Origin of the sequence: Leucobacter sp. Ag1 (genome assembly GCF_000980875.1) — a bacterium.
GTDB classification, from domain to species: Bacteria; Actinomycetota; Actinomycetes; order Actinomycetales; family Microbacteriaceae; genus Leucobacter; species Leucobacter iarius.
Genome location: NZ_LAYO01000106.1, coordinates 1 through 106,134, shown reverse-complemented (window position 1 = coordinate 106,134; position 106,134 = coordinate 1). Strand labels below are relative to the sequence as shown.

94 protein-coding genes, 1 tRNA gene and 1 riboswitch are annotated in these 106,134 nt (G+C 70.7%); of the genes, 45 read left to right on the top strand and 50 right to left on the bottom strand.

Features of this window, described 5'->3' with window-relative positions:
* Positions 1–643 precede the first annotated feature (643 nt).
* Positions 644–1,273, bottom strand: a complete 630-nt coding sequence (locus XM48_RS13250; protein ID WP_046456300.1) for a hypothetical protein — start codon at positions 1,271–1,273, stop codon at positions 644–646.
* Positions 1,274–1,395: 122 nt separating this feature from the next.
* The gene (locus XM48_RS13245) at positions 1,396–2,049 is read right to left on the bottom strand and encodes a hypothetical protein (RefSeq protein WP_156175065.1); all 654 of its coding nucleotides are present in this window, start codon (positions 2,047–2,049) and stop codon (positions 1,396–1,398) included.
* A gap of 188 nt (positions 2,050–2,237) precedes the next feature.
* On the opposite strand from XM48_RS13245, the gene XM48_RS18620 reads away from it, so the two are divergent.
* The 8 genes from XM48_RS18620 to XM48_RS13210 are packed head-to-tail and all read left to right on the top strand — an operon-like array spanning position 2,238 to position 11,470.
* On the top strand, positions 2,238–2,372 hold the full coding sequence (locus tag XM48_RS18620; protein ID WP_255350871.1) for a hypothetical protein: 135 nt from the start codon (positions 2,238–2,240) through the stop codon (positions 2,370–2,372).
* Complete coding sequence (locus XM48_RS13240; protein ID WP_046456298.1) at positions 2,372–2,458, top strand: potassium-transporting ATPase subunit F; 87 nt, start codon at positions 2,372–2,374, stop codon at positions 2,456–2,458. The genes XM48_RS18620 and XM48_RS13240 overlap by 1 nt, the downstream gene beginning before the upstream one ends.
* Positions 2,458–4,131: a potassium-transporting ATPase subunit KdpA gene (gene kdpA, locus XM48_RS13235; protein ID WP_046456297.1), complete on the top strand. Its 1,674-nt coding sequence runs from the start codon at positions 2,458–2,460 to the stop codon at positions 4,129–4,131. Before XM48_RS13240 ends, kdpA begins: the two co-directional genes overlap by 1 nt.
* A gap of 2 nt (positions 4,132–4,133) precedes the next feature.
* The gene (kdpB, locus tag XM48_RS13230; RefSeq protein WP_046456296.1) at positions 4,134–6,281 is read left to right on the top strand and encodes a potassium-transporting ATPase subunit KdpB; all 2,148 of its coding nucleotides are present in this window, start codon (positions 4,134–4,136) and stop codon (positions 6,279–6,281) included.
* 31 nt (positions 6,282–6,312) lie between these two features.
* Positions 6,313–6,927 (top strand): potassium-transporting ATPase subunit KdpC, encoded by a 615-nt coding sequence (gene kdpC, locus XM48_RS13225; protein ID WP_046456295.1) that lies wholly within the window; start codon positions 6,313–6,315, stop codon positions 6,925–6,927.
* A 4-nt stretch (positions 6,928–6,931) separates the two neighbouring features.
* Positions 6,932–9,433 carry a DUF4118 domain-containing protein gene (locus XM48_RS13220; RefSeq protein ID WP_046456294.1) on the top strand — a complete coding sequence of 834 codons (2,502 nt, stop codon included), beginning with the start codon at positions 6,932–6,934 and terminating at the stop codon, positions 9,431–9,433.
* Positions 9,430–10,134 carry a response regulator gene (locus XM48_RS13215; RefSeq protein WP_046456293.1) on the top strand — a complete coding sequence of 235 codons (705 nt, stop codon included), beginning with the start codon at positions 9,430–9,432 and terminating at the stop codon, positions 10,132–10,134. Before XM48_RS13220 ends, XM48_RS13215 begins: the two co-directional genes overlap by 4 nt.
* A 46-nt stretch (positions 10,135–10,180) precedes the next feature.
* The gene (locus XM48_RS13210; protein WP_046456292.1) at positions 10,181–11,470 is read left to right on the top strand and encodes a YibE/F family protein; all 1,290 of its coding nucleotides are present in this window, start codon (positions 10,181–10,183) and stop codon (positions 11,468–11,470) included.
* Here the strand turns inward: XM48_RS13210 and XM48_RS13205 are convergent.
* The 3 genes from XM48_RS13205 to soxR form a co-directional block, all read right to left on the bottom strand.
* Positions 11,458–12,837 carry a thrombospondin type 3 repeat-containing protein gene (locus tag XM48_RS13205; protein WP_046456291.1) on the bottom strand — a complete coding sequence of 460 codons (1,380 nt, stop codon included), beginning with the start codon at positions 12,835–12,837 and terminating at the stop codon, positions 11,458–11,460. The genes XM48_RS13210 and XM48_RS13205 overlap by 13 nt on opposite strands.
* 103 nt (positions 12,838–12,940) lie before the next feature.
* Positions 12,941–13,978, bottom strand: coding sequence for an FAD-binding oxidoreductase (locus XM48_RS13200; protein WP_046456290.1), 1,038 nt, complete (start codon positions 13,976–13,978; stop codon positions 12,941–12,943).
* A 26-nt stretch (positions 13,979–14,004) separates the two neighbouring features.
* Entirely contained in the window at positions 14,005–14,463 is a 459-nt protein-coding gene (gene soxR, locus XM48_RS13195; RefSeq protein ID WP_046456289.1) for a redox-sensitive transcriptional activator SoxR, read from the bottom strand.
* Between the two features lie 97 nt (positions 14,464–14,560).
* Between soxR and fdxA the strand changes: the two genes are divergently transcribed.
* From fdxA to XM48_RS13175, 4 genes are all read left to right on the top strand, one after another.
* A complete protein-coding gene (gene fdxA / locus XM48_RS13190; RefSeq protein ID WP_046456288.1) occupies positions 14,561–14,887 on the top strand; it encodes a ferredoxin in 327 nt (108 codons plus the stop codon).
* Entirely contained in the window at positions 14,884–16,341 is a 1,458-nt protein-coding gene (locus XM48_RS13185) for an FAD-dependent oxidoreductase (protein ID WP_046456287.1), read from the top strand. Before fdxA ends, XM48_RS13185 begins: the two co-directional genes overlap by 4 nt.
* Entirely contained in the window at positions 16,338–16,844 is a 507-nt protein-coding gene (locus XM48_RS13180) for a flavin reductase family protein (protein WP_046456286.1), read from the top strand. The genes XM48_RS13185 and XM48_RS13180 overlap by 4 nt, the downstream gene beginning before the upstream one ends.
* A gap of 68 nt (positions 16,845–16,912) precedes the next feature.
* Positions 16,913–17,512 carry a superoxide dismutase gene (locus XM48_RS13175; protein WP_046456285.1) on the top strand — a complete coding sequence of 200 codons (600 nt, stop codon included), beginning with the start codon at positions 16,913–16,915 and terminating at the stop codon, positions 17,510–17,512.
* 2 nt (positions 17,513–17,514) lie between these two features.
* On the opposite strand, the gene XM48_RS13170 is transcribed toward XM48_RS13175, so the two are convergent.
* The gene (locus tag XM48_RS13170; protein ID WP_046456284.1) at positions 17,515–17,991 is read right to left on the bottom strand and encodes a DUF4188 domain-containing protein; all 477 of its coding nucleotides are present in this window, start codon (positions 17,989–17,991) and stop codon (positions 17,515–17,517) included.
* Between the two features lie 52 nt (positions 17,992–18,043).
* Here XM48_RS13170 and XM48_RS13165 point away from each other — a divergent pair, with 52 nt between their 5' ends.
* On the top strand, positions 18,044–18,592 hold the full coding sequence (locus XM48_RS13165; RefSeq protein ID WP_046456283.1) for a TetR/AcrR family transcriptional regulator: 549 nt from the start codon (positions 18,044–18,046) through the stop codon (positions 18,590–18,592).
* On the opposite strand, the gene XM48_RS13160 is transcribed toward XM48_RS13165, so the two are convergent.
* The 3 genes from XM48_RS13160 to XM48_RS13150 form a co-directional block, all read right to left on the bottom strand.
* Complete coding sequence (locus XM48_RS13160; protein ID WP_046456317.1) at positions 18,541–19,212, bottom strand: DUF998 domain-containing protein; 672 nt, start codon at positions 19,210–19,212, stop codon at positions 18,541–18,543. The two genes, XM48_RS13165 and XM48_RS13160, sit on opposite strands and share 52 nt — an antisense overlap.
* A 76-nt stretch (positions 19,213–19,288) precedes the next feature.
* Entirely contained in the window at positions 19,289–19,639 is a 351-nt protein-coding gene (locus XM48_RS13155; protein WP_046456282.1) for a hypothetical protein, read from the bottom strand.
* A 130-nt stretch (positions 19,640–19,769) separates the two neighbouring features.
* Positions 19,770–20,231: a hypothetical protein gene (locus XM48_RS13150; protein WP_046456281.1), complete on the bottom strand. Its 462-nt coding sequence runs from the start codon at positions 20,229–20,231 to the stop codon at positions 19,770–19,772.
* Between the two features lie 102 nt (positions 20,232–20,333).
* Between XM48_RS13150 and XM48_RS13145 the strand changes: the two genes are divergently transcribed.
* The 3 genes from XM48_RS13145 (at position 20,334) to XM48_RS13135 (ending at position 22,364) form a co-directional block, all read left to right on the top strand.
* A tRNA-Lys gene (locus XM48_RS13145) sits at positions 20,334–20,406 on the top strand.
* A gap of 385 nt (positions 20,407–20,791) precedes the next feature.
* Positions 20,792–21,568 carry an LPXTG cell wall anchor domain-containing protein gene (locus XM48_RS17590; protein ID WP_084821174.1) on the top strand — a complete coding sequence of 259 codons (777 nt, stop codon included), beginning with the start codon at positions 20,792–20,794 and terminating at the stop codon, positions 21,566–21,568.
* A gap of 124 nt (positions 21,569–21,692) precedes the next feature.
* Positions 21,693–22,364 (top strand): antibiotic biosynthesis monooxygenase, encoded by a 672-nt coding sequence (locus XM48_RS13135; protein ID WP_156175063.1) that lies wholly within the window; start codon positions 21,693–21,695, stop codon positions 22,362–22,364.
* Here the strand turns inward: XM48_RS13135 and XM48_RS13130 are convergent.
* The 6 genes from XM48_RS13130 to amiA form a co-directional block, all read right to left on the bottom strand.
* Positions 22,361–24,079: an ABC transporter ATP-binding protein gene (locus XM48_RS13130; RefSeq protein ID WP_046456279.1), complete on the bottom strand. Its 1,719-nt coding sequence runs from the start codon at positions 24,077–24,079 to the stop codon at positions 22,361–22,363. The genes XM48_RS13135 and XM48_RS13130 overlap by 4 nt on opposite strands.
* Entirely contained in the window at positions 24,076–25,743 is a 1,668-nt protein-coding gene (locus XM48_RS13125; RefSeq protein WP_046456278.1) for an ABC transporter ATP-binding protein/permease, read from the bottom strand. Before XM48_RS13125 ends, XM48_RS13130 begins: the two co-directional genes overlap by 4 nt.
* On the bottom strand, positions 25,740–26,774 hold the full coding sequence (locus XM48_RS13120) for a hypothetical protein (RefSeq protein ID WP_046456277.1): 1,035 nt from the start codon (positions 26,772–26,774) through the stop codon (positions 25,740–25,742). The genes XM48_RS13125 and XM48_RS13120 overlap by 4 nt, the downstream gene beginning before the upstream one ends.
* Positions 26,775–26,782: 8 nt before the next feature.
* On the bottom strand, positions 26,783–29,128 hold the full coding sequence (locus XM48_RS18555) for a YcaO-like family protein (RefSeq protein ID WP_231580881.1): 2,346 nt from the start codon (positions 29,126–29,128) through the stop codon (positions 26,783–26,785).
* A 4-nt stretch (positions 29,129–29,132) separates the two neighbouring features.
* On the bottom strand, positions 29,133–29,960 hold the full coding sequence (locus XM48_RS18550; protein WP_052961507.1) for a hypothetical protein: 828 nt from the start codon (positions 29,958–29,960) through the stop codon (positions 29,133–29,135).
* 99 nt (positions 29,961–30,059) lie between these two features.
* On the bottom strand, positions 30,060–30,158 hold the full coding sequence (gene amiA, locus XM48_RS18615) for a streptamidine family RiPP (protein ID WP_241898059.1): 99 nt from the start codon (positions 30,156–30,158) through the stop codon (positions 30,060–30,062).
* 112 nt (positions 30,159–30,270) lie between these two features.
* Between amiA and XM48_RS13105 the strand changes: the two genes are divergently transcribed.
* The 4 genes from XM48_RS13105 to XM48_RS13090 are packed head-to-tail and all read left to right on the top strand — an operon-like array spanning position 30,271 to position 34,930.
* The gene (locus XM48_RS13105) at positions 30,271–32,016 is read left to right on the top strand and encodes a prolyl oligopeptidase family serine peptidase (protein ID WP_046456276.1); all 1,746 of its coding nucleotides are present in this window, start codon (positions 30,271–30,273) and stop codon (positions 32,014–32,016) included.
* Positions 32,013–33,077: an iron ABC transporter permease gene (locus XM48_RS13100; protein WP_046456275.1), complete on the top strand. Its 1,065-nt coding sequence runs from the start codon at positions 32,013–32,015 to the stop codon at positions 33,075–33,077. Before XM48_RS13105 ends, XM48_RS13100 begins: the two co-directional genes overlap by 4 nt.
* Positions 33,074–33,874 (top strand): ABC transporter ATP-binding protein, encoded by an 801-nt coding sequence (locus XM48_RS13095; protein WP_046456274.1) that lies wholly within the window; start codon positions 33,074–33,076, stop codon positions 33,872–33,874. Before XM48_RS13100 ends, XM48_RS13095 begins: the two co-directional genes overlap by 4 nt.
* A gap of 12 nt (positions 33,875–33,886) precedes the next feature.
* A complete protein-coding gene (locus XM48_RS13090) occupies positions 33,887–34,930 on the top strand; it encodes an ABC transporter substrate-binding protein (RefSeq protein WP_046456273.1) in 1,044 nt (347 codons plus the stop codon).
* Between the two features lie 48 nt (positions 34,931–34,978).
* On the opposite strand, the gene XM48_RS13085 is transcribed toward XM48_RS13090, so the two are convergent.
* From XM48_RS13085 to XM48_RS13070, 4 genes are all read right to left on the bottom strand, one after another.
* Entirely contained in the window at positions 34,979–36,121 is a 1,143-nt protein-coding gene (locus tag XM48_RS13085) for an SLC13 family permease (RefSeq protein ID WP_084821178.1), read from the bottom strand.
* Between the two features lie 191 nt (positions 36,122–36,312).
* A complete protein-coding gene (locus XM48_RS13080) occupies positions 36,313–37,023 on the bottom strand; it encodes a response regulator transcription factor (protein WP_052961506.1) in 711 nt (236 codons plus the stop codon).
* Entirely contained in the window at positions 37,020–39,356 is a 2,337-nt protein-coding gene (locus XM48_RS13075) for a sensor histidine kinase (RefSeq protein ID WP_046456271.1), read from the bottom strand. Before XM48_RS13075 ends, XM48_RS13080 begins: the two co-directional genes overlap by 4 nt.
* A 271-nt stretch (positions 39,357–39,627) precedes the next feature.
* Entirely contained in the window at positions 39,628–40,902 is a 1,275-nt protein-coding gene (locus tag XM48_RS13070) for a thioester domain-containing protein (protein WP_046456270.1), read from the bottom strand.
* 173 nt (positions 40,903–41,075) lie between these two features.
* Here XM48_RS13070 and XM48_RS13065 point away from each other — a divergent pair, with 173 nt between their 5' ends.
* From XM48_RS13065 to XM48_RS17995, 4 genes are all read left to right on the top strand, one after another.
* Positions 41,076–42,557: an MFS transporter gene (locus XM48_RS13065; RefSeq protein WP_046456269.1), complete on the top strand. Its 1,482-nt coding sequence runs from the start codon at positions 41,076–41,078 to the stop codon at positions 42,555–42,557.
* A 37-nt stretch (positions 42,558–42,594) separates the two neighbouring features.
* Positions 42,595–43,857 (top strand): MFS transporter, encoded by a 1,263-nt coding sequence (locus tag XM48_RS13060; protein ID WP_046456268.1) that lies wholly within the window; start codon positions 42,595–42,597, stop codon positions 43,855–43,857.
* A gap of 303 nt (positions 43,858–44,160) precedes the next feature.
* Positions 44,161–45,375 carry a hypothetical protein gene (locus XM48_RS18000; protein WP_156175062.1) on the top strand — a complete coding sequence of 405 codons (1,215 nt, stop codon included), beginning with the start codon at positions 44,161–44,163 and terminating at the stop codon, positions 45,373–45,375.
* 72 nt (positions 45,376–45,447) lie between these two features.
* The gene (locus tag XM48_RS17995) at positions 45,448–46,062 is read left to right on the top strand and encodes a DUF6602 domain-containing protein (protein WP_156175061.1); all 615 of its coding nucleotides are present in this window, start codon (positions 45,448–45,450) and stop codon (positions 46,060–46,062) included.
* A gap of 839 nt (positions 46,063–46,901) precedes the next feature.
* On the opposite strand, the gene XM48_RS17990 is transcribed toward XM48_RS17995, so the two are convergent.
* Both XM48_RS17990 and XM48_RS13050 read right to left on the bottom strand, forming a co-directional pair.
* Complete coding sequence (locus tag XM48_RS17990; RefSeq protein ID WP_156175060.1) at positions 46,902–47,078, bottom strand: hypothetical protein; 177 nt, start codon at positions 47,076–47,078, stop codon at positions 46,902–46,904.
* 233 nt (positions 47,079–47,311) lie between these two features.
* Positions 47,312–47,827, bottom strand: a complete 516-nt coding sequence (locus XM48_RS13050) for a hypothetical protein (protein WP_052961505.1) — start codon at positions 47,825–47,827, stop codon at positions 47,312–47,314.
* A gap of 195 nt (positions 47,828–48,022) precedes the next feature.
* Between XM48_RS13050 and XM48_RS13045 the strand changes: the two genes are divergently transcribed.
* The 3 genes from XM48_RS13045 to XM48_RS13035 are packed head-to-tail and all read left to right on the top strand — an operon-like array spanning position 48,023 to position 51,003.
* Complete coding sequence (locus tag XM48_RS13045; RefSeq protein WP_046456266.1) at positions 48,023–48,592, top strand: HhH-GPD-type base excision DNA repair protein; 570 nt, start codon at positions 48,023–48,025, stop codon at positions 48,590–48,592.
* A gap of 1 nt (position 48,593) precedes the next feature.
* Entirely contained in the window at positions 48,594–49,763 is a 1,170-nt protein-coding gene (locus XM48_RS13040) for a low temperature requirement protein A (RefSeq protein ID WP_231580879.1), read from the top strand.
* Positions 49,764–49,776: 13 nt separating this feature from the next.
* The gene (locus XM48_RS13035; protein ID WP_046456265.1) at positions 49,777–51,003 is read left to right on the top strand and encodes a cation:proton antiporter; all 1,227 of its coding nucleotides are present in this window, start codon (positions 49,777–49,779) and stop codon (positions 51,001–51,003) included.
* Positions 51,004–51,066: 63 nt separating this feature from the next.
* Here XM48_RS13035 and XM48_RS13030 read toward each other — a convergent pair whose 3' ends face one another.
* From XM48_RS13030 to glyA, 6 genes are all read right to left on the bottom strand, one after another.
* Positions 51,067–52,062 carry an SRPBCC family protein gene (locus XM48_RS13030; RefSeq protein WP_046456264.1) on the bottom strand — a complete coding sequence of 332 codons (996 nt, stop codon included), beginning with the start codon at positions 52,060–52,062 and terminating at the stop codon, positions 51,067–51,069.
* A gap of 72 nt (positions 52,063–52,134) precedes the next feature.
* Positions 52,135–52,479 (bottom strand): helix-turn-helix transcriptional regulator, encoded by a 345-nt coding sequence (locus XM48_RS13025; protein ID WP_046456263.1) that lies wholly within the window; start codon positions 52,477–52,479, stop codon positions 52,135–52,137.
* Positions 52,480–52,612: 133 nt separating this feature from the next.
* Entirely contained in the window at positions 52,613–53,317 is a 705-nt protein-coding gene (locus XM48_RS13020; protein WP_084821172.1) for a VTT domain-containing protein, read from the bottom strand.
* Positions 53,318–53,495: 178 nt separating this feature from the next.
* Positions 53,496–53,618, bottom strand: coding sequence for a hypothetical protein (locus XM48_RS18610; RefSeq protein WP_255350870.1), 123 nt, complete (start codon positions 53,616–53,618; stop codon positions 53,496–53,498).
* 40 nt (positions 53,619–53,658) lie between these two features.
* A complete protein-coding gene (locus XM48_RS13015) occupies positions 53,659–54,549 on the bottom strand; it encodes a bifunctional methylenetetrahydrofolate dehydrogenase/methenyltetrahydrofolate cyclohydrolase (RefSeq protein WP_046456262.1) in 891 nt (296 codons plus the stop codon).
* A 3-nt stretch (positions 54,550–54,552) separates the two neighbouring features.
* Positions 54,553–55,836: a serine hydroxymethyltransferase gene (gene glyA / locus XM48_RS13010; RefSeq protein ID WP_046456261.1), complete on the bottom strand. Its 1,284-nt coding sequence runs from the start codon at positions 55,834–55,836 to the stop codon at positions 54,553–54,555.
* Positions 55,837–55,889: 53 nt separating this feature from the next.
* Positions 55,890–55,975, bottom strand: a riboswitch (ZMP/ZTP riboswitch).
* 103 nt (positions 55,976–56,078) lie between these two features.
* On the opposite strand from glyA, the gene purU reads away from it, so the two are divergent.
* Positions 56,079–56,963 carry a formyltetrahydrofolate deformylase gene (gene purU / locus XM48_RS13005; protein WP_084821177.1) on the top strand — a complete coding sequence of 295 codons (885 nt, stop codon included), beginning with the start codon at positions 56,079–56,081 and terminating at the stop codon, positions 56,961–56,963.
* A 6-nt stretch (positions 56,964–56,969) separates the two neighbouring features.
* On the opposite strand, the gene XM48_RS13000 is transcribed toward purU, so the two are convergent.
* Positions 56,970–57,698: a TetR/AcrR family transcriptional regulator C-terminal domain-containing protein gene (locus XM48_RS13000; RefSeq protein ID WP_046456308.1), complete on the bottom strand. Its 729-nt coding sequence runs from the start codon at positions 57,696–57,698 to the stop codon at positions 56,970–56,972.
* A 194-nt stretch (positions 57,699–57,892) separates the two neighbouring features.
* On the opposite strand from XM48_RS13000, the gene XM48_RS12995 reads away from it, so the two are divergent.
* Positions 57,893–59,524: an amidohydrolase gene (locus XM48_RS12995; protein ID WP_046456260.1), complete on the top strand. Its 1,632-nt coding sequence runs from the start codon at positions 57,893–57,895 to the stop codon at positions 59,522–59,524.
* A 44-nt stretch (positions 59,525–59,568) separates the two neighbouring features.
* On the top strand, positions 59,569–61,008 hold the full coding sequence (locus tag XM48_RS12990; RefSeq protein WP_046456259.1) for an APC family permease: 1,440 nt from the start codon (positions 59,569–59,571) through the stop codon (positions 61,006–61,008).
* Between the two features lie 148 nt (positions 61,009–61,156).
* On the opposite strand, the gene XM48_RS12985 is transcribed toward XM48_RS12990, so the two are convergent.
* Positions 61,157–61,996, bottom strand: coding sequence for a biotin--[acetyl-CoA-carboxylase] ligase (locus XM48_RS12985; RefSeq protein WP_046456258.1), 840 nt, complete (start codon positions 61,994–61,996; stop codon positions 61,157–61,159).
* 122 nt (positions 61,997–62,118) lie between these two features.
* Here XM48_RS12985 and XM48_RS12980 point away from each other — a divergent pair, with 122 nt between their 5' ends.
* From XM48_RS12980 to XM48_RS12950, 7 genes are all read left to right on the top strand, one after another.
* Positions 62,119–63,729, top strand: a complete 1,611-nt coding sequence (locus XM48_RS12980; RefSeq protein WP_046456257.1) for an acyl-CoA carboxylase subunit beta — start codon at positions 62,119–62,121, stop codon at positions 63,727–63,729.
* Positions 63,730–63,742: 13 nt separating this feature from the next.
* On the top strand, positions 63,743–64,018 hold the full coding sequence (locus XM48_RS12975) for a hypothetical protein (protein WP_046456256.1): 276 nt from the start codon (positions 63,743–63,745) through the stop codon (positions 64,016–64,018).
* Positions 64,019–64,026: 8 nt separating this feature from the next.
* On the top strand, positions 64,027–64,713 hold the full coding sequence (locus XM48_RS12970) for a CoA pyrophosphatase (RefSeq protein ID WP_046456255.1): 687 nt from the start codon (positions 64,027–64,029) through the stop codon (positions 64,711–64,713).
* 77 nt (positions 64,714–64,790) lie between these two features.
* Complete coding sequence (locus XM48_RS12965; RefSeq protein WP_046456254.1) at positions 64,791–65,393, top strand: TetR/AcrR family transcriptional regulator; 603 nt, start codon at positions 64,791–64,793, stop codon at positions 65,391–65,393.
* Positions 65,390–66,838 (top strand): cytosine permease, encoded by a 1,449-nt coding sequence (locus XM48_RS12960; RefSeq protein ID WP_084821171.1) that lies wholly within the window; start codon positions 65,390–65,392, stop codon positions 66,836–66,838. Before XM48_RS12965 ends, XM48_RS12960 begins: the two co-directional genes overlap by 4 nt.
* A complete protein-coding gene (locus XM48_RS12955) occupies positions 66,835–67,962 on the top strand; it encodes a DUF917 domain-containing protein (protein WP_046456253.1) in 1,128 nt (375 codons plus the stop codon). Before XM48_RS12960 ends, XM48_RS12955 begins: the two co-directional genes overlap by 4 nt.
* A complete protein-coding gene (locus tag XM48_RS12950) occupies positions 67,959–69,518 on the top strand; it encodes a hydantoinase/oxoprolinase N-terminal domain-containing protein (RefSeq protein WP_046456252.1) in 1,560 nt (519 codons plus the stop codon). The genes XM48_RS12955 and XM48_RS12950 overlap by 4 nt, the downstream gene beginning before the upstream one ends.
* Positions 69,519–69,674: 156 nt before the next feature.
* Here XM48_RS12950 and XM48_RS12945 read toward each other — a convergent pair whose 3' ends face one another.
* Positions 69,675–70,172, bottom strand: coding sequence for a hypothetical protein (locus tag XM48_RS12945; RefSeq protein ID WP_046456251.1), 498 nt, complete (start codon positions 70,170–70,172; stop codon positions 69,675–69,677).
* A gap of 403 nt (positions 70,173–70,575) precedes the next feature.
* Here XM48_RS12945 and XM48_RS12940 point away from each other — a divergent pair, with 403 nt between their 5' ends.
* Positions 70,576–72,702 (top strand): alkaline phosphatase family protein, encoded by a 2,127-nt coding sequence (locus tag XM48_RS12940; protein ID WP_197074210.1) that lies wholly within the window; start codon positions 70,576–70,578, stop codon positions 72,700–72,702.
* Between the two features lie 107 nt (positions 72,703–72,809).
* Here the strand turns inward: XM48_RS12940 and XM48_RS12935 are convergent, their stop codons facing one another.
* Positions 72,810–73,436: a class II aldolase/adducin family protein gene (locus tag XM48_RS12935; RefSeq protein ID WP_046456250.1), complete on the bottom strand. Its 627-nt coding sequence runs from the start codon at positions 73,434–73,436 to the stop codon at positions 72,810–72,812.
* Between the two features lie 180 nt (positions 73,437–73,616).
* Here XM48_RS12935 and XM48_RS12930 point away from each other — a divergent pair, with 180 nt between their 5' ends.
* A complete protein-coding gene (locus XM48_RS12930; protein WP_046456249.1) occupies positions 73,617–74,564 on the top strand; it encodes a diacylglycerol kinase family protein in 948 nt (315 codons plus the stop codon).
* 80 nt (positions 74,565–74,644) lie between these two features.
* Here the strand turns inward: XM48_RS12930 and XM48_RS12925 are convergent, their stop codons facing one another.
* The 3 genes from XM48_RS12925 to XM48_RS12915 form a co-directional block, all read right to left on the bottom strand.
* Complete coding sequence (locus tag XM48_RS12925) at positions 74,645–77,128, bottom strand: M1 family aminopeptidase (protein ID WP_052961504.1); 2,484 nt, start codon at positions 77,126–77,128, stop codon at positions 74,645–74,647.
* Between the two features lie 154 nt (positions 77,129–77,282).
* The gene (locus XM48_RS12920) at positions 77,283–78,983 is read right to left on the bottom strand and encodes a deoxyguanosinetriphosphate triphosphohydrolase family protein (protein WP_084821170.1); all 1,701 of its coding nucleotides are present in this window, start codon (positions 78,981–78,983) and stop codon (positions 77,283–77,285) included.
* A 73-nt stretch (positions 78,984–79,056) separates the two neighbouring features.
* Positions 79,057–80,010, bottom strand: a complete 954-nt coding sequence (locus tag XM48_RS12915) for a hypothetical protein (protein ID WP_046456248.1) — start codon at positions 80,008–80,010, stop codon at positions 79,057–79,059.
* Between the two features lie 143 nt (positions 80,011–80,153).
* On the opposite strand from XM48_RS12915, the gene purL reads away from it, so the two are divergent.
* On the top strand, positions 80,154–82,484 hold the full coding sequence (purL, locus tag XM48_RS12910) for a phosphoribosylformylglycinamidine synthase subunit PurL (protein WP_046456247.1): 2,331 nt from the start codon (positions 80,154–80,156) through the stop codon (positions 82,482–82,484).
* 86 nt (positions 82,485–82,570) lie between these two features.
* Here purL and XM48_RS12905 read toward each other — a convergent pair whose 3' ends face one another.
* The 6 genes from XM48_RS12905 to XM48_RS12880 form a co-directional block, all read right to left on the bottom strand.
* On the bottom strand, positions 82,571–83,620 hold the full coding sequence (locus XM48_RS12905) for a siderophore-interacting protein (RefSeq protein WP_046456246.1): 1,050 nt from the start codon (positions 83,618–83,620) through the stop codon (positions 82,571–82,573).
* Positions 83,610–84,410, bottom strand: coding sequence for an ABC transporter ATP-binding protein (locus XM48_RS12900; protein WP_046456245.1), 801 nt, complete (start codon positions 84,408–84,410; stop codon positions 83,610–83,612). Before XM48_RS12900 ends, XM48_RS12905 begins: the two co-directional genes overlap by 11 nt.
* The gene (locus XM48_RS12895; RefSeq protein WP_046456244.1) at positions 84,407–85,450 is read right to left on the bottom strand and encodes an iron chelate uptake ABC transporter family permease subunit; all 1,044 of its coding nucleotides are present in this window, start codon (positions 85,448–85,450) and stop codon (positions 84,407–84,409) included. The genes XM48_RS12900 and XM48_RS12895 overlap by 4 nt, the downstream gene beginning before the upstream one ends.
* On the bottom strand, positions 85,447–86,532 hold the full coding sequence (locus XM48_RS12890; RefSeq protein ID WP_046456243.1) for an iron ABC transporter permease: 1,086 nt from the start codon (positions 86,530–86,532) through the stop codon (positions 85,447–85,449). The genes XM48_RS12895 and XM48_RS12890 overlap by 4 nt, the downstream gene beginning before the upstream one ends.
* A 74-nt stretch (positions 86,533–86,606) precedes the next feature.
* The gene (locus tag XM48_RS12885; RefSeq protein ID WP_046456242.1) at positions 86,607–87,644 is read right to left on the bottom strand and encodes an iron-siderophore ABC transporter substrate-binding protein; all 1,038 of its coding nucleotides are present in this window, start codon (positions 87,642–87,644) and stop codon (positions 86,607–86,609) included.
* A gap of 78 nt (positions 87,645–87,722) precedes the next feature.
* Positions 87,723–88,757: an iron-siderophore ABC transporter substrate-binding protein gene (locus XM48_RS12880; RefSeq protein WP_046456241.1), complete on the bottom strand. Its 1,035-nt coding sequence runs from the start codon at positions 88,755–88,757 to the stop codon at positions 87,723–87,725.
* Positions 88,758–88,993: 236 nt separating this feature from the next.
* Between XM48_RS12880 and XM48_RS12875 the strand changes: the two genes are divergently transcribed.
* Positions 88,994–90,421, top strand: a complete 1,428-nt coding sequence (locus XM48_RS12875) for an APC family permease (protein WP_046456240.1) — start codon at positions 88,994–88,996, stop codon at positions 90,419–90,421.
* Complete coding sequence (locus tag XM48_RS12870; RefSeq protein WP_046456239.1) at positions 90,418–91,338, top strand: universal stress protein; 921 nt, start codon at positions 90,418–90,420, stop codon at positions 91,336–91,338. Before XM48_RS12875 ends, XM48_RS12870 begins: the two co-directional genes overlap by 4 nt.
* A gap of 99 nt (positions 91,339–91,437) precedes the next feature.
* On the opposite strand, the gene XM48_RS12865 is transcribed toward XM48_RS12870, so the two are convergent.
* The 8 genes from XM48_RS12865 to XM48_RS12830 form a co-directional block, all read right to left on the bottom strand.
* Positions 91,438–91,785 (bottom strand): hypothetical protein, encoded by a 348-nt coding sequence (locus XM48_RS12865; protein ID WP_046456238.1) that lies wholly within the window; start codon positions 91,783–91,785, stop codon positions 91,438–91,440.
* Positions 91,786–91,886: 101 nt separating this feature from the next.
* Positions 91,887–92,519, bottom strand: a complete 633-nt coding sequence (tmk, locus tag XM48_RS12860) for a dTMP kinase (RefSeq protein ID WP_046456237.1) — start codon at positions 92,517–92,519, stop codon at positions 91,887–91,889.
* Positions 92,519–95,347, bottom strand: a complete 2,829-nt coding sequence (topA, locus tag XM48_RS12855) for a type I DNA topoisomerase (RefSeq protein WP_046456236.1) — start codon at positions 95,345–95,347, stop codon at positions 92,519–92,521. Before topA ends, tmk begins: the two co-directional genes overlap by 1 nt.
* 223 nt (positions 95,348–95,570) lie before the next feature.
* A complete protein-coding gene (locus tag XM48_RS12850; RefSeq protein ID WP_046456235.1) occupies positions 95,571–96,368 on the bottom strand; it encodes an Rv3654c family TadE-like protein in 798 nt (265 codons plus the stop codon).
* A complete protein-coding gene (locus XM48_RS12845) occupies positions 96,365–96,847 on the bottom strand; it encodes a TadE family protein (RefSeq protein ID WP_197074209.1) in 483 nt (160 codons plus the stop codon). The genes XM48_RS12850 and XM48_RS12845 overlap by 4 nt, the downstream gene beginning before the upstream one ends.
* Positions 96,844–96,978, bottom strand: a complete 135-nt coding sequence (locus tag XM48_RS18545) for a DUF4244 domain-containing protein (RefSeq protein ID WP_231580878.1) — start codon at positions 96,976–96,978, stop codon at positions 96,844–96,846. Before XM48_RS18545 ends, XM48_RS12845 begins: the two co-directional genes overlap by 4 nt.
* A 370-nt stretch (positions 96,979–97,348) precedes the next feature.
* Positions 97,349–98,263 (bottom strand): type II secretion system F family protein, encoded by a 915-nt coding sequence (locus XM48_RS12835; protein ID WP_197074208.1) that lies wholly within the window; start codon positions 98,261–98,263, stop codon positions 97,349–97,351.
* A 23-nt stretch (positions 98,264–98,286) separates the two neighbouring features.
* A complete protein-coding gene (locus XM48_RS12830; RefSeq protein WP_084821176.1) occupies positions 98,287–99,282 on the bottom strand; it encodes a CpaF family protein in 996 nt (331 codons plus the stop codon).
* A gap of 215 nt (positions 99,283–99,497) precedes the next feature.
* Here XM48_RS12830 and acs point away from each other — a divergent pair, with 215 nt between their 5' ends.
* Positions 99,498–101,480: an acetate--CoA ligase gene (acs, locus tag XM48_RS12825; RefSeq protein WP_046456232.1), complete on the top strand. Its 1,983-nt coding sequence runs from the start codon at positions 99,498–99,500 to the stop codon at positions 101,478–101,480.
* A gap of 75 nt (positions 101,481–101,555) precedes the next feature.
* Here acs and XM48_RS12820 read toward each other — a convergent pair whose 3' ends face one another.
* A complete protein-coding gene (locus XM48_RS12820) occupies positions 101,556–102,029 on the bottom strand; it encodes a RidA family protein (RefSeq protein ID WP_046456231.1) in 474 nt (157 codons plus the stop codon).
* A gap of 3 nt (positions 102,030–102,032) precedes the next feature.
* Entirely contained in the window at positions 102,033–102,209 is a 177-nt protein-coding gene (locus XM48_RS17985) for a DUF4177 domain-containing protein (RefSeq protein ID WP_143469771.1), read from the bottom strand.
* Positions 102,210–102,336: 127 nt separating this feature from the next.
* On the opposite strand from XM48_RS17985, the gene XM48_RS12815 reads away from it, so the two are divergent.
* Together XM48_RS12815 and XM48_RS12810 are read left to right on the top strand one after the other, a co-directional pair.
* On the top strand, positions 102,337–104,928 hold the full coding sequence (locus tag XM48_RS12815) for a transglycosylase domain-containing protein (RefSeq protein ID WP_052961503.1): 2,592 nt from the start codon (positions 102,337–102,339) through the stop codon (positions 104,926–104,928).
* A gap of 2 nt (positions 104,929–104,930) precedes the next feature.
* Positions 104,931–105,887, top strand: a complete 957-nt coding sequence (locus XM48_RS12810) for a metallophosphoesterase (protein WP_046456230.1) — start codon at positions 104,931–104,933, stop codon at positions 105,885–105,887.
* The last annotated feature ends 247 nt before the right edge of the window (positions 105,888–106,134 follow it).

The following is a 106,134-nucleotide window of genomic DNA, read 5'->3' as shown; positions in this document are numbered from 1 at the left end:
GTCTCTGGCTTCAGCGGGGATGGCCCGTACTGGCCGATGACTGTCGTGTTCGTGAGCGGCACGGCGTTTGTTCTGGCTCTTCTAGCGAAGGAGGGGGTTGGGGTCGCACATAAGTTCTCCGCGAGTCCGCAATCGCAGAGCTGACGGACCCACAGACAGAGCGGCCGTACTTGTGATCATCATGAGTGCGGCCGCTCTGTCTGTGTCATGATCGAATTCCACCGTTGCGACGACCACTGGAATCCGCCTCGCGCGGAGGGGCCCATCCGTGTTTTCGGGGGGGGGGGGGACAGCCTCCGGCGCGAGGCCCACCGTTCCTCGTCCGTCGCACCGACCGTCGAGAGCGGACCCGATCCTCGCCGAGAACGCAGGCCTTCGTGCGGCGTCGGGGTCGCTCGCTCGCGAACACGACCGCCCGAGCAGGGGCGCGAACGCCCGGTCACGAGCACGACCGTCCGGGCACGAAAAAGGCCCGGGGCGGATCGGCCCCGGGCATGAAAGAACCGGACCGCAGAAACGCCTCTCGGCGGAAGGCCGCTCGAAGCGGCTGAATTTGGAGCCCGGGGTTACTGCGGCCCGGCAGGAACATTCTAACGCGGCACCGCTGAGCGCAAGAGTCGCTGCGCAGCCCGGGCGCGCTCGGTCAGTCGAGACTGCCGTCGCGCCAGCGGCGAGCGCCGGCGTGCAGCTCTTCGGCGAGGGTCGCGTAGCGGAGCGAGCGCCTGGTGAGGTGCTCGGCGTGGGCGTCGTCGTGGGGGTCGCGGGAGTCGGCAAGGTCGGCGGAGCCGAGCGAGAGGATCCGGCAGTAGGCGGCGGCCCGGTCGAGCGCGACGGCGAGGTCACCGGCGAATACGCCCCGCAGGATCGTGTCGCACAGCGCCGCGATCGATTCTGGCGTGACCGGCTCGGCGGCGCCCGCGACGACGGGGTCGATCGTGACGGCGGCCGCGGCACCCCGCCGGAACAGGTCGGCGGTGCCCTCGGGGTCGCCGGCCGCGATGCGACGGATCAGGTACAGGCGCCAGAGCACGCCCGCGAGCGAGTGGGAGCCCGCGTGCGACCAGAGTTCGGCGACGTCCTCGAGTCCGCGCCCGTTCGCGAGCTGCACGACGCGCTCGACGATCTCGGGGTCGGCGACGCTGCGCACGCGATCGAGCAGGGCCCACGAGGTCTCCTGCGCGAGGCGGTGCGTGGTCGCGGGGTCGTCGGCACCGATGATCCAGTCGAACGTGGCGCTCGGCTGCAGCATCGGCTTCTGGAATTCGCGCGTCATGCGCCTCCTCTGGGTCGGGATTCCGTCGCGCACGGGTGCGCGACGCGGAGAGTCTACGCCGGGTTCCAACGCGTCGCCCGGGCGTCGCATTCCGGGCGGGCCGCATGCCCCGGGCCGCGCGGTCAGCCGCACGCACCGGCGGGCAGCGCGAGATCGACGCGGTGCACGGTCGGGTCGTCGCCGACGGTGATCTCGAGCGGCAGGCAGGCGGAGTCGCGTCCCGACAGCAGGAAGCCGCCGACCCACCAGACGCCCACCGGGGCTGGCGCGTCGTCCCCGGTGATCCGCGGGTCGCCGGGCGCGCACGCTGCGTAGGAGACGGAGGAGTATCCGCCGTCGCTCCCCTGCTCGGTGCGGATCCCGGCGTACGCGCGGGCCGGGTCGCCGATCGCGACGGTGGCGCTCGCGCCGAGCGCGAGCCGGGTGCCGATCTTGTAGAACACGATGCCGTCGGGCCCGGGGGCGGCGGGCCGCCCGTCCGCGGTTCGGATCCCCTCGGCGGCCGCGCCGTAGCTCAGCGGGCCGATGATCAGGTCGGCGATCCCGGTCGGCTCGGGATCGGGCCGCGCGGCGTCGCATCCGACGGACGCGCTTCCCGAGGGGCTCGGCGCGACCGGGCCCGGTTCCGCGGACGCCGACCGCACCGGCGCCTCCGGAGCCTGCGCGCACCCGGTCACCGCGAGGACCGCGAGCACCGCGAGGCCGGTCGCCGCGAACCGCACGGGTCCCGTGCTCCGCCGCCGCACTGCGCCTCGTGCACCCGCTGCTCCGGCCATGATCCGCTCCGATCGGTGGCCTCCACGGTACCCCGCGGGCCCGGGAACCGCGAGGACTCCACATCCCCGTATGGAAACCGTAGACGCCGCGCCCCGGCCCGTATGGATTCCGTGAGGACGCCCGCCGGAGCCCGTCGACGGGTGTTGCATGAGCTTCGCACCGGTCGCAGGCCTCCTGCCGCGGACCGGTGCGCGGACCCCGCCCCGGGGCCGCGATCCTCACCAACTGGGAGTCTCTCGTGCTTGATGTCGTCACCGTGCTCGGTGCGATCGCGATCTTCGCGCTCGTCGGTCTGATCGGGAAGGCGGTGGAGAAGCTGTGATGGTCTTCGAGATCGTCGGCGCGGTCCTCGGCATCGCGGTGCTCGTGATGCTCGTGGTCGCGCTCGTGAAGCCGGAGCGTTTCTGATGGCCTGGTGGTTCGCGCTCCTCTCGTTCGCCACGGTCGCGCTCGTCGTCGGCGCGCTCGTGCGCCCCCTGGGCGACTATCTCGCCTGGGTCTACACCTCGAAGAAGGACTGGCGCGTCGAGCGCGGGGCCTACCGGCTGCTCGGGGTCGATTCCCGTTCCGAGCAGACCTGGCAGGCGTACCTGCGCAGCGTGCTGCTGTTCTCGCTCGTCGGCCTGCTGCTGCTCTACGGCATGCAGCGGCTGCAGCCGCTGCTCCCGCAGGCGCTCGGCCTGCCGGCGCCGTCCGAGCACCTGGCGTTCAACACGGCGGCCTCGTTCGTGGGCAACACGAACTGGCAGTCGTACGCCCCGGAGAGCACGCTCGGCTACGCCGTGCAGATGGCCGGCCTGGCCGTGCAGAACTTCACCTCGGCGGCCGTCGGCATGGCGGTCGCGATCGCCCTGGTGCGCGGCCTCGCGGCCCGCCGCAGCGGCACGATCGGCAACTTCTGGGTCGACCTGGTGCGCGGCCTCGTGCGCGTGCTGCTGCCCATCGCCTTCGTCGCGGCCCTCGTGCTGCTCGTCGGCGGCGTGATCCAGAACTTCGCGGGCTTCACCGAGGTGCGCACGCTCGCCGGTGCGACGCAGAGCATCCCGGGCGGTCCGGTCGCGTCGCAGGAGGCGATCAAGCTGCTCGGCACCAACGGCGGCGGCTTCTTCAACGCGAACTCGGCGCACCCGTTCGAGAACCCGACCGGGTGGACCAACCTGTTCGAGATCGTGCTCATGCTGATGATCCCGTTCGCGCTGACCCGCACCTTCGGCCGCATGGTGGGCGACACCCGCCAGGGCAACGCGGTGCTCGCCGTCATGGCGCTCCTCTTCACGGCGTCCTTCGCGATCCTGCTGATGCTCGAGGCCGGCGGCAACGGCCCCGCCCCGCAGCTCGCGGGCGGCGCGATGGAGGGCAAGGAGCAGCGCTTCGGGATCATCGGGTCCACGCTGTTCGCCACGACGAGCACGGGCACCTCGACGGGCGCGGTGAACTCGATGCACGACTCGTACACGGCGCTCGGCGGCATGCTGCCGATGCTGAACATGATGCTCGGCGAGGTCTCCCCCGGCGGCGTCGGGTCGGGCCTCTACGGGATCCTGGTGCTCGCGATCATCGCGGTGTTCGTGGCCGGTCTGCTGATCGGCCGCACGCCCGAGTACCTCGGCAAGAAGATCGGACCGCGCGAGATCAAGCTCGCGAGCCTCTACATCCTCATCTCGCCGACGCTCGTGCTCGCGGGCACCGCGCTGAGCTTCGCGATCCCCGGGGTGCGCGACAGCGTCACCGGCACGTCGATCCTGAACCACGGCGTGCACGGCACGTCCGAGGTGCTCTACGCCTTCACGTCCGCCGCGAACAACAACGGCTCGGCGTTCGCGGGGCTCACCGCGAGCACGCCGTGGCTCGACTGGGCGCTCGGCACCGCGATCCTGCTCGGCCGGTTCATCCCGATCGCGCTCGTGCTCGCGCTCGCCGGCTCCTTCGCCGCGCAGGATCGGATCCCGGCCACCGCCGGAACGCTGCCGACCCACCGCCCGCTGTTCGTCGGCATGCTCGCCTCCGTCACCGTGCTCGTCACGGCACTCACGTTCTTCCCCGTTCTCACGCTGGGTCCCCTGGCAGAAGGGCTTCGATAGCCATGTCCGTTTCCACGCAGCACGCTCCGGAAGCCGTCGCCGTCCGGCGCACGCGCACCGGGCTCTCACCCGCGCAGTTCCGCACGGCGCTCCCCGGCGCGGTGCGCAAGCTGGATCCGCGCCAGCAGTGGCGCAATCCCGTCATGTTCGTGGTCTGGCTGGGGGCGGCGCTCACCACGGTGCTCGCCATCGCCGAGCCGTTCCTCGGCGGGCCCGCCGCCTCGGGCGGCAGCGCGGTGCCCGCACCGTTCACCTGGGCGATCGCGATCTGGCTGTGGCTGACCGTGCTGTTCGCGAACCTCGCCGAGTCGATCGCCGAGGGCCGCGGCAAGGCCCAGGCCGAGACCCTGCGCCGCACGCGCACCAGCACGGTCGCGCACCGCGTCGAGTCGTACGACGCCGACGCCGATCCCGGCGCCGAGCGCGCGGCGACGGCGGAGGTCCCCTCCTCCGAGCTGCGGCTCGGCGACGCGGTGATCGTGACCGCGGGCGAGCTGATCCCGGGCGACGGCGATGTGATCCACGGCATCGCGTCGGTCGACGAGTCGGCGATCACCGGCGAGTCGGCCCCCGTGATCCGGGAGTCCGGCGGCGATCGCAGCGCGGTCACGGGCGGCACCCGGGTGCTCTCCGACCGGATCGTGGTGCGCGTCACCTCGAAGCCGGGCGAGACCTTCGTCGACCGGATGATCGCCCTCGTCGAGGGGGCCGCCCGGCAGCGCACCCCCAACGAGATCGCGCTGTCGATCCTGCTCGCGGCGCTGTCGATCATCTTCGTGGTGGTCGTGCTGACGCTGAACCCGATCGCCTCCTACGCGGCGAGCCCCGTGAGCCTGACCGTGCTCGTCGCCCTGCTGGTCTGCCTGATCCCGACGACCATCGGCGCACTGCTCTCGGCGATCGGCATCGCTGGCATGGACCGCCTGGTGCAGCGCAACGTGCTCGCCATGTCGGGCCGGGCCGTCGAGGCCGCGGGCGACGTGACGACGCTGCTGCTCGACAAGACCGGCACCATCACGTACGGCAACCGTCGCGCGTCGGCGTTCGTGCCGCTGAGCGGTGTCGACGAGCGGGAGCTCGTCCGGGCCGCGGCCCTGTCGTCGCTCGCGGATCCCACCCCGGAGGGGCAGTCGATCGTCGAGCTCGCGGAGCGGTCGGGCGAACGGCCCGACGCGGCCGGCGTCGGCGAGGTCGTGCCGTTCACCGCGCAGACGCGCATGTCGGGGCTCGACCTGCCCGACGGCGGCATGATCCGGAAGGGCGCGGGCAGCGCGGTCGCGGCCTGGCTCGAGGCCGAGGGGTCGCCCGCGGCCGGCAAGCTGCGCGCCGAGCTCGACGGGATCGTCGAGGGGATCTCCCGCAGCGGCGGCACCCCGCTCGTCGTGGCGGTGCGCGACGCGGGCGGCTCCAGCCGTCTGCTCGGCGTGATCCATCTGAAGGACGTGGTGAAGGAGGGGCTCACCGAGCGCTTCGGCGAGCTCCGCGCGATGGGCATCCGCACGGTCATGGTGACGGGCGACAATCCGCTCACCGCCGCGGCCATCGCCAGCGAGGCCGGGGTCGACGACTTCATCGCCGAGGCCACTCCCGAGGACAAGCTGGCGTACATCCGGAAGGAGCAGGCCGGCGGCCGCATGGTGGCGATGACGGGCGACGGCACCAACGACGCCCCCGCGCTCGCGCAGGCGGACGTGGGCGTGGCGATGAACTCGGGCACCTCGGCCGCGAAGGAGGCCGGCAACATGGTCGACCTCGACTCCGATCCGACCAAGCTCATCGACATCGTCCGCATCGGCAAGCAGCTGCTCATCACCCGCGGCGCGCTCACCACCTTCTCGATCGCCAACGACGTCGCGAAGTACTTCGCGATCGTGCCCGCGATGTTCACGGGGGTGTTCCCGGGCCTCTCCGCGCTGAACATCATGGGCCTGCACTCCCCCGCCTCGGCGGTGCTCTCGGCGATCGTGTTCAACGCGATCGTGATCGTGCTGCTCGTACCGCTCGCGCTCCGCGGCGTGCGCTACCGGCCGCTGAGCGCCTCGCAGACGCTCGGCCGCAACCTGCTGATCTACGGTCTCGGCGGCGTGGTCGCGCCCTTCATCGGGATCTGGCTGATCGACCTCGTCGTCCGCCTGATCCCCGGATTCTGATCCCCGACCCCCTCGACCTAGGAGCCATCGAATGAACGTCTCATCCCGCACCACCGGCCGCACGGCCTGGGTCGCGATCCGGGCCATGCTGGTCTGCACGATCGTGCTCGGCATCGCCTACCCGCTCGTCGTCACCGGCATCGGCCAGATCGCGCTGCCCGCGCAGGCGAACGGCTCGCTCGTGCGCGACGCCGGCGGCCGGGTCGTCGGCTCGGCGCTCGTCGCGCAGTCCTTCTCGGACGCGAAGGGCGCGCCGCTGCCGCAGTACTTCCAGCCCCGCCCCTCGGCCGCGGGCGACGGCTACGACGGCCGGGCGTCGTCGGGTTCGAACCTCGGCCCGTCGAACCCGGACCTCGTCACCGCGATCCGTGAGCGCAAGGCGCAGGTCGCCGCGTTCAACGGGGTCGCCGAGAGCGCGGTGCCGGCCGATGCCGTCACGGCCTCCGCATCCGGCCTCGATCCGCAGATCAGCCCCGCGTACGCCGCGATCCAGGTGGATCGCGTCGCCCGCGAGCGCGGTCTCTCTCCCGAGCGCGTGCGCACGCTCGTGGCCGCGCACACCAAGGACCGCGCGCTCGGCTTCATCGGCGAGCCTGTGGTCGACGTGCTCGCGCTGAACCTAGCGTTGGATTCGGCGAAGGGATAGCAGCATGACCGGACGGGGACGGCTCCGCGTGCTCCTCGGCGCCGCCCCCGGCGTCGGCAAGACGTACGCCATGCTCGAGGAGGGCGTCAGGCTCTCGGCGGAGGGCCGCGACGTCGTGATCGCCGTGGTCGAGACCCACGGTCGCGCGGCGACGGCTCGCATGACAGCGGGGCTGCCCCGCGTACCGCTGCGCCAGGTCGAGCACCGCGGGGTCTCCCTGTCCGAGATGGACCTCGACGCCGTGATCGAGCGCCGGCCCGACGTCGCGCTCGTCGATGAGCTCGCGCACACGAACGCCCCCGGGTCCCGCAACGCGAAGCGGTGGGGGGACGTCGCCGAACTGCTCGACGCGGGCATCGACGTGATCTCGACGGTCAACATCCAGCACATCGCCTCCCTCACCGACGTGGTCGAGCAGATCACCGGAGCGGCGCAGCGCGAGACGATCCCCGACGAGATCCTGCGCGGCGCCCACCAGGTCGAAGTGGTCGACCTCGCCCCGCAGGCCCTGCGCGACCGGCTCTCGGGCGGCCTCGTGTACCCGGCGGAGCGCATCGACGCAGCCCTGTCGAACTACTTCCGTCTCGGCAACCTCACCGCGCTGCGCGAGCTCGCGCTGCTCTGGCTCGCCGACGAGGTGGATCAGGCCCTGCGCGACTACCGCGCCCAGCACGGGATCGAGCGCACCTGGGAGACCCGCGAACGCGTGGTCGTCACGCTCACCGGCGGGCCGGAGGGCGAGACGCTGCTGCGGCGCGGCGCCCGGATCGCGGCGCGATCCTCGGGCGGCGAGCTGATCGCCGTGCACGTCACGGCGCAGGACGGCCTCGCGGGGTCGCAGCCGGGCGAGCTCGTGCAGCTGCGCGCCCTCGCCGAGCAACTGGGCGGTACCTACCACCAGGTCGTCGGCGACGACGTGCCGACGGCGCTCGTCGACTTCGCCCGCTCGGTCGACGCGACGCAGCTCGTGCTCGGGGTCAGCCGCCGAGGCCGCCTCGCCGCGGCGCTCACCGGGCCGGGGATCGGTGCGACCGTGATCCGCGAGTCGGGCGACATCGACGTGCACATCGTCACGCACTCCGCGGCGGGCCGCCGCCGCACGCTCCCCCGCAGGGGCGGGGCGCTCACCGCGAAACGGCGGATCACCGGCCTCGTCGTCGCGCTCACCGGAGGACCGCTGCTCACCTGGGCGCTGAGCCTCACCCGCAGCCCCGAGTCGATCACGAGCGACGTGCTCAGCTACCAGCTGCTCGTCGTCGTGGTCGCGATCGTCGGCGGCATCTGGCCGGCGCTGTTCGCCGCCGTGCTGTCGGGGCTCACGCTCGACTACTTCTTCATCCAGCCGCTCTACACGGTCTCCATCGCCGACCCGCTGCACATGCTCGCCCTGCTGCTCTACGTGATCATCGCGGTGCTCGTCAGCATCGTCGTCGATCGTGCCGCACGGCGCAGCCGGGCCGCGCGCCGATCCGCCGCCGAATCCGAACTGATCCAGACCGTCGCGGGCAGCGTGATCCGCGGGCAGGACGCGGTGCAGGCGATCGTGGATCGCGCGCGCGAGGCGTTCGCCCGAACGGGTGCACAGCTGCGCGACGGAGACGTGCTCATCGCCTCCTCCGGGATCCCGGTCGCCGGCCCCGCGACCGTCAGCCTGCCCGTCGGACCGACTGCGCGCTTCGAGCTCGACGGTCCCGAGCCCGCCGCCTCGGAGCATCGGCTTCTGACCGTGCTCGCCGCGCAGCTCGAGGCCGCGCTCGAGGTGCGCGAGCTCACCGAGGTCGCGAGCGAGATCGTCCCGATCGCCGCCTCCGACCGCGTGCGCGGCGCCCTGCTCTCGGCGCTCAGCCACGACCTGCGCCGCCCGCTGGCGGCGGCGACGGCCGCCGTCGGCGGGCTCCGCGCAGCGGGATCGGCACTGAGCCCCGAGGATCGCGCCGAACTGCTCGAGACCGCCGACGAGAGCCTCGGATCGCTCGCCGCGCTCGTGACCGACCTGCTCGACGTCAGCCGGCTGCAGGCCGGGGTGCTCGCCATCGCGCCGATCCCCGTCGACCCGGTCGACGTGATCGCGCCCGCGCTCGACGAGCTCGGTCTCGGCCCGTCGGACGTCGAGCTCGACCTTGATCCGGACGCGCCGCAGGTGCTCGCGGATCCCGTGCTGCTGCAACGCGTCGTCGTGAACCTGCTCGCGAACGCCGCGCGCTACGCCCCCGCCCGCACCCCGGTGCGGGTGACCACCAGCAGCTTCGCCGATACGGTGGAGATCCGGATCGTCGACCAGGGGCCAGGGATTCCGGAAGAGCGCCGCGACGACGTCTTCGTGCCGTTCCAGCGTCTGGGCGACACCGACAACTCGACGGGGCTCGGGCTCGGGCTCGCGCTGTCCAAGGGGTTCACCGAGGGTATGGGCGGCACGCTGGAACCCGAGGACACCCCGGGCGGCGGACTCACCATGGTGGTCTCGCTGCCCCGCCTGACCGACCAGCCGACCGAGGAGGCCCGATGAGGATCCTGATCGCCGACGACGACCCGCAGATCCTCCGCGCGCTGCGGATCACGCTGACCGCCAAGGGCTACGACGTCGCCGTCGCCGCCGACGGCGCGGAGGCGATCGGGGCCGCGGTCGATCACCGGCCCGACCTCGTGCTGCTCGACCTCGGCATGCCGAACCTCGACGGGGTCGAGGTGATCCAGGCGATCCGCGGCTGGTCGGAGGTGCCGATCCTCGTCGTCTCGGGGCGCACCGACGCCGGCGACAAGGTCGAGGCGCTCGACGCCGGGGCCGACGACTACGTGACGAAACCGTTCTCGATCGACGAGCTGCTCGCTCGGGTGCGCGCGCTCACCCGGCGCCGCGCGCAGCCCGAGCAGACCCCGGTGGTCTCGTTCGGCGACACGACGGTGGACCTCGCCGCGCGCACCGTGACCCGTGCCGTCGACGGCGCGGCGCAGACGGTCCGGCTCACCCCGACCGAGTGGCAGGTGCTCGAGCTCCTCGTGCGCAACGAGGGCCGTCTGGTGACCCGGCACCTGCTGCTCACGAGCATCTGGGGCTCGGAGCACGTCACCGACACCGGCTATCTGCGGCTCTACCTCTCGCAGCTGCGCAAGAAGCTCGAGCCGGATCCCGCCCGTCCGCGCTACCTGCTCACCGAGGCCGGCATGGGGTACCGGCTGCGGCTCGACGGGGGCGGCACCGCCGCGTAGGGGCGTCCGCGTCGGAGCACCGACATAGTCCATAATGAGAATCATTATGGACAAGCACGCGCACGGCCACGGACGACCGCCGACGGGTCTCGAGCACTCCCGCACCGCCGTCCGGGTCGCGCTCCCGCTGCTGCTCGCGGTGGCGCTCCTCACCGGCCTCGGACTCGCGCTGCTCTGGCCGAACGCGGGCGAAGCGGCCAAGGTGATCGAGCGGGTGCCGTTCGCGGGGCCGGGCACCATCTTCGTCGAGGGCGAGGTCGTCAGCGTCGACACCGGCTGCGGCGACGGGACGCAGCCGCGGACCGGTGCCGCGACATCCGGGGCCGATCCCGACCGCTCCTGCCTCACGATCGGGATCGGCATCACCTCCGGGCCGGACACCGGCCGGGTGATCGACGTCCCGGCCCGCGGCTCGCTCGCATCGTCGGGGCTCCAACCGCGCGACACCGTCGAGCTGCTCGGGGCGCCGCGCGCGGAACCGCCCGCGGGTGACCCGCGCGCCTCCGACGGAGCGGCGTCCGAGCGTTACAGCTACAGCATCTCGGGGATCCATCGCGGACTCGCCCTCGTCGTGCTCTCGGCACTGTTCCTCGTGGTGCTGCTCGCCGTCGGGCGCCTGCGCGGCCTGCTCGCCCTCGGGGCGCTCGCGCTCAGCGGGGGCGTGATCCTCGCCTTCGTCCTGCCCGCCATCGTGACCGGTGCACCCGGTGCGCTGGTGGGCATCGTCGGCTCCTTCGCGATCGTGTTCATCATCCTCTACCCGGTGCACGGCCCCAACCTGCGCACCACGGCCGCGCTCGTCGGGACGCTGTGCGGGATCCTCATCACCGCGGGGATCTCGACCCTCGCGGTGCACGCGACGCGGCTCAGCGGGCTCGGCGACGAGGCCGCGGCGCGGCTCTCGGGCGTCGCCGGGAGCATCGACTTCCGGGGCATGCTGACCTGCGCGATCATCATCGCCGGGCTCGGGGTGCTGAACGACGTCACCATCACCCAGGCCTCCGCGGTCTGGGAGCTGCGCGCGGCGGCCCCGCACCTCGGACGCGGCGAGATCGCGAAGCGGGCGATGCGCATCGGCCGCGACCACATCGCCTCGACCGTCTACACGATCGTGTTCGCCTACGCCGGCGCATCCCTCGGGGTCCTGATCCTGCTCGCCCTGACCGACCGGCCGCTGCTCTCGACGCTGACCGGCGATGACCTGGTGACCGAGATCGTGCGCACCCTCTGCGGCAGCATCGGCCTCGTGCTCGCGATGCCGATCACCACCTGGATCGCGGCGGCGTTCCTGCCGCCGGTCGAGACCGGAACTGAGACGGCGGCTCAGCTCGAATAGGGCGAGTACGGCGACGCCGGAGCACCCCGGACGATGAGGTCCGTGTCGACCCCGATCTGGATGCCGTCGCGATCCGCGTCGACCCCGACCGAGACGAACCCGCCGCCGAGGAGATCCAGATCGGACCGTCCGATCGCGTAGAGGTCCAGATCGGTCCCGTTGCTCGTGAGATCCACGAAGTCGGGCTTGTCATCTCCGTCGGTATTGCGGATCGACACGAACTCGGGCTTCAGCACTCCGGAATCGGGGGCGGTCTCGAGCGCATCCAGCAGCCCGTTCGCACCGAACGCCTGGCCCGCGTCGAACACGCCGTTGCGATCGGCGTCGAACGCATCGATCTGCGCCCGCGTGAACGGACGCCCCTCCATCAGGTCGAGGATCCCGTCGTTGTCGGAGTCGAGATCGAAGGTGGCGGACACGCCGTCGCCGAGCACCGGCGTCACCAGGATGTCGCCCTCGGTATCGTCGTCGAGGAACTTGCCGTTGCGGTCGAGGTCCTCCTCGCTATCGAGGATCCCGTCGTTGTCGGAGTCGAGGTCGCAGGCGTCGACGACGCCGTCACCGTCGGTATCGGCCGTCGCGGACTTGTCATTGATCGCCGTGCAGCCCTGCGCAGCCTGGGCCGCGCGCAGCAGCGCCGTCGCAAGGTTGTTCGTCGCCGGGCGCTCGCCACCGCCCGTACCCTTCGTGATGAAGAGATCGGCCGATCCGGACGCGCCTGCGGCACCCTTCGGTACCCGGATCCCGATGGCCACGGAGACCGAGTCTCCGGGCTCGAGGACCGCGCCGATGCGCAGTTCGAACGGGTTGGTCGCGGTGCCGGTGCCGGTCACCGAGACCGTCGGATTGCTCACGGTGATCGTGCTGCCGTCGACGGTCGCGCTGGTCGTCGCATGATCGAACACGAGCGCGAACGGAGACATGGGGGCGAGCGCGATGGTCGCATCGATCGGCGCCGTCGTGGCCGCGGCTCCCGCGTTGCGCACCGTGTACACGATCGACCCCTCGGATCCGACCGCCAGCTCCCCCTTCGGGAACACGGTGGAAGCCGCGAGGTCGGGGAACTTCTTCGTCGGGGTCGGGGCCGGGGGCGGCGTCGGCTTGGGATCCGGGTCGATCGGCGTGGTCGGCGTCGGCTTCGCACAGGAATCCGAACCGCTCGCGGCCTGCGCGGGGTCGGCCGGCATTCCCAGGGCCCCGACGAGGAGCGCGCCGACCGCGAGCGTCGCGAGCGCGGCGCGGGTGCGCTTCGAGACCGCGAGCAGCACGATGGCGCCCACCACGAGCAGGAGTGCGGCGATCAGCAGGATCGGCCCGAGCGGGAGGCTGGTTCCGGTCGCGGCGAGAACGCAGTCGTTCGAGTTCATGTGCGGGCTCCGAGGGGGGATGCGTGCGCCTTCGGCGGGCGCGGGTCGGGAGATGCTCACACGATCCTAACTGAGGTCAGGAAATCGCTGCTCTCCCGAGTGCTCAGGCGAGATCGCGCGCGACGCGGGCGCCGATCGCACCCGCGAGCATGATCGCCGGGTGGACCGCGGCCAGATAGAGCCCGTCGATCCCGTCGGCGAAACCGAGCAGCCGACCGCCCGCAGGGATCGGTCGATCCGCGATGACCGCCTCGATCAGCTCGACCCGGTCCCCGCCGCGCAGTTCCTCGCGGATCGTGCGCAGCGTCGGCTCGGCGAGTTCGCGCGGGTCGCCGTCGAACCCGGGTGGCACGTCCTCGGCGGCGATCAGCGTCGTGTCGTCGAGCTGCCGGATCTCGAAGTCCGGGGTCGAGAGGATCCCGCGCACCAGCGGCTCCGGAGTCCGGAACCGGATCAGCGCGCACGGGGAGCTCTCGACCTCGGCACGCACGCCGGCGGTCGCGGCGAGCGCCGGGATCGCGGTTCCGGCGGCCAGCACGACCGTCGAGCCGCGCACCTCGCCAGCGTCGGTCTCGACGCCGACGACGCGTCCCTCCTCGACGAGGACGGATCGGACGGGCTCCTCGAGCCGGATCTCCGCGCAGTGCGATTCGGCATCGCGGAGCATGGCTCGGGTGAGGGCGACGGGGTCGACCCCTCCGTCGTCCGGTGCGCAGGCCACGACGTCCGGCGCCCAGCGCAGCGCGGGCTCCCGTTCGAGCGCGGCCGCAGCGCTCAGCAGCTCGACCGCGTGCCCGCGGGCGCGGTGGGCCGCGACGAAGGCTCGGGTCTGCGCGACCGTGTCCTCCCAGGTGATCGCCCCCGACCGTCGCAGGCCGACGGGTTCGGGCAGGTCCTGCACGAGGCGCTCGAACTCCTCGGCCCCGAGCTGCCGCAGCGGATCCGCGAAGACGTCGGCGCGGTTCTTCGCGAGCCCGACCCACGCGAACGAGTCGCGGGTCGCGCCGCTGCCCGGTCGAGCACCGTCGAGCACGACGACGGGACGGTCCTCGCGGGCCAGGTGGCTCGCGATCGCGGCGCCCACGATCCCGGCTCCGACGACGATGATCGGTCGCGACTGTCGTCTCCGCTCCGGTGCCATGCCCCCGATCGTATCGGCGGCTCGGCCTACACCGGAACCCGTCGCGCGCCGGTGCCGGTCTCGCCGAGCTCGTCGTCGGGGTTCAGCAGATTGCAGGCCTTCATCGACAGGCAGCCGCAACCGATGCAGCCGGTCAGCTCCTGCTCGAGCCGCTCGATCCCCCGTCGGCGCTGCTCGAGCGTCTTCTTCCACTGGCGCGAGGCCCGCTGCCAGTCCTCGTGGCTCGGCATGGTCGAGAGCGGCACGTCCGCGAAGGCGTCGCGCACGTCGTCGAGCGGGATCCCGAGCCGCTTCGCCACCGAGATGAGCGCGACGCGGCGCAGCATGTGGCGCGGATACCGGCGCTGGTTGCCCGCGGTGCGCTGCGAGGCGATCAGACCGAGCCCCTCGTAGTAGTGCAGCGAGGAGACCGGCACGCCGGTGCGCCGGCTCATCTCGCCGACGCTCAGCAGCTCCTCGGGACTGTGCATGCGCTCCGCGACCATCGCCCACCCCTTCGATTTGACCTCAAGCCGACTTGAGGTTTTAGCCTAGCGGAGCGGGGCCGATTCCGGGACCCGATGCCGAACGAAGGAGGTGCGCGTGACCTACGTGATCGCGCTGCCGTGCGTGGATCTCAAGGACCGCGCCTGCGTCGACGAGTGCCCCGTCGACTGCATCTACGAGGGGGATCGGATGCTGTACATCCACCCCGACGAGTGCGTCGACTGCGGCGCCTGCGAGCCCGTCTGCCCCGTCGAGGCGATCTACTACGAGGACGACCTGCCCGAGGTCTGGTCCGACTACTACCGGGCCAACGTCGAGTTCTTCGACGAGATCGGCGCACCGGGCGGGGCGACCCGCACCGGCCCGATCCCGGGCGATCACCCGATCGTGGCCGCGCTGCCCCCGCAGGAGACCCTGGTATGACGAGCACCTCCCCCGATCCGGCGGCGCCGGGCGTCGCCGTCGCCGTCGCCGTCGTCGGCGCCGGCCCGGCCGGCGTCTACGCCGCCGACCTGATCCTCGCCCGCGACCCCGGGGCGCGCATCGACCTGTTCGAGAAGCTCCCCGCCCCCTACGGCCTCGTGCGCTACGGGGTCTCGCCCGACCATCCCCGGATCAAGAAGATCCAGGACGCGCTGCATCGCGTGCTCGAGCATCCCGGCATCCGGCTGCACGGCAACGTCGAGATCGGCGCGGACCTCACGATCGACGAGCTCCGCGACGCGTACGACGCGGTCGTGCTCGCCACCGGCGCCGACCGCGACGCCGATCTCGGGATCCCCGGCGCCGAGCTGCCCGGATCCTTCGGCGGCGCCGACTTCGTCGCCTGGTACGACGGCCATCCCGACGCGGCGCCCGAGTGGCCGCTCGACGCCGAGTCGGTCGCGGTGATCGGTGCCGGCAACGTGGCGCTCGACGTCGCTCGCATGCTCATCACCCACGCCGAGCACCTGGCGCACACCGACATCCCCGACCACGTCGAGACCGCCTTCGCGCAGAACCCGCTCCGCGATCTGCACCTGCTGATCCGGCGCGGCCCCGCCGACGTGCGGTTCTCGCCGCTGGAGCTGCGCGAGCTCGGCACCCGGCACGACGTCGACGTGATCGTGGATCCCGCCGAGGTCGGACCCGACGAGCACACCGAGCGCATGATCGCGCAGTTCACGCAGCGGCGCCTGATCGTCGAGACGCTCCGGGAATGGGCCGCGATCGATCCCGCCGACCGCTCCGCCTCGCGGCGGGTGCACCTGCACTTCGGGCAGCAGCCCGCGCGGCTCATCGGGCCGGATCGGGTCACCGCCGTGGAGACGGAGCGCACGCGGCCCGACGCGCTCGGCCGCTACTCAGGAACGGGCGAGACCGTCCGCCTCGAGGTCGGCGCGGTCTACCGCACCATCGGCTACCGCTCCTCGCCGGTCCCCGGCGTCCCGTTCGACGAAGCGCTCGGCCGGATCCCCGAGTCCGACGGACGCGTGCTGGATCCGAGCGGCGCTCCGATCCCCGGGCTGTACGCCACCGGCTGGATCCGCCGCGGCCCGGTCGGCCTCATCGGCTCGACCAAGTCGGACGCCGCGGAGACCGTCGCGAGCCTGTTCGCCGACCTCGAGTCCGGCGGTTCCCGCCCCGCGCCCGGCATCGGAGGCGTGCTCGAGGCCGACCGCGAGGCGCTCCTCTCGCGCCTCGACGCCCGAATCGATTGGGCGGGATGGCTGCGGATCGACGCCGCCGAACGGACCCTGGGCGCGATCCGCGAACGCGAGCGCACCAAGATCGCCGACCGGACCGAGCTGCTCCGTTGCGCGGCGGCGTCCGGCCCGGCGCCCGACGAGAACCCCTCGACCCCTGACCCCGCAGCAGCACTGGAGAACGCCCGATGACCCGCACCGCAACCGACCTCGCGACCGACTTCAAGGCCGCCTTCCGCGAGCATCCGGCCGGTATCGCCCTCATCACCGCGGCGACCCCGGACGGGCCGGTCGGGCTCACCGCCTCCAGCGTCGCCTCCGTCGCCGTCGATCCCGCGGCCCTCGTCTTCTCGGTCACGCGCACCACCGGCAGCGCCGGGCGGATCCTCTCGGCGGAGTCGTTCCTGGTCCATCTCCTCGACGCCCGGCACGCGTCGCTCGCCCGGGAGTTCGCGGTGACCGGCGGCGAGCGTTTCACCGCCGCGCAGGGCTGGCGCACGCTCGACACCGGCGAACCCCACCTCGGGAGCGCCCGGGTCGCGCTCCGCAGCCGCAGCCTCCAGCAGGTCCCGGTCGGTTCCTCGATGCTCGTCGTCGCGGAGGTGGTCGAGATCCTCACCGGGGATCCGGTACCGGTGACCGAGCCGATGATCTATCTCGATCGCACCTTCCGAAACGCCGGATCGGTGCTCTGACCCGCGCGTCCGACGCGCACCCCGACCCACCGCGGCCACCTGTCGCGGTCGACAGAAAAGGAATCGCAATGCCCGAATACACCCTCCCCGACCTGCCCTACGACTACAGCGCCCTCGAGCCGCACATCTCGGCGCGGATCATGGAACTGCACCACTCCAAGCACCACCAGGCCTACGTGACCGGCGCGAACACCGCGCTCGCGCAGCTCGCCGACGCCCGCGAGAGCGGCGACCTGGCGAACGTCAACAAGCTCGAGAAGGACCTCGCGTTCAACCTCGGCGGGCACCTCAACCACAGCATCTTCTGGGAGAACCTGTCGCCGAACGGCGGCGGCGATCCCGAGGGCGCCCTCGCCGAGGCGCTCGGCGAGCACTTCGGATCGATCGAGCGGTTCCGTGCTCATTTCACGGCGACCGCGCTCGGCGTGCAGGGATCCGGCTGGTCGGTGCTCGCGTGGGACGAGCTCGGCAAGCGGCCGGTGATCTTCCAGCTCTTCGACCAGCAGGGCAACGCCCCCATGGGCGTCACGCCGCTGCTGCAGCTCGACGTCTGGGAGCACGCCTACTACCTCGACTACGCGAACGTGCGGGCCGACTACGTGAACGCGTTCTGGAACATCGTCAACTGGGAGGACGTGCAGCGCCGCTTCGCCGCGGTGCAGGGATAGTCTCAGCGCCCCAGCCGCTGCCGCGCCGTACTCGTCCCCGGTCCGACCGGGGCGTGCGCGGTCGCGGCGGCGAGCCCGAAGAGCGGCATGTCGCTGTAGACGGTCTCGCTGTCGCGGGCCGGCACCTGGTAGGTCTCGTGCCAGACGCCGACGTCTCCGCTGCCGCTGAAGTTCTTCTGGAAGTCCCGCCAGGGCTGCAGGTGCGGCGCGTCACGATCGGCCGCGAAGCGCTGCAGGTGCTCGGGGCTGCGCCAGTACGACACCAGGATCGTGGTGCGGCCGAGCCACTGCTGGAACCCGAGCAGCCCCGCGTCGGGATGCGTCGACAGGTGGCTCAGCATCGGCGGCATGCGGCGGGCGACCCGCAGCACCCGCCCGATCCGCCACCAGCGGTTGGCCCGCATGCCGATGAGGAACACGGTGACGGTCTCGCCGTCGACGACCGCAGTGTAGCGCCCGGGAAAGACTGCGTTGCTCATGATCGACCCTCCGTAACGGTGTTATATAACAATGTAACGCTAGGATTGGAGCATGTCCAGACCCACCAGCTACGACGAGGCCACGCGCGCACGACTGCTGGCCGCCACCGCCGATTCGGTCGCCGCCGACGGCCCGGATCGCGTCTCGCTGCGCGAGGTCGCACGAACCGCGGGCACGTCGACCTCGGCGGTGTACGCGCTCTTCGGCGGCAAGGACGAGCTGCTGGGCGCGGTCATCGCCGACGGCTTCGCGTCGTTCGCGTCCGCGCAGCGGGCAGCCGAACCCGGCGGGCTGCACGCGCTCGGCCTGGCCTACCGCGCCTGGGCGCACGAGCACCCTTCGCTCTACCGCCTCATGTTCGGCGGCGCACTCGCCTCCTACGAGGGCGAGGGCGCGATGGACGCTCTCGATCCGCTGATCGCCGCCCTCGCCGCGCGCGGAGCCGAGGACCCGCTCGCCGCCGCCCTCACGGTGTGGGCGCACGTGCACGGAGCGGTCAGCCTCGAGTTCGCCTGCGTCGCTCCGCCCGCAGTGGACCCCGACGCCGTCTACGCCGACGTGCTCGACGCGGTCGAGCGCCTGTGGCCGGAACGCGACTGAATCCGCAGCCCGAACCACAGCAGCCAGAGCACCCCGATCGAGGTCGCGACGAACTCGAGAAGGCCACCGATGTCGGTGCGGAACCGCAGCAGCGAGAAGATCCCCCCGGTCGCGGCGATCACCGCCACCGAGCCGGCGGCCGCCAGCGATCCGTGTCGCAGGGACCGGTCCGCGTCGCTGCCCGCGACGGCGTGCATCGCCTGCGCCGCGGCCCCGAAGGCGACCACCGCCGAGGACGTGTGCACGAGATCCTGCCAGCGGATCTCGTCCGCGAACGGGATCGGGCACCCGGAAGTGCAGGGCTCCTGGGAGGCGACGAAGAAGCAGGCGGAGGATATCGCGAGTAGCGCCGCCGGCCGCAGGAGCATCGCGTCCCATCGCCGCAGGCGGACGCCCCTCGCCGACCAGGCGACGACCAGACCCCCGAACACGATCAGCAGCAGGGCGTACTTGAACCACCGGGCAGTCGGCTCCTCCGCCCCCAGCTCGCTGACGTAGACGGGTCGCTCGATGAGGAGCCGCCCCGCCCAGATGATCGCCAGCGCAGCGGCGAGGGCGAGCGCAGCGGCGGCGGTCAGCGCTCGGCGCGCTCGGGTCGTTCGGGTCGAAGGGATCTGCACGGTCACCCTTCGACGCTAGGGGCGAATCTGATCTCGCGGATCGGCCCCGAGTACCGGATCACCGGCACCGCGGGCCCTATCGGGCGAACTGGAGCAGGAGCGCCGCCCCGACTCCGAACCCGCCCATGATGGTGCCGAGGATCCCGAGGATCAGCGGCGCCGGATTCTTCGCCCCCGCGTTCATCTCCTTGATCGAGAGCACGATGGCCGAGATGCCGACGATGAAACCGATCGTGCCGAGGATCGCCGGGAAGAGGAAGAGCGAGACGCCGCCCGTGATGATCGAGATGACGCCCTGGCGCATCGCCGTGATGGCCTTCTTCTGGGGAGCCCGCGGCGGCTGGTAGGGCTGCTGCGGGAGCGGCGCCTGGGCCGGCTGCTGGGCCTGGGGCTGGCTCGGATCGACGGGCTGCTGCGGATACGACATAGCGGATACCAATTCGTTCGATGATGGGGGGTGCGCCGCGAGCGTCGGGCGCCAGTCGATCATATGCTGACAGGGGTCTGGAAATGACATCTCGAGGCTGCCTCCCCGCCGCTGGCGCGCCGAGGGCCCGTCACGCCTCGACCGTGACCTCCACGATCGCGCCGGCGGAGTCGAACCGGACCGCCGGCCAGTAGCCCGGGGCGAAGTGCTCCTCGCAGGAATCCTCGAGGTGCAGCACCACGTCGCCGTCCGGCCACGCCTCGACGGCCTGCAGCAGGAGGTCCTCGGCGGCCTCGGCGAGCTCCTCCGCGGTGGGATCCTCCTCGCTGAACTCGGTCACGACGGCGTCCGTCGCCCGCCGCACGGTCTCCGGGCGCCCCAGCAACGCGGCGATCCGCGGAACCAGCGCGGCGACCGCCCCCGGCTCCGTCGTGCGCACCATGATCTCGGGCGCACCCGATCCGCCGTCTGCGGAGCTCGGATCCGGCTTCGAGGTGACCCAGTCGTGCAGCAGCACCTCGCCGGTGGTGAGCATCGTCGACGCGCGGATGAGGTCGCCCCAGGGCGACGGAACGGCGATGGAGTCGGTCATGCTGCCGAGTGTAGGGGTGGACCGGGAAGGGCCGCATCACCCGCCTCCCGCCACTCCCTCACCCGATATGACTCGGCGGCCCCGACCGGGTAAGTTGGTTCCGGGCCTGTAGCTCAGTTGGCAGAGCATCGGACTTTTAATCCGCGGGTCGCGGGTTCGAGCCCCGCCGGGCCCACTCCTCATGAGGGCCAGAGACCCCCGCTTCGGCGGGGGTTTTCTGCTGTACCGGGTTTGTCATCGGGGCCGCCGATTCGATCGGCCAACGCGTCACGCAGTTCGAGGAACGCCCCACTGAAGTCGGCTTGCGATCGGCGCGACACCGTCGACCACGATGAATGAAATAATGAGGCGCTCCTTGCTCTCGAACGCAAGGCGCGACGGGGTCATCCATCTGGGGAGAATGGACGAACCCACCGCCCGGTGCGACAAGTCGGTCCTGCCAGAGGTCGCTCCGACGAGTACCTCTGCTGGGTGCCGCTGCCTGCGGCGGGTCGCATGATGCTCGTCAGCATGCGGCCAACTCTTTCTCTTGAAAATCTGTTCCTGGAGGGGCGTGTCGTATGGACTGTGTACTGGCGGAGACGGGGAGCGAACCGAATCTCCTTCTTCTGATCGCGGGGGCTGCGGCCCTCGTGCTCGGCACGGCATTGGTGTTGCGCAGAAGGGCACCGCGCGCCGTTCAGGGAGCTCTCGCACTGACCGCGATTCTGGTCGGCGCGGCGACCTTGACGGGCCTTGCCGCCCAGCCGGCGGTTGCGGCTTCCCCCTGTCCCCCGGCAAAGGTTCAGACAGCAGCACCGACGCCTGCACCGACGCCCGCGCCGACGCCGGAGCCGACGCCCACCCCCACTCCGACGCCCACCCCGGAGCCGACTCCGACGCCGACGCCGAAGCCGACCGTGCTCGACGGCGAGGTGGCGGCGGACCTGACCAATTCGGTTGACGACCTCGGCGTGCAGTCGATCACGTACACCGGATCATTCGGCCCGAGCGCCGCTTCGACCGCCGCCGTGCCTGCGGGGTCGGTCGTCGAGTTCACGATCAAGAACAACGTGTACGGGGGCGGCGTGGGAACCGCGACCTGGACGGTGGACCCCCGTCTCACCTGCGATCCGTCGCCGCTGCCCACGACGCTGAACACGGGGGGAGCCTTCACGGAGACCCTCGTGGTGACCTGTCGGACCAACCAGGCGCTCAAGCCCGGCGACGCCCCCGCGACGATTGCCGCAGACATCGATCCCAGCTACAGCGGAAGCATCACCTCCACCATCTTGGATCTGCCCGGCGATGTCGATGCGACGAACAACACCCGGAGTGCAGAGCTCGTCGGCGCCTGACACGGAGACGTGCTCTGCGGCGGGCGCCCCGTCGGTCCCGGGCAGACCCGAGCCCGCCCAGATCGAAACCTCCCCGAAACCGTCGCGAAACCGCCCCCGAACGTTGCTCTGGTCAACTGGGCGCATGAGTTCTCCGGTCACGGTCATGGTGCGCAGGGAAACCGCGGAAACACGCGTCGACGAAGTCCTCGCCTGGTTGGATCAGGGCCTCCTGCTCGCCCGCGACTTCGAGGGATATCTCGGAGGCGGTGTTCTGCGAGATGCCTCCCGCAAGAACGTGCTGATCACGGTCTACGCCTTCGCCGACCGGCGCTCGCTCGAGCGGTGGAACCACTCGGAGCAGTGGCACGGGTGGACGCGGGACGGTGCTCCCCTGGCCCGCGTCGCCGACGTCCAAAAGCGCACCGGCCTCGAGGGATGGTTCGCCGAGATCCATGACGTCCCCGGGCGCGACCCGAATCGAGGGCGCCCGGGGAGCGCTATCGCGTCGGCGACGCCACCCCGCTGGAAGCAGGCCGCTGCGATCTGGTGCGGCATGCTGCCGCTCAACATCGGCGTGACCTCCGTGGCGACGCAGCTGCCGTGGTGGGGGCACCTCCCGATCGCCGTGCGCTCCCTCCTCCTGGTGTCCTCGCTCGTCCCCCTCATGACGTTCGTCGTGATGCCCGCGGTGACCCGCGTCCTCCGCCCCTGGCTGAGACGCGACCCCGCGCTCGCGAGGAACGAGCAGCTCCTGCGCGATGCGCTCGATTCCCTGGGCAGTGCGGGATCGCCCCGCGGCGGCGAGCGAGGCTAGGCGGCATCGCTCCCAGGATCGCCCGCAGGATCGCCCGAACGGGCGGCGCGGGCCGGATCGAGGCGGAGCACCTCGTCGAAGCGTTCCAGGGTTTCCGTGCGGTGGGAAGCGGCCAGTACTGTTCCGGGGAATCGGGCGATGACGTCGGAGATCACGCGCTCCGACTCGGGGTCGAGGCTGGCGGTGATCTCGTCGACGATCAGCACGCGGGGGCGCTGGAGCAGCGCGCGAGCCAGCCGCAACCTCGCGTGCTGTCCACCGGATAGCCGGACCCCCTGCTCGCCGAGCTCGTCGTCCAGCGAGATCCAGTCATCGGCACCGACCTCGGCGAGCGCATCGCGCAGGACCTCATCGCCGCACTCGTCGGTGCCCGCGCCGCGGAGCAGATTATCCCGGACCGTCCCGGGGAAGAGGTGCCCGTCCTGCTCCACGAAACCGATGGCCCGGCGGAGTTCCGCATCGGGGATGGAGTCGAGCGCGTACCCGCGTCCGGTGCCGTCGACGAGCTCGACCGAGCCCGAGTCCGGATCCCACAGCCGGCCGGCGAGGGCGAGCAGGGTGCTCTTCCCCGATCCTGAGGCGCCCGCGAGACCGACGTGGGCGCCGGGACGGACCGTCGCGGACCAGCCCGAAAGCACGGCGCTCCGTCCGCCGTAGGTGAACCCCACCGATCTGAATCGGATCCCGAGCGGGCCGTCGGGAAGCGGTGCTCCGTCCCGCGTCCGCCCGACGACCGCCGGTCGGTCGAGCCCTGCTGCGACGTTCCGCGCGCTCGCGACCAGGGGGCCGAGCTGCCCGAGGGTGGCCGTGGCATCGCTCAGCGCGGCGACACCGGCGACCGCGATCGCGATCAGTGCGGGCAGGGTCGCCGTCGTGTCGGCCGGCACCGGATCGCCGCCGAGGAGCCCGGAGGCCGCAGCTCCGGCGAGGACGACCCCGATGACGACGACCGCGACGGCGAGCTCGCGGATCCCGGAGACGGCCTGCGCGAGCATTTCGGTGCGGGCCGAGGCCCGCGCCGACCGCCGGGTCGCCGCCTCGGCACCGGCGACCACCCGGAGTTCCAGACCGGCCGAGAGCACCTCCCGCAGCGCTCCCAGCGCGTCGACGATGCTCGTCGTCAGCTGCTCCCGCTCGCGCTGCTCGCGGACGCCGAGCGCCCGCGCCGTCCGGGCGCCGAGCACGATCGACCCGAGCACGAGCGCCCCACCGAGCAGCACGACCAGGGCCGCGGCGGGCAGCAGCACCGCGGACGCGAGCGCGGAGAGCACGAACACGAGCACCGAGGTCGCGAGCTGCGCGACCGTGTGCGCATAGAAGAACTCCAGTTTCTCGATGTCGCCCAGCGCGGCTGCAGCTCCCTTCGCGGAGTGCTCCCGCCGACGGGCCGGCGCACTGCGTGCGTAGGAGTCGAACAGCGCCGCCCGGAGGCGGGCCAGCACCCGGTACGCGAGCGCGTGGGAGAAGTCCATCTCGTGCCAGGTGAGGACTGCACGGATGAGTACCAGCGCGAGGACCACGGCGGTCCACCAGACCGGCGGCCACGCTCCCGTCACGAGCGCCCCGCCGACGCCGCCGGCGATGAGCGCCGAGAGCACGGCGAGTCCCACCGCGCTCGCGGCGCCGGTGGCGAATCCCCGCACCATGCCGGCGCGCTCGGGCCGCAGGGCCCCCAGGAGCCGGGCATAGGCGTGCAGGGCCTCCGTCGTCTTCATGCGATGCCTTCCTGCGACCGGAGCCGGCCGGCGTCGAGCAGGTGGATGTCCGAGACACCGCGGAGCGTCTCGATCCGGTGGGTGATCATGAGCACGATCCGGTCCCGAGCGACCTCGTGGAGCGACCGCATCACGATCTCCGCGCTCGCCGGATCGAGCGCGCTGGTCGGCTCGTCGACGAGGAGGATCGGGCGGTCGGCGAGGAGTGCCCGGGCGAGGGCGATCCGCTGCCGCTGCCCGCCGGAGAAGCTCGAGCCCGCCTCGGTCACCTCGGTACGGAAGCCATCGGGCAGGGCGCGGATCTCCGGCAGGATTCCGGCGCGAGCGCAGGCGTCGACGAGCGCCTCCTGCGATGCGCTCCCGTGCGGGTCGAGGTTCTCGCGCAGCGTGCCCGCGAAGAGCACGGGCCGTTGGGAGAGCACGGCGGTATCGCCGGGCAGGAGCGGCCGTCCGTCGAGTTCGATCCGGCCGGAGTCGGGAGTCAGAAAGCCGAGCACCAGATCGAACAGCGTCGATTTGCCGGCGCCCGAGGGCCCGACGACGGCGTGCAGGCGGCCGCGCTCCACGACGAGCTCGGCGTCGTGCACCACGTCCTGTTCCGCCGACGGGTAGCGGAACGACACCCGGTCGAGCCGGAGGACCTCTCCTCGCGGGGAGGCGACGGGGTCTTCCCCGGGGCGAGGAAGCCCCCGACCGCGATCCCGACGCGGATCTTCAGTGGAGAAGGCGCACAGCTCGCGCAGACTGGGCACCGCGGTCAGGCCGAGGAACCCGGCGTGCCAGTGCCGGGAGAGATCGCGGACCGGCCGGAACGCCTCCGACGAGAGCATGAGCACGGCGTAGATCGCGAACGGCGCCGGGGAGCCGGAGACCGCGCTCCCGACCGAGACGATCGCGGCGGCGACGAGCCCGCCCTGCACCGCGAAGTCGGTCACCGCAGTGCCCGCGAGAGACGCCCGCATGGTTCGTTCCGTCGCCCGGCGGAGCGCGTCGGAACGGCGTGCGATGCGCTCCCGCGTGCGATCCACATCGCCGAGCAGGCGGAGCGTCGACATGCCCCGCAGCGAGTGGAGCACTTCGCCGCTCAGGGATTCGTACTCGCCCCACTGCCCGTCGCCCCGTCGCGCGAGTGCTCGCTTCCAGAGCAGCGGGCCGAGCACCGCGAGCAGGACGCCGAGGGCGACGCATCCGGCCGCGAGCGGAGAGATGGAGCAGAGCACCAGGAGCACGATCGGGGTGCCGACGACGAGCTGCACGGTCGCCGGAATGTACTTCGACACGTACGCGTCGGTTCCTTCGATTCCGTCGACGATCGCGGCAGCAGCGGCACCGTCGCCCGCTGCCGCGTCGTGCAGCCGTTCGGGGCGCAGCACCGAGATCAGCGCCCGGCGGCGCAGCGAGCTCCGGACGCACCCGCCGAGACGCGCGGACGCGGCCGCCTGCCCCAGCGCGAGCAGGATCCTGAGCGCTGCGCCGACGAGGATCGCCCCTGCGCAGGCGATCACCTGTGCGGCGTCGCCGCGGAAGAACCCCGACAGCGCCCACGCGATGGCGGCCGCCTGCAGCACGTGCGTGGCGAGGACGGCGAGCTGCAGCACCGCGGAGAGGAGGAACGGCAGAGGGAATCTCAGGGCCTCGCGCCAGAGAACGGGGACCAGCATCATCGGTCGGACTCCTTCGAACGGGCGAGCAGGGCAGAGGCGTGCAGGATCCAGGTACCGGGTTCCGGCGAGAAGCCGGACACCGGGCGAACGCCGTACGCGCCCGAGCGCAGCACCGAAGTGAGCAGTTCGGCGGCCTCGAGATGCGCACGCCAGAGCTCTCGGAGCAGCAGGTCGGCCGGCGGATCGGCGGGCACGGACCAGACGCGCACCGCCGAGGCTCCCCGGACCCACGATTGCCCCGAAGCGAGCGCGACGCGTTCGACCCCGGGACTCGGCGGATTTCCCTCGGCCCGGGCGAGATACTCCGAGTGTTCCGGGCTCCGCCGCTCGCGCAGCAGATCCCGATGCGCTTCGAGCACCGCGGGGTCGTCGGCGATCTCCATCATCGCGAGCGGGAGCAGCGGCGCGAGCCCGAGCCGGAGCCAGGCATCGTCGTCGTACGCGGCGGGGAAGGCCAACAGTGCGCGGAGGTCCGCGTCGGGGCCGAGCCGAACGCGGCGGGAGCCGGCCAGCACGAAGCGCGCCGCCTGCAGCGCATACGCCGTGTCCGCGATCCACAGCGGCCAGGCCCGATGCCGATATCGGCCGAAGCTCCGTCCCGGCTGGACCGCGAGCACCAGGCGACTTCCTCGGGGACGGACCCCGGAGGGCCATCCGGCAGCGCGCTCCCGCGCCGGGCTGCGTCGCCACCAGCGGGCGGCATCGGGGTCGTACACGAGACGTCCGCCGTCGGGACCCACCAGGTGGAGCTGCACCGGGTACGCGCCCCCGGCCGAGGGGATCGGACGACGAGGGATCGAGGTCGGCTCGCCCGATGCGGTGCGGTGCGGCTCCCCCGCCCGCAGCAGCGCGTCGGCGAGCGCCTGGACCCCAGGTGCGACCTCCGCAGGTTCGGCGCCCGCGTTCCACCAGGGGTTCCCGCGCGGGCCGGGAGGCACCGGAGGGCCCGGGTGCGCGCCGGAGAATGCACGCCGGAGGCGTTCCGGGATCGGGGGCGCCGCGACGGGCGAGGGAAGGATGCGCGGTTCCATCGTGCGTCTCACATGTGCGGGGGCGGGACGAGGGTGAACTCGTCCGGGCCCCCGGTCCAGCGATCACGCCAGCCGCGTTCGAGCGCTGCCTCGCCGAAGCGCGGCATCCCGAGGTAGGCGAAGGCGGCCGGAGCGTTGGGTACGAGCCCGGTGATCACGGTGCGCACGACGCGCAGCGCGGTGCGGCGCACGTCGGGGCTGGTGAGATCCCTCGTGAGCACGCGGTGGCCGCGCCGTTCCAATTCCGCGTAGACCTGCGGCATGGTCGTCGGCACGAGCGCATCGATCGAGCGGACGCCGAGCGCCGGCTCGGTGAACCGACGGGCTTCACGGTGCACCTCGGGATCGAGCCAGACCTGCACGTGCGCACCGAGATCGATCACCCGTTCGAACCGGGGGCCGGCGATCGCGGCGTAGTCGGCGTTCGCACGGTGCTCAAGATGCAGGCCCGAGGCCATGAGCCCCCGGTCGATCGCGCGGAACACCCAGCCGTCGGCCGCCGTGCACCCCTGCGTGTAGACCCAGGTGTGCACCGCTTCGAGCACCGCCTTGCGCGCGGCCCGCACCGGATCGAGGTGCGCGGAGAACCCCGCGGCGTAGAGTCCGCGCCGTTCGTCGTGCACGAGCGCCGCGACCGCCGGGGCGAACTCCGACGGCATGGCCACGAGGTGCACGCTCAGGTCGCCGCCGTCCAGGTCGTCGAGCAGGCCGGGAACCGTCGCCGGGTCGATGCCGAAGGTCGGGCCGTCGAGATGCCACCAGGTTTCGAGCGCGTCCCGCTCGATCACCTCGAGCACACCGCGGTCGGCCGCGTCCTCGATCCCCGTTCCCGTGGCGATCCCGGCGTAGTTCAGGTGATGGGTCCGCGGCAGCCCGCGGAACCGGCGCTGACGCCAGTTCAGGTGCGTCAGCGCCGCGGGGAGCCAGTGGGCTCGCCCCGTACGATCCGAGCAGCGGGCCCACAGCGTGGGGGTGTCCTCGCGGAGGGCCCGGTAGGGGAAGTCCGCCCGATCGAGCTGCCAGGGGGCGAAGGATGGGAGCTCGGTCGGGGGCACGACCGACTCGCCGTCGGCGCGCAATTGCTCGGCGGTGCCGACGCGCAGGTCCTCGGGAAGCGGATCCGCCGGGATCCAGTTGCCGCAGTAGCGCTCGATCCCCTCGCCGATCGCGGCGATGCGCGCCGCGGCCGGATCGCCAAACGAGGTGCCGAGGGAAACACGGTCCGCTGGCCACTCGCCGAGGCGGCGCGCATCCGATACCGACGCGGTGAGGGCGAGGTACGCCGGCGGGGCACCGGGCGGCGGCTCCACCCGGGCGATCGATCGGATGATCCCGCATTCCGCATCGACCAGGGCCTCGACGGGAAGCGGCTCGGTCAGGTGGGACGAGTGCATGGGGATCCTCTCATGGCGCCAGGCGCCGTCTGCGGGGTCGAACACGGAGCGGGTGGCCGGGCCGTCGGGAAGGACGAGGGGTCTGCTGGGCGACGGAACCGGCAGACCCTCGCGGGCGAGCCAGCCGTCGATGACGATGCCGAGACCGCCGGCGGCCCCGAGCGCCGCCGCCGACGTCGGATCGAGGTCGGCGGCGAGCCGGTGACCCCACGGGCCGTCGACGAGGTGGGTGCGGCCGGGCCAGACCTCGGCGAGCCGTCCGGCATCGGCGTGGAAGAAGTCGGCGTCTCCGCGGATCATGAGCAGCGGTTCCGTCCGCTCCGAAGTGCAGCCGACGAAGTCCCGTGGCTTGGCGTCCCAGAGGTTTCGCCAGCGTTCGAGAACGTCCGCGGGCCACCCCCAGGTCTCGGCGGCACGCAGGGGTCCGTGCTGGTGGGCGTGCAGCGTCCGGTCCGACAGCTCATCCTCGGGCAGGGGCGGTGCGGAGCGCGGACCACGACCGTGCTCGTGCCACCATCCGATGCGGGATCGATACTGGGGCGTGCCGTCGGCGGAGCGGGCGGTCTCGGCGAGCCCGAGCGCCGGGACGAGCAGCAGCACTCCCGACGGTGTTCCGTCCCAGGCGCGGGCGGCTTCGAGCGCGGTGTGCGCCGCGTACGATGCCCCGTAGAGCAGGAGCGGGGTCCCGGGGAACTCGCGATCGACAGCACGGAGGGTGTCGGCGCCATCTTCCGCTTCGCGCCGGTAGGGGTCCCACTCGCCGTCGGAGGCGTACCGGCCGCGCACGTCCTGCACGATGCAGCGGTATCCGCGCCGGTTCCAGGAGCGGGCGATCGGGCCGTGCGCCCCCGCGTCGTAGGGGGTGCGGATCAGGACGGTGCCGCGCGGGTTCCGCGGGGCCCAGAGCAGCCCCCGTAGCTCGACGCCGTCCCGCGCCGAGCAGCGGTGCGGTGCGGGCACGGGTTCAGCGGATCGCACGCTCGGGCGTCTCCGGGTACGGGAGCAACGGGTGCAGCCCGATCGAGCCGGTCGGCACCACGAGTTTCCAGAGCGTACGACGGAGGGCCTCGAGGGTCGCTTCGGCTCGCGCCCAGGCGGTCGCGAGCTCGAGCACCCGGGCGACAAGGAGCGTTCGAGCCGCCGCGTCGAGCGGGTACGGCGGCTCCGCCGCCGTAGCGATCCAGATCTCGAGCTCGTCCGGCGCCGAGCTTGCGGCCACGCGACGACCGATGACCTGTTCCGCGGTCGGGTCGTCCGCCTCGACTGCGATGGGGTCCACGAACACGGTGTCCCCTTCTCGATACGCCCGGATGCGGGCGGTGCCATCGATTGCGCGGGATTCCCAGGCCGGCCAGGCGCCCCGCGAGCGCGCATCTTCGGCGTAGAGGACGGCGAGTCCGGGCCCGGACCCCGAGACGGGGTCGGAGTCCGACCCCGGATCCGCCCGGCGCACGTCGGCCCCCCAGGCCCCCAGGGCGGCCTCGAATGCATCGAGCACGTCTCCGGCCGGGCCGATCAGCAGCACCTCGCGGCGGTGCCCGGGCCAGCGCTCAGCCCGGGCCGCAGCCTCCTCGGACCGGATCTCCTCGACCAGTCGCCGGAGGTACTCGGCGTCGAGATCGGCTGCGGTGCTGAGGCCTCCCGCGCCGAGCAGCGATTCGAGGTCGTCAGGACGGTCCTGGATCCGGACCAGCCGTCCGGATGCCAGGTGCACGACGTCCCGGGCGGGGGCGGCGGCGACGAGCTGGGCTCGGGTGTCCGGGATCGGGAGCGCCTGCTTCTGCTGTTCCATGTGGTTCCTCAGTGTGGTTCTCGGGGGGGGGGGGGGGGAGCCCGGTCGGGCGACGAATCGCCCGACCGGGCCGGATGCGGGCCGAGGGAGGCCCCGTTCTCAGTCGAAGGGGTTCTCGACCAGAGCGTTCGAGTGGGTTGCCGAGTGATGCGCGAGCTGCTCGGTCTCTTCGATCTCGGCGATGATTCGCTTCTCCATTGCGGTGCGTCCTTTCGTGTGTGCACCGTCCGAGGGTTCTCGGACGGACTCGCCGGGCGAGTGATCACACCCTAGATGAAAATGATTCTCAATATCTACTAGACTCGCCGACATGCCTGATTCATCGCCCCCTCCGCGGACGCGGATCGCCGACTCGCTCGACACCGCCCTCAGAGGCTGGGAAGCGCACGAGCGCCCCGGTCTCCCCGTCGACGGTTTCGTGCTCGGCCGCCGCCCGATGAGGCCCCGAACCGGGCTCTACCGCGTCGAAGGCACCACCGTCATCGAGCCGGACGGCCACCTGCTCCGCATCACTCCGTCGCCGGATCGGCGCCGGATCGCGGTGGAGTGGGCGTGCCGCGCCGATGAGAACGCCGTGCTCGGGATCGTCGACGTCGAGCGCAAGGAGCTCCGTCTCCACGAGCGCATCGGCGTGCGCTACGACCCGGTGCTCTGGAGCGCCGATTCCTCTCGCCTCGAGGTCGCCGCGAGCCGGGAACGCGCGATCGTCGAGCTGGACGTCGCATCGGGCCGGATCGCGAGAACGCCCGTTGCCGGCGCGGAACGCGTCCGACTGCTGCCCGGAGGCGCGAAGGGCCTGCTCGCCCGGCGTCCGGACGGCGGACCGACCGAACTGATCGACCGGAGCACCGGTGCATCGGTCGGCCGCTACGGCGCGGTGCACCGGACGGCGATCTGCGCCGAGGGGTTCGTCGTCTGGCACGACCGGGGCATCGACCGCTTCTCCTGCCGCGGCGCGCACCGGTGGAGCTGGCACGAACCGGGGCTCCGGATCACCGACCTCGCCTCCTCCGGCGACGGGATCCTCGCGCTCGGGGTCCGCGACGGTCGCAGTGTCATCGTGAGCCTGTCCGACGGAGCGTTCCGCGAGGTCCGCGAAGTCGTCGCCGGCCACGGTCCCGTTGCCGCGACGGGGATCGCGATGACCGACGAAGGAGCGGTCGTCCGCGTCGAGGCCCCGCTCCTTCCGCCCCGCGTGATCCCGCTGGCCGAGGCGACCGCCCCGATCACGAACGCCGAGCTCGCGCCGGTCTCCGAGGACGGGTCCCGCACCTCGACGCTGACCGTGCGCGCAGATGACGGGGCCGAGATCACGGTGATCCTCGCCCTCCCGCGCGACCGCACCGATCCGATCCCCGTGATCCTCACCTGCTACGGCGGCTTCGGCGTGCCGGCCCTCCCCGCGTTCGAGCCGACGATCCCCGCCTGGGTCGCCCACGGGGGCGGCTACGCGATCGCGCAGATCCGGGGCGGTGGCGAGCGCGGGAACGAGTGGTGGTGGGCGGGAAGCGGGGCGCGGAAGCAGCGCGCCGTCGACGATCTCGCCGCTGCGGCCGCGGGGCTCTGCGCGGCCGGCATCACCCGCCCCGAGCTGCTGGTGCTGGCGGGCGCGTCCCACGGCGGATGCATCGCGGCAGCCTGCGGGCTCGAACATCCCGGAAGCTTCGCGGGGATCGCGACGACCGCAGCGCCGCTGGACCTGCTCGCCCTCGACGCCCACCCGCTCGGGCACCTGTGGCGCGACGAGTTCGGCGACGACGGGACCGACGAGAGCCGCGAACGGCTACGACGCCTCTCGCCGCTCGAACGCGCGAGGAGCCTGCGACCCGGTCAGCCCGTCCCGGCGTTCCTCGGTATCGTGCTCGCGGAGGACACCCGAGTGGCGCCAGACGACACCCGGCGCGTCATCGGCGCCCTGCGCGATCGCGGCGGTCGGGCGGAGCTCTGGGAAGCAGGGGACGCCGGTCACGGGATCAACCACTTGGATGCTCTGCACGCCATCGGGTCCCGGATCCTCTCGTTCGCGGCGCGCACGACCGGGATGGCCGGCGCATGACCGCCGGCCGCCGGACCGGCGCGTTCCGCCGGGTCGCACTGCTGAGCGCACTGGCCTGCGGGATCCTCGTCGTCCTCGTGGTCTCGGGTTCGACCGGCACGGTGCAGGTCGGGCTCGCCGACGCTGCACGGCTCGTGATCGGGCACCTCATCCCGGGGATGCCGTGGATGACCGACGGGTCGCTGACCCCGCTTCAGGATCAGGCGGTCTGGCAGTTCCGGTTGCCCCGTGCCCTGCTCGCGGGCATCTCGGGGGCGGGCCTCGCACTCGCCGGCGCGATCATGCAGGTGGTGGTCCGCAATCCGCTCGCAGAGCCCTACATCCTCGGCGTCTCCTCCGGAGCGAGCGTCGGCGCCGTGCTCGTCATCATCGGTGGAAGCGCCGCGGCCGCGGGGCTCGGGCTCAGCGGCGCCGCCTTCCTCGGCGCGATGCTGGCCGGGATCCTCGTGGTCTTCCTCGCCCGCCGTCGGGGCGAACTCTCCCCCACCCGGATGATCCTCGCCGGCGTCGCGCTCGGGTCCCTCCTCAGCGCCGTCACGAGCTACCTCACGCTCACGACGGACGCGCAGAACGTCGTGAGCATCATGTTCTTCCTCCTCGGCAGCGTCTCGGCCGCGACCATGTCGTCGTTGCCGATCCCCGCCGTCGCCCTCCTGGTGTCCTGCGCAGCGGCACTGGCGCTCGCCCGACCGATGAACGCGCTGCTCTCGGGCGACGAATCCGCGCTGGCCGTCGGGGTGCGCACCACCCGGCTCCGGGCGCTCCTGCTCGTCATCGCCTCCCTGCTCACCGGAGTGGTGGTCGCGGTGAGCGGCGGCATCGGCTTCGTCGGGCTCGTCGTCCCCCATGCCGCGCGCATGCTCGTCGGTTCCGACCACCGCAGGATGCTGCCGGTGACCGTGCTCGCCGGAGCACTGTTCCTGATGATCGCCGACCTGCTCGCCCGTACCGTCGCCGTGCCGACCGAGATCCCCCTCGGGATCCTCACGGCCTTCGTCGGCGCCCCCTTCTTCCTGTGGCTGATGCGCCGCGGCGGCGAACGAGCGGGGTTCGACCGATGAGCATCGAGTTCCACGGCCTCCGCGTCGACCTCGGCGGACGCCCCGTCCTGACGGGCGTCGACCTGCGGATCCGACCCGGCCGGGTCACCGCACTGATCGGACCGAACGGCAGCGGGAAGTCGACGCTGCTGCGCACCGTCTTCGGCGCCCGCCGGCCCACGCGGGGCCGCGTCACCATCGACGGCGCCGACGTCGTGAGGATCCCGCCCCGGCAGCTCGCCAGGACGGTCGCCGTCATGCTCCAGGACGCGCCGTCCGAGTTCGACCTGACCGTGCGCGAAACCGTCATGGTCGGTCGCGCACCGCACCAGGCGGCGTTCGCACCGGACCGCGCGATCGATCGGCTCGCCGTCGATCGCGCGCTGCGAACCGTCGGCCTCGAAGCGCACGCGGAGCGGCTGCTCCGGCAACTGTCCGGCGGTCAACGCCAGCGGGCGATGCTCGCGCGAGCACTCGCGCAGGACGGACGGATCCTCGTGCTCGACGAACCGACCAACCACCTCGACATCACCCACCAGCTCGAGATCATGCGACTCGTCGGCGGACTCGGCATCACCGTCGTCGCCGCACTGCACGACCTCGCGCTCGCCGCCGACTTCTGCGACGACGTCGCCGTGCTCCACGAGGGCCGAGTGCGCGCGTTCGGCTCCCCGGGCGATGTCCTCAGCGCACCCCTCGTCCGTGAGGTCTTCGGGGTCGATCCGCGCCCGTCGACGGAGGATGCCTCCGGCCACCGCTTCCTGAGGTTCCGGCCGCTCGCCGAACCCGCCCCCACCCGCGCACCCGCGCACGAATAATCAAGGAGAACCATGCACCAGCGCATCACCACCCCGCGATCACGAGCGGTCCGAGCCCGGATCCCGCTCGCGGTATCGGCATCGGTGCTCGCCCTCGCTCTCGTCGGCTGCGGCACCGCGGTGGCGAACGACAAGCCGCAGGCCCGGACGAACACGGGCCCGGTCTCGCTCGAGAACTGCGGTCGGGACCTCACCGTGCCGAGCACGCCGAAGGCCGTGGTCGGCCTCCACCCGTCGCAGACGGAACTGCTGCTCCGCCTCGGCGTCGCCGACCGCATGGTCGGCCAGGCGCAGACCACCTCGCTCGCCCTCCCCGGCGACGTCGCGAAGCTCGCGACGGAGATCCCCGTGATCGGCGAGGCGTCCCCGCCGAGCCGCGAAGATCTGCTCGCAGTAGCGCCGGACTTCGTCTACTCGCCGACCACCTACGAGTTCACCGCGGAGAAAGGATTCGCCAGCATCGACCAGCTGACCGCCGCCGGCGCCACGGCCTACGTCGCCACCGGAGGGTGCTTCGACCGCCGCATGACCGGAACCGTCGACGACCTCTTCGTCGACCTGCAGAACCTGGGCCGGATCTTCCGGGCCGAGGATGCAGCGGCTCGCCTCACCGACCGGGCGAAACAGGATCTCGCCGAGGTACGTCGGACCATCGACGGCGAGCCGAAGCCGAAGGCGGCGCAGGTCTACGTCGACGGGACCTCGCTGTCCGCGATCGGAGCCGGCGTCGAGCACGACATCATGCGCCTCGCCGGCGCCGAGAACCTCTACGGCCCGAAGGATCCCGCATTCGCCGACTTCTTCGCCGCCCAGATCACCCCGGAGGCGCTCGCGGCCAAGCGCCCGGACGCGCTCGTGTTCGCGGTGACGGACGACGCGCACGAGCGCGCGACGCGGGAGTACCTGCGGAAGACCTTCCCCGACATGCCCGCGGTGAAGAACGACCGCCTCATCTCGATCCCGTTCAGCGACACGTTCCCCGGCACGCTGGGCAACATCGATGCGGTGCAGCGGATCGCGGCCGGGCTCTACCCGCAGAAGTTCAGCGGCCGGTAGATCGAGGGGATCCGCGCCGGGAGGGACGTCTCGAGGCGTCCCTCCCGATCAGCCGGCCAGGAACAGCGGAAGGACCGCTGCGGCGGTTACGAGCGGCGCCGCGATCACTCCCCAGCGCACGTACTGCGCCCAGGAGAATACGACGCCGTCGGCGATGAGCCGTTGATGCCACAGCAGCGTCGCCAACGAGGCCCACGGAGTGATGAGGGGCCCGACGTTGACTCCGATGAGGAGGGCCGCGAGGGAGGAGCGGTTCGATGCCGCCGGCTCCAAGAGGAGGTAGGCCGGAAGATTGTTGATCGCGTTCGCCCCGATGACACCGGTGCCGGCGAACCCCCAGACGTTCCCCGGACCTGAGCCGAGCGCAGGACCGAGCCAGGCCAGCGCACCGGAGGCTTCGATCACTCCGGCCATCAGGAACAGCCCGGAGGCGAAGACGAGCAACGGCCAGGGGACCAGACCCGGGCGAAGCGCAGCCGGCCTGCGAATCCGGAACAGCAGGACGAGAGCGGACGCCGCGCACAGGGCGGGCACCCAGGGTGCGGGAGCGAGCACGAGGAAGGGGATCAGCACGACGACGATCGCGCTGCTCAGCAGCAGCAGCGGACGGTCGACGACGCGACGCGTTCGAGGAACCGAGTATCGGCCGCGCAGGCCGCCGCGGTTGAGCGTCCAGAGCAGGACCGCGGTGGCGGCGATCGCGCACAGTGCGGGCAAGCCCAGCAGCCCGACGAAGTCGCCGCTCCCGTGGAGATCGAGCCGACCGGCCGCCAGGAGGTTGGTCAGGTTCGACACGGGCAATGCCAAAGACGCGGTGTTCGCGAGCCAGACCGTGGTGATCGCGAAGGGCAGCGGCGCGATGCCCAGGGTTCTCGCCAACGACAGCACCACGGGCGTGAGGAGAACTGCGGTGGTGTCGAGCGAGAGAAAAGCCGTGCAGACGACCGCGAGCAGCACGACGAGCAGCCAGAGAGCGAGCACGCTCCCTCGCGCGGCGGCTCCGAGCCGCGCGGCTGCGGCTTCGAAGACCCCGGCCGCGGCGGCGAGCTCGGCCACCACCGTGATCGCGATGACGAACACCAGAACCGGCCAGGCACGTTCCACCGTATCGGCGACGATGGGACCGGAGACGACACCGGTCGCCCAGGCGACCGCCCCCGCGAGCACCAGGAGGCCGCCGATCCAGAGCATCTTCACCAGACCATCGTGCACCCTCATCCCGTGATGAGCTGCGCCTCCCGCCGGAACGTCGACGACCGGAACCGCACGGCAGTCGTCCGCTCGAGCCGAACGGCCCGAAGATGCGCCGGGGTGCAGACGGTGTGCGAGAGCGTTCGGCCTGCGGGCCCGATCATTGCGGAACGGATCGTCGAGGCGACCGATCAGTTCTCGGTCGAGGTCCGCGGCTCCAGTCCGGCCGCAGCCGGGAACCCCGGATCCAGGTACCCCTCGACCCAGGCGATGCGGCCGAAGTCGAGCTTCGAGCTCACGGCGATGCCGACCGACGCGTACTTCTTGCGCACTCGGTCGAGGTACTGCTTGGCGGTCTCCCGCCCAATGTTCATGGCCTCGCCCACCTGGTCGACCGTGAGTCCCGAGGCGTAGAGCACGAGGGCGCGTTCCTCCTGCACGCTGAGGCTCGGCCGTTCGGGGTCGCCGGCGATCACCGACGCCAGCTCGGGCGTCATCCACTCGTCGCCGCGCAGCACCGCCCGGATCGCGGCGAGGATGTCGGCCTCGCTGTCGCGCTTGCCGACGATGCCCGAGACTCCGGCGCGCACGATGCCGCGCACGAGCGGCGGCGAGGCGAGCGCCGACAGCACGACGATCCGGAGGCCTGCGGCGAGCAGTGACGCGACGAGTTCGACGTCGACGCTCGGCTCCCGATCCACCATCAGGTCGAGCACCAGCAGGTGGGGGCGCCGCTCGCGGGGCACGGATCGGGCCCAGGCCACGAAGTCCGGCGCGGTCGTGCCGCTGAACACCACCTCGAATTCGCCGTCCCGGCCGAGCAGTTCTTCGGTGCGGGCCCGCTGCAGCGCGTGGTCCTCGACGATCGCGACGCGGCACACCGCGGATCCCGTCGACGTCATGATTCCTCCGTTCTCCCCGCGGCGACGGTGTCGCGCGCGTAGCTCAGTTCCAGCAGTTCGAGGTCCCCGACCCGTTCGTGGCGCTCCCCCGGCCCGAGCGGCCGCTGCGGCGCGATCCCCGGGCCGATCAGCGTGAGCTGCAGCGCTGCGCCGACGGGGAAGAGGGATGCCGACAGCGCGGACCCCCGCGGCGCGGTGCGCAGGCCGCCGAGCACGGTGCCGGCGATGTCGCGCGCGGCCTCCTCGTCGCCCGTGTCGGTCGCGCCGATCCGCAGCGAGAAGTCGACCGCCCGCTCGCGTGCGAGCCGGATGGCCGACACGAGGGATCGGCTCAGGTGCACGAGCTCGGGGCTGAGCTGCACGAGCTGCCGCAGGTAGCGTTCCTCCGCCGCGCACGCGAGCCGAAGCGCGGGATCGGATGGCTCGCGTTCCCCCGCGGCGATGGCGCGCAGCAGCTCGACCGAGGCGTCGAGCCCGGCGTCGGTCCAGCGCCGGTGGTCGGCCTGCGCCGCGGCGTCGAGCTCGGCACGCAGCTCGGCCTCGAGCACCCGCTGCCGGGCCCGTTCGGCCTGCTCGGCGAGCCGTCCGACCCGGGCGCGGAACGTCTCCCAGACCACGACGAATCCGAGTCCGACGAGCGCCGCGATCACGGTGATCTGCGCCGCCGTCGGCGAGATCCGCCAGGCGATCACCGCGGTTCCGCAGGCGAGGAGGATCCAGGCGGCCGCGCCGAGGAACCGGGCCGTGCGACCCGCGTCGAGCGAGAGCAGCAGCACGAACGCGCCGGTCGGAGCGAGCGCCTGCCAATTGACCGCGCCCGCCGATCCGAAGGCCGTCGCCGCAGCGGACAGGAAGAACACCGCGCAGGTGCAGGCGATCAGGATCGCGCTCAGCACGGCGGGTGCCCGTCTGAGCACGGCCGACCGCGACACCGCCCAGGCGAGCAGCATGACACCGAGCATCGGGAAGAGCGCGAGGAATCGGTTGGTTCCGCCGCCGAGGGTCAGCACGACGCTGATCGCGGTGACGCCGAGCGCCCAGAGATCCCCGGCGCGACCGTGCAGCGCCGAGACGGACGCGTCGACGTCGTTCCCGCTCCACGCCGGAGCTCCGATCCCCCGCTCCAGCTCGGGACCCTGCCCGGCAGCCGCCGAGCGGATCGGAACGCGCAGCTCGACCGCGGTGCCCGCACCGGGTCGGCTCGTCACCGCGGCCGAGAAACCCGCCGCGTCCGCCCGCGCGAGGATCGACGACGCGATCCCCCGTCCCTCCGGGACCGCGCCGTCGAACCCGCGGCCCGAGTCCCGCACGACGACGCGCAACTGCCCGGCGTCCTCGGCCAGCAGGATCTCGACCCGATCCGCGCCGGAGTGCTTGGCCGCGTTCGTCGCCGCCTCCCGCGCGCACGCGACGACGGCGCGCACCCGCTCCGGGCCGAGCCGTCCCTCGATCCGTTCGAGGTCCTCGTCGTCGAGCCCGGCACGATGCACGGGCAAGGCGACGTGGTCGAAGAGCATGCGCAACCGCACCGGTCCGCTCGGCGCCCGCTCGCCGCGCAGCGCCCGCAGCAGGTCGATGTCGCGAGCGCACTGCGCACGCACCCGCTCGGGATCCGCGACGCCCGCGCCGCCGTTGGCCACCGCGCCGAGGGTGTTGATCGCCGTGTCGTGCAGGGTGCGCGACTCCTCCGCGAGCCGCGCGCTCGTGCGGCGGATCGTCTCGATGCGCAGCGATGCGGTCTCGGCCCGCGCGGTGACGGCGTCGGTCTCGGCCGCGAGCCGGAGCAGCCACGGCAGCCCCGCCCGCATCGCGAGGATGATCGAGCTCTGGGTCACGATGATCGCGACGGGCAGCTGCGCGCCCCAGGCGGGCAGGGCCAGCAGCACCGTCGCGGTCGTCGCCACGGCGGGGACCACGACGAGGGCGATCGAGATCCGGTGCAGCACCAGCAGTCCCATGAGGCAGCTGGCGAAGTCGATCTCCCAGCACGCGGCGAACACCAGCGCGGAATCGAGGTCGCCGCTGGCCAGGTAGCTCCAGAGCCCGATGCCCATCATGCCGAGCGGGATCAGGAAGGCGGGGATCCGCCGTTTCAGGGCGATCAGCGCGGTCGCGGCCAGCACGAGCTGCGCGAGCACGAGCGGCCAGGCCGCGGGCCCGAGCGTGGCGACCGAGGCGAGCAGCATCACGAGCTGCCACCCGGCTGCGACGAGCAGCGCGACGCGGCGGATCGACCGCAGCACGGAGGTCATCGCCCATCCGTCTCCGCGGACCAGCGCCCGATGGTCGCCGAAGAGGTCGTCGATCACCGACCGCAGCGCGCGAACCACCATGTATCCCCCTGCATCGGCGCGTCCCCACGCGCACCAGTGCCCCGCTTGGACAGTACCGCAGCGGGGCTTCGTTCCGGGAGCACGGCGCCCCCGAAGAGATGAACGGTCGACCGCTCCGGCGGGTGCCGGATCGGTCGACCGTTCGTGGCCGTGCTGCGCAGAGGGGGTGCCTGACACGGCCGAGTCGCCGCCGGTCCCGTCTCGGGGACGGTCCCGGCGATCGATCCGGTGGATCGGCGCGGACGTGGGCCCGCGCCGATCCACCGGAGTTCTAGGCGTCCGCGCGCCGGCGCAGCGCCAGCAGCAGGGCGCCGCCGCCCAGCACGGCGAACAGTCCCAGCCCTGCGATCAGTGCCGGCGGGATCAGAGCGCCGGTGACCGCGAGGTCATCGCTGCCCGACGCCACCGGCTTCGGGGCGGTCGTTCCGCCCGCGGTCGGGGTCGTGGGCTGCGACGGAGTCGGCCCGGTCGAGGGCGTCGGCGTCGCGGGAGTCGTCGGGGTCGTCGGCACCGTGGGGGTCGGCGTGGTCGTCGGACCGGGGGTGGTGGTCGGCGTCGAGGACGCGGTCCACTGGGCGGTCGCCGAGGCGGACGTGCGGGTGCCGGAACCGGCGACCAGCACGAGCGACTGCGCATGATCCTCGGAGTTCGGGGTCCCGTCCGCCGTGTTCGGCACCGAGATCACGCTTCCGGTGAATCCGGAGCCGGCGATGGACGCCGTCAGGGTCGCCGAACCCGAGGTGGTCGAAGCACGCAGATCCAGGTAGATCCGCTGCCCGTCGGTCACCGCGTTCGCGTCGATGGCGTTGCCGGCGGCGTCGGTCAGCGCGAGAGCGGGATCCACCGTCACCTGAGCGGGCGCCCGGTCGGTGTGGACCGTGAAGGGACCCACGAGCTCGCCGGGCTTCGCCGAGCCGGTCGGCCCGGTCACTGAGACGGTCCCGGCGAAGTCGGCGGGGGTCATCCCAGCGCTCGCGTTCGCGCCGTTCACGAGGTACCAGTAGGCGTTCTTCGAGTCCTCGCTCTCCCAGGCCCAGGCCGCGTCGAAGTCGAGGTCGGTGTAGCGCCAGATCGCGTACTGCATCGCTTCGATCGCGTCGTTGCGCGAGATGCCGGGCGTGCCCGCCGCCGCGCCGAAGTCGGCGAGGCTCAGCGCCGGGTAACCGTGGGCCAGCACCCAGAGCACGCGCCCCCGCACGACCGGGTCGGAGAAGTGGTTGCTGCCGAGGTAGCTCGCAGCGTCACCGATGATCGCCGGAGTCCGGGTCTTCGCGTGCACGTCGTGCTCGATGCAGTAGGCCCAGAAATCGGGGTCGCCCGGGTTCGCGGGATCCTCCGGCGTGCTGGAGTAGATCGGGAAGACGCCGGTGCCGCCGTATCCCTGCTTTCCGCCGACCCACACCGGGGTGTTCGCCGCGGCGGCAGGATCCGCTTCCGCGGCCGCCGGGCTCGCGAGGGCCGGGGCGAGCAGCGCGGCGGCAGCGAGCAGGGCGACCGCCCAACGACGCTTTCCCCGCGCGGGGGACGAGAGTGTTCCGCGTGCCATGAGTGATCTCCGATTCCGTGCAACAGCCGAGGTCGCTGATGAAACTAATCGGGGACGGCGCCGATCGCATCGGCTCGGAGGCGAATGACCCCCGAACGGGGGACGCGCCCGCGGGTTGCATCCTCCGCCTCGGACTTGACCTCAACTTCACTTGAGGTTTTACCGTGGTCCCCATGGACGCTCCCTCCCGCACGATCCCGATCGCCGAACCCCGAATCAGCTCCAGCGGCAGCTGGCGCGAGCTCTTCAGCGGAGCCCACCTCGCAGCCGCCCTCGTGCTCGCCGGCGGCGTCGCGATGTACGCGATGAACACCTTCCTCACCGCCGCGCTGCTCCCCTCGACGATCGCCGAGGTCGGCGGATCCGAGTACTTCGCCTGGGTCGTCACCGCGTTCCTCATCGCCTCCGTGCTCGCATCGATGCTCGTGACGCGCCTGCTCGGTCGCTTCGGCGCCGCACGTGGCTACCTCCTCGCGTTCGCGGTGTTCGGCGCAGGAACGCTCGGCGCCGCCCTCGCTCCGAACATGGAGTTCTTCCTCGCGATGCGCGTCGCCCAGGGACTCGGCGGCGGGCTCCTCGCCGGTCTCGGCTACGCCGTGATCCGGCAGGCGCTGCCCGAGCACCTCTGGACCCGCGCGACCGGACTCATCTCGGCGATGTGGGGCGTCGGAACGCTCATCGGTCCCGCGCTCGGCGGGCTCTTCGCGCAGCTCGGGATCTGGCGCTGGGCGTTCGCGCTGCTCGCCGCCGTCTCGTTCCTCCTCGGCGCGCTCGCGCTGCGCGCCCTGCCCGCCGGCCGCGGGCCCGCGCACCCGAGCGGCCGATTCCCCGTCGCCTCGCTGCTCGCGCTCGTGCTCGCGGCCTCCGCCTTCAGCGTCGCCTCGATCGTGCCGCCCGGCCCCGCGACCGCCGTCGCGATCCTCGCGGGCGCCGCCCTGATCCTCGGATTCGTGCTGCTCGACCGCCGCGCCTCCTCATCCGTGCTGCCCGCGTTCACCTACCGCCGCGGCAACCCGCTGAAGTGGATCTACCTCACCCTCGGTATCGCCAGCGCGGGCGCGATGCTCGAGGTGTACCTGCCCCGATTCGGGCAGGAGATCGCGGCCCTGCCGGAACTGCCCGCGGGCCTCCTCGGCGCGACCGTCTCGGTCGGCTGGAGCTTCGTCCAGATCTTCAGCGTGAGCATCGAATCGGATCGGGGCCGCCGCCGAGCCATGGTGCTCGGTCCCATGCTCATGGTGCTCGGCTTCGGCGGATACGCACTGCTGCAGCTCGCCGGCGCGAGCGCCGGCACGGTCTGGGGGTGGGCTGCGGCACTCGTCCTCGCCGGATCCGGCATCGGCCTCGCGTTCCCGCACCTCAGCGTCGCCGCGCTGCGCAGTGCGGCCTCGCCCGAGGAGAGCGCGAAGGCCGCCGCCGGCGTGAGCACGGCCCAGCTCATCTCGAACGCGGTGTTCTCGGCACTCATCGGCGTGCTCGTCTCGCTCGGATCCGCCCTCGGAACCGCTGCCCCCGCCGCGACTGCGGCGAGCGCGGCCGCGACCTCCGCCGCGGCGATGGGGGCCGGAGTCGCCGTGCTCGCGCTCATCGGGGTGGGCACGGCGTTGCGAGCGACCCGTTCGCTGCGTCCGGGGAGTACGCTGTCGCCAGCGTAGCCGCGCGGCTCCGCCCAATGACGTGCAGGAGCAGCCCGTGGCCTCTTCTTCGAATCGGACGACCGTCGATGTCTTCGCCGAGCCCACCCGTCGGGTGAGCGGCGGATGGGTGGCCGCGTTCGCGCTCGCCTGGTTCGGGGTGTGGATGGCGCAGCTGACCCCCGTGCAGCTGCTGCTGCCGGCGCAGATCCAGGCGGAGCTGCGCACGACCGACTGGGTGCAGAACGTGCTCGCCTTCGGCGTGATCTCCGGCATCTCGGCGCTGTGCGCCATCGTCGCGTTCCCCGTCACGGGTGCGCTCTCGGACCGGACGACGAGCCGCTTCGGCCGACGCCGTCCGTGGATCGCGGCCGGGGCGCTGCTGTTCGCGCTCTCGCTCCTGCTGCTCGGGGCCCAGCACACCCTGGTCGGTATCGGAGTGTTCTGGTCGCTCGCGATCATCGGCTTCTGCGTGTTGACGGCGGCGCTCACCGCCACCATCAGCGACCAGGTGCCCGTCGGGCAGCGCGGCACCGTGTCGGGGTGGCTCTCCGCTCCGCAGGCGATCGGCATCATCGCGGGGATCCTGCTCGTGACCATGCTGTCGCTCGGCACGTTCCTCGGGTACGCGGTGGTCGCGATCCTGCTGCTCGTGCTCGTGGTGCCGTTCCTGCTGCGCCCCGATGCCGTGCTGCGGCCGGACCAGCGGGAGCCCTGGACCCTGCGCGGCATGCTCGATTCGCTGTGGATCAGCCCGCGGCAGTACCCCGATTTCGGGTGGACGCTGCTCAGCCGGGTGCTCGTGAACTTCGGCAACGCGTTCGGCACGAGCCTGCTGCTCTACTTCCTGGAGTTCGGGCTCGGTGACAAGAACGCCGAGGACGACCTCGTGATCGCGGTGCTCGTGTACATGGTGTTCGTGATCATCGCCGCGCTCACCCTCGGCCGGCTCTCCGATGCGCTGGGACGGCGCAAGTCGTTCGTCTTCCTCTCGTCGACGCTGCAGGCGGTCGCGGCACTGCTCCTCGCCTTCGTGCCGACGTTCGCGACGACGCTCGTGGCGGCCGGGCTGCTCGGCCTCGGCTACGGCTGCTTCCTCGCCGTCGACCAGGCGCTCGCCACGCAGGTGCTGCCCGATCCCGAGACCCGCGGCAAAGACCTCGGAATCATGAACATCGCGACCGCGGTGCCGCAGGCGGCCGCTCCCCTGCTCGGCGCGCTCATGGTGTTCGTCGCCGGCTTCACGGGGCTGTTCCTCATGGCGGGGGTGTTCGCGTTCGCGGGCGCGCTCGCGGTCGCGAAGGTCCGCTCGGTGCGGTGAGAGCCGGGGAGGGATACGGGCCAGCCCGGAGACGAGCACGTCCTCTCCCGCTCCCCCGCCATTCGCGTCCCTTCGACCGGACCCAAATGAACCGTTCCGGTCTCGGAACGGTTCATTTGGGTCCGGTCGACAGACCACGATACGGCCCGAGCGGGCGCGATCCGTAGAACGTTCCTCGAGAGGGCGTCTGGGCAGCGCCTAGCGACCCGTTCTCTTGGCACAACCCCCAGAGCCCCGGGAAAGTCATGGACGAACCAGAGTCAAGGGTGTTCAGTCGTCTCCCAATGGCCAATAATTCATCCTATGGATGCGCACGGTCATGATGAACTCATAGAGAAAACTAGAGTCAATTTCAACGCTCACGGCCATCACTGGTTAGACCTCTTCTCTGAGGCACTTGCTAAGGCCGAGATCGACATCCGGTTACAGCACCTCGAGCGCCAGTCCACCTTCGAAGGAACGATCATCCGACTGATGCTGGAGGGCGAACCCCTTGATGACACGTTCATAAAAGTCCTCTCTTCGGGCACCTCCACGGAATTTTGGCTGACTCGTTCCACACTAGAGAATGAGCAAACTTCTCTAGTTCTAAAGCAGGCGATCTCATTCGCCAGCCAGAAGGCCGGTCGATCCACACAGCATTTTAAGTGGTCAACAATACTCATCCAGGTGCCGCAGGTCTGGCATCACTCCAGTCGATTGACTTCAAAGATCCAGATTGGCGAACTGACCCTCGAACCGGAGGAGCTAGTTTTTACGGACGTGCTCTATCCTGGAATGACATTCGACGGTACTTACCGCATCCACCAATCTCACCCAATACGGGTGCGAGGACAAACGCAGGCAACATCCTGGGAGTCTGCATTACGCGAAGCCGAACGCACGCTCAGGAAACTTTGCGGACTACTTGCCCTCAATTGGGATCCTCCATATGAGGTTGCAGCCTCAATTGTGAATCGCCTCCACGGCGAACCTTCAGCACGAACGACACGTGCCGGAATCCAGCTCACCGACAGCCACACAGAACACTCAGTCGCCTGGGAGGACCACCCTTCTCCAAAATACACCGACGAAGCCTGGGTAAAATTAAACTCGTCGGACGCCCTCAAGAATGCCGTCGATGCCTACCTGGAAGCTCGCTATGTCGAGGAAAAGCATCAAGCACTCGCATTGGTCGCTTATGTGTCTTCAATCGAAGCGATCGCGAACATCCTATTTGTGCGTCCTCGAGATAAAGACGTCACAAAAGCATTCAAAGCAGCCCTTCGAGTCATCCTACCCGAGGAGGAGGCCGAAGCGCTAGGTCGGGTATATTCATGGCGATCTACTACGGTTCATCAGGGAATAATACACGGAGGTGAAGAAAAGACTACACATCTCCTAACTGACATATTCTCAAATGACATGTTCTCGAATCTGCGCAGCCTTCTTCCCAAGCTCCGCAGCGCGGCAAAAATGCTCCTCGTCAAAGCACTCCTCGGGCAGCTTCCCCCCAGGCAAGAGCTAGCCAATGGGTGAGTGCCATGACAAGTAGGGGCGTCAGCCTCCAAAGACTCCGCTGTTCCCCATGATGAGCAGTAGCGTGATGGCATGAGTTCCAACTATCGGATGTCTGCAACGCCAAAGCTCAATGCGTACGCGACCATGCTTGAGCGCGAGGTTCTCGCGCGTGTTGGCGCGGCACGAGCGCTGCTCACACATCCTGGTGCGAAAGGGCAGCTCGTGGAGTCAGCTTTCCGAGACGCGCTAGTAAGCGTTCTTGGCGGGCGCTTTTCAATCGGGACTGGCCAGGTCATCGACACGCGGGGACGGATGAGCGGGCAAATGGATCTTGTGATCTACAACGAGGATCAGATTCTCCCGCCCAGGAACGTCATGGATCCTGCCCTCTTCCTCGTTGACGCGGTTGATTCCGTGGTGGAGGTCAAGACGAGCCTGGGCCTGAACCACATCGACAAGATCAGAGATAACGCAGTCGCCAATTCTGGCCCAAAACATGTCAAGAGATCATTTGGGTACGGTGACACCATTCCCCGGTTCGTGACGTCATCTGCGTTCGCCCGCTTCTACATGACGCCCGCTTTCGGGCTCATCGCAGCGGATACGACCGCGACGCCGCAAGCGCTCATCGAGAGACTGTCATCGCTTGATACAACGGTCACCAGCGTAGAGGGTAGGGTCGACTATCATCTGCCCCCCGCTTGACGCAGTCTTCGTGTTGGGTATGGGAGAATTTCGTAACACCTACCACTTTGAGAATGGCGGATCTGCGTCAGTGATCCACCGTCCACGTCCAGACTTGCGTGAAGGAAACTGGGAGTACTTCAGCAGCGGCGACAGGTCGAGGTCGTTCACTAGCACGCTGCTGGCTGCCGCCGCCTGGTTGCATGGAGTCTCCCCAAGAATCCAAAGACGATTCTCTCCGGCACTGCACTATTTTGCGGAACCTGGCGGTAACTCCGGTGATCTGAGCGAAGTCGATGTGCGCGCTTTTGTTGCCAACAGTCCGGACCTTGTCCAGCTTTCGCCGCATGTCCACCCGTCGGTGTGACAGTACAGTTTTGGGACGTCATCATATCGAGCGACAGAGGCTCATACAGGGGCGACAGATTGGCAGACCGGATCCACGGCCGTCCACCTCACTGATGGCCTAGCGACCGATGAGTTACTGACCCGGGATTCTTTCGCCCAGCTGATCAGTCTCCTGTTCGACCAGCAGGTCTGGTAGTCATTGTCTGCAGAAGGCCTCGGCAGCGGCGCGTTGAGACGCTAAATGGCGCCTTTGTCAATCGTTGGCGACGGACCCCGCGAACTGCGCATACTTCCGCAGCGTTCCCCTGGCCGCTCACGGATCGAGGATGGTCTCGTACCCACGGTTCCCCGTTGTGATTGACCTCAGCGAGTCACATCCATCTCTGCGCGGCAAAGCAACATGCCCCATGTCTTGCTCGCGGATATATTCGAGGGACCTCTTCAGCACGATCGGGATCCTGCTCGATGTGGCGATCGCCTGATCGGGACGGTGCGGACCGGAACCGCAGCACCTACTCGTGCGACTGAGGACCCGCGTGGGCGTCGAGGATCTCGTCGAGCAGCCGCTCGGCATCGTCGGTGCCCAGCAAGCCGGCGAGCCAGCTTTGGCTGATGCCCTCGACCGCGGCGATCAGCGCGAGAGCGATCCGCCGAGGCTCGGTATCGTTCGGTATCGAGCCCTCCACCATGCACTGGAGCATTCCAATAGTGAGTGACCTGGTCATACCAGTTGACCATCACTCGTTCCGCTACCTCGTGTATCTGCAGGCGGTCGTCGTCGTAGCCAAGCACAAGTCGGGGTTCTTGCCTGGCAGTACTTCGACGCCCACGGCCAACGCCTGTGCGCCCGGGTCCAGGGTGCTACGTTCTCGACACCTTGAAGTCCCCGCTCGCGCCGGGTCTCCGATTTGACGAGCGGGGCTCAGAATGCCGGGTTGATGCCCTCCGCATCGGGGGCGCGCAGGTGCTGGGCGTACAGGTCGTGCGGCCAGCTCGCCGGCGGCGCCTTCTCGGGGTGCGCGGCCGCCTGGGCCACGACCGCGTCGGCGAGCACGATCTCGATGTCGCGGCGCGGATAGTCGGCCTCCAGGCGGGCGCGGGCATCGGGCGCTCCGGCGATCGTGTCGTCGCCGAAGTCCGCGAGCACGCCGAGCCTGAGCGCTCGCGTGAGGCCGCCGCGGGCCTCGGCGATGTGCGGCGAGGTGTGCAGCGCGATCGCATCCCAGACGTCCTGCGTCTCTCGCGCGTCCCGTTCGGAGTGCTGCTGCAGGAACGCGGCGGCGGCGTGCCCGCCGACCACCTCGAAGCGCTCGGGTGAATCCGCGCCGATCGCGGTATGGCGGGGGTGTTCGCGGGCGCGCTCGCAGTCGCGGTCGCGAAGGTCCGCTCGGTGCGGTGAGAGCCGGGGAGGGATACGGGCCAGCCCGGAGACGAGCACGTCCTCTCCCGCTCCCCCGCCATTCGCGTCCCTTCGACCGGACCCAAATGAACCGTTCCGGTCTCGGAACGGTTCATTTGGGTCCGGTCGACAGGGCATGATGCGGCCCGAGCGGGCGCGAAATGCACACACCGCGTCGCCCGCGCGGGGGTCGCGGCGCTGGTCGGCGCGGGGATCCGGTGCCACACTGTTCCCATGACCATCCACCTCACCGACGATCCCGCAGCCGACACCCTGCTCAGCGACGAGCCGACGGCGCTCCTCATCGGCATGCTGCTCGACCAGCAGGTCGCCATGGAGGTCGCATTCTCGGGCCCGCTCAAGATCAAGCAGCGGCTCGGATCCATCGATGCCGCCGCCCTCGCGGGAGCCGACCCCGACACGGTGCTCGAAGCGTTCCGCGAGTCCCCCGCGGTGCACCGCTTCCCCGGCTCCATGGCGGGACGCGTGCAGACGCTCTGCCGGGTCCTGGTCGACGACTGGGGCGGCCGCGCCGAGACCCTCTGGACCGAGGGCGATCCCGACGGCGCGACCGTGCTGAAGCGTCTCAAGTCGCTGCCCGGCTTCGGCGAGCAGAAGGCGCGGATCTTCCTCGCGCTGCTCGGCAAGCAGTGCGGTTTCGACGGTGCGGGCTGGCGCGAAGCGTCGGCGCCCTACGGCGAGGAGGGGTCGATGCGCAGCGTCGCCGACATCGTCTCCCCCGAGACCCTCGCGCGCGTGCGCGAGGCGAAACGCGCCGCCAAGGCCGCCGCCAAGAAGGCCTGATGTGAGCGGCGAATCTCCCACCGCCGAGCGGGGATCCTTCGGCCTCACCCGCATGCGTCCGCGGGATCCGGCGCAGGTCTTCCGCGCCGCAAGCCCGCTCGAGCTGTTCTTCGACCTCATCTTCGTGGTCGCCGTGTCGTTCAGCTCGGCGCAGTTGCACGAGCTCGAGGCCGAAGGGCACCTCTGGTCGGGCGTGCTCGCCTACGTGCTGACCTTCTTCGGCATCTGGTGGGCGTGGATGAACTTCACGTGGTTCGCCAGCGCCTTCGACGTCGACGACTGGCTCTACCGCATACTCACGCTGACCCAGATGGCGGGCGTGCTCGTGCTCGCGACGGGCATCAAGGCCGCGATGGCCGACGGCGACTACCGGATCCTGATCCTCGGCTACGTGATCATGCGCCTCGCGCTCGTCACCCAGTGGCTGCGCGCCTCGCGCAGCCACCCCGAGCTGCGCCGAACCGCCCTGCGATACGCCGTCGGCGTCGTCATCTGCCAGATCCTCTGGATCGGCTTCCCCTGGATCTCGCCGAGCCTGCAGATCCCGGTGTTCCTGGTGCTCGTCGCCTGCGAGCTCGCGGTACCCGTGTGGGCCGAATCGGCACGCAAGACCCCGTGGCACTCCGCGCACATCGCCGATCGCTACGGCTCCTTCACCCTGATCGTGCTCGGCGAGTCCGTGCTGGCGTCGACCACGGCAGTGGTGAACGCCGCGAACGATTCCCACCACCTCGGCCAGCTCGTCGTCACCGGCTTCGCGGGCCTCGTGCTCGCCGCCGGCATGTGGTGGCTCTACTTCGCCACCGAGGTCACCGAGCGCCTCGACGAGATCCGCACCGCGCTCCCCTTCGGCTACGGGCACTACGCCGTGTTCGCCGCGGCCGGCGCGTTCTCCGCCGGCATCACGGTGCTGCTCTCGTCCCAGATGGACAGGAGCGACCTCAGCCCCGTCGCCGCGGCCGCGACCCTCACGATCCCGATCGGCATCTTCGTGCTGGGCGTCTGGTTCCTGATCCTCCGGCACAACCTCGAGGGCGTCACGCGCATCATCGTCCCCGTCGGCGCATTCGTGATCGCCGCCTGCGCGTTCCTGCCCGGCGCGATCATCTTCGCCGCTCTCGTCATGGCCGGACTCGTGGTGCTCGTCGAGCGCCATCGCGTCTCGCACTGAGCCACGGAGTCCCGTGGAGAACGCTCCCGTCACACTGCTCGTCGTCCCGCTCATCGCGGTGGTCGCGCCGCTGCTCGCGCGCCTCGTGTCACGAGCGCTCGTCGTCCCGCTCGTCGTCTTCGAGGTCGCGCTCGGCATGCTCGTCGGCCCGAGCGGCCTCGGCTGGGTGGCCGACGGTCCGCTGCTCGACGCGCTCTCGCAGCTCGGTCTCGCGATGCTCTTCTTCATGGCCGGGAACGAGATCGAGCCGGCCTCCCTGCTCGGTCGTCGCGGCAAGCGCGCCCTCGCCGGGTGGGCCGTCTCGGCCGTCCTCGCGCTCGGCGCGGGCTTCCTCATCGCGCCGGAGCCCGGCGCCGCGCTGCTCATCGGGATCGCGCTGACCGGCACCGCGCTCGGCACCATCATGCCCATGCTGCGCGATTCGGGGATCCTGCGCACCCCGCTCGGATCGGCGCTCTCCTCGGCGGGAGCCATCGGCGAGTTCGCGCCCCTCGTCGCGATCTCGATCTTCTTCAGCGGTCGCCAGCCCGTCGCCGGCCTGCTCACCCTGCTGGTCTTCGCGGGCGTCGCGGGGCTCGCATTCCGCCTCGCGTCGCGCGGCAGCCGCGACTGGCTGCACCGGGTGGTCTCGGCGACGCTCCGCACGAGCGGCCAGTTCGCGGTGCGGCTCGTGATCGCGATCCTCGCGGTGCTCGTCGTGCTCGCTCTCCTGCTCGGCGTCGACTTCCTGCTCGGCGCGTTCACCGCCGGTCTGCTCGCCCGCGTCGTGCTGCGCGGCGGGGATCCCGAGCACCTGGAGGTCGTCGAGGCGAAGCTCGAATCGATCGCCTTCGGATTCTTCGTGCCGATCTTCTTCGTCGCGACCGGTGTCTCGTTCCCGCTCGCCTCGCTGCTGCGGGATCAGCGCGCGCTGCTCCTGATCCCGGTGTTCCTCGTCGCGATGCTGCTCGTGCGCGGACTGCCCGCGCTGTGGACGGTCGATCCGGGATCCTCCGCGGCCGACCGACGCAGCAGCGCGTTCTTCACCGCGACCACGCTGCCGCTCGTGATCGCGGTCACGGGGATCGGCACCAAGACCGGCGTGCTCGACGCCGGGACCGCCGCCGCGATGGTCGGCGCGGCGATGCTCACGGTGTTCCTGTTCCCGGTGATCGCGCTCATCGGTCGCGGGCGGCCGGGCACCGGGCCCGGCGCGGATCCCGGCGCGGATCCCGAACTGCTGGCCCCCGCGCACGAGTAGACGCGCGTTCGCCCCGGACCCGCGTCGATGCGCGGGGCCGGGGCGAACGGTGCGGTCGTCGGATCAGACGGCCGGAAGCGCCTCGCGCTCGAGCCGCAGGTAGCTCGTCTCCATGCCGTCGACCATGCCGGTCGCGAGGATCATCTCGCGGGTCGCGGTGTCGGGGTAGGTGATGAGCAGCGTGAGCAGCGTGCCGCCCTCGACCGGGGTGAGCGTCAGCTCGTTGCGGGTCACGGGGCTCTGCGCGCCCTCGGGATCCTGGGGCGTCACCATGGCCTCGGTGGTCACGGCCCGCACCGGACGCTCGCCCTCGACGAACTCGCCGGTGAAGCCGAAGCTCTCGCCGCTCTCGAGGTTGCGCCACTCCTGGCGGTACCGCTGGCCCGGCTCGCTCGCGACCTCGCAGACCGGCATCTCCCAGCCGTCGGGGCCGAGCATCCAGCGGCGCATCAGCTCGGCCTCATGGTGGGCTCGCCACACCTGATCCGCGGTGCCGCGGATCACGCGCGAGACGCGCGCCTGGGTGTCGCCGACCAGTTGCAGCTGCGTCGGGAGGTCCACGGCGTAGGACGCGAGGTCCTCGACCACCGCGTCGATCTGGCCCATCGCCGAGCGGGTGCCCTGCTCCATGCCCATCGCCTGCAGCTGCTCGAGCGATTCGAGCGAGTCGAAGTAGCTGGTCGTGGTGAGGCGGGACCCCAGGGCCGTCTGCTGGAACTCGAACACCATGCGCATGTCGGGCATCTCGGTGTTCGGGGTGCCGTCCTCGAGCGCGAAGCCGTCGCGCACCTCGAACGAGCGGCCTTCGTCGACCGAGACCCACTTCCAGTAGCCGCCGTGCGACTCGCCCTCGGGGCTCGTCAGCCGGTACAGGCTCAGCCCGCCCGGCGCGAAGTCGTGCCGGCGGAAGGTCGCCGGAAACTCCGGCGGACCCCAGAAGCGCTCGATCTGGCGCGGGTCGGCGTAGGCGTCCCAGAGCCTGCGCACCGGGACGGTGAAGTCGGCGACGACGGTGATCGTCAGCGCCTCGGGATCGGTGGTGAATGCGGTGACCGGCATGATGCTGGACCTTTCGTTCGAGATGTTCGGGTGGTTCGTGTGTCGCGCGGCTCGGGTGTGCCCGGCGCGGGATCAGTCCTGCGGGGAGTCCTCGGCGAAGAGCGCGTCGAGTCGGTCGATGCGCCCGCGCCACAACTGCTCGAAATAGCCCAGCAGCTCCTGGGCCCGTCGGATGGTCTCGGGGTTGCCTCGGATGATGCGCTCCCTTCCTCTGGGGATCTTCGCGACGAGATCGGCGGCCTCGAGCACGGCCACGTGCTTCTGCACTGCGGCGAAGCTCATGTCGTAGTCGCGGGCGAGCTCGGAGACCGAGGCCTCACCGGTGAGCGTGCGGCGGACGATATCGCGTCGCGTGGCATCGGCGAGCGCCCGGAAGATCCGGTCGATCTGTGCGTCGGAGAGTTCTTGTACAACCATTTGGTTGTACATTACGACGCGAACGTGCGCGCGTCAACCCCCTGGGTGGGACTCTTCCGACGTCGAGGTGCCCCGTGTCGGGGGTATGGGATTCCATACCCCCGACACGGGGCACCTCGATGAAGGCGGCGGCCTACTCGGCGGACGCGCCCTCGGGCGAGCGGCGCTTCCGCCGCCACGAGTTGAAGGCGCGGATCGCCTCGATGAGGATCGGGATGCCCGGCAGCAGCACGAGCACGATGATGAACACCTCGGAGTACTGGTGCACGAACGGGATCTGGCCGAGGAAGAAGCCGATCAGCGTGACGCCGACGCCCCAGAGCAGCGCGCCGATCGCGTTGTACGCGACGAAGTGGCGGTACTCCATCTTGCCGACGCCGGCCGCCGCCGGAACGAAGGCGCGGAACACCGGCAGGAAGCGGGCGATGATGATCGCCTTCGGGCCGTGCTTCTCGAAGAACGCGTGCGTGCGCTGCACATTCTCGGGATTGAAGAGCTTGCTCTTCTCGCGGCTGAACACCGCGGGGCCGAGCTTGCGCCCGATCATGAACCCCACCTGATCGCCGGCGAACGCGAAGATGAAGAGCAGGATGCAGGTGATCCAGATGGGCACGTCGATGATGCCGGTCGCCGTGAACAGCCCGACCGTGAACAGCAGCGAGTCGCCGGGCAGGAACGCGAGCACCAGCACGCCGGTCTCGAGGAACACGAACGCGCAGGCGAGCACCAGCGCGACCCAGCCGCCCGCCTTCAGCAGCGTCTCGGGATCGAGCCAGTCGATGCCGAGCAGGGCCGGCGTGATGAAGCCTGCGAGCGAGGCGAGCGCGGAGTGGAGCACCGGGGTCCGACTTTCAGTTCACGGGAGTGGGCTGGCGACCGGGATCTCGGCACCGCAGTCCAGTATGCACTGCGGTTCTGGCACCGGCCTGGCACCCGGCGGGCACGCCCGCACGCACAGCGAAGCGCCGCGGGCCCGTCGGAACGGACCCGCGGCGCTTCGGCACCGGATCAGCGGCTCAGTCGCGAGGGCAGGAGCAGCGGTCGGCCTGGGCCACGCCCTCCAGCGCCTCCTCGATGTGCAGGCCGCACCCGGCCCAGGTGGTCTTGCCGCAGTCGGCGCAGCGCACGGGTGAGCACATGTGGTTCTCCTCGGTCGGTGTGGTGTCGTGAGCGGACGGATCAGGCCGCGGCGTCGGCCGCGCGCTCCGCCATCTCGACCACGTTCTTCAGCAGCAGGGCGCGAGTCATGGGGCCCACGCCGCCGGGGTTCGGCGAGATCCAGGCGGCGACCTCGGCCACGGCCGGGTCGACGTCGCCGACGACGCGGCTCTTGCCGGTCTCGGGATCGACCTTGCGCGAGACGCCCACGTCGAGCACGATCGCTCCCGGCTTGACGTCCTCGGCGCGCACGATGCCCTCGACGCCCGCGGCCGCGACGATCACGTCGGCCCGGCGCAGCTCGGCAGCCAGGTCCGCCGTGCCCGTGTGCGTGAGCGTGACGGTCGCGTTGAACTCGCGGCGGGTGAGCAGCGGCCCGATCGGACGGCCGACGGTCACGCCGCGGCCCACGACCACGACGTTCTTGCCCGCCCATGACAGGCCGTTGCGCTCGACCAGCTCGATCACGCCGCGCGGCGTGCACGGCAGCGGCGAGGTGATCTCGGTGTTGGCGTTCAGCACGAGGCGCCCGAGGTTGGTCGGGTGCAGCCCGTCGGCGTCCTTATCCGGGTCGATCTTCTCGAGGATCCGGTCGGTGTCGATGTGCTTCGGCAGCGGCAGCTGCACGATGTAGCCGGTGCAGGCCGGGTCGGCGTTGAGCGCGTCGAGCACCGCCTCCAGCTCCGCCTGCGTGACCGTGTCGGGCAGCTCGCGCTGGATCGACGCGATGCCGACCTCGGCGCAGTCGCGGTGCTTGCCCGCGACGTACCACTTCGAGCCGGGATCCTCGCCGACCAGCACGGTGGCGAGACCGGGGGTGACGCCGCGCTCGCGGAGCGCTGCGACGCGCCCCGCGAGCTCCTGCTTGATCGAAGCCGCAGCGGCGGTCCCGTCGAGCTTCTCAGCGGTCAAGGATCACCACTCCTCGAGGCCGGGGTACAGCGGGAACGCGTCGGCGAGCGCCGTCACGCGCGCCTTGAGCGCCTCGACGTCACCCGTCTGCTGCAGGGTGAGGGCGATGATGTCGGCCACCTCGGCGAACTCGACGTCGCCGAAGCCGCGGGTCGCGAGGGCGGGCGTGCCGATACGGAGGCCGCTGGTGACCATCGGCGGGCGCGGGTCGAAGGGTACCGCGTTGCGGTTGACGGTGATGCCGACGGCGTGCAGCGCGTCCTCCGCCTGCTGGCCGTCGAGCTCCGAGTTGCGCAGGTCGGCGAGCACGAGGTGCACGTCGGTGCCGCCGGTGAGCACGTCGACGCCCGCGGCCTTCGAGGCCTCGCTGGTGAGCGCGTCCGCGACGAGCTTCGCGCCCGAGAGGGTGCGCACCTGGCGCTCCTTGAACTCATCGGTCGCCGCGAGCTTGAACGCGGTCGCCTTCGCGGCGATCACGTGCATGAGCGGGCCGCCCTGCTGGCCGGGGAACACGTTCGAGTTGAGCTTCTTGAAGAGCTCGAGGTCGTTCGTGAGGATGAAGCCGGAGCGGGGACCGCCGATGGTCTTGTGCACGGTCGACGACACGACGTGCGCGTGCGGCACCGGGCTCGGGTAGAGGCCCGCGGCGACGAGGCCCGCGAAGTGAGCCATGTCGACCCAGAGGGTCGCGCCGACCTCGTCCGCGATCTCGCGGAACTTCGCGAAGTCGAGGGTGCGGGGGTACGCCGACCAGCCGGCGATGATGACCTTGGGCTTGTGCTCGAGCGCCTTCTCGCGCACGACGTCCATGTCGATGAGGAATGTCTCGGGGTCGACGCCGTAGTGCACGACGTTGTAGAGCTTGCCCGAGAAGTTCAGTTTCATGCCGTGGGTGAGGTGTCCGCCGTGGGACAGCTCGAGGCCGAGGATCGTGTCGCCCGGCTCCGCGATGGCCGACAGCACCGCGGCGTTGGCCGATGCGCCCGAGTGGGGCTGCACGTTCGCGTACTTCGCTCCGAACAGGCTCTTGGCGCGCTCGCGCGCGAGCTCCTCGGCGACGTCGACGAACTCGCAGCCGCCGTAGTAGCGGCGGCCCGGGTAGCCCTCGGCGTACTTGTTGGTGAGCACGGAGCCCTGGGACTCGAGCACCGCGCGGGGAACGAAGTTCTCGCTCGCGATCATCTCGAGCGTGCCGCGCTGGCGGCCGAGCTCGTTCTTCAGGACCTCCGCGATCTCGGGGTCGACGACCTCGAGCGGCTCGTTGAAGAAGGCTGACTGGTTCGACATCCGGTGTACTCCTCGGTGTTCTCGTTCCGCGCGCGCGGAAGACATCGGTTCGGTTTTTCGACCCAGGCGAGCGGCCGTTCCGAGAGGGGGTGTCGTTTCCCGATGGTGTCCCATCTGCACGCCAGTCACGACGTTCGACAGTGTAGCAATCCGGGCTCGGAACGGAACGCCGCCGGTCACACGCGGTCACCGGTGGAGCGCGGCCCGCGGACGGGTCCGCGGATCCAGTACCCTTGGACCCCGTGAACACGATCGCGACGGACTCCTCCGGCACCCAGTGGGTGCTCACCCTCAGCTGCATCGACGGACCGGGAATCGTGCACGCGATCAGCGGCGCGATCGTCGCGGCGGGCGGCAACATCGCTGAGAGCCAGCAGTTCGCGAGCCACGACACCGGTCGCTTCTTCATGCGCCTGCAGGTGGAGGCCGTGGCCCAGCCCGAGACCTTCGAGGCGCGCTTCGAGCAGGCGCTCGCGCCCGTGACCGAGCGCTACCACATGACCTGGCGCCTCGACGTGGTCGGGCGCCCCGTGCGCACCCTGATCCTCGCGTCGACCGCGACCCACTGCGTCAACGATCTGCTCTACCGCCAGCGCGGCGGCCAGCTGCCCATCGAGGTGCCGCTGATCCTGTCGAACCACGAGACCGTGCGAGACATCGCCGATTTCTACGGGGTGCCGTTCGAGCACCGCCCGGTCGCCGGCGCCGACGATAAGGCGGCGTTCGAGCGCCGCGTGCTCGAGGTCGTCGAGGAGCAGGACATCGAGCTCGTCGTGCTCGCCCGCTACATGCAGATCCTGTCGCCCGAGCTGTGCGAGGCGCTCGCGGGCCGCGCGATCAACATCCACCACTCGTTCCTGCCCGGCTTCAAGGGCGCGAACCCCTACCGTCAGGCGCACCAGCGCGGCGTGAAGCTGATCGGCGCGACCGCGCACTTCGTCACGACCGATCTCGACGAGGGCCCGATCATCGAGCAGGATGTCACCCGCGTCGACCACGCGTACTCCCCGCAGGAGCTCATGCAGCTCGGCCAGGACGGCGAGGCGCGCACGCTGCGCCGCGCGGTGACGTGGTTCGCCGAGAACCGGATCCTCGCCGACGGCGACCGCACCATCATCTTCCGCTAGGCGGGATCAGGCGTCGGCGCCGTCGCCTCGCAGCGACTCGAACTCCGCGCGGAAGCCGGTGAGCATGGCCCGCAGGCCGAACTCGAAGGAGGCGTCGGCCGTGCTCTGCCGCTTCGCGGCGAGCATCGCGGCACGGGCCCGGTAGACCGAGGTGAAGACCGGCACGTCCTCACGGGGGCCGGGATCGAGCATCTGCTCGTCGGCACCGAGGTCGAGCGCGGATCCCAGGATGAACGATTCGAGCGCGACGAGCAGGATCAGCACCCGCTCCTCGGGCCAACCGGCCCGCACGAGCGCACGGATCACGCCGTCGTACATGAGCGTCGTCGAGGATTCCTCGGCGAGCGGCAGCACGGCGAGCAGCGCGACGGTCGACGGATGCGCCGCGAACGTGTCGCGGTAGTGCCCCGACCACTCGACGAGCGCCTCGTCCCACGGGCTGCGATCAAACATGTCGAGCGGGATCCGGTCACTGATGAGCTCGCGCATCCCGGCGACCAGGTCGGGATACCCGTCGACGTGGTTGTAGAGCGCGGAGGGCTGCACGCCGAGCTCCTTCGCGACCGCCCGGATCCCGGCGGCCTCCGCTCCGCCGCGATCCACGAGGCGCAGCGCGGTCTCGAAGATGAGCCGACGCGAGAGGATCCCCTGCGCGGGACGACCCGCGCGACGGCGCGACGGCCCCGTACGCCCACCGGTGCCGGCGCGGTCGCCCTCGTCCGCGGTCGTCGTCATCTTCGCCTCCCCGGGTTCATCCTGGCCCTGGTCGAGCCGGATCGCAAAACTCATTCGCATCCGCACGGCATTCGTACTATTCTCTTGCCCAGCACTCAAACGAACCCTGTTCATTTTGGCACTACCGCTCGCGGCCCGCACCGCGCGTGCACCTCGAGCGGCCGGATCACCCCTCAGCAGCAAGGACGCAGCAGATGACGACCGTTTTCACCGGTGGCACCGTGATCATCGACCCGGCGCCAGCGACCGAACCTGCCGAGACGAGCGACGCGCTCGCCGTGCGCGACGGCCGCGTGGTCGCCCACGGAGCCGAGGCGCGCGCGCTCGCTCAGGAGCCCGGCACCGAGGTCGTCGACCTCGCCGGCGGCACCCTGGCCCCCGCGCTCGGCGACGGGCACGCCCACCCCGTGCTCGGCGGCCTCGAAGCGGCCGGGCCGGCCGTGCGCGCGGCGAGCGATCTCGACGGGATCCTCCGCGCCGTCGCCGAGTGGAAGGCCGAGAACCCCGAGGCCGAGTGGATCGTCGGCGCGAGCTACGACGCCACCTTCGCCCCCGGCGGCCGCTTCGATGCCCGCTGGCTCGACGAGGTCACGGGCGACACCCCGACCGTGCTGCGCGCTTGGGACTACCACACCGCCTGGGTGAACACCGCGGCCCTCGCGGCCGGCGGCATCACCGCCGACACTCCGGATCCGCACCTCGGCCGCATCGTGCGCCGCGAGGACGGGAGCCCGCTCGGCACCCTGCAGGAGGCGGCGGCCAACGACTTCCTCGCGAACGTGGTGCCCGGGTTCTCGCTCGAGGCCCGGGTCGACGCGATCGAGGCCGCGACCCGCTCCTACGCCGAGCAGGGCACCACGTGGATCCAGGACGCCTGGGTCGACGCGGGAGATGTCGAGACCTACCGCGCCGCAGTGCGCGAGGACCGCCTGCACACCCGGGTCAACCTGGCGCTGCGCGCCGACCCGATGCACTGGCGCGAGCAGCTCGACGAGTTCGCCGCGATCCGCGACGAGATCCGCGCACTCGCGCACCCGCGGCTGAGCGCCGAGACGATCAAGGTCTTCGTCGACGGTGTGATCGAGAACCACACGGCGGCGCTGACCGACCCCTACGCCGACCGCCCCGACGACCGCGGCCTGCCCAACTGGGATGAGGCCGAGCTGCGGGCGGCCACCGCCGCGTTCGACGCGCTCGGGTTCCAGCTGCACCTGCACGCGATCGGCGACGCCGCGGTGCGATCGGCGCTCGACGCGCTCGAGGCCGCGCAGGCGCGGGATCCGGCGCGCGAACGGCACCACGTGATCGCGCACGTCGCGATGCTCGCCCCCGGCGACGCCGAGCGCTTCGCCGCGATCGGGATCATCGCGAACTTCGAGCCCTACTGGGCGCAGTGCGACGCCGTGATGGAGTCGCTCACGATCCCGCACATCGGGCACGACCGCGAGGGCTGGCAGTACCTCATCGGCTCGGTGCTGCGCGGCGGCGCGACCGTCTCGTTCGGCAGCGACTGGCCCGTCACCACGAAGGACTGGCGCCCCGCGATCTCGACCGCGATCACCCGGCACAGCCACCTCGAACCCGACGCGGAATCGTGGCTGCCCGAGGAGCGCGTCTCCGCCGGGGAGGCGTACGCCGCCTACACCCGAGGGATCGCCCGCCAGGCGCTCGCGACCGACCGCGGCACCCTCGACGTCGGCATGACCGCCGACCTCGTCTGGCTCTCGGAGAACCCGCTCGCGGTCGACCCGAACCGGATCCCCGAGATCACGATCCGCGGCACGTGGCTCGCGGGTCGTGCGACCTTCGTGGGATCATCCTCCTAGGGCGCCCAGGCACCCCATCCGGACCTTTTCAAAGGAGAAAACCCGTGTCCGATCCAGCAACCGTGTCCACCAGCACAACGGGCGGCCCGCACCTCAAGCGCGCCCTCGGCCTGACCGGCCTCACGCTCTTCGGCGTGACCTACATGACGGTCATCACGGTGTTCACCACCTACGGCATCGTGAACCAGGTGACCGACGGCCACCTGCCCGCGGCCTACGTGGTCGCCGTCGTCACCATGCTCTTCACCGCGGCGAGCTACGGCGCCATGGTGCGCCGCTACCCGGTCGCGGGATCCGCGTACACCTACACCCAGCAGTCCTTCGGCGGGGCCATCGGCTTCCTCACCGGCTGGGTCATGCTGCTCGACTACCTCTTCATCCCGATGATCAACTTCATGCTCATCGGCATCTACCTGAACACGCAGTTCCCCGCGGTTCCGGTGTGGGTCTTCACCCTCGCGTCGCTGCTGCTCGTGCTGCTGTTCAACATCCTGGGCATCAACCTCGTCAACAAGGTGAACTTCGTGATCATCGCGCTGTCGGTGGTGCTCGTGGTCGTGTTCATGGCGCTCGCGTTCAAGGAGTACCTGGGCGGCGACCAGTCGGTCGGGCTCATCGATCCCTTCACCTTCGGCGAGGGCGGCATCGGCGCCATCGCGTCCGGCGCCGCGGTGCTCGCGCTCTCGTTCCTCGGCTTCGACGCGGTCTCGACCCTGTCCGAGGAAGCGAAGCGCCCCCGCAAGGACATCCCGCGCGCGATCCTGCTCTCGACCCTGGTCGGCGGCTTCTTCTTCATCCTCGTCTCGTGGTCGGGCGCGCTCGCCTTCAACCCGGACTGGTCGACCCTCAACAAGGAGCAGATCGACGCCGCCGGCACCACGGTCATGGACAGCTTCGGCGTCAGCTGGTTCACCGCGTTCTTCGTGGCGATCTACGTGGTCGGCGCGTTCGGCTCCGGCATGACCGGCCAGGTCTCCGTCTCGCGCATCCTCTACGCGATGGGCCGCGACGGCATGCTGCCGAAGCCGCTCGCGCGACTGCACCGCCGCTTCGGCACCCCGATCGTCGCCGCGTGCGTGGTCTCGATCTTCGCCCTGTCGGCACTGTTCCTGTCGCTCGACACCGTCGCGTTCATGATCAGCTTCGGCGCGCTGGCCGCGTTCGCCCTCGTGAACCTCTCGGTGATCCGCACCTACGTGTTCCCCAAGGGCGGCCGCCGCGAGCAGTTCGGATTCTGGAAGTGGATCCGCTACCTCGTGATGCCCGTGATCGGCTTCGTGCTGACCATCTGGCTGTGGACCTCGCTGCAGGCCCTCACCTGGCTCGTGGGCGCCATCTGGCTCGTGGTCGGCGTGATCATCATCGCGATCGTGACCGGCGGCTTCCGCAAGCCCGTGCCGAAGATGGACTTCTCGGAGGGAGAGCCGACCACCGAGCAGATCGACCAGCTCGGCGACGAGTTCCCGCTGGAGCCGAACCGCTAGGCGGTTCCGGACCCGTCATCCTGCGCGAATCGCACCTCCGTCATCCTGCGCGAGCTTGCGAGTCGCAGGATCCTGCGACTCCTCCGTCGCGCAGGATGACGGGATCCGCTGATCGAGCGAACGCGCCCGACCGGCGGGCGCGGTCGATCTACCGCAGGTGCTCCACGTCGCCAGCCGACACGACGAGTTCGCCGCCGGTCGGCAGATCGACCACGAGCGAGCCGTCATCCGACAGGGTGCGGGCTCGGCCGTCGATCACCCGATCGGCCAGGTGCACCCGCACCTCCGAACCGAGCGTGAGCGAGTGCCGCAGCACGCGCGCCCGCACGGCGCCGGGATCCTGCGAGGCACGTTCGACGAGGCGCAGCAGCCCGCCCGTCACCGCGGCGAGAATCTCGTCGGCGAGCTGCCGACCGGCGTCGCTGTCGAGCGATTCGGCGCCGCCCACGTCGGCGCCGGCCGCCAGCAGCGATGACGCCCGGTCGGTGGGCAGCTCCCACTCGGGGATCAGCAGGTTGAGTCCGGTGCCGACGATCACCGATCCGTCGGGCAGCATCTCGCAGAGGATCCCGCACAGCTTGCGTCCCGGGCGCCCCGCGATCGCGTCCTCCTCGTCGCGCACGTGCACGTCGTTCGGCCACTTCACGCCGACGCGCAGCCCCGAGTCCGCGGCGAAGCGGGCCTGCAGCGCGTCCGTCACCGCGGATCCGGCGATGAGCGGCGTCCAGCCCGGCCCGAGCGCGGCCGAGACCTCGCGGATCCCCGGGCCGCGCAGCAGCAGCGACGCCGCGATCGACGTGCCGGGCGGCGTGACCCAGCCGCGACCGAGACGCCCCCGCCCCGCCGTCTGATCGGTGGTCGCGAGCAACGTGCCGTTCGGGAGCCCCGGCTCGCTCGCCACGAGCTCGCGCAGTTCGGCGTTGGTCGAGGGCGACGACTCGCGCCACTCGACGCGGGGCAGCAGGGCGCGGGTGCGGGGCAGGTCCATGCGAACGAGCGTAGCGGCGCGGCCTCCTCACCGCCCGATGGAGGAATCCTCCAGCGGAATCGCCGGTTCCTTGAGAGCGCTCCTCCAACCTGCGGCATGGGTCGCGCGCTAGGCTGACACCCGTGACTGCAGAGAACGCCACCGAGACCACCGAGCCCTCGGCCGCCACGACCGCCTCGCGCATCGCGGACCACCGGCGCAAGTACCAGGAGGCCGTGGGCGACCGCGACGCCGCCGCAGCTGCGAAGCAGCACCCCCGCGGCAAGATGACGGCGCGCGAGCGCATCGCCGCGCTGCTCGATCCGGGCAGCTTCGTCGAGTTCGACAAGTACGTCAAGCACCGCACGCAGGGCTTCGGAATGGAGAACAGCCGCCCGTTCGGCGACTCCGTCGTCACCGGCGCGGGCACCATCCACGGCCGCCAGGTCGTCGTCTACTCGCAGGACTTCACGACCTTCGGCGGATCGCTCGGCGAGGTCGCCGGCGAGAAGATCGTCAAGGCGATGGAGTTCGCCCTCAAGACCGGCGCCCCCGTGCTCGGCATCCTCGACTCGGGCGGGGCCCGCATCCAGGAGGGCGTGGTCGCCCTCTCGAAGTACGCGAACATCTTCCGCCTGAACACCATGTGCTCGGGCGTCATCCCGCAGATCTCGATCGTCATGGGCCCGTCGGCCGGCGGCGCGGTCTACTCCCCCGCCCTCACCGACTTCGTGATCATGGTCGACCAGACCAGCCACATGTTCGTCACCGGCCCCGACGTCATCAAGACCGTCACGGGCGAGGAGGTCGGATTCGAGGAGCTGGGCGGCGCGCTCACGCACAACAAGACGAGCGGCGTCTCGCACTACCTCGCGAGCGACGAGCACGACGCGCTCGACTACGCGCGGTCGCTCATCAGCTACCTGCCCGACAACAACCTGGCCGAGGCCCCGGTCTACGACAGCGACACCGCGTTCGAGATCACCGACGTCGACCGCCGCCTCAACACGATCATCCCGGACAGCCCGAACCAGCCCTACGACATGAAGGTCGTCATCGAGGCGATCCTCGACTCGGGCGAGTTCCTCGAGGTGCAGCCGCTGTTCGCCCCCAACATGCTGATCGGCTTCGGCCGCGTCGAGGGCCGCACCGTCGGCATCGTCGCGAACCAGCCGGCGCAGATGGCAGGCACGCTCAACATCGACGCGAGCGAGAAGGCCGCCCGCTTCGTGCGGTTCTGCGACGCGTTCTCGATCCCGATCCTCACCCTCGTGGACGTGCCCGGCTACCTGCCCGGCACCGACCAGGAGCTGCAGGGCGTGATCCGCCGTGGGGCGAAGCTGCTCTACGCCTACGCCGAGGCGACCGTTCCCCTCGTCACGATCATCACGCGCAAGGCCTACGGCGGTGCGTACATCGTGATGGGCTCGAAGCAGATGGGCGCCGACTTCAACATCGCGTGGCCCACCGCCGAGATCGCCGTCATGGGCGGATCCGGCGCCGTCAACATCCTCTACCGCAAGGAGCTGGCCGCGGCCGCCGAGCGCGGCGAGGACGTCGAGGCGCTGCGTACCGAGCTGACCGCGAAGTACACGGCCGACGTGACGAGCCCGTTCCTCGCCGCCGAGCGCGGCGAGCTCGATAACGTGCTCGAGCCCGCGGGCACCCGCCTGGCGGTCATCAAGTCGCTCCGCGGACTGCGCGGCAAGCGCACCGAGCAGCCCGCCAAGAAGCACGGCAACATCCCGCTCTAGACCGAAGGACGACGTGAACGACGAACTGCTGCCGCCAGACGCTGCTGCCCGCGACGCCGCCAAGCGCGAGGAGATCGGCGCGCCCGATCCGACCCTGCACGGCGACGATTTCCGCTTCGTGACCCGCGACGTGCGCGATCACGAGCGCGCCGCGGTGATCGCGGTGCTGACCGAGTCGCGTGCCGAGGAGACCGCCCAGGTGAAGCGGGTCGCCCGCCGCGACCGCGAGCCCTGGGCCCGTTCCCAGCGGGTCCCCGAGGGGATCAGCGAGCTGCTGCACGAGGGCTGATCGAGACCGTGCCGAGCACCCCGGAGGACGCGCGAGCCGAGCTCGAGCGCGCCCTCGCGTCCGAGCTCGACATCTCGATCACCCCGCAAGCCCTCGAATCGGGACGGCCCGCGCGGCGATCGGCGGTCCTGATCCTGTTCGGCACCCTCGACGACGTGCCCTGCCGGGTGCCCGACCCCGCGGTGCCGCCGACCCTGGACGTGCTGCTGACGCGTCGCGCCGACGGCATGCGGCATCACGCGGGCCAGATCGCCTTCCCGGGCGGCGGAGTGGAGCCCGGCGACGCCGACCGCGCCGCGACGGCCCTGCGAGAGGCGTGGGAGGAGACCGGCCTCGACCCCGCGGGCGTCGACGTGCTCGGGACGCTCCCCGAGATCTGGGTACCGGTCAGCAGCAATCTCGTGACCCCGGTGGTCGGCTGGTGGCGTCTGCCGAGCGCGGTGGCGGCCGACCGCACGGAATCGGTCGAGGTGTTCCGCGTGCCCGTCGCCGAGCTGCTCGACCCGGCGGCCCGCGGCACCTCGGTGCTGCGCCGTGCGGGCGACGAGTTCCGCGGCGAGGCGTTCCGGCTCGACGAACGCTTCGGCGGCCGCGTGGTCTGGGGCTTCACCGGAATGCTGCTCGCCCGGCTCTTCGCCGAGGTCGGCTGGGGCGGCGACTGGGATCGCGGTCGCGAGTTCCCCGTCCTCCCGTAGTCGCGCAATCCCCGTGTTGACAACGCGGTCCAGTGGTCTTACCGTTGCCTAACGAAGGTTAGTTAGGTGGTTCGAAGATGACCCGATCCCAGATCATCGCAGCCGCGCGCGAGCGATTCGCCCGAGCCGGCTATGCGGAGACCTCCCTCAAGGAGATCGCCGCCGACGTCGGGATCAAGGCCCCGTCGATCTACGCGCACTTCTCCGGCAAGGAGGAGCTCTACGTGGAGGTCTACACCCGGTCCATCGCCGAGCACCGCGACTACTTCACCCGACTGCTCGCCGAATCGCGCGAGCTCGACCCGCTCGAACGGCTCCACAAGATCCTGACGGGGGTTCCCGCGTTCTACCAGGAACGCCCCGAACTCGTGGACTTCCATCTCCGGTCCATCACCGGCGGCATCCCCGCCGGCACCGATCCCTCCGGCGTCTTCCGCCGCTGGGACGAGGAGCTCGCCGAAGCCATCCGCGCCACCTACATCGAGGGACGCGATGCGGGCAGGTTCGCGCGCGTCGATCCCGACGCCTTCACCGCGCACTTCACCTGCCTGATGGACGGCCTGTTCCTGCAGCTCAAGCACTACGAACCCGTGCTCTACGCGGAGCACCTCACGCGCACCTGGGACCTGCTGGCCACCGCACTCGGCTTCGGGATCCCGGTTCAGGAGAACCGACCATGACTACTCCCCCGTCCACCGCACCAGAAGCGCCGCAGAGCAGCGGCCGCTCCGACTACGAGCAGGGCGTCGTCCCCGCCGAGGAGCGCAAGGGCTGGCTGCCCATCGCCGGCATCTGGATCGCCATCGGCATCGACCTCTCGGGCACCATCATGGGCGTCCAGCTCGGCGCCGGTCTCCCCTTCGGCGAGGCCCTCGCCGCGACGATCATCGGTTCGATCCTGCTGGGCGTACTGGCCATGGCCTGCACCTACGTGGGCGCGGCCACGGGCTTCACCAGCTCGGTCATCGCCCGCACCGTCTTCGGACGGGCCGGCGGTCGCGTGATCTCGATCGCGATGGCGATCTCGTCGCTCGGCTGGTTCGGCGTGCAGACCGGATTCTTCGCCGACAACGCCCGCATCGCGGTCGACGAGCTCCTGCACGTCGACGTCCCCGTGCAGGTGTTCACCGTGATCGGCGGCGCGCTCATGGTGCTGACCGCGCTCTGGGGCTACCGCTCGATCGAGCGCCTCAGCTCGTGGGCCGTCCCGCTGCTCATCGCACTGCTCGGCCTCGCCGTGGTGCTCGCCTTCGTGCAGTTCGGCAGCGGCCAGCTCTTCGCCGAGGTGACCCCGCAGTTCACCTTCGGCGGCGCGGTCTCGCTGGTCATGGGCATCTTCGTCTTCGGCGTCGTCATCTCGCCCGATATCGCGCGCTGGGCGCGCACCCCGAAGCACGCGATGGCGGCCGGGTTCATCGGCTTCTTCATCGGCAACTCGCTCATCGTGATCGTCGCCCTCGTGCTGTCGCGCGTGATGGGCGCCCAGGACCTCATGCGCATGTTCTTCATGCTCGGCCTCGGCGTGATCGCCGTCGTCGTGCTCACGCTCGCGCAGTGGACCACGAACACCAACAACCTCTACTCGGCGGCCCTCAACCTGTCGACGATCTTCACCCGGATGAGCCGCCGCACGCTGACCGTGATCGGCGGGATCGTGGCGATCGCCGCGGCCCTGTTCGGCATCTACGACGCGTTCATCCCGTTCATCTCGGTCATGGGCACGTTCATCGCCCCCTACGGCGGCGTGTACCTCGCCGAGTTCTTCGCCCGCCGTTCGAGCCGACTGCGTGCGGGCAGCGCGGCCGTGCCCGCCGTCGATCCGTGGGCCTTCGTCTCCTGGGCGATCGGCGGCCTCGTGGGCGTCTGCACCACGCAGCCGGGCAACGGGCTCGGCCTCGGGCTCTTCAGCCTGACCACGATCCCGGCGCTCGATGCGATCCTCGCGGCGTTCGTCGCGCACGCCCTCATCGGGCTCGTGCGGCGCGACCGCGGCACCGCCGCCGCGGACGACGCGGGCGACGCGGGCGACGCGGAGGCGCGCACCGCGAAGACCACCGGAATCACCGAGGCGACCGCGCCGGACCTGCACGCGGCCGCCGAGATCGCGAAGGGGATCGATCGATGACCGCGGCCCGCACCGGAACCGCCCTGACCCGCATCACCGAGGAGGACATCGACGCGATCGCGATCGGCGCCGCCGTGCTCGGCACGGGCGGCGGCGGCGACCCGCACGTCGGCGCGCTGCACGCGAAGCGCGCGATCCGCGAGCACGGCCCCGTGCCGGTCATCGCCGTCACCGACCTGGACGACGACGGGATCGTCGCGCCCGTCGGCATGATCGGCGCGCCCTCGGTCTCGATCGAGAAGATCGCCGCGGCCGAGGAGCTCGTCGCCGCCATCGACCTGCTCGAGCAGGGCACGGGGCAGCGCGTCGCGGCGATCATGCCGATCGAGATCGGCGGGGGCAACTCGCTGATCCCGATCGCGGCCGCCGCCGAGCGCGGACTGCCGATCGTCGACGGCGACGCCATGGGCCGCGCCTTCCCCGAGGCGCAGATGGTCACCTACCACCTCGCCGGCCTCGGCCCGGGCGCCACAGTGCTCGTCGACGCGCAGGGCAACGCCGTGCTCTCGCGACCGGTGAACTGCGCCTGGTCCGAGCGGCTCGCGCGCGTGCTGTCGTTCGAGATGGGCGGATCCGCCACCATGATCGACTACGCGTACCCGGGCTCCGTGGTGCGCGACGTCGCGATCCCCGGAACGCTGAGCACCGCGCGCCGCATCGGCGAGCTGCTGCTCGGCTCCGAGCTGCGCGACGAGGAGCGCATCGGCCGCATGCTCGACGAGCTCGGCGGCACCCGCCTGTTCGACGGCAAGGTGAGCGAGATCGAGCGCGCCGTCTCGGGCGGCTTCACCCGGGGCCGTGCGATCCTCGCCGGGACCGGGGACGATCGAGGCGCGGGCTTCGAGCTCGATTTCCAGAACGAGATGCTGCTCGGCCGCCGCGACGGCGTGCTCGCCGCGGTCACCCCCGACCTCATCGCAGTGCTCGATCAGTCGACCGGGCACCCCATCACTACCGAGACGCTGCGCTACGGCGCCCGCGTCACCGTCGTGGCGTTCCCGTGCCACCCGCAGTGGCGCACCGAGATCGGGCTCGCGACCGCGGGTCCGCAGTACTTCGGCTACGACGTCGCGTACGAGCCGATCGAGGAGCTCGCGCTGCGGGCCGAGGAGGCCCGCGCATGAGCTACCGGATCGGGATCGACGTCGGCGGCACCAACACCGACGCCGTCGTGCTGGACGAGCGGCTGGAGGTCGTCGCCTCGATCAAGTCGCCGACCGAGGCCGACTCGGGCGACGGCGTCGCCCGAGCGATCGACCGCGTGCTGGAGGCTTCGGGGATCCCGGCGTCCGAGGTGCGTGCGGCGATGCTCGGCACCACCCACTGCACCAACGCGATCGTCGAGCGTCGCGGACTCGGCCGGGTCGGGGTCCTCCGCATCGGCGGCCCCGCGACCACGGCCGTGCCGCCGTTCGAGGGCTGGCCTCGGGAACTGCGCGACGCCGTCGCGGGCCCGGCCTTCGTGATCGCCGGCGGCAACGAGTTCGACGGACGGGAGATCAGCGCGCTCGACGAGGCCGCCGTGCGGGCCGCCTGCGCCGAGATGCGCGGGGCCGTCGACGCGGTCGCCGTGGTCGGCGTCTTCTCCCCCGTCGCCGACGCGCACGAACTGCGCGCGGCCGAGATCGCCGAGGAGGAGCTCGGGCTGCCCGTCTCCCGTTCGGCCGAGATCGGATCCATCGGGCTCCTGGAGCGCGAGAACGCCACGATCCTGAACGCGGCGCTCGTGCGTACGCTCGGCCGCATGGCCGACGGATTCCGCGAGTCGCTCGATGCGCACGGGATCGACGCCGACATCTACTTCGGCCAGAACGACGGCACGCTCATGCGACTCGACTTCGCGCTGCGGTTCCCCGTGCTGACCATCGGCTGCGGGCCGACCAACTCGATCCGCGGTGCCGCGCACCTCAGCGGAGTGGGCGACGCGCTCGTGGTCGACATCGGCGGCACCACGACCGACATCGGCGTGCTCGTCGGCGGCTTCCCCCGCCAGTCGGCGCACGCGGCCGAGATCGGCGGGATCCGCACCAACTTCCGCATGCCCGACGTGCTCTCGGTCGGGCTCGGCGGCGGAACCGTCGTGCGCGGCACCGGTGGGACCGGGGCCTCCGGCACGGACCCCATCGTGCTCGGTCCCGACAGCGTCGGCTTCCGCATCACGAGCGAGGCGCTCGTGTTCGGCGGGGGCACGCTGACCACGACCGACATCGCGGTCGCGGGCGGGCGCCTCGAGATCACCGGCGGACGTCCGGTCTCCGTCGAGCCGCGGCTGCGCGAGGCGAGTGAGGCCGCGATCCGCGCGCTGCTCGAGGAGTCGATCGACCGCATGAAGCCGAGCGCGGCCCCCGTGCCCATCGTGCTCGTCGGCGGCGGATCCGTGATCTCCCCCGATGGCCTCGCAGGCGTCTCCGCGGTGATCCGGCCCGACCACGCGGGCGCGGCGAACGCCGTGGGCGCGGCCCTCGGCGACGTCGCCGGACAGGCGGAACGGGTGTTCTCGCTGCGCGAGACCTCCCGCCAGGAGGCCGTGGACGCCGTCCGCGCCGAGGCGGTCGAGCGCGCCGTCGCGGCCGGGGCGGCCGCCGAGACGGTCGAGGTGCTCGCGCTGGAGGAGCTGCCCGTCGCCTACATGGAGGACACCGTGATCGTCCGCGCCCGCGCGGCCGGGCGGCTCGTCTGATCCCGAGCCGTCATCCAGCGCGGCAAGCCCCGTCATCCTGCGCGGCAAGCCCCGCCATCCTGCGCGGCAAGCCCCGTCATCCTGCGCGACGAAGGAGTCGCAGGATCTCGATCCTGCGACTCGCAGGCTCGCGCAGGATGACGGGGTCGATCCGACTCAGCCGGCGGGACGCTCCGCCGGGGCCCGGAACGCCTCGCGCATGTGGTCGCTCGTGAGGAAGTCGGCGATCCCGATCATGATGAGGCTGAAGACGATCTGCTCGGTGACCATCCAGGTCGGGTAGAGTCCGGGGATCGCCGCCATCACGAGCGTGATCACGGGGAAGATCTGCGCGAACAGCCGCAGGCGCTGATACGCCCAGCGCCAGCCGAGCGATGCGCGCCAGGCGAAGTAGAAGAGCGTCGCGGTCATGCCGAGCACCACGAGCGTGCGCATCCAGACGGCGAACGGCACCTGCTCGCCGTTGCCCGCCAGCAGCAGCGCGACGACGACCGCGCCGACGCCGATCAGGAGCTCGACGGCGAGCAGCCAACCGATCCATCGGAATGCGCGCCGCGTGCGCGGGTGCGCGGACATCTGCTCGGGGATCAGCTCGCCGGACTTCCGGCCTCCGGCGAGGCGGTCGAGGCGACGGAACAGTGATTCGAGGGGCACGTTCGAAGCGTACTCCGACTCGTTTCACCAGTGTTCATCCGGCGGCGAAGTCGCGAACCGCCGAGTTCGCCCGGCCCGCTCGACGGATCCCCCGCGACGCGTCGTTCGGGCCGTGATCCGGGGTTTTCCCCACCGGGCCGACAGGTGGACGGGCGGGCGGCACCCGAGCCGACGCGCGTCGGCGGTGAACCCGCGGTTGCCCCGCGCGGAAGCGCGAGTGGCCGCCTGGCGTGTCGCTGCGCGTGCACCGGCGGCTTCCCAGACTGGTGTGCGGCCGCGCACCTCCCCCCTCGCCCGGCCAGCCGAACTCCCCCACCCGATCCCCCACTCTTTGGAGAGAACCACTGTGAGGAAACACGCGGTCGCGGCCTCAGCCGCCGCAGTCCTGCTCGGAATCACCGGCGTGAGCGCCGGAACCGCCGCCAGCGCGACCCCCACCGATCCCCCGGCGCAGACCGCTGCGCCGCGCACCCCGAAGACGCTGGTGATCGGCGTCGACGGCGCCTCCTACGACGTCCTGGCGCAGGCCGAGACGCCCGCGATCCACGCGCTGCAGCAGGGCGGCCTCACCGCGACGAGCAACCTGCCGGCGTCCCCGATGGCCCCCACCGTCTCGGGCGCGGGCTGGTCGACCATCGCGACCGGCGTCTGGCCCGACAAGCACCGGGTGACCGACAACAACTTCACGAACCCCAACTACGCGCAGTTCCCCGACTACCTCACGCGGATCGAACGGGCCGCGCCGCAACGCAGCACCCTGGTCGTCGGCACCTGGGGCCCGATCTCGACCACCGTCTTCGGGTCCGCCGTCGACGAGCGGATCCAGGGCAAGGACGACGCCGACACCACCGCGAAGACCATCGATCGGCTGTCGAAGGGCAACCCCGACGACGTGTTCGTGCACCTCGACGAGGTCGACGGCGCCGGGCACAGCACGGGATCCTCCTCCGCCGCCTACCGGACCGCGCTGCAGACCGCGGACCAGCAGATCGCCAAGATCGTCGGCGCCGTCGAGCAGCGCCCCGGGTACGCGAACGAGGACTGGCTGATCGTCGTCACCGCCGACCACGGGCACACCCCGACCGGCGGCCACGGCGGGGCTTCGCGCCTCGAGCGCAAGACCTTCGTGATCGCGAAGGGGTCGGAGTTCCCCGCCGGCACCGTCCGCGACGACGTCAAGATCGCCGACATCGCACCGACCGTTCTCGCGCACGACGGCATCGCCCGGGACTCCACCTGGGAGCTCGACGGCGAGGCCGTGACCGACATCGTTCCCGACGCTTTCGACGCGCTCCGCCCGAAGCTGCGGGGCGCCGTCGACGAGAAGGGTCTCGTCGGGATCACCGGCTGGACGAACGAGGCGCCCGAGGGGTGGACCGTCGACAACTCGAAGATGCCCACCGGCGGATCGACCGAGTTCCGCGGCTGGACGTTCATGACCGACGACTTCTTCTCGAACGCGGAGCTCGGGCAGCACCGCGAGAACAACGTGCGCTCGCGGAACGTGTTCGCCGTCGCCGACTCCGACGAGTGGGACGACGTGAGCCCGAAGAGCAGCCGCAACTTCGACTCCACGCTCGTCACCCCCGAGTACCCGCTCAACGGCGCGGCCACGGTCGATATCTCCTTCGTATCGGACTACGCGGTCGATGATCCCCAGGGCGCCGGCGTGCGCGTGAGCTTCGACGAGGCCTCCGGCCTGCAGCCGCAGAAGCTCGTCGACTACCCCGCCAACGGCACCCGCGCGAACCCGGTGAACCAGGTCGAGCACTTCAGCTACGAGCTGCCCCGCGACGCGAAGGGGCAGCTGCCGAAGAGCATCCGCCTGAACTTCTCGTACAGCGGCATCAACAGCGCGTTCTGGGTCATCGACCAGGTGCGCGTCTCGCAGCCCGACGCTCCGACTCCCGACCCCGCCGCGATCTCGGTCTCGGCCCCCTCGGTCGTCGCCGGAGGCACCGCGACCGTGTCCGGTACCGGTTTCGAGGCGGGCGAGCGGCTCGCACTCGAGCTGCACTCCACCCCCGTCCCGCTCGGCACCGTGACCGCGGGAACCGACGGTTCCTTCTCGCAGGCCGTCACGATTCCCGCCGGGACCGCCGCGGGCCAGCACGCGCTCGTCGCGAAGCGGGCCGACGGATCCGAGGTGTCGATCCCGCTCTCCGTCACCGCGGCGCCGAGCACCGGCTCGGACGGCACCGGGTCCAGCACCGCAGGGTCCGGCGCGAACGGCGGCAGCACCGCCTCCGGCAACGGCACCACCGCGGGCGGCACGAGCGCAGCCTCGGGCGCGAGCACCGCCTCCGGCAACGGCACCGCCGCGGGCACGGGAACCGCCGGCGCGGGCGCGAACGGTTCGGGCGCGGGCGCGAACGGCGGCACCGGCGCGACGGGCGACGGTCTCGCCGTCACCGGCGCCGAGGATCCCTCCGCGGCCGCGATCCTCGCCGGCTCGCTCCTCGCGCTCGCGGGTGCGGGCGTCGCCCTCGGCGCTCGCAGCGTGCGCCGAGCACGCCGCACCGCCGCATAGGCCGAGGCCCCGAGGTCTCTCCTTCATCGAGAGGGCCCGTTTCCACCGCTCGAATACTCGTACGGGTGGAAACGGGCCCTCTCGATGACGACAACCGGTGCGGAAGCTCAGGCGTGATGAATATCGGCGAGCGCCTCGGGCGGGAACACCGTGTCGGTGTCGCCCAGCTGCAGCGCCAGGATGCTCGCCTTCGCGGCATCCTCGAGGTTGAGGGCGCGCCGGTAGGCCATGCGCACCGACTCGGCGACGACGGAGCAGCCGTGATGGCGCATCACCACGCAGTCGTGCTCGCGCAGCTGCTCGGCGGCGGTATCGGCGAGCTCGTCGGATCCGTTGTGGAAGAAGGGCGTCACGCCGACCGAGCGCACGTAGAAGGCGTGGTCGAGGGTGAGCAGCCGGATCGGCTTGCCGAGGCTCGCGAGCACCACCGCGTGCTGCGGATGCAGGTGGATCGTGCACTCGGCGTCGGGACGCGCGAGATAGGCCCGCTGGTGCAGTTTCCACTCGCTCGACGGAGTCGGGTTGCCGCCGCGCACCTCGCCGTCGAGGCCGACGACGCTGAAGTCCGCGGGGCTCAGCCGATCGAGCCAGGTGCCCGAGGCGGTCACCACGAACGCGTCGTCGTCGAGCCTGGCCGAGAGATTTCCGCCGCTCGCGAGCACCAGGCCGCGCGACACCGCGTCGGCGCCCACCTCGATCAGCTCCGCGACACGCGCGTCCAGGTCCCGTCCCATGCTCTTCCTCCCGCTTCGTCCGACCCACTCAGACTATCCGTGCGGCGCGGGACGCCCGTTCGGCCGGACATCCGTGCTCGGCCGGACGAATGCAGTGAATCCGTCCGGCCGAGCACAGAAATCCGGGCGCAGGAGTCGCGAAGCGGCGAGGATGGAAGCATCCGACCCCGAAGGAGCATCGTGAACGATCTGATCGGCATCGTCTGGAACCCCACCAAGATCGAGGAGGAGGAACTGCGCGCGGCCATCGACGCGGCCTCCGAACCCGGCGCGTCCCAGCCGGAGTTCCGACTCTTCGAGACCAGCGCGGAGGATCCCGGCCGCGGCGCGACCGAAGCCGCGATCGAGGCCGGCTGCACCGTCGTGGTCGCCGCAGGCGGGGACGGCACCGTGCGCGAGGTGGCCGAGGTGCTCGCCGGGCGCGGCGACGCCCCGGATCTCGGGATCCTGCCCCTCGGCACGGGAAACCTGCTCGCCCGCAACCTCGGGATCCCGCTCGGCGACCACTCCGCCGCGCTGACACGGGTCGCCACCGGCGAAGGATCGCCGCTCGACCTCGGGATCGTCGAGCTGCGACGCCCGGACGGCGGCACCGAACGGCACGGCTTCGCCGTGATGGTGGGCTTCGGGATCGACGCCCAGATGATCGCCGAGACCGACGACGATCTCAAGGATCGCGCGGGCTGGCTCGCCTATGTGGAGTCGCTCGGCCGCGCGGTGTCCGGGTCCGAGGTGCGGGAGTTCACCGCCGCGCTCGACTCCGGCGATGCGGAGCCGCACCGCGGCCACACCCTGCTCGTCGCCAACTGCGGCACGATCCAGGGCGGGATCACCTTGCTCCCGGACGCGGATCCCGCCGACGGACGGCTCGACCTGCTGTTGCTCAGCGCGGACGGCGTGGGAGCCTGGCTCGACACCGTGCGCAACCTGGTGTGGGACAACGGACTGAAGCGCTTGATCACCGGAGCCGATTCGGCGGAGAGCAGCGCGACTGCCGGGCACCGTCAGGCGCAGAGCATCGCCGTCGACCTCGACGCACCCGTGGTCTTCGAGATCGACGGTGAGGAGGTCGGCGAAGTCTCGGGCTTCGAGGTCTCGATCCTGCCGTCCGCACTGCGGGTGCGCTAAGCGGAGCTCCGCACGACCGCACGAACGAGAGCGGGCGGCGCGCGTCCGATGACGCGCCGCCCGCTCTCGTGGTGTCGGGATCAGGCGGGGGGATTCACCTCGTCACCGGATCCGACGGTTTCCGTCTCGGACGCCTCGGCACCGGCGTTCTTGCGACGGCGGGCCGCGGCGAAGGCGAGCACGATCGCGCCGAGCAGGATCACTGCGCCACCCGCGATGAGGATCGGCGTCAGCGCTGCGCCGCCCGTCGTCGGCAGGCCGGTCCCGTCAGCTCCGGAGGTGCCGTTCGCGTTGGCGTTCGAGCCGGCGCTCGCGGTCGAGCTTCCGCTCGCTGCTGCGCTCGCGTTCGCCCCGGTGTTCGATCCGCCCGCTGCGCTGGTCCCATCGGAGCCCGCGGTCGCGGCGCTGTCGCCGGCCTTCTGCACCTCGATCGGGGCCCAGCCGATCAGCACACCCGTGTCGCTCGTGATCGCGAGCTTGTGGGCGCGCACCTCGGCGTCGGCGGGGATCGTCAGCTCGATCGATCCGTCGCTCACGGTCGGAGAACCGAGATCCGTCGGGTCGGAGAAGAGCGTGCCGGTGACGGGCTCGGCGTTGTAGTCGCCGGTGCCCAGCTGCACGGTGATGGTCTCGCCCTGCTTCGCGGTCGCCGGAGCCTCGATGCCGCCCCGGTTCTCGTCGGTCAGATCCGCCTCGGTGAGCTTCGGCAGCGCCTGCGTCGTGTGGGTCACCGTGCACGCGGTGCAGGTGAAGCCGAGCGAGTCGGACTTCGCGGTGACCGGGATGCTCACGCCGTGCGCGCTCGTCTTCAGCGTGCCGGTGAACTCGACGGTCGCGTCGGCCCCCGCGGCGGTTTCGGGAACGGTCCAGGTGAGGGTCGTGCCCGAGAGCGCGAGCCCGGCGGGCAGCGCGGCCTCATCGATGGTGCCGCGCTTCAGCAGGGCGGCGACGTCGACCGTCACGCTGCGGCCGGCGAGCGCGACCTTGCCGGTGTTCTTCGCGGTCAGCGTGTAGGTGACCGAGTCGCCCGCCGCGATCTGCCCGGCTGCCGGATCGCTCGTCAGTGCGAGACTCCAGGCCGACGGCCAGGCCGGCTTATCCGCGTCGAAGATCCAGTCCTGGAAGAAGGCGTCGAGGTCCTTGCCCGAGACCTCCTCGGCGAGCGCGTGGAAATCTTCCGTGGTCTTGCTGGTACCGGTGTTGCGAGCGTTCCACTGCTTCAGCAGCTCGGCGAAGACGGGCGGGGTGATGGTCTGCTTCAGCGCTTCGTAGGTCATCGATCCCCGGTTGTAGACCTGGTCCCCGAAGAGGTCGGCCGGGTCCTCCATGGCCCCCGGAGGGATCTGCCAGAACGCATTGCCCGCGGCGATCCGGTTCCATTCCGCAAAGGTCGAGTCGAGCGTGCTGTCCCCTCCGTTGTGCTCGTCCCACATGTACTCGGAGTAGCTGGCCATGCCCTCGCTCAGCCAGATGCTGTTCCAGTCGGCGGGGCTGATCGCGTCGCCGAACCACTGGTGCGCGAGCTCGTGCACCAGCGTGCTCTCGTTGATCCCGCGCTCGAAGTACGGACGGTCCTGCGTCTCGAGCGCGTAGCCGAGGGTCGTCACATCGACGACGACACCGGTGCTGCCACCCGGGTAGGGTCCGTACTTCGATTCGAGGAAGTTCAGGATCGCGGGGATCTTCGCGCGGAGGGTCTGGATCGTCGCCTGCCGCGGCGCGGTGACCGTCGGGTCCACGAAGCTCCACTCGGGGATCGTCCGCCCGCTGTCCAGCGTGACCTGGGATTCGTAGGACAGGTACTTGCCGATCGAGACCATGGTGGCCATGGTCGACATCGGCCGCTCCTGCTTCCAGGTCCACGTCGTCTCGGCGCCGCCGTTGACCGGGGTCTTCGAGACGAGCTCGCCGTTGCTGACCGCCGCGGCGTCGACGCCGCCGATCTGCGTGGGGATCGTGAACGCGAAGTCGTAGGTGGCCTTGTCGGCCGGGGTGTTGTTGCTCGGGATCCAGGCCATCGTGCCGACCGGCTGGCCGAGGGCGGTCGCGCCGTCGGCGGTCTTGACCCACCCTTCCTTCGACCCGTCGGGATCGGTGTGGGTCGAGGGCGTCCCGGAGTAGGCGATGGCCACGGTGAAGTCGCCGGCGGGCAGCGGACCCTGGGGGCTGATCTGCAGCTTGTACGAGGTCCGGCTCGGATCCGAACTGCGGGCGTAGCTCGCGTCGGCGCCGTTCACCTTCACGGAGTCGATGTTCAGCCCCTCGAAGTCGAGGGTGAACGTCTTCAGCGGCACGGCCGCCGTCGCGGTGATCGTCGTGGTCGCCGAGATCGTGTTGTCGAGCTGGTACCGCAGCTTCACGTCGTAGTGCTTGACGTCGTAGCCGCCGTTGCCGATGCCCGCGAACAGCGAGTCGCCGATGCTCGGGGCGCCGTCGATCGGCGCCGCGTCGGCCTGCGCCGCCGGGAGTCCGATCGGTGAGGAGACCGCGAGCGCTGCGAGTGCGGCCGCCGCAACGCCCGCGAGGGCGGTGCGGCGAGCGCGCGTGGGTATGGTGAGCTTCATTGATCGCGCCTTTCCATCGTCCCCGCGGGCAGCATTGCCCAGGCGCGGATCGACGAAGTCGAGGTGTGTCGAGAGTAAAAGGGCTCCCCCGGAGCCACGTGTCTCACCGTACTTGACAGCGGATTCCCAGACAAGGGTTGCGCAAGGAACCGGCTCAGGCGATCGCGGGCCCCGCTCCCGTCATCGAATCGTGCGTCGCGGCCGCCTGCTGGTCGGTGAACGACGAGACGTAGTCGAGCACGGCGCGCGAGCGTCCCTGCCGCCGCAGACCGGCGTCGCTCGTGTCGCCCGTCAGCAGCTCGGGTCGCTGCGCCCGCAGTTCGAACAGGCTCTCGGTCGACTCGTCGACCCACTCGATGAGCCGGCGCGGCGCGCGATCGGCGATCTCGCGGTCGTCGAGCCACTCGTCGAAGCCGAGCACCAGGTCGGACACGACCCGCCCCATGCCGCGCTGCGCGAGCGCGTGCTCCGGTCGTTCGAGCACGAAGCGCTGGTGCACGAACTTGAGGATCGCGACCTCGTGCCAGGCGGCCTGTTCGAGCCTGATGTGGCCGCCGCGCAGGTGCGGGAACTCCTCGACGACGATGGAGCTCCGCAGGTGCTCGATCCAGCGCCGCGTGAAGCGGGAGACGGCGCGCTCGCTCTCGATGCCCCCGTCGTAAGGTGCCGCGAGCAGCTCGTCGCGGAGCTCGCCGCCGACCCGCACCACCGCATCGCGGAACGTCTCGCGCTCCGCGATCCAGTCGTCCTTGCGGGTGAGGCGCCGCCAGAGCAGCTCGAGCGAATTGCCCGGCCGACGCCACTCGGCTCGCAGCTCGGCGCTCGACACCCGCGCCAGATCTGCGGACTCGGCGAGCCAGGCGCGGAACTCGCCCGAGACCGCCGCCTGCTGCAGCACTCCGGCGCGGGCGAAGTCGTCGAGGTCGTGGATCGCGTAGGCGATGTCGTCGGCGAGATCCATCACACTGCACTCGACCGTCTGGAGCCCGGGCGCGATGGCGGGGAATGCGGCGAGCGCCGCCTCCATCTCGGGCGCGTCCATACCGTATGCCGAGAACTTCTCGGCTCCGTTCACGGGATCCCCGCCGACTCCACGGGGACGCTCGTCGAGGGGCAGTTCCTCGGCGGTGACCCCGACCCAGCGGGAACGGGTCCAGGGGTACTTGAGCACCGCCGCGCGCACGGCCGCGGTGAGGTTGAGCCCCGAGAAGTCCCGGCCGAGCGTGTCGAGGCGGGTGAGGATCCGGAAGGTCTGGGCGTTGCCCTCGAAGCCCTCGGGCAGGCCGAGTCGTTCGCGGGCGACGCGATCGAGCACGCGCTCCCCGAGGTGCCCGAAGGGCGGATGCCCGAGGTCGTGGGCGTGGGCGGCGGCCTGCGCGACGATCGTGTCGCAGCCGCCGAGGCGGGCGATGATCGCGCCCGTCGGGTCGTCGGCGACGGCGGCGCCCGCCGTGTACGCCTCGTGCCGGGCCTGCTGCCCGGCGAGACGGCCGGCGATGACGCGGGCGACCGCGCTCACCTTGAGCGAGTGGGTGAGCCGGTTGTGCATCACGGGCCCGACCCCGCTCTGGGGCACGACCTGCGTGACCGCGGAGAGCCTCGCGAAGTAGGAGGAGAAGCGGATCCGTTCGAGATCGACGCGGAACTCGACGGGCTCGGGGCGCAGAGCGAGCACCGGTTCCGCCTCCGCCTCGGCGGCCGCATCGCTGGATGACCCGGCGTCGCTGCGGGATTCGGGGCGATGCTGCGAGGTCTCGATCTCGGGGTGCTCGCGCGCCTCGCGGGCGGCCTCCCCGTTGCTCGCACTCGCCCCGTTCGGGGCGGATACCGGATCGACCTCGACTGCTTCGTTCATGCCCGTATTCAAGCACGGGAGGGGGCCGAACCGACGAACGGCTCGGCCCCCTCCCGTGGAAGGCGGTCGCGGGTCAGCGACCGTTCAGCACCGAGAAATCGGGCTGGCCGTCGGGTCCCATGGGGAGCGGACGGCCATCGGGGAACGTCGGCCAGGGCAGCAGACCCTGCGCGTTCGGCTGCGGCGCGACCGGGGCGGCCGGGGCGGCGGGCGGCACCGGGAGCGCTCCGGGCTGGCCCGCGAACGGCTGCGCCTGCGCCTGCATCGCCTGCTGAGCCTGAGCGGCCGCGTAGGCCTCGGCCTGGGCGGCGCGCGCCACGCGCGCCGCTTCGCGGTCGCCCGCCGAGTAGGACCAGCGGAGCAGCAGCGTGATGGCGAGCCCGAGCGCGGTGAGGATCAGGGTCGCGACCGCGATCTTCCAGTACAGCTCGGGCACGACCACGCCGAAGGAATCGATCGCGATCGGCGCGGTGAAGAGGATGCCCGAGAGCACGGCGAACACGCTCGTGATGAAGGCGAAGCGGTTGAGCGTCTCGGGGCGTCCGCGCCCGAGGCCCAGCAGCAGCTGGCAGCAGCCGAGCACCGCGCGCGTGACGCCGATGACCACGACCGACTTCCAGAAGATGTCCCAGACGAGCCAGTAGCGGTCGTAGTCCGAGATCCAGATGACGATGAGGAGCAGCCCGAGGATGTACGCGTTGGCGATGAGCGCGACGGGCGCGTACCAGTCGGACTTCAGGTCGCGTCGGGTGTCGAGCGCGGTGAGGCCCACGAACACCGCGAAGAGCACGAAGGTCGAGAACACGCGCTCGAACCGGCCCTCGAAGTCGCCGATGAAGAGCAGCCCGATGGAGGCGACCGACAGCACGGCGAGCAGGATGATGCTGACCTTCAGGAAGGTCGACAGCTTGCGGGCGGGGCGTCCGGCGGCCTGACCGTGCGGAACGGCCGCGTGCGCTTCTGCGGTCGGCTGGGGCGCTTGCGGCGCCTGGCCGTTGGGCTGGTTCTGCGGAGTGGGGGTGCTCATGCCCCCCAGTCTCCCCCGAGATGCATGCGAGCGCCAACATGCGAGTGCTCCGGGCCGCGTAGACTGGGATCGGCCTCCGGCTCGCCGAGCCGCCCGGTCCTCCGCGCCCGGGCCCCGCCATCGACCCTTCGGAGCACACGAGCGTGACCGACACCACCGCAGCCTCGATCCCCGCGCCCGACACCGTCGCGGACGCGATCGCGACCCCCGACAAGGAGCAGCCGTTCGAGGCGCTCGGGCTCAAGGCCGACGAGTACGAGCAGATCCGCAAGATCCTCGGCCGCCGCCCCACCTCGGGCGAGCTCGCCATGTACTCGGTCATGTGGTCCGAGCACTGCTCCTACAAGTCCTCGAAGATCTATCTGCGCCAGTTCGGCAAGAAGGTCAACGACAAGATGAAGGAGCGCCTGCTCGTCGGCATGGGCGAGAACGCCGGCGTCATCGACATCGGCGAGGGCTGGGCCGTCACTTTCAAGGTCGAGAGCCACAACCACCCCTCCTACATCGAGCCGTTCCAGGGCGCCGCGACCGGCGTCGGCGGCATCATCCGCGACATCATCTCGATGGGCGCGCGCCCCGTCGCCGTCATGGATCAGCTCCGCTTCGGCGCCATCGACGATCCCGACACCGCCCGCGTCGTGCACGGCGTCGTCTCGGGCATCTCGTCCTACGCGAACTGCCTCGGGCTCCCGAACCTCGGCGGCGAGACCGTCTTCGACGGCGTCTACCAGGCCAACCCGCTCGTCAACGCACTCGGTGTGGGCGTGCTCCGCCACGAGGACCTGCACCTCGCGAACGCGTCGGGCACGGGCAACAAGGTCGTGCTGTTCGGCGCCCGCACGGGCGGCGACGGCATCGGCGGCGCCTCGATCCTCGCGTCCGACAGCTTCAGCGAGGGCGGCCCCACCAAGCGCCCCGCCGTGCAGGTCGGCGACCCCTTCGCCGAGAAGGTGCTCATCGAGTGCTGCCTCGAGCTGTTCCGCGGCGAACTCGTCGAGGGCATCCAGGATCTCGGCGCGGCCGGCATCTCCTGCGCCACCTCGGAGCTCGCGGCCAACGGCGACGGCGGCATGTTCATCGAGCTCGACAGCGTGCTGCTGCGCGATCCCTCGCTCACCGCTGAAGAGATCCTCATGTCGGAGAGCCAGGAGCGCATGATGGCGGTCGTGCACCCCGACAAGCTCGACGCGTTCCTCGAGGTCACGAAGAAGTGGGACGTCGAGACGAGCGTGCTCGGCGAGGTCACCGACACCGGCCGCCTCGTCATCAACTGGCGCGGCGAGGAGATCGTCAACGTGGATCCCTCGACCGTCGCGGTCGACGGCCCCGTCTACGAGCGGCCCGTCGCCTACCCGACCTGGATCGACGCGCTGCAGGCCGACTCGGTCAACGCGGCGGGCCTCGCGCGTTCGGCGGCGGGCGACGACCTGCGCGCCCAGATGGTCGCGATCGCCGGATCCCCCAACCAGGCCTCGGTCGACTGGATCACCAACCAGTACGACAAGTACGTGCTCGGCAACACCGCGCTCTCGTTCCCCGACGGCGCCGGCATGATCCGCGTCGACGAGGAGAGCGGCCTCGGCGTCGCCATCGCGACCGACGCGAACGGCCGCTACTGCCAGCTCGACCCCTACGTGGGATCGCAGCTCGCCCTCGCCGAGGCGTACCGCAACGTCGCCACCTCGGGCGCCGTACCCACGGCCGTCACCGACTGCCTGAACTTCGGCAGCCCCGAGAACCCCGAGGTCATGTGGCAGTTCTCGCGCTCGGTCGAGGGACTGTCGGACGCGTGCCTCGCGCTCGAGGTCCCCGTCACCGGCGGCAACGTCTCGCTCTACAACCAGACGGGCGACACCCCGATCCACCCGACCCCCGTGGTCGGTGTGCTCGGCATCATCGACGACGTCGCCCGCCGCATCCCGAGCGGCTGGCAGGATCAGGGCGAGCACCTCTACCTGCTCGGCACCACCCGCGACGAGCTCGACGGCTCGGCCTGGGCCGAGACCGTGCACCAGCACCTCGGCGGTCGTCCGCCGGTCGCGGTGCTCGACGACGAGCGAGCCCTCGCCGAGCTGCTGCACGCGGCGGCCCAGGGCGGCCTGCTGTCGGCCGCGGTCGATCTGTCCGAGGGCGGCCTCGCCCAGGCGCTCACCGACGGCGCGCTGCGCTTCGGTGTCGGCGCCCGCGTCTGGATCGACGAGATCGTCTCGCGCGACGGTGTCGACGCGACCGCGGCGCTCTTCTCGGAGTCGCAGGCGCGCGTGCTCGTCGCCGTGCCGCACGAGGAAGAGGTCAAGTTCCGCGGGCTCTGCGAAGGCCGCGGCTTCCCCGTGCTCCGCATCGGCGTGACCGATCGCGCGGGCGATGAGGCCTCGATCGAGGTCCAGGACCGCTTCGAGCTGCCGCTCGCCGAGCTGCGCGCCGCATCGCAGGCGACGCTGCCCGAGCGCTTCGGCCCGGTCGTCGGCGAGTAACCGCCGCGCATCAGCGAAACGGGCGCCGGCACGGGATTCCGTGCCGGCGCCCTTCGCGTGCACGGGGTGGGTGCGCTCGGGTCTCGCTACCCGCGCATCGCGACGCCGCGGCGCCAGTAGCCCATGAACGCGACCCGGGAACGATCGACGCCGCACTCGCGCACCAGGTGCCGGCGCAGCGTCGTCACGACGCCGCTCTCGCCCGCGATCCAGTAGCGGCACTCGCGCGCACGCAGGATCCGGGCGTCGGAGGAGCGAACGCACTCGGCGCAGGATCCGATGATGCAGGCCTGCGAGGTGGGCGAGTGCGTCGGCCGGTACCCGGCCTCCTCGAGGTTCGAGTAGGTGGGCGTCTCCCACACGGGCGCCTCGGTATCGGCGTCGGCACCGGCACCGGCAGGCCCGTCGAGCCCCACGTGCGCGAGCAGCGCGGGGATCAGCGCTGCACCGTGAGCCGCGTCGCCGCGCACGAGCCAGCGCACCTCGACGCCGGCGGGCGCCGCGATCGGCAGCCGGTCCTCGGCGTGCGGGACCTCGATCCACGCCGTGCCGACGGTGCCCGGCGCGACGTCCTCGAGGATCCGGGCGATGGCCGGCGCGGCCGTCTCGTCGCCCGCGAGCAGCACGGGCCCGTCGACCGCGTCGTCGAACTCGATCCCACCCCAGTCGAGCCCGCCGCGTCGCGGCCCGACGAGCAGGAGCTCGTCCCCCGGCTTCGCCGCGGCCGCCCAGGAGGATGCGGGACCGGTCGCACCGGGCTGCAGGTGCAGCACGAAATCGACGACGACCCGGGTGCCGCCCGGTTCCACCCGAAGCTCGCGGATCGAGTAGGTCCGCATCGAACCGCGTTCGTCCTCGGGCAGGTCGAGCCATCCGCGGTACCAGTCGTCGGTCTCCGAGAGATCGGGAACGCGACCGCTCGCGCCCGGGAAGATCAGTTTGATGCGCTGATCCAGCACGCGCCCCGGGGTGCCGAAGGCCTCGAGCTCGGCGCCGGTGAAGGTGATCCGGGCGAAGGTGGGCGAGACGAGGTCGATCCGATCCACCGCGGCCCGCGCGATCACGAACCCGGGCGGCTCGGGCACCTCGGCTCGCATGGTCTCGGAGGTCTCGCACCAGGTGGACTCAGCGGACATGATGCCTCCCGATGGGCGAGACGATGGGAGCTCCCGACACGGGGTCGGCGAGCACGTGGCTTTCGAGCCCGAACACCTCGCGCACGAGGTCGGGCGTGACGATCTCGGCGGGCGCTCCGGCCGCGTGGACTCCGCCGTCGCTCATCGCGACGAGCAGGTCGGAGTAGCGGGCGGCGAGCCCCAGATCGTGCAGCACCATGACGATCGTGGTGCCGCGCCTGCGATTGAGGTCGGTGAGCAGATCGAGCACCTCGATCTGGTGGGCGACGTCGAGGAACGTGGTGGGCTCGTCGAGCAGCAGGATGTCGGTCTGTTGCGCGAGCGCCATCGCGATCCACACCCGCTGCCGCTGTCCGCCCGACAGCTCGTCGACCGCGCGGTCGGCGAGCTCGGTGGTGCCGGTGGCGTCGAGCGCCTCGGCGACGGCCTCGGTGTCGGCGGTGCTCCAGCGCGCGAGCGCGCCCTGGTGCGGGTGGCGTCCGCGGCCGACGAGGTCGGAGACCGCGATCCCCTCGGGCGCGATGGGGCTCTGCGGCAGCAGGCCGAGCAGTCGCGCCAGCTCCTTCGAAGGGCGCCGGTGGATCTCGGTCCCGTCGAGCAGCACGGATCCCGAGCGGGGTTTCAGCAGGCGCGCGAAGGCGCGGAGCAGCGTCGATTTGCCGCTGCCGTTCGCGCCCACGATCGAGGTGATCCGGCCGGGCTCGATCTCGAGGTCGAGCCCGTCGAGGATCACGCGGTCGTCGTAGCCGAGGCGCAGCCCTTCGGCGGCGAGGCGGTGGTCGATGGTCACAGGGAGCCTCCTGAGCGGTTCATCCTGATGAGCAGGAGGACGAGGTAGGGCGCGCCGAGCACACCCGTGACGACGCCGACGGGGTATCGGTTGTCGAACAGGTTCTGTCCGATGAGGTCGGCGCCGAGCACGAGACACGCCCCGACGAGCCCGGCGGGGACGGTGAGGCGGGATCCCGGCCCCACGAGCCGGGCCGCGATGGGGCCGGCCATGAACGCGACGAAGGCGATGGGCCCGCTGCCGGCTGTGGCGAAGGCGAGCAGCCCGACGGCGGCGATGACCGCGAGGATCCGCACACGCCCGACGCGCACGCCGAGCGCGATCGCCGCGTCGTCGCCGAGGCGCAGCAGGTCGAGCCCGCGTCCGTTCGCGAGCAGCAGCGGAGCGCAGACGAGGACGGCGCCGGCGAGCGGCAGGATCTTCTCCCAGCTCGCTCCGTTGAGGCTGCCGGTCATCCACTGCATCGCCGTCTGCAGGTCCCACTCCCCGGCCTTCGAGATGAGGTAGGAGATGGCGCTCTGCAGCAGCGCGGCGACGCCGATCCCGATGAGGACGAGGCGCATGGTCGAGAAGCCGCGCTTCTGCGCGAGCAGGGCGATGACGAGGGTCGTGAGGATCGCGCCGACGAGGGCGAACGCCGAGAGCACGAGCCCGCTCACCGAGAGCACGACGATCCCGAACACCGCGGCGGCGCTCGCGCCCGCGCTGATCCCGATGATGTCGGGCGACGCGAGCGGGTTGCGCAGCATGGTCTGGAAGGTCACGCCGGCCGCGCCGAACGCGAAGCCGGCGAGCAGCCCGAGGGTCGCGCGCGGCAGGCGGAGCTCGCCGACGGTGAAGGAGACGCCGGGCACGGTCTCCCCGGCGAGCACGCGGAGCACCTCGCCCGGGGTCGCCCAGGCATCGCCGATCATGAGCGTGAACGCATACAGCGCGAACGCGAGCAGCGCCAGCGTCGCCGAGACCGCGACGCGACGCCCGCGACGGGTGCGGCGCCCGCGACCGATCGCGGCTGCGGCCGCGGCGGTTCCGACGCTCATCGTGCGCGCCCGCTTCCGCTCATGCCGCGCCCCGTGGCACCGCGACGCACGATCCAGATGAACACCGGCGCTCCGATCACGGCGGTGACGATGCCGACCTCGACCTCCGCGGGGCGGGCGATGAGCCGCCCGACCACGTCGGAGGCGACGAGCAGTGCCGACCCGGCGATCGCGCTCGCCGGCAGCAGCCACCGGTGGTCCGACCCGAAGAGCAGACGGCAGAGGTGCGGTACGACGAGCCCGACGAAGCCGATGGGACCGGCGACCGCGGTCGCCGCGCCGCACAGGATCACGGAGCCCAGCCCCGCCAGCAGGCGGGTGCGGAGCACGTTGATGCCGAGACCGGTCGCGAGTTCGTCGCCGAGCGCGAGCCCGTTCATACCCCGCGCGGTCGCGAAGCAGATCAGCGCCCCGACGACGAGGCCGGGGGCGACCAGCGCGATGCGTCCCCAGTCGGCGCCTCCGACGCCGCCGATCTGCCAGAAGCGGAACTGCGCCATCACATCCACGCGCGGCAGCAGGATCGCGCTGACGAGCGAGAGCAGCGCGGCCGAGGTCGCCGCCCCGGCGAGCGCGAGCTTGAGCGGAGTCGCGCCCCCGCCGCCGAGCGAGCCCACTGCGTAGACGAAGACCGCGGCGACCGCGGCACCGGCCATCGCGATGAACAGGGTGCTGACTGGCGCGGAGAGGCCGAAGAAGGCGAGCCCGATCACCACGGCGAGCGAGGCTCCTCCCGAGATGCCGAGGAGCCCGGGGTCCGCGAGCGGGTTGCGGGTGACGGCCTGCATGGCGGTACCCGCGATCGCGAGCGCCGCCCCGACGAGCAGCGCGAGCACGGTACGCGGGATCCGGGCCGCGACCGCGGCCTCGGACACCGTCGCGGTGCGTCCGCCCAGAGCCGCGAGGATGTCGCCGAACGAGACGCCTCGGACGCCGAACGCGAGCGATGCCGCGCTCAGCAGCACGAGGAGTGCGAGGCCGGCGAGGATCCAGGTCAGGCGCAGCGGCAGGCGCCCGGCGGCACGAGGATCCGCTGCCGTCGCCCGGGCCGCATCCGTCGACGCGGCGGTCGGAGCGGGCACGGATCCCCCGCGGGCGCCGCGCGTGGGCGCCGTTCCCGCTCCTTCTCCACTCACGGCGACGGACACTCTCCCGCTCACTTCTCGAGCGGCGCGGCGAGCGTGTCGAAGTAGCGGTCGATGCCCCAGCCGATCGACAGCGGCGAGGGGTTCGCCGAAGCCGCGAGCGGGGTCTGGTCCGGCAGCACCGCGATGCGGCCGGCCTTGATCGCGGGGATCTTGGAGAGCAGCGGGTCCGCCTGCAGACGCTTCACCAGTTCGCCCTTGGTATCGCCGTAGACGATCACGAGGTCCACGTCGGAGAACCGGTCCGCCGCCTCGGCGCTCACGGTGACGTAGAACTGATCCGTCTTCCTCGTCTCCTTCTCCACGACCTTCGGCACCGGCATGCCGAGGTCCTTGAGGAACCCGGGGCGCGTGTCGTGCGTGGTGTAGAAGCCGATCTTGCTGAAGTCCTTGGGGTCGATGTACGCGAAGAGCGCCTTGGCTTCCTTCAGCTTCGGGTGCTTCGCGAGGGCCGCATCGGTCTTCTGGTCGAGCTCGGTGATGAGCGCGTCGCCCTCGGCCTTCTTGCCGATCGCCTCGGAGTTCATGCGGATGACGTCCTGCAGGCTCGTGCCCCAGGGGACGCCCGGCTCCGCCACCACCGGCGCGATCTTCGACAGCGTCTCGTACTCCTCCTTCGTCAGGCCCGAGTAGGAGGCGAGGATCACATCGGGCTTCGTCGCGGCGACCGCCTCGAAGTCGATCCCGTCGGTCTCGTCGAACAGCGTCGGGGTCTCGGCCCCGAGCTGCTTCAGCCGATCCTCGACCCAGGGCAGCACCCCGTTGCCGTTGTCGTCGCCCCAGGTCGCCTTGCTCATGCCCACGGGTACGACGCCGAGCGCGAGCGGCACCTCGTGGTTCATCCACGCCACCGACGCGACGCGCTTCGGCTGCTGCTCGATGGTCGTCTTGCCGAAAGCATGCTCGATCGTGACCGGGAAGGCGCCCTTCGCGCTGCCGCCGCCTGCCGAGCCGGACTCTTCCGAGGATCCGCTCGGGGACGAGCACGCGCTCGCGGTGAGGGCGATCAGGGCCGCTGCGGCCAGGGCGAGGATGCGAGAAGGTCGCACGGGGTGTCCTTTCGTCGGAACGCGCGCCGATCGCGGTGCGCGGGTGCCCGGATGGGCGTCGGGTCGTTCTGGGAGGGGCTACTGCAGCGGCGCCGAGAGCGCGTCGAAGTAGCGGTCGACGCCCCAGCCGATCGAGAGCGGGGAGGGCGAGGCCGAGACGGCCAGCGGCGAGGCGTCGGGCAGGATCGCGACGCGCCCGTTCGCCACGGCGGGGATCTTGTTCAGCAGCGGATCCGCCTGCATGCGCTTCAGCAGGTCCGGGGTCCCGGCCGAGACGATCAGGTCGACATCCGAGAAGCGGTCGGCGGCTTCGGCGCTGACCGTTGCGAAGAAGGCATCGGTCTTCTTCGATTCCTCGGTCACGATCGCCGGCTCGGGCAGTCCGAGCTCCTTCAGGAACCGGGGCCGCGTGTCGTGCGAGGTGTAGATCGTGACCTGGCTGAGGTTCTTGGGGTCGATGTTCGCGATCAGCACCTTCGCGTTCGCGAGCTTCGGGTGCTTCGCGAGCGAGGCCGCGGACTCCTCGTGCAGGCGCTTCAGCAGCGCCTCCCCCTCGGCCTTCTTACCGATCGCCTCGGAGTCCATGCGCACGAGGTCGTCGAGACTGGTGCCCCACGCGGTGTGCGGGTAGGCCACGACCGGAGCGATCTTGGAGAGGGTCCGGTAGTCCTCCTTCGTGATCCCGGAGTACGCCGCGAGGATCACGTCGGGCTTCGTCGCCGCGACGGCCTCGAAGTCCACGCCGTCGGTCTCGTCATAGAGCTTCGGCGTCGGCGCCTTCAGCTCGGCGAGCTTGTCCTCGACCCAGGGCATCATGCCGTTGCCGTTGTCGTCGCCCCAGGTGATCTTCGCCATGCCGACCGGCGCGATGCCGAGCGCCAGCGGCACCTCCTGGCTGGTCCAGCCGACGGTCGCGATGCGCTTCGGCTGCTGTTCGATGATGGTCTTGCCGAACGCGTGCTCGATGGTGACGGGGAACGCACCCGTCGCGTCGTTCCCGGATCCCGATCCGCCGGCGTCGCCGGATCCGGACGGAGCCGCCGAGGAGCAGGCGGAGATCGAGACGGCCGCGATGACGGCCGCGGCGAGGCCGAGGAGGCGACGAGTGCGCACGAGGGTCCTTTCCAGGGGCCGACCGCCGCGCGGAGGACCCGCTTCGTCGAAGGTGCGAAGTTAGCCTACCCTTAACTACATCAGATGTGTATCGGATCGGTCAGAAACCGTTTCGTTCCAGACAGGGACTCCCTCCCCCACGGGCTCTCAACGTGTCGGGGATTTGTGGACACGGGCACTCTGGGGGGACACTGTCATGCACCCACCCGACAACGACGTCCGAAGGACTCACACGCATGACTTCGATGCCGCAGCAGCTTCTGCGCCGCAAGCCGATCCCACGCGAAGGGGACGAGACGCACGGCCCCAAACTCTCGCGCAGCATCGGCCTGTTCTCACTCACCATGATCGGCGTCGGCGGCACCGTCGGAACCGGTATCTTCTTCATCCTGTCCGAGGCCGTCCCCACCGCCGGGCCCGCGGTCATCATCTCCTTCCTCATCGCAGGCATCGTCGCCGGCCTCACCGCCCTCTGCTACGCGGAGCTCGCCGGCAGCGTCCCGGTCTCGGGATCCTCCTACTCCTACGCGTACACGACCCTCGGCGAGATGCCCGCAATGGGCGTCGCCGCCTGTCTGCTGCTCGAGTACGGCGTCTCGACGGCCGCGGTCGCGGTCGGCTGGTCGCAGTACGTGAACCAGCTGTTCCACAACCTCTTCGGCTTCGAGCTCCCCGCCGCGCTCTCCAACGCGCCCGAGGAAGGCGGGATCATCAACCTGCCCGCCGTGATCCTCATCGCGCTCTGCGCCCTGCTGCTGATCCGCGGGACGAAGGAATCGGTCATCACCAACACGATCATGGTGGTCATCAAGCTCGTCGTGCTCGTCTTCTTCGCGGCCATCGCCTTCACCGGCTGGAACGCCGACCACTTCGCGAACTTCGCCCCCTTCGGCTTCGCCGGCATCATGTCCGGCGCCGGCATCATCTTCTTCTCCTTCGTGGGCCTCGACGCCGTCTCGACCGCCGGCGAGGAGGCGAAGAACCCGAAGCGGAACCTGCCGCTGGCGCTGATCTTCGCTCTCGTCATCGTCACCGCGATCTACGTGCTCGTCGCCATGGCCGGCCTCGGCGCCCAGGCCCCCGAGCAGTTCAAGGACCAGAGCGCCGGACTCTCCGCGATCATCGAGAACCTCGTCGGCGCGTCCTGGCCGGGCACCCTCGTCGCCGCGGGCGCCGTGATCTCGATCTTCAGCGTCACCCTCGTGGTGCTCTACGGCCAGACCCGAATCCTCTTCGCCATGTCGAAGGACGGGATGATGCCGAAGGTGTTCCAGAAGGTCAACCCGCGCACCATGACCCCGATCCCCAACACGATCATCGTCGCGATCGCGACCGGCATCCTCGCGGGCGTCATCCCGATCAACTTCCTCGCCGAGATGACGAGCATCGGTACGCTCGCCGCGTTCATCGTCGTCTCGCTCGGCGTCATCATCCTGCGGCGACGCGAACCCGACCTGGAGCGCGGTTTCAAGGTTCCCGGCGGCTACGTGATCCCCGTCCTGTCGATCCTCGGCTGCCTCTGGATCATCACGAACCTGCAGCTGATCACGATCGCGGTGTTCGCGGTCTGGACCGCGCTCTTCCTCCTCTACTACTTCTTCTACGCTCGCAAGCGCTCGGTGCTCGCGCAGCCCGGCCCGTACTCCCAGGAGGTCGCATCGTGACCATCGTCGTCGGTATCGCCCCCGGCCACAGCTCCAGCTCGGCCGTGCACCTCGGCGCGCTCCTCGCGCGCAGCATGAAGCTCGAGCTCGTCATCGCCGCGGTCACCGCGACGGGCTGGCCGCTCGCGTTCAGCCGCGGCGACCAGGACTACCAGGACCGTCTCGTCGAGCAGGCGGAGGCCACTCTCGCCGAGGCGCTGAAGCAGGTCCCGGCGGACGTGTCCGCCCGCACGATGGTGCATCAGGATCCGTCCTCGGTGCGCCAGGGTCTCATCGACATCGTCGAGGCGGTCGGCGGGCAGCGGCTCGTCGTCGGGGCGGCGAAGTCGTCGCCGATCGGCCGCATCTCGCTCGGGTCGGTCGACTCCGGCCTCATGCAGACCTCGCCCGTGCCCGTCGCCATCGCGCCGCGCGGCTTCCGGCTGCGCGACGGCCAGGACATCGAGCAGATCACGGCCGCGTACCGCGGCACCGAGGCCGACAGCGATCTGATCCTCGGAGCCGCGACGATCGCCGCCGAGAGCGGCCTGCGCCTGCGCATCGCCTCCTTCGCCGTGCGACCGCGGCGCATGGCGTCGTCCGGCATCGGGCAGGACTACGAGACCGAGGTGTTCGCGGAGTGGCGTCAGACGCTGCTCACCGACGCGAACGCGGCGCTCGAGGCCACCGCGGCCCAGACCGAGCTGCCGAAGGCGGCCGAGGTGGTGCTGGGCGTCGGAGACGACTGGGACGAGGCGATGGCCGCGGTCGAGTGGGGCCAGGGCGATGTGCTCGTACTCGGCTCGAGCAGCAGCGGCCCGTTCTCGCGGGTCACGCTCGGTTCGCACGCCCGCAAGATCGTGCACCACGCGGTCGTCCCCGTGATCGTGGTGCCGCGCCGCGCCGCCGAGGAGTACGCGGCCGGCGGGGAGTTCTAGCCCTCCGAGGGCGGGACTCCGCCAGCACCGTACGCCAGAGGCCCGGATCGCTCGCCGATCCGGGCCTCTGGCGTGTGTTCGCCGTCGGCGGTGGCGCGGTCAGCGCCGGCGGTCTCGCAGCTGTTCGATGCGGGCGCGTGTCTCTCGGATGCTGGATTCGAGGCGTCGCTGCTCGGCGCGTTCACGCGTGATCGTGCGGAGCCCGTCGGCGAGGATCCAGGTGAAGAGCGCAGTGCCGAGCAGGCAGGCGAGGAGCATGGCGATCGAGAGGAGCAGTTCGCCGCCGTTCGGTCGGTCTGCCGAGTTGCTCGGGTTGCTCAAGGCGATTGCAGACACGATCAGGGCCACGGAGAGCGCGAGGAAGGCGAGGACGATCGCGCTGCTCAGCCCGATCCAGAGCCAGCGGCCGACGACGTTCTTCGGCATCCGGGGGTAGGGGACGACCATTCGCGCCCTCCTCTGCCGATCTGGTGCTCCTGCTGTTGCGGCGGGCCACCGTTGCGGCGCTTCCGCCGTTGCGGCGGGCCGCCGTTGCGGCCTTTCCGCCGCTACCGCGCGAGCAGCTCCTCGACGCGGGCGATGATCTCGCGGTGCAGCTCGTCGACGGGTCGGGAGGCGTCGAGCACGAGGAAACGTCCCGGCTCGGCGGCGGCGAGGTCGAGGAACCCGTTGCGGACCGCGGCGTGGAATGCGGCGGCTTCGGCTTCGAGCCGGTCCGCGGTCCCGCCGCGTGCGGCGCGGCGTTCGGCGGCGAGTTCGGGGCTCGCGTCGAGCAGGATGGTGAGCGCCGGCCACAGCCCGCCGCTGGCCCACTCGCTGATGCGGCGCACGTCGGAGGTGTCGAGCACGCGTCCGGCGCCCTGATAGGCGAGGGAGGAGTCGATGTAGCGATCCTGCACGACGACGATCCCCCGGTCGAGCGCGGGGCGCACGAGCTGGGAGATGTGCTGCGCTCGGTCCGCGGCGTAGAGCAGCGCTTCCGCGCGCGGGTCGACCGCGCCCAGCTCGTCGCCACCGTGCAGGAGGATCCCGCGCACTGCGGAGCCGAGCGGTGTTCCGCCCGGCTCACGCGTGCGCAGCGTTTCGAGCCCGCGTGCTTCGAGCCAGCTCGCGAGCATCTCGGCCTGGGTGGTCTTCCCCGCGCCGTCGCCGCCCTCGAGCGTGATGAACAGTCCGTCCATCACGCTCCGGCGGCGGCCTGCTCGGCGGCCTTCTTCGCGGCTCGGGTCGCCGCGGCCTTCTTCGCTGCTGCGGACCGGGCGGGATCGACCGTCTTCTTCGCGCCGGAAGCTGCCGTGGTCTTCTTCGCGGCGGCGGCCTTCTTGGCCAGAGCCTTCTTTGCGGGCGCCTTCTTTGCCGGGGCCTTGCGCTTTGCTGGGCCCTTGGCTCGCTTGATCGCGAGGAGCTCGACGGCGCGATCGAAGGTGATGTCTTCGACGCTGTCGCCGCGCGGGATCGTCGCGTTGGTCTCACCGTCGGTGACGTACGGCCCGAAGCGGCCGTCACGGACCTTGATGGGCTTGCCGCTGACCGGGTCGGCGTCGAACTCCTTCAGTGCGCTGGACGCCTTGCGTGCGCCGTACTTGGGCTGCGCGAACAGCTCCTGAGCTCCGGAGAGGTCGATCGAGAAGATCGCGTCCTCGCTCGGCAGCGTCCGGGTGTCGGTGCCCTTCTTGAGGTAGGGGCCGTATCGCCCGTTCTGCGCGGTGATCTCGGCGTTCGATTCGGGATCGACGCCGACGACGCGCGGCAGATCGAGCAGGGCGACCGCTGCATCGAGTTCGATGCTGGCGGGGTCCATGCTCTTGAAGAGCGAAGCGGTGCGCGGCTTCTGCCCCTTGGGCAGCTCTTCGCCGTCGTCGAGCAGTTCGGTGACGTAGGGGCCGAAGCGACCGTTCTTCGCCACGATGCGCTTGCCCGTCTGCGGGTGCAGGCCGACCACGCGGTCTTCGGCCGGCTCGGCGTCGGCCAGTTCGTGCGCCTTCGCGGGCGTGAGCTCGTCGGGGGCCATGCCGTCGGGGATGTTGACGCTGCGCGGCTTGAGCGTCCCGTCCTCGCCGACTTCGCTCTTGTCGTCGAAGACTTCGAGGTAGGGGCCGTACTTGCCGTTGCGCAGCGAGATCGAATCGTCGATCTTGATGGTGTTGATGGCTCGCGCGTCGATCTCGCCGAGGTTGTCGACGACGCCGCGCAGGCCGGGGTGCGCATCGCTGCCGAAGTAGAACTCGGTGAGCCAGCTGCTACGGTCGGCTTCGCCGGAGGCGATCCGGTCGAGGTCGTTCTCCATCTCGGCGGTGAAGTCGTAGTCCACGAGCGCCGCGAAGTGCTCCTCGAGCAGGCGGACCACCGAGAAGGCGATCCAGCTCGGCACGAGCGCCTGGCCCTTCTTGGCCACGTAGCCGCGATCCATGATCGTGCTGATGATCGCCGCGTAGGTCGAGGGTCGACCGATGCCGAGTTCTTCGAGCCGCTTGGTGAGGCTGGCCTCGGTGTAGCGCGGCGGCGGGCTGGTCTCGTGGCCCTTGGCCTCGGGCTCGGTCACGCCGAGCGCCTGCGATTCTGCCAGCTGCGGCAGCGCCACGTTCTGCTCGTTGTCACCGCGCTTCTCGTCGCGGCCCTCCTCGTACGCCAGCAGGAAGCCGGGGAAGGTGATGACGGTGCCGCTCGCCGTGAACTCGGTGTCGGTCGCTCGTGCTTCGCCGGGCTCCGACACCTCGACGCCGACGGTCACAGTGTCGGTCGAGCCCTTGGCATCGGCCATCTGGCTGGCGACGGTGCGCTTCCAGATCAGTTCGTAGAGGGCGTACTCCCCCTGGGTGAGCTTGCCCTTCAGCGCGCTGGGACGCTGGAAGGCGTCACCCGCGGGTCGGATGGCCTCGTGCGCCTCCTGGGCACCCTTGGCCTTGCCCGTGTAGACGCGCGGCTTCTCGGGGACCGTCTGCGAGCCGTAGAGCTCCGCGGCCTGAGTGCGCGCGGCGCGGATCGCCTGCCCCGACAGGGACGGCGAATCGGTTCGCATATAGGTGATGTAGCCGTTCTCGTAGAGCGACTGGGCGAACGACATGGTCTGGCGCGAGCTGTAGCGGAGCTTGCGAGAGGCTTCCTGCTGCAGGGTCGAGGTGGTGAACGGTGCGGCCGGGCGACGGGTGTGCGGTTTGGTCTCGACCGAGCGGACCCGTGCCGGCGCTCCGGCGGCGAGCGCGGACGCCAGTCGTTCGGCGCGCGCCTGTTCGAGGCCGACGACTCCGGCCTTCGCCGCGCGCGGGGTCAGGGTGCCGTCGTCGGCGAAGTCGCCGCCCGTGGCGAGGCGCTTGCCGTCGACGCGCACGAGTCGTGCGGCGAACGGCGTGGTGTCTTCGGAGCCAGCCTCCGGGGTGAAGGTCGCGGTGATGTCCCAGTACTCGGCGGAGACGAACGCGAGGCGCTCGCGCTCGCGATCGACTACGAGCCGGGTCGCGGCGGACTGCACGCGCCCTGCGGAGAGCTTGGGGGCGACCTTGCGCCAGAGCACGGGCGAGATGTCGTAGCCGTACAGCCGGTCGAGGATGCGGCGGGTCTCCTGAGCATCGACGAGCGCGATGTCGAGGTCGCGCGTGTTCGCCTTGGCCTGCTCGATGGCTTCCTTGGTGATCTCGTGGAACACCATGCGGCGCACGGGAACCTTGGGTTTGAGCACCTCGAGCAGGTGCCAGGCGATCGCCTCTCCCTCGCGGTCCTCATCAGTGGCGAGCCACAGCTCGTCCGCTCCCTTGAGCGCGCGCTTGAGCTCGCTGACCGTCTTCTTCTTGTTGTCGGCGACGACGTAGTACGGGGCGAACCCGTTGTCGACGTCGACGGCGAACTTGCCGAAGGGTCCCTTCTTCAGCTCGCTGGGCAGCTCCGACGGCTCCGCCAGGTCGCGCACGTGCCCGACCGAGGCGATCACTTCGTAGTCATCGCCGAGATATCCGCCGATGGTCTTCGCCTTGGTCGGCGACTCGACGATCACGAGTTTCTTCGCGGCCCCCACGGGCACTCCTTCTTCTGTGGCGTTCGTTCGCACCGTCTCGCGGTGCCGGTTCGCCGGGTGATCCGCGCTTCGCGCGGTTCTGGTCCAGCGCCCGCAAGTGCGCTGCGTATCGTGCGCACCCCTCTTCGGAGTTCCACCGTCGAGAGGTTCCTGCTTCGCAACGATACACAGCCCAGCATTCCGGGTTGCTTCGCGTCATGGTACCGGAGGTCCGCTGAGCAGTTCACGGTGACCCGATATAGAGGTAGGGGTCGAGGTCGGGATTCGTGTTGCGCGGAGCACTCGCCAGCGTGAAGTGCGAGTGGGGTCCGGAGGTGCATCCGCTGCGCCCGGCAGCACCGACGGGTTGGCCCGCCGAGACGGCGGTGCCGACCCCGATGCCCGCTCGCGCGGATGATCCCGCCACGAGATGGTTGTGCGAGCTGTACAACGTGCGCCCGAGGTATTCGTGCCGGATGAGGACGGTCTGGTTCGGACCGTGCCACCAGTCCGGACGGGCCCGGCACTCCGCCGGGATCCCGTGCCCATCGTCGCCGACGCGCACGACGATACCTCGATAGGGCGCGTACAGCACTCCGGAAGCATCGACGGCGAGATCGACCGCATGCCCGTCGTGCGGCCCCTGGGTGACCGCCCGGACGGCTGAGGGCCACGCCCATCCGTTCGCGCCGATCGGCCCGCTGCCGACCGGGGCCGCAGCGTTCGGCTGCGCACCGGCCCGAGCTCGACCCACGACGGACCCGAACGGTGCGGCGGTCTCGATGACGACCCGGACCTCGAATCCGTCCCGGTCGGTCTCGCATTCCGAGAGCCGGGCCTCGGCGGCTCTCGCCACCTGCTCCGCGGCCGCGCAGGGCTCGCCGTCGAGGAAACCGATGCTCGCGTCCGCTGCGGCGAGCGCGGCCGCGTCCGCCGTGCCGAGCGCACGATGGCCGGCTTCGGCACGCACTGCAGCGGTGATCACCGGTGCCCCGAGGGCGAGCACCGCAGCGACCACACCCATGGAAACGGGAACGCTCATCGACGGCGCCGGCCGGGGAGCGGACCCGATCGTGCAGCTGAGACCGGGCGCGCGGCCGGGCCCGGGTGCGCGGCCGAAGAGAGACCCGGTTCGTCGACCGAAGCAGCCCCGTGCGCCGGACCCGAAGCGTGCGCCGCCGCGCACGATCGCGCGGAGATCCCGAGGACCGAGAGGATGCCGCTGCCCGGCGCGGCTCGCAGGTTCACGCAGAGCAGCTGCCCGGAGCGTTCTCTCGAGACGTTCGTCCCTCGGGGCAACCGCCGCTCGCGTTCGGCGGCGAGCCCGATGTCGCCGCGGGCTTCAAGACGGGCGAGTTCGGCGGATGCGGACACGAGTTCGATGCGCCGACCGGCGAGCATGATGCCGCCGAGCACCAGCGCGAGCACGGCGAGAATCGCCGGCATCACGACCGCGAACTCCGCGGTGACGCTGCCCCGCTCATCGTGCCGAAGCGATCCGGCCCGTGTGGCGACGCTCATCCGGCGGACCCCAGGGCCTGCTGCACGAGGTCGACCAGCATCGTACGGACCTCTTCCGATCGGATGACTGCGATGAGCAGCCCCGCGAACGCCACTCCGGCCAGGATCACGACCGCGTATTCGGCGGTCACCGCTCCGCGCTCGTCGCGAAGAAGCCCCCTCGCGTCCGGAGCGGCGCGGGTCTCGGCGCGCTGCTCGTGCGCATCGAAATCGTTCGAGCGCGAGGAGGGGTGCGGTCGATGAGGGCGAGGGATCGGCACGCGGCGCGTACCGTTCTTGTCTGGTGCCCGTCCGGAAGCGGAGGACGCGGGATGGGCAGCGCGGGATCTGATCTCGGATCTGCTTCGGGCGGTGTCGATTCGGTTCGGCATGGGCCTCCTTCTGATGGAAAGGGTTCGAGGTTCAGCGGGGTGAAGTGGATCAAGTCTGGGCGCGGCGGCAGCCGCTCCCGAGGTTGTGCACAGGGCGGGTGCCACGAAGCCCGCTGTGGAGGGCAGCAGCTCATCGACCGCTCTCGAGCACGCCACCGAGCACGGCGATCAGCACGGGCACGACGCCGAGCAGCACGAAGGCCGGAAGCACGCAGGTCGCCAGCGGGACCAGGATCCGGACGCCGAGCCGCTCCGCGCTGCGTTCCAGGGCGGCGTGCGCCGATTCCCGCCGCTCGACGGCGAAGCGGAGCAGCGCGTCCCCGAATCCGACCCCGGTCTCCGACGCCGATTCGAGGGCCCGGCGCACCCTGCTGCCCCGGCGGAGATCGTCGAACCGCACCCACTCGGCTCCGTGCAGGTCGGCGCAGTCGACCGCTCGGCGAACACCCGCGCGCAGGTCGGCTCCTCCGTGCGCGGCGATGCGGAGCAGTTCGAGTTCGAGTCCAGCGACCCGCTCCGCTCCGAGCTCCCGGTCGGCCAATGCTCTCGCCCACACGACTCCGGCCCAGAGCAGTACCGCCCCCACCGCCGCGGACGCGCCCCCGACGGGACCGAGCAGCACCGGTAGCGGGTCGAATCCCAGGATGATCCCGAGCAGCAGCGAGAGGAGCGGCAGCACCGCGACCAGCCGCACGGTCGCGCGGGGACCCGAGAGGAGCACTCCTCGGCGATCCGCGAGCCGACGCAGCCCGTCGAGCGCCTCCGCCAGCCGGGTCAGTGCATCGGAGAGCGGCGCTCCGCTGAGCCCTGCAGCCTCCCACGCCGCCGCCAGATACCGCCAGTCCGGACCGTTCTCGGCCGCGATCGCCGCCGCCGGCCGCCGCCCGAGAGCGATTCGGTCGAAGATACGACCGGCGGCGGTCCCGACGTCGCCGGGATCCGTGTCGGCGAGAACCTCGATCGTGCGAGCGGCCAGCAGGCCCCCGCGCAGGAGCACCGCGCACCGGAGCGCGAACTCCCCGGCGGGCCAGGGCACGAAGTCCACCGACGGAGGGTCGCCGACCGAGGTCATGGGAGCGGGCCGATCTCGAGCCGATCACGCGCCAGGACCGGCCTCCCGATCGCTCCGACGCGCTGACGACCGTCGGGCCCGCGCTCGAGATGGACGAACGCCTGGAACGCCGCCACCGCCTGCCGCCCGAGCGCACCGGGGTTCAGACCGGCCAAGGCCCCCAACGCTTCCAACCGCGCCGGAAGATCCCCCAGCCGATTGGCGTGCACTGTTCCGGCGCTCCCGTCGTGGCCGGTGTTGAGCGCAGCGAGCAGCGTCGACACCTCGGCCCCTCGGCACTCGCCCAGCGCGATCCGGTCCGGCCGCATACGCAGCGATTCCCGCAGCAACCGATCGAGCGACACCGCACCGGAGCCCTCCGCGTTCGGGGTCCGTGCTTCGAGGGCCACCCAGTTCTCCCGCCGGAGCCGCAGCTCGGCGACATCCTCGATGGTGACCACGCGATCACCCGGAGGAGCCTCATCGAGCAGCGCGCCCAGCAGCGTCGTCTTCCCGCTGCCGGTTCCCCCGGAGATCAGGACGTTGCGGCGATCCGAGACGAGCGCGGTCAGTTCGTCGGCGATGCGTCCGGAACAGAGACCCGTCTCGATCAGCCGGTGCAACTGCGGTTGCGCCGCCGCAGGGAGGCGGATCGAGACCGCGGCTCCGGCCACGCAGATCGGAGGCAGTACGGCGTGCACCCGGACCCCCGCACCGATCGCGACATCGGCGCAGGGATGCAGCTCGTCGAGCTGACGGTTGCCGGCCGACACGAGATCCACCGCGATCCGCCGCACCCGCTCCGGGCTCGCCCGCCAACCGGGCAGGGCCTGCAACGCTCCGGCACGGTCCACCCAGGCACGACCGGTTCTCCCGGTGACCTGGATCAGTAGATCCCGCACTCCCGGAAGATCGAGGATCGGGAGCAGATCGCCGAAGGCGCGGCGAGCGCCGGGAGGGAGACGTGTCGAGAGCTTCGGAGGGTCGAAGTCGGGGCGATCGGGTTCGGGCATGCGGCCAGTGTGGTCGCGCACCAGCGCGGAACGAACCGTTTCCACCGACGCTCAGTTGCCGACCCACCGAATCGGTCACACACGCCGCTTGTGAAGGGAGATCGCCCCGCTCAGCACCGGATTCCCCCGGGAGCGGGAGTTATATATTACGCTGGCGGCAACCGGTCCGAGCAAGGATGCCTGACCGGAAGCGCACAGATTGGGAAGCAGCCGCAATGACTGACCAGCACGGCACCATCGACAGCCACCCGCTCGACACCGAGACCTATCCGCCGAGCGCGGAGTTCGCGGCGCAGGCGAGCCTCAACGACTCGTCGGTCTACTGGCGCGCTGCCGAAGACCCCGAGACCTACTGGGCGCAGGAAGCGCGCAAGCTGCAGTGGAGCCGTCCCTTCACCGAGACGCTCGACTGGAGCAATCCCCCGTTCGCGAAGTGGTTCGCGGACGGCACGCTGAACGTGGCCGCGAACTGCCTCGACCGGCACCTCGCCGCGGGGCTCGGCGACCGGGTCGCGATCCACTTCGAGGGCGAGCCCGGCGATACCCGCACGATCACCTACGCCGAGCTGACGCACGAGGTGAAGCGCGCTGCGAATATGCTGACCAGCCTCGGCGTGAAGCAGGGCGACCGCGTCGCCATCTACATGCCGATGATCCCCGAGGCCATCGTCTCGATGCTGGCGGTCGCCCGCCTCGGTGCGATCCACTCGGTCGTGTTCGGCGGGTTCAGTGCGGAGAGCCTGCGTGCGCGGATCGACGACGCTCAGGCGGAGCTCGTGATCACCGCCGACGGCGGCAACCGAAAGGGCCGCGTCTCGGCGCTCAAACCGACGGTCGACGATGCGCTGGCCCTGCAGAACGGGACCGACCTCAGCGTGAAGCGGGTGCTCGTCGTGCAGCGCACGGGCAACGACATCTCCATGCAGGAGGGCCGCGATCTGTGGTGGCACGAGGAGATCACCTCGTACGACGGCGAGCACACCGCCCAGGCGTTCCCCGCCGAGAACCCGCTCTTCATCCTCTACACGTCCGGCACCACCGGACGCCCCAAGGGGATCCTGCACACTTCGGGCGGCTACCTCACCCAGGCGTCGAGCACGCATCGCAACGTGTTCGATCTGAAGCCCGAGACCGACGTCTACTGGTGCACCGCCGATATCGGCTGGATCACCGGGCACAGCTACGTGGTCTACGGCCCGCTCGCCAACGGCGCGACCCAGGTCGTCTACGAGGGCACCCCCGAGACCCCGGACTGGAGCCGCTGGTGGCAGATCGTCGAGAAGTACGGCGTCACCATCCTCTACACCGCGCCGACCGCCATCCGGGCCTGCATGAAGGTCGGCCGCCAGGTCCCCGAGCAGCACGACCTCTCGAGCATCCGGGTGCTCGGCAGCGTGGGTGAGCCCATCAACCCGGAGGCGTGGCGCTGGTACCGCGACGTGATCGGCGCGGGCACCGCTCCGATCGTCGACACCTGGTGGCAGACCGAGACCGGCGCGATGATGATCTCGCCGCTGCCCGGACTCACCACGCTGAAGCCGGGCAGCGCCCAGGTGCCCCTGCCCGGGATCTCGATCGCGGTCGTCGACGACGAGGGGAACGCGGTGGATCGCGGCCAGGGCGGCCTGCTGGTCGTGCAGCGTCCCTGGCCGAGCATGGTCCGCACCATCTGGGGCGATCCCGATCGCTTCGTCGAGACCTACTGGGAGAAGTTCGGCGATCAGTACTTCGCGGGCGACGGCGCACGTCTCGACGAGGACGGGGACATCTGGCTGCTCGGCCGCGTCGATGACGTCATGAACGTGTCGGGGCACCGCCTCTCGACAACCGAGATCGAATCGGCGCTCGTCGGCCACCACGCGGTCGCGGAGGCCGCCGTGGTCGGCGCGAGCGACGAGACGACCGGCCAGGCCGTGGTCGCGTTCGTGATCCTGAAGAGCCAGCAGCACCTGCTCACACCGGAGGAGGCCGAGCAGGAGCTGCGCGGGCACGTCGCCCAGGCGATCGGCGCCATCGCGCGCCCTCGACAGGTCTTCGTGGTGAACGAGCTGCCCAAGACCCGTTCCGGCAAGATCATGCGACGGCTGCTCCGCGACGCCGCCGAGGGGCGCGAGATCGGCGACACCACGACCCTCGCCGACACCGCGGTGATGCAGACCATCTCGATCCGGATGCGTTCGGACCAGGGCGCGAAGTAGTCCGCCGGACACAGAAGGGGCGCGGGATCATCGTGATCCCGCGCCCCTTGCTCGTTCGAGCGAAGCCGTCAGTGGCTACTTCTCGACCTCGAAGGTGAACTCGATCTCGACCGGCGCGTCGAGCGGGAGCACCGCGACGCCGACCGCCGAGCGGACGTGGATCCCGATGTCTCCGAACACGCGGCCGAGGAACATCGAGGCTCCGTTGGCGACCGCGGGCTGCCCCGTGAACGAAGGATCGGAGGCCACGAACGCGGTGACCTTGACGACCTGGGTGATCTTGTCGAGCGAGCCGAGCACGCCGCGAGCAGCAGCGAGACCGTTCAGCGCGCAGATGCGGGCGAGCTCCTCGGCCTGCTCCGGGGAGACGAGGCCTTCGCCCTCGCCGACCTTGCCGGTAGCCGGCAGCGCACCGTTCACGAAGGGCAGCTGCCCGCTCGTGTACACGTGACGTCCCTGCCGCAGTGCGGGGACGTAGGCGGCGACGGGCGCCGCGACCTCGGGGATCTCGTAGCCGAGTTCGCGCAGGCGTTCTTCGATAACCGACATGTGTCAGGCCTTTCTCTTGAGGTACGCGACGTTACCGCCGGCCGGGCCCTCGATGATCTGCACGAGCTCCCAGCCCTGAGCGCCCCAGTTGTTGAGGATCTGGGCCTCGTTGTGGAGCAGCAGCGGGGTCACGAAATATTCCCAGCGTTGCGGCTCGGCGGGCACGGATGCGTTGTCCATACAGGGCTCCTCGCTCGATCGCAGCGCGCGCAGGAGCGCCGCGCGATCAGGATTGTCAGGCGTGTCGCGTACCCTTGATTGTATGACCCATCAGACCCCATCGTCTTCGCGCGCGAAATCTTCCGGCGTGCGTACGGTGAAGCCGCGGAGCGCGGGTGGCGCGCTCGCCGGCTTCTTCGGAGCCATCGCCATGAGCGTCGTGGCCGGCGTGCTGCTCACCGCAGCCATCACCCCCGTCGTCGCCGTCAGCGGTGCCGCTGCGACCTCGGCGATCAAGATCTTCGAGAACCTGCCGGATCACATCAACCCCGGTGAGCTCGCACAGCCCTCGACCCTGTACGCGAAGAAGGGCGGCAAGACCGTCCAGCTGGCGACCTTCTACGATCAGGATCGCAAAGAGGTCAAGTGGGACGACATCTCCCAGTTCGTGAAGGATGCCGCGGTCGCCGAGGAGGACCCGCGCTTCTATTCGCACGGCGGTGTCGACGTCATCGCGACCAGCCGCGCGATGCTGCAGAACGTCGCCGGGCAGAACCTCTCGGGCGCCTCGACCATCACCATGCAGTACGTGCGCAACGTGCTGATCCAGGAGTCGCAGGCGATCGTCAATGAGAAGGAGCGGGAGGCCGCCTACAAGGAGGCCACCCGCCAGGATGCCGATCGCAAGCTCAAGGAGATGAAGCTCGCGATCAGCATCGAGAAGAAGTACTCGAAGGACGAGATCCTCCTCGGCTACCTCAACATCGCACTGTTCGGCCGCCAGGTCTACGGCATCGAATCGGCCGCGCACTATTACTACGGCAAGACGGCGAAGGACCTCACGCTCTCCGAGGCCGCGAGCCTCGTCGCGATCGTGAACAACCCGGCGCAGCTGCAGCTCGACCTGCCGGAGAACCTCGAGCGCAACAAGCAGCGCCGCGACAAGATCCTGGGATCGATGCTCCGCACCGAGAAGATCACCAAGGCCCAGTACGACGAGGCCGTCGCAGCGCCGATCGTTCCGAAGATCACCCCGCGTGTGCCGGGCTGCTCGGTCGCCGAGGGCAACTACGGTCTCGGTCACTTCTGCGACTACGTCCAGCGGTACATCCGCAACGACCCGAGCTTCGGCGCGACCGCCGAGGAGCGCATGTTCCAGTTCCGCCGCGGCGGGTACCAGATCATGACCACCATTGATCTCGATCTGCAGAAGGCCGGCCTCGCTGCTATGCACGAGCGCGTCCCGCAGACCCCGGTCGACGGGATCGACGTCGGTGGCGCGAGCTCCTCGGTGCAGGTCGACACCGGCAAGGTGCTCGCCATGGTGCAGAGCCGTCCATTCAGCGACGACGGCACCTTCCTCAAGAAGAATCCGAACTACACGAGCATCAACTGGAACACCGACTTCGAGTACGGCGGATCCGGCGGCTTCCAGGTCGGTTCGACGTTCAAGCCGATCACGCTGACCCAGTGGCTCAAGAGCGGCCATTCGGTGAACGACATCGTCAACGTCAACGGCCGCACCGTGCAGCTGCAGTCCTTCCAGGCGTCCTGCATGCCCGACGGCGTCTACAGTTACGGCGATTGGACGTTCTCGAACGACAACACCGGCATCCGCGGCAACCAGTCCGTCAAGACCGCGATCGGCTTCTCGATCAACGGTGGCGTCGCCTCGATGGCGCAGAAGCTCGACCTGTGCGAGATCTTCCAGACCGCGAAGGACCTGGGCATCCACCGCGCCTCGGACCTCCCGAAGGATTCCGCGGACCCGAAGAAGCCGTTCGTCCCGACCATCTCCGGGAACTTCCGCGACCTTTCGATGGTGCCTTCCAACACCTTCGGCGGTGTCGACGAGATCGCTCCGATCACCATGGCCTCCGCCTACGCCGCGTTCGCCGGCGGCGGCAAGGTCTGCACTCCCGTGCCGATCGAGTCCATCACGGGCCCCGACGGCAAGCCCGTCGACTTCACCAAGAGCAAGTGCACCAACGCGATCTCCCCCGAGGTCGCCGCGGGCGTCGCCTACACCCTGCAGTACACCGCCGAGTCGGGTCTCGCCCGCGAAGCAGCCGCTCCGTACCAGGGCATCCCGCACCTGGCGAAGACCGGAACCACCGACGACGTGGTCGACAACTGGACCGTGGGCTCCAGCACCACCGTCGCGACCTCCACCTGGGTGGGCAACGTGACCGGCAAGCGTTCCACGCTCGGCTACGGCTTCCAGACCGCCGATTCGCAGATCTGGCGTGACACGATGCGAGCTGCTGACCTCAAGTACGGCGGCAAGGCGTTCCCCGAGCCCTCCAGCTCGGCGCTGCGGGTCACCACGCAGACCGTCCCGGATCTCACCGGTAAGTCGTACGACGAAGCGGTGAAGGCGCTCACCACGGCCGGCTTCACTCCGGTCGACGGCGGCAACACGGATTCCGCAGTGCCCAAGGGCATGGTCGCGAAGACCGACCCGGCCGGCGGCAGCTCGGCACCGGCCGGCGCCGACGTGAAGATCTTCCGCAGCAGCGGAAACCTCGCGAAGGTGCCCGACGGGCTGACCGGACGGACCGGTGCAGACGCTCAGAGCACGCTCACCGGTGCCGGCTTCACCAAGGTCGTGCTGCAGTGCGACACCGGAAGCGGCAAACCCGACCCGGGCAAGGACACGGTCAAGTCCGTCAGCCCCGGCAGCGGCAAAGAAGCCAAGCAGAGCTCCCAGATCACGCTGACCCTCAGCTGCGGGAACTAGGGATGGCACGACGCAAGAACGCCCGCGCGGCGGTCGCCCTCGGGGCGGCTGCCGCCGGCGTCGCGGTCTGGTCGACGCTCATCGAGCGTCGCCTCTTCACCGTGCGCCGGCATACCCTGCCGCTGCTCCCCCGGGGCTCGGCGCCGGTTCGAATCCTGCAGCTCTCCGACCTGCACCTCGCTCCCTGGCAGGAGGGCAAGATCGATTGGGTCCGTTCGCTCGCCGAACTGAACCCAGACCTGCTCGTGCTCACCGGCGACCTCATGGGGCACACCGACGCGCGACCCTCGCTCGTCCACGCGCTCCAGCCACTCGCCGCTCGGACTCGGGCCGGCGTCTTCGTCCACGGGTCGAACGACTACTACGGCCCCAGGTTCAAGAACCCGCTGAAGTACCTCAGCACGCCGAGCCGACTGAGTACTCGCGCGCAGGACATCGACAACGCCGCTCTCACCCGCTCGCTCACCGAGGATCTGGGCCTGACGGACCTCAACAACTCAGCCGAATGGCTCGAGCTGGCCGGCACCCGATTCGAGCTCCTCGGCTTGAACGATCCGCACATCCGCTACGACGATGCCGAGCGCATGCGCGCAGCGCGCACCGCAGAGCCCACTGAGGCGCGCGCATCGAAGCGAGCACCGCAGGCCGGCTCCCCCGTGCGTCTCGGCGTGGTCCACGCGCCGTACCAGGCCGCCCTCGGGGCGCTGCTCGACGAGGGATCCGAACTGATCCTCGCTGGTCACACCCACGGCGGCCAGGTGCGCGTCCCCGGCGTCGGCGCGCTCACCGCCAACTGCGACCTGCCCGTGCGCCAGGCGCGCGGCCTGAGCGTCTGGTACGACGCAGAACGCGCCGCCTACCTCAACGTCAGCGCGGGCCTCGGCAACTCCATCTACGCGCCCGTGCGCTTCTGCTGCAAGCCCGAAGTGACCCTGCTCACCCTCGAAGCCGCGCGGTAGCTCCCGCGCGACATCCGCAGACACGATTGGGCCCGGGCACCGTTTCGGTGCTCGGGCCCAATCGTGTCTGCGGGTGTTGTGCACGCTCCTCGACAGGTGGAGGCCTGTGCGGCGAGCGGACGCCTTCCCGACGATTGGACGCCCACTCGCCGCGCAGCGCGCCGTCCGATCGTCGATTCGGCGTCCAATCGTCGGCCTCGCTCCTGAGCGGCCGGTGAAGCGCCCGGAACGCGTTCGGCCCCGGCAC

Excerpts from the sequence above, each read along its gene's own strand:
- XM48_RS13250 (WP_046456300.1), bottom strand. The coding sequence starts at position 1,273 with ATGACGCGCGAATTCCAGAAGCCGATGCTGCAGCCGAGCGCCACGTTC.
- XM48_RS13245 (WP_156175065.1), bottom strand. The coding sequence starts at position 2,049 with ATGGCCGGAGCAGCGGGTGCACGAGGCGCAGTGCGGCGGCGGAGCACG.
- XM48_RS13240 (WP_046456298.1), top strand. The coding sequence starts at position 2,372 with ATGGTCTTCGAGATCGTCGGCGCGGTCCTCGGCATCGCGGTGCTCGTG.
- kdpA (WP_046456297.1), top strand. The coding sequence starts at position 2,458 with ATGGCCTGGTGGTTCGCGCTCCTCTCGTTCGCCACGGTCGCGCTCGTC.
- kdpB (WP_046456296.1), top strand. The coding sequence starts at position 4,134 with ATGTCCGTTTCCACGCAGCACGCTCCGGAAGCCGTCGCCGTCCGGCGC.
- kdpC (WP_046456295.1), top strand. The coding sequence starts at position 6,313 with ATGAACGTCTCATCCCGCACCACCGGCCGCACGGCCTGGGTCGCGATC.
- XM48_RS13220 (WP_046456294.1), top strand. The coding sequence starts at position 6,932 with ATGACCGGACGGGGACGGCTCCGCGTGCTCCTCGGCGCCGCCCCCGGC.
- XM48_RS13215 (WP_046456293.1), top strand. The coding sequence starts at position 9,430 with ATGAGGATCCTGATCGCCGACGACGACCCGCAGATCCTCCGCGCGCTG.
- XM48_RS13210 (WP_046456292.1), top strand. The coding sequence starts at position 10,181 with ATGGACAAGCACGCGCACGGCCACGGACGACCGCCGACGGGTCTCGAG.
- XM48_RS13205 (WP_046456291.1), bottom strand. The coding sequence starts at position 12,837 with ATGAACTCGAACGACTGCGTTCTCGCCGCGACCGGAACCAGCCTCCCG.
- XM48_RS13200 (WP_046456290.1), bottom strand. The coding sequence starts at position 13,978 with ATGGCACCGGAGCGGAGACGACAGTCGCGACCGATCATCGTCGTCGGA.
- soxR (WP_046456289.1), bottom strand. The coding sequence starts at position 14,463 with ATGGTCGCGGAGCGCATGCACAGTCCCGAGGAGCTGCTGAGCGTCGGC.
- XM48_RS13185 (WP_046456287.1), top strand. The coding sequence starts at position 14,884 with ATGACGAGCACCTCCCCCGATCCGGCGGCGCCGGGCGTCGCCGTCGCC.
- XM48_RS13180 (WP_046456286.1), top strand. The coding sequence starts at position 16,338 with ATGACCCGCACCGCAACCGACCTCGCGACCGACTTCAAGGCCGCCTTC.
- XM48_RS13175 (WP_046456285.1), top strand. The coding sequence starts at position 16,913 with ATGCCCGAATACACCCTCCCCGACCTGCCCTACGACTACAGCGCCCTC.
- XM48_RS13170 (WP_046456284.1), bottom strand. The coding sequence starts at position 17,991 with ATGAGCAACGCAGTCTTTCCCGGGCGCTACACTGCGGTCGTCGACGGC.
- XM48_RS13165 (WP_046456283.1), top strand. The coding sequence starts at position 18,044 with ATGTCCAGACCCACCAGCTACGACGAGGCCACGCGCGCACGACTGCTG.
- XM48_RS13155 (WP_046456282.1), bottom strand. The coding sequence starts at position 19,639 with ATGTCGTATCCGCAGCAGCCCGTCGATCCGAGCCAGCCCCAGGCCCAG.
- XM48_RS13150 (WP_046456281.1), bottom strand. The coding sequence starts at position 20,231 with ATGACCGACTCCATCGCCGTTCCGTCGCCCTGGGGCGACCTCATCCGC.
- XM48_RS17590 (WP_084821174.1), top strand. The coding sequence starts at position 20,792 with ATGGACTGTGTACTGGCGGAGACGGGGAGCGAACCGAATCTCCTTCTT.
- XM48_RS13135 (WP_156175063.1), top strand. The coding sequence starts at position 21,693 with ATGAGTTCTCCGGTCACGGTCATGGTGCGCAGGGAAACCGCGGAAACA.
- XM48_RS13130 (WP_046456279.1), bottom strand. The coding sequence starts at position 24,079 with ATGAAGACGACGGAGGCCCTGCACGCCTATGCCCGGCTCCTGGGGGCC.
- XM48_RS13125 (WP_046456278.1), bottom strand. The coding sequence starts at position 25,743 with ATGATGCTGGTCCCCGTTCTCTGGCGCGAGGCCCTGAGATTCCCTCTG.
- XM48_RS13120 (WP_046456277.1), bottom strand. The coding sequence starts at position 26,774 with ATGGAACCGCGCATCCTTCCCTCGCCCGTCGCGGCGCCCCCGATCCCG.
- XM48_RS18550 (WP_052961507.1), bottom strand. The coding sequence starts at position 29,960 with ATGGAACAGCAGAAGCAGGCGCTCCCGATCCCGGACACCCGAGCCCAG.
- amiA (WP_241898059.1), bottom strand. The coding sequence starts at position 30,158 with ATGGAGAAGCGAATCATCGCCGAGATCGAAGAGACCGAGCAGCTCGCG.
- XM48_RS13105 (WP_046456276.1), top strand. The coding sequence starts at position 30,271 with ATGCCTGATTCATCGCCCCCTCCGCGGACGCGGATCGCCGACTCGCTC.
- XM48_RS13100 (WP_046456275.1), top strand. The coding sequence starts at position 32,013 with ATGACCGCCGGCCGCCGGACCGGCGCGTTCCGCCGGGTCGCACTGCTG.
- XM48_RS13095 (WP_046456274.1), top strand. The coding sequence starts at position 33,074 with ATGAGCATCGAGTTCCACGGCCTCCGCGTCGACCTCGGCGGACGCCCC.
- XM48_RS13090 (WP_046456273.1), top strand. The coding sequence starts at position 33,887 with ATGCACCAGCGCATCACCACCCCGCGATCACGAGCGGTCCGAGCCCGG.
- XM48_RS13085 (WP_084821178.1), bottom strand. The coding sequence starts at position 36,121 with ATGCTCTGGATCGGCGGCCTCCTGGTGCTCGCGGGGGCGGTCGCCTGG.
- XM48_RS13080 (WP_052961506.1), bottom strand. The coding sequence starts at position 37,023 with ATGACGTCGACGGGATCCGCGGTGTGCCGCGTCGCGATCGTCGAGGAC.
- XM48_RS13075 (WP_046456271.1), bottom strand. The coding sequence starts at position 39,356 with ATGGTGGTTCGCGCGCTGCGGTCGGTGATCGACGACCTCTTCGGCGAC.
- XM48_RS13070 (WP_046456270.1), bottom strand. The coding sequence starts at position 40,902 with ATGGCACGCGGAACACTCTCGTCCCCCGCGCGGGGAAAGCGTCGTTGG.
- XM48_RS13065 (WP_046456269.1), top strand. The coding sequence starts at position 41,076 with ATGGACGCTCCCTCCCGCACGATCCCGATCGCCGAACCCCGAATCAGC.
- XM48_RS18000 (WP_156175062.1), top strand. The coding sequence starts at position 44,161 with ATGGATGCGCACGGTCATGATGAACTCATAGAGAAAACTAGAGTCAAT.
- XM48_RS17995 (WP_156175061.1), top strand. The coding sequence starts at position 45,448 with ATGAGTTCCAACTATCGGATGTCTGCAACGCCAAAGCTCAATGCGTAC.
- XM48_RS17990 (WP_156175060.1), bottom strand. The coding sequence starts at position 47,078 with ATGGTGGAGGGCTCGATACCGAACGATACCGAGCCTCGGCGGATCGCT.
- XM48_RS13045 (WP_046456266.1), top strand. The coding sequence starts at position 48,023 with ATGACCATCCACCTCACCGACGATCCCGCAGCCGACACCCTGCTCAGC.
- XM48_RS13030 (WP_046456264.1), bottom strand. The coding sequence starts at position 52,062 with ATGCCGGTCACCGCATTCACCACCGATCCCGAGGCGCTGACGATCACC.
- XM48_RS13025 (WP_046456263.1), bottom strand. The coding sequence starts at position 52,479 with ATGGTTGTACAAGAACTCTCCGACGCACAGATCGACCGGATCTTCCGG.
- XM48_RS18610 (WP_255350870.1), bottom strand. The coding sequence starts at position 53,618 with ATGTGCTCACCCGTGCGCTGCGCCGACTGCGGCAAGACCACCTGGGCC.
- glyA (WP_046456261.1), bottom strand. The coding sequence starts at position 55,836 with ATGTCGAACCAGTCAGCCTTCTTCAACGAGCCGCTCGAGGTCGTCGAC.
- XM48_RS13000 (WP_046456308.1), bottom strand. The coding sequence starts at position 57,698 with ATGACGACGACCGCGGACGAGGGCGACCGCGCCGGCACCGGTGGGCGT.
- XM48_RS12995 (WP_046456260.1), top strand. The coding sequence starts at position 57,893 with ATGACGACCGTTTTCACCGGTGGCACCGTGATCATCGACCCGGCGCCA.
- XM48_RS12985 (WP_046456258.1), bottom strand. The coding sequence starts at position 61,996 with ATGGACCTGCCCCGCACCCGCGCCCTGCTGCCCCGCGTCGAGTGGCGC.
- XM48_RS12965 (WP_046456254.1), top strand. The coding sequence starts at position 64,791 with ATGACCCGATCCCAGATCATCGCAGCCGCGCGCGAGCGATTCGCCCGA.
- XM48_RS12960 (WP_084821171.1), top strand. The coding sequence starts at position 65,390 with ATGACTACTCCCCCGTCCACCGCACCAGAAGCGCCGCAGAGCAGCGGC.
- XM48_RS12955 (WP_046456253.1), top strand. The coding sequence starts at position 66,835 with ATGACCGCGGCCCGCACCGGAACCGCCCTGACCCGCATCACCGAGGAG.
- XM48_RS12950 (WP_046456252.1), top strand. The coding sequence starts at position 67,959 with ATGAGCTACCGGATCGGGATCGACGTCGGCGGCACCAACACCGACGCC.
- XM48_RS12935 (WP_046456250.1), bottom strand. The coding sequence starts at position 73,436 with ATGGGACGGGACCTGGACGCGCGTGTCGCGGAGCTGATCGAGGTGGGC.
- XM48_RS12925 (WP_052961504.1), bottom strand. The coding sequence starts at position 77,128 with ATGAAGCTCACCATACCCACGCGCGCTCGCCGCACCGCCCTCGCGGGC.
- XM48_RS12920 (WP_084821170.1), bottom strand. The coding sequence starts at position 78,983 with ATGAACGAAGCAGTCGAGGTCGATCCGGTATCCGCCCCGAACGGGGCG.
- XM48_RS12915 (WP_046456248.1), bottom strand. The coding sequence starts at position 80,010 with ATGAGCACCCCCACTCCGCAGAACCAGCCCAACGGCCAGGCGCCGCAA.
- XM48_RS12905 (WP_046456246.1), bottom strand. The coding sequence starts at position 83,620 with ATGTCCGCTGAGTCCACCTGGTGCGAGACCTCCGAGACCATGCGAGCC.
- XM48_RS12895 (WP_046456244.1), bottom strand. The coding sequence starts at position 85,450 with ATGAGCGTCGGAACCGCCGCGGCCGCAGCCGCGATCGGTCGCGGGCGC.
- XM48_RS12875 (WP_046456240.1), top strand. The coding sequence starts at position 88,994 with ATGACTTCGATGCCGCAGCAGCTTCTGCGCCGCAAGCCGATCCCACGC.
- XM48_RS12865 (WP_046456238.1), bottom strand. The coding sequence starts at position 91,785 with ATGGTCGTCCCCTACCCCCGGATGCCGAAGAACGTCGTCGGCCGCTGG.
- tmk (WP_046456237.1), bottom strand. The coding sequence starts at position 92,519 with ATGGACGGACTGTTCATCACGCTCGAGGGCGGCGACGGCGCGGGGAAG.
- XM48_RS12850 (WP_046456235.1), bottom strand. The coding sequence starts at position 96,368 with ATGAGCGTTCCCGTTTCCATGGGTGTGGTCGCTGCGGTGCTCGCCCTC.
- XM48_RS12845 (WP_197074209.1), bottom strand. The coding sequence starts at position 96,847 with ATGAGCGTCGCCACACGGGCCGGATCGCTTCGGCACGATGAGCGGGGC.
- XM48_RS12830 (WP_084821176.1), bottom strand. The coding sequence starts at position 99,282 with ATGCCCGAACCCGATCGCCCCGACTTCGACCCTCCGAAGCTCTCGACA.
- acs (WP_046456232.1), top strand. The coding sequence starts at position 99,498 with ATGACTGACCAGCACGGCACCATCGACAGCCACCCGCTCGACACCGAG.
- XM48_RS12820 (WP_046456231.1), bottom strand. The coding sequence starts at position 102,029 with ATGTCGGTTATCGAAGAACGCCTGCGCGAACTCGGCTACGAGATCCCC.
- XM48_RS17985 (WP_143469771.1), bottom strand. The coding sequence starts at position 102,209 with ATGGACAACGCATCCGTGCCCGCCGAGCCGCAACGCTGGGAATATTTC.
- XM48_RS12810 (WP_046456230.1), top strand. The coding sequence starts at position 104,931 with ATGGCACGACGCAAGAACGCCCGCGCGGCGGTCGCCCTCGGGGCGGCT.